The organism is Vogesella aquatica (assembly GCF_028548455.1).
GTDB classification, from domain to species: Bacteria; Pseudomonadota; Gammaproteobacteria; order Burkholderiales; family Chromobacteriaceae; genus Vogesella; species Vogesella aquatica.
In genome coordinates this window covers 1-112051 of the sequence record NZ_JAQQLF010000006.1, presented here as the reverse complement: position 1 = coordinate 112051, position 112051 = coordinate 1, and the positions used below count along the sequence as shown (strand labels likewise).

Below are 112051 nucleotides of genomic sequence, written 5' to 3'. Positions count from 1 at the left end.
AAGTCATGGGTATCCTGCTACAACTCTCTCGAGCGCCCAACCCATGATCGTCAAACTGCACAAACAAGCCCGCACCACCCCCGCTATCCGCGAGGAAATCAAACACGCCGTCGGCACGCTTGCCGAGTTGGCCGCACGCTTCAATGTCAGCATCCACACCATCCGCAAGTGGAAGCAACCCGTAGGTCGGGCTGAATGAAATGAAGCCCAACGTTTACCGCGCCCCAGTTGCCTCGCGCTATGCATATTATTCGCCGCGCCACGGCAAGCGTTTGGCCTCGCCACATGCACCCCAGGCCAAATACGCCGCACTTGACCATTCCCCCCCAATAACAAGGTTGGCCGCAAACCGTCATGGATTACGGCCAACCTTGTTTGCTCAATAGCCACGCCCCCGCAGGGCGGCGCTTGATGTACGGCAATATGCCACGCTGCCCATACGGCATACTTCGGCCAACTTTACTGCCAACCTGCACCACCGGTGCCCAACACCATGCCGATTTCTGTACAACGCCCACTGGCGGCGCTGGCTGCTGCAGCGCTGCTCGCCACTGCCCTGCCCGCCCTGGCGCAGCCGGGGCCGGCTAGCGCTTGCCTGTTTATCCACCACGCCGGCCTGCACACGCTGCCCGATGGCAGCCTGAGCGACGACGCCTCGCCTGCTGCGCAGCTGCGCTACAGCCAGCTGTTGCGCGAGGCCAGGCAGCGCATTAGCGATACGTTTGGCGCACCGCAGGCCAGCCCGCTGGTGGTGTTCTTCTCGCAGCCGCAGGGTTTTGGCCGCTACCGGCTAAACGCGGTGGGGAGTGCGCAGTTTATTGGCAGCCGCGCCTGCGTGCTGATGGGCCCCCAGGGGCAAAATGTGGATGCCTTGGCACACGAGCTGGTACACGCCGAAATCCACTACCGTGCCGGTGCGCTGAAACGGTGGCTGCAGCTGCCCACCTGGTTTGACGAAGGCGTGGCCATGCAGGTGGATTACCGCCCGCGCTACATGCTGCCGGCAGACGATGCGGCCAACGCCAGCGAGGTAAGGCAGCTGAACAGCTTTGGCGCTTTCTTTGCTGGTGACGAGCAAACGGTGGTGCGCAACTACGCCCGCGCCCACCACGAGGCGGCCGGCTGGCTGGCCAGCACCGGGCGCCACACGCTGTACCAGCGCCTGGCGCGCATGCAGGCGGGCGAGTCGTTTGCCGAGATCAGCGCGCCGTAACAGCCGGCATGGCTGCCATGCTGAATGCCGCAGGCACGTTGGCCGCAGCGGGTAACGCCGGAGTGCAGACATCAGCGCGTTGCCCGGATAAGGCGCAGCCGCATCCGGGGTTGCAGCCAGCGCCCGTGCAAGTCGGCCAAGTTTTACCCCCATCCCCGGATGCGCCGTTGGCTTATCCGGGCGCTACATTCAACCCAAGACAAGGCACCGTATTTGCTCCACCAGCAAGCAAGTTGGCCGCATGCCGTGATGCCGTGCGGCCAAGCTTGCACAGCATCCCCGCTGCCATGAAAAAACCCGGCGCGCAGGCCGGGTGGGCATATCGGAGGCGGCTTCAGACACGGTAACGGCTGATGGCGGCATCCAGCTCTTGGCTCAAGGCGCCCAGCCGCGCACCCTCGTCTGCCGTGTTTTGTGCCAGCGCGCTGCTTTCTTCGGACATCTGGGCCACGCGCTCTACCTGCTGGGCCATCATATTGCTGGCGCTACTTTGCTCGCGCATGGATACCGAGATACTGCTTACCTGCTCTACCACCCTGTCGGCGTGCGTGCGGATATGCTCGATCGCCTCGCTGGCCGCATTGGCGTGCTGCACGCTTTCGTCTACCCGGCGTACGGTGTTCTGCATGGTTTCCACCGTTGCGTGGGTTTCCTGCTGAATGGCGTTAACGGTAGAGATAATCTCGCGGGTGGAGTTGCCCGTCCGCTCGGCCAGCTTGCGTACTTCATCTGCCACCACGGCAAACCCCCGCCCCATTTCACCGGCACGGGCTGCTTCTATGGCGGCATTCAGCGCCAGCAAGTTGGTCTGGTCGGCGATGTCCTGAATCACGTTGACCACAGCGTTGATGCTGGCAGTGCGCGCCTGCAAGGCCTCTATCTGCTGGGCAGACTGGCGCACGTCCTGGGCAATACCGGTAATGCTACTGATGGTGTTTTCGATAACGGTGCCACCGCTACCCGCCATGCCTCCGGCCTGGCGGGCGGTTTCGTCGCAGATATCCGCCTGTGCGGCTACGTGGTTGATGCTGACGGTGACCTGTTCCACCCCTGCGGCCATGCTGGATGCCGCACTGCTTAGCTGGTGCGAATTGCTGGATAGCTCGCCGCTGGCGGTAGAGAGGCTGGTAGCGCTGCCGGTAACGTGGCTACCGATGCGGCCAAGCTGCTGCATGCTCGCCTGTAGCGCGTCGAGCAGGGTATTGAGCGACGACAGGGACTGGCCGATTTCATCATCGCGCTTTACCGGCATGCGGCGTGTCAGGTTGTAGTGCTGTGCCAGGTCCTGGATGAAATGCTGCATTTCTTTCAAGGGGCGGGTAATGCTGCGGCTAATCAGCCAGGCCAGCACCAGGCAAAGCAGCAGTACCCCTACCGTAATACCCAGCAGCAGGGATTTGGCCGTATCACGCTCGGCATAGTTGGCTTGTGCGGTGGCGGCACTGAGCTGGGTTTCCAGCTTTACCAGCTCTTGCACGGTGGTGTTGTACTTGCCCAGCACCCCTTTGTTGTTACTGATGGCAGCGTCTTTATCACCCTGTTTGACCAGGTCGAAGGTTTTCTGCGAGTTGCTCAGCACCTCGGGCAGCATATCCGCTATCTGTTTCATCAACGCCAGCTCCTGCTCGCTGGCGGGCCACTCCGGGCGGCTAAACAGCTGCTGAAGTGTGTTCACATGCGCTTGCACCTTGGTGCGGGCATCCTGATAACGCTCGGTAGTCTTGGCTGCGTCTTCCGGGGTCTTGTCCAGAATGATTTGCCGGGTCAGCATGCGTACCCCTTGTACCTCGTACAGCAGACTCACCGCTTCCAGCAACTGCGCCGAGTTCACCTCGACGATCTGGTTGACATCGCGGTCGATCTTGCCGATCAGTGAAAAGACATACGCGTTATTGAGTACCAGCAACAAAAGAATACTCATGAACCCCAGTAATAGTCGTCTGGCTACCGATAGCTTCATTCTTTTCTCCGAGGGGACAGGGCGGGAGCCAAGGCACAATAGTTTTGGCTGATGGGTGTAAACATCAGTATTGACTATAGATACAGGCAGTTATTCTTCAAGCAAAGCACATACTGCCCAGCCTCGCGCTGCTACCGCAGGGCCGTAGCTTGGGCTGAATGAAATGAAGCCCAACGTTCACCGTGCCACGGTAACCGTTTGGCTCCGCCCCCCAGACCAAGGCACCGCGCTTGATCATGCCCCCAATAACAAGGTTGGCCGCATGCCGTGATGGCGTGCGGCCAACCTTGTGTGGTTTCTGGTGCTGCTGCCCGGGCTGCAGCCCAACCTGCCCGCCCATGGCCTCCCGCTTACTGGTCTTGCTGGTTCTTTTCCTGCAGTGCTTCGTTGATGATGCTTTTCAGGCCGCTAAAATTGCAGGGCTCGGCGTAGGCCAGCAGTGCTTGCTCTACGTCGTAGTAGCTGCCGGCAAACAGCCCGGGCTTGTCCAGATCGCTTCTGAGCTTGCGCTTTTTGACTTGCACGGCTTTTTGCAGCAGGTAGATATCGGGTGCCAGGGCCAGGGTGGTTTCGTAGGCGCTCATGGCGCTTTGGCCAAACGAAAACGACGATGCGGTTGCGCTGATGACCTTGGAACTTACCCCGGTGACGCCTTGCACCGCCGAGGTAAGACCGGCCAGCAGCTGGACTTCTTTGCCGAAAAAATCACGCGATGTTTGCTGGCGGCTGGCGGCGTCAAAGAAGCGGGCGCAGCTCAGGTCGGCAAAGTTGATTCCGGATTGCCACATTTCCTGCAATGCCTGGTAGCGGGGCACTGCCAGCAGGCCATTGCCGTGCAGCACGGCCAGTTGCGGCAGGTTGGCTTGCTTGAGCTGGGTCAGAGCGGCTTTATTGTGCTCGCTATCGTTCAGCAGGGCACTCATAAGCGCCTCTTGCGGCTTACCTTTCACCTTCTCCAGATCAGCTTTCTGCTGACTTGCCCGGTCTGTCCAGTACTGCAGGCTTTGCGCAAGGTCTAAGGGCACCACCTCACGGTACTGCAGTGCCTTGCCTACGGCCCAGGCAAAACGATAGCCGGCGTGGGTCAAGTTGGTTTCGGCAGAGAGGCGGTCCGGCTGTCTGCCAGCCGGGGTGTCGTCGGTGTAAGTCCAGCTGTACTTGGCATCCACGGCAGGGTTGCGCAGGTAGTCAATGCTGGGGTTCAGGCTGCCGCAGGCGCTAAGGCTCAGGGCAATGATCATCGGCAAGATGGCGGGTTTCATGACATTGATCTCCATTTATGGAAATGTCGTTGTATACGCCACCTGTCACTTCTATAAAAACAACCCAGTGCTGCGTAGGCGGCCAGTGACGCTACTCGGCCAGATACTTCTGCCGCAGCTTGTGCATGCGGCCGTCTGCGTTGATCTGGTTCAGCGCGGCCTGCAGGCGCCTTACCTTGTGCGTGGGCGTGTCACGGTTAAGCGCAAACCAGTATTGGCTGCCCCCGTCCAGCAGCCAGATGGGGCGTACCAGCTGCGGGTTGACGTTTTGCTGCTTGAGCTGCCAGGCCATGGCCCAGTCCAGCATGGCCACGGTATCGGTGCGGCCTAGCAATAATTTTTTCAGGGTAATTTCGTCGGTGGCGCCCAGGTCCAGCCCACGGCCGGGCTGCAGGCCCAGGCCAGCCAGCTTTTTGGCGGCGGCCGATTCGAACATGGCGCCGTGGGTGTAGCGCATCAGGTCGGCCTCTACCTGGACATGGATATCGCGCCGCGCGTTCAGGCGGTAGAGCTTGATCTGGCGCGGGCTGACGGGGCCTACCCAGTGAAACAGCGGCTCTCGCTCCGGCGTGCGGGTAATGCTGAAAATCACGCTGTTTGGCGTTTCCAGTACGGTGCGGTAGGCACGCGCCCAAGGCTGCAGCTCTATACTGAGGCTGAGCTCTGCGTCGTGCGCGGCCATGCGTAGCAGATCGGTAGCAAAACCGGTGAGCTGCGCGCCATCCTGGTAGTTTAGTGGCGGCAGCTGTTCGGTATAGGCGGCCAGATCGGCAGCCTTGGCGGGCAGTATGCCGATACACGCTAGGCAAAGGGTAAACAGCGCTGCTTTCATGCTGAATCCGAAACAAATAATATTTATAGAATGTAGTTCACTGATGGCGCCATGTCACAAGACATATCATCCCGGCAACAGACCAACACTACACTGCTGCTTTTGCGCAATAATGACAATCTAACGAATTACCAGACATTGCCTTGCCATCTACCATGAAGCCAGCCCTGCTCCAGCAAGAGTTCGCCAGCTACGAACACTATTACAGCCAGCGCTTGCTACCCGGGGCGGCCCTGCTTTCCTACGCCGGCATGGGGGTCATCGCGCTGTTTCTGGCAGCCGACTTGTGGCACTTTGGCTTTGGGCAGGTGTTTGCCGGCATGGCACTGGCCAGTGTGCTGGGCTGCGCGCTGATAAGCTGGATGGCGCACAGCATGCAACACCCAGCATACCAAGCGTACCGCATCCACTGGGTGCTATGGCTGGGCAACCTGTCCATGGTGGTGATGATGGCAGGGAACATCCTGGTGCTGGGCCGGCTGTCTTATCTGCCGATGATCGTGATGTATTTCATGCTGGGGGTGTTGCTGGTGGCACCGCTGGTAGCGCCGCTGGCTTTCTTGCTACCGCACCTGGCCAGTGTGCTGCTGGCTGGCGCGGTGATGTGGCTGAAGGGCTACCAGCTTACGCACTGGCTGCAGCTGCTGCTGTTCAGCATGCCGGCCATGGTTTTCATGCTGATGATTCTGAGCGTGCAGCACCGTACCGCCATGCTGTCTTACCAGATTGCCCGGCAAAACTGGCTATACGCCACCACCGACCCACTGAGCCAGCTGCAAAACCGCCGCACCTGGTACGAGGCCGCCGCGCAAGCCCTGGCGCAAGCCGCAACACAGGCGCAGCCGCTGGCGCTACTGATGCTGGATATCGACCATTTCAAAGCCATCAATGACCAGTGGGGCCACGTAGCGGGCGACAAGGTCATCGAGCAGGTTGGCCGCACGCTGCAGGCTCACTGCCCGCCCGGTGCGCTGGCCGGCCGCCTGGGTGGCGAGGAGTTCGCGGTACTGCTGCCTGGCACCACGCACGACAATGCGGTACTGACCGCCGAGGCACTGCGCGCCAGCCTGGCCGCGCAGCTGGTGCCAGAGCAGGGCCAGCTGCTGCACATTACGGTGAGCATTGGCCTGTCCAGCCTGCATACAGCCAGCCTGGACGAGCTGGTACGCGAGGCAGACCGCCGCTTGTACCAGGCCAAGGCCGAGGGCCGTAACCGGGTAGTGGGCCAGTAGCGCCTGCCGTGGCACTGCACCCGCCCCCGGCCAGCTCGGCAGCCATCAGCAAAATACGCCCATGGCTAGCTGCTTTGCGGCCAAAGCAGCTCAGCATTAAACAAATGTTTAAATTACAACGGTCTTTTTTTATATAAAAACCTATATCCAGATCAAGAAATCGCACGCTACACCCTTGTCTAGCCGTGGCCGCCTGCATAGACTGGCGTCTGCCTTATCCCTATACCAAACACCGCATGACCTGCCTGCGCTCCCCCTGTTTCGCCCGTTCTGCCTGGCTACTGGCTGCCAGCCTGCTAGCCGCCCCGACCATGGCGCAGACACACCGGGCTTGTACCCAGCTGATAGCGTCGGGCAACCCGGAATACCCGCCGTTCTTGTGGGTAGGTCACGACGATGAAAAAACCCTGCAAGGCGCCAATGCCGAGCTGATGCAGCTGCTGTCACGCGAAATCGGCATCCCCATCGTGATGCGCAACGCCGGGCCGTGGGCACGGGTGCAGGAAGCCGCCAAAGCCGGCCGTATCGACCTGATTGCCGGCGCGTTTTACACCCTGCCACGCCGCCTGTACATGAGCTATATCCAGACGCCGTTCTACCAGACCCGTAGCGCGGTATGGACGCGCGAGAACAAGGCGCTGTCCTACACCAAATGGGCAGACCTGGTTGGCCGCAATGGCATTACCGTGGTGAATAACAGCTTTGGCGAAGAGTTTGACCGCTTTGCCGAGCAACGCCTCACCATGCAAACCGTGGGCAGCGTAGAGAACGCCATGCGCATGCTGAGTATGGGGCGGGCGGATTACCTGATCTACGAAGAAGCTCCCGGCCAGGCCTACGCCAACAAGCTGGGCATACGCAATATCCGCGTGGCCAGCACACCGATAAGCCGCGAACCGCTGTACCTGACGCTAACGCACCAGTCGCCCTGCTTTTCACCCCAGCTCTACGACAGGCTGAACAAGGCCATGAAAAAACTGGTAGACAGCAACGTCATGGAGCAGCTGGTAGCCAGCCACAGCGAGCGCTGGCAAACGCTGCAGGACGAGCAGCTCGAGATCCGCTAAGCCCTTCACCGGGCACGGGCACAAGGTCCCGCGCCCGATCACGCCCGACGGCTGGGTAGCGGCTTTCCCGCCCCCTGCAGCGTTTCATTGCCCTGGCAACCCCGCCGCCAAAAACAGCAGCGCGACGCCGGCTTGGGCCACACCGCGCCAGGCCGGCGCATCGGGCGCTTTGCTTCGCTATCGGGAAAGGATGCCTTGGCCGATTACCGATTGTTGCCTGCCGGCGGCCTCTCTAAGGTAGCAAGCTCTCACCCGACGGAGCCTTGCCATGCACCTTGACCTGCTGCAAACCCTGCTGTTTGTCCCCGCCCACCGGCCGGAACGCTACGCCAAAGCCCTGGCCAGCGGCGCGGACGCCATCATCATCGACCTGGAAGACGCCGTAGGCGTGCAAGACAAAGCCGGCGCACGGGCACTGCTGGCGCACTGGCTGGGCACCCAGCCACCCGGCTGTGTGCTGGTACGCATCAATGGCGCGCACACCCCGTGGTTTGCCGACGATCTGGCCGTGTGCCGCGCCGCTGCAGTGGCAGGCATTGTGGTGCCCAAGGCTGAAAGCGCCGATGAGCTGACGCAGCTGGCCGAGCTGTGCGACAAACCCCTGCTGCCGATTATCGAAACTGCCGCCGGCCTGGCCGCGGTGGCCTCGCTGGCCGCCTGCCGCCATGTGGTGCGGCTGCTGTTCGGCAAGCTCGATCTGGCAGTAGATCTGGGGCTGGATTACCCGCCCCCCGCCGGTGAAGACACCGACGAAACCGTGTTTGCCTACGCCCGCAGCCGGCTGGTACTGGCATCGCGCCTGGCCAGGCTGCCGCCACCGCTAGACGGCGTATTTACCGCACTGGGGGATACCCCCGGCCTGACGCGCTATGTGCGCAACGGCCTGCGGGCGGGCTTTGGCGGCATGCTGCTGATCCACCCGGCCCAGGTGGCAGCGGTACAGGCAGCCAGCCGGCCGGATGCGGCGCAGCTGGACTGGGCGCGGCGGGTAAGCGTAGCCAGCCAACAGGCCGCCGGTGCCGCCATCTGCCTGGATGGTGCGATGGTGGATGCACCGGTAGTACTGCGTGCGCGCGCACTATTGCGCCGCGCCGGGGCTGCCTAGCTGCCCTGGCGCAGGTGCGCTACCAGCTGGCTGGCGTAGCCCGGTAGCGCGTCTAGCGCGCGCACGGCAATGTGCAGGCGGCGCTCGGCCCACGCGTCGGCCAGCGGCACCACCGCCAGGTTGGCCGCATCGCCAAAACGCCCGGCCGCCGAACGCGGCACCACGCCCACGCCCACGCCGCACTGGGCAAAGCGGCACACGGCGTCAAAGCTGCGGGTGGCTACCCGCACGCGCATCTGCTTGCCCAGCTGTTGCGCCTTGTCGTTGAGAAACATCTGTATCGCAGCCTGCTGATCCAGCGCGATGAAGTCCTCCTCCAGCACAGCCTCAAACACCAGCGCACCGGCTGCGGCCAAGGGGTGCCGGTGCGCCATCACCACGACCAGCTGGTCGTCGCGAAACGGGTAGCACTCCAGGTGCCCGGCATCGACGCTGGCGGCAAAAATGCCGATATCGGCACGGCCTTCGGCCACCCGCCTTATCACCTCTACCGACAGTACCTCCTCGATGCGCACATCCACCTGGCGATGGTGATGCAAAAAGTCACCTACCACCTCGGGCAGGTAACCCAGCATGGCATTGGTGTTGGCCGCCAGGCGCACCAGGCCGCGAAAACCGCGGCCGTGCTCCTGCAGCTCGGCGTTCAGTAGCTGGAAGTCGTACAGCCAGCTTCTGGCGTGGCGCAAAAACACCTGGCCGGCGGGCGTCAGCGCCACACCGGCCTTGCTGCGGATAAACAACGTGCTGCCGGTTTGTTCTTCCAGCTTGCCAATGCGTTTGCTGACAGCAGCCAGGGCCAGGTGGCAGCGCTGGCTGGCGGCGGTGAGCGAGCCCTCTTCGGCAGCGGCCACGAACAGCCTGAGATCACTGGTATCGAAATGCATGCGGCCCCTCCTTCGCGTTTTGCGAAGATTACACCGAAAAACCACTGATTATCAAAGCGTTTGCGCCTGCATAAGCTGCAAGACATCACCAACACAGGAGCACAGCGCATGCATGCCGCCATCGATATCGACTCGCTACTGCCGTGGCAAGGCCGCCAGGAAGCGCACACCGATACGGTTACCCCGTTTCCATTGCAGGCATTGAAAGCCACGCTGGAGGCACCCTACGCCGGCCACGGCCACGCGGGTGACACACTGCCTGCGCTATGGCACTGGCTGTACTTTCTGCCCTTGCACGCGCAATCGGCGCTGGGCGACGACGGCCACGCCCGCAAGGGCGGCTTTTTGCCGCCGGTACCGCTGCCGCGCCGCATGTGGGCTGGCGGGCGCTTCGGTTTTGTAGCGCCGCTGCACGTGGGCGATGTCATGCACAAAACCTCCACCATTGCCCAGATCAGCGCCAAACAGGGGCGCAGCGGCCCGCTGGCCTTTGTCACAGTGCGCCACGATATCAGCGTGGCCGGCCAGCTGCGGCTGTGGGAAGAGCACGACATTGTGTACCGCGAGGCCCCCGCGCCGGACGCGCCAGCCGCGCCGGCAGTGCGCGCCGACCGCGGCGCCTGGCGACGCCGCATCGTACCGGACGACGTGCTGCTGTTCCGCTACTCGGCACTCACCTTCAACGGCCACCGCATCCATTACGACCGCCGCTACGTCACCACGGTAGAAGGCTACCCGGGGCTGGTGGTGCACGGCCCGCTGATTGCCACCCTTCTGCTGGACCTGCTGCAACGGCAGCTGCCGGGGGCAAGCCTGAGCAGCTTTGCCTTCCGCGCCGTGCGGCCAACCTTCGACCTGCAGCCGTTTCATGTGCACGGCCAGCCCACCGCCGACGGCAAGACCGTGCGCCTGTGGGCCAGCGATCACGAAGGCTGGCTGACCATGGACGCTACCGCCACCCTGGCTTGAGGAACCCTGTATGCAACCTTTGCAAGACATTACCGTCGTGTCGCTGGAACACGCCATCGCCGGCCCGTTTGCCACCCGCCAGCTGGCCGACCTGGGCGCGCGCGTGATCAAGGTAGAGCGCCCCGGCAGCGGCGATTTCGCCCGTGGCTACGATACCCGGGTGCGCGGCCTGTCCTCGCACTTCGTGTGGACCAACCGCTCCAAGGAAAGCCTGGCCATCGACGTGAAGCACCCGCGGCTGGCCGGGGCGCTGCAGCGGCTGGCGGCCAGCGCCGACGTGGTGGTGCAAAACCTGGCACCAGGCGCCGCCGAGCGGCTGGGGCTGGGCTACGACACGCTGGCGGCCATCAACCCCGGCATCATCGTGTGCAATATCTCGGGCTACGGTGGCGACGGCCCCGACCGCGACCGCAAGGCTTACGACCTGCTGATCCAGAGCGAGGCCGGCTTTCTGTCGGTTACCGGCACAGAGCACGACCCGTGCAAGGCCGGGCCGTCCATTGCCGACATCGCCGCCGGCATGTACGCCTACAGCAATATCCTGGCCGCACTGCTGGCGCGTGGCCGCAGCGGCCAGGGCCGCCAGATCGACATCTCGATGCTGGAATCGCTCACCGAGTGGATGGGCTACCCGATGTACTACGCCATGGACGGGCAAACGCCGCCGCCGCGCGCCGGCGCCGCCCACGCCACCATCTTTCCTTACGGCCCGTTCGAGGCCGCCGGCGACCAGCAGCTGATGTTCGGCCTGCAGAACACACGCGAATGGCACAGCTTCTGCCGCACCGTGCTGCAGCGCGACGACCTGGCGGCCAACCCTGCCTACGCCGACAACGCCGGGCGTCAGGCACACCGCACGGTACTGGAGCCACTGATCCGCGACACCCTGCGCCAGCTGTCAGCCGACGAGCTTGGCCGCAGGCTGGATGCAGCCAATATCGCCAACGCCCGCGTCAACAGCGTGCACGCGCTGTGGGCACACCCGCAGCTGGCCGCCCGGGGCCGCTGGCGCAGCGTGGAAACCGCGGCCGGCCCGGTACCGGCGCTACTGCCGCCGGGCAGCGCGCCGGGGGCGGCGCGCTTCGACCCGGTACCCGCCCTGGGTGCCCACACCGACGCCATCCTGCAACAACTGGGTTTCGATGACAGCGAGCTGGCCGCCCTGCGCGCCGCCGGTGCCATCCAGTAGCACCCTGCCATAACAACACCACGGAGAGACAATATGAAACGCATCACCCTTTCCCTGCCCTTCGCACTGGCCATGGGCCTGCTGGGCAACACCTGCGCCAGCGCCGCCGAGCCTATCGTGATCAAGCTCAGCCACGTGGTGGCCACCGACACCTCGAAAGGCCAGGGCGCCGAGCAGTTCAAGAAACTGGCCGAGGCCCGTACCAAGGGCCGTGTGCAAGTACAGATCTTCCCCAACAGCCAGCTGTACAAGGACAAGGAAGAGCTGGAAGCGCTGCAGCTGGGCGCGGTACAGATGCTGATACCGTCGCTGTCCAAGTTCGGCCCGCTGGGGGTGAAGGAGTTCGAGGTATTCGACCTGCCCTTCCTGTTCCGCAGCTTTACCGACGTGCACAAGATTACCGACGGCCCGCTGGGCCGCCGCATCCTGGCCTCGCTGGAGCCGCGCGGGGTAAAGGGGCTGGCGTTCTGGGACAACGGCTTCAAGCTGATGTCGGCCAACAAGCCGCTACTGCAGCCTGCCGACGTAAAAGGCGTAAAGCTGCGCATCCAGTCGTCCAAGGTACTGGAGGCGCAAATGCGCACGCTGGGGGCACTGCCGCAGGTGATGGCGTTTTCCGAGGTTTACCAGGCGCTGCAAACCGGCGTGATCGACGGCACCGAGCAGACGCCGACGCAAAGCTATAGCCAGCGTTTTCACGAGGTGCAAAAGCATTACGCCACCACCAACCACGGTTATCTGGGCTACGCCGTGGTGGTAAACAAGCCGTTCTGGGACAAGCTGCCGCCGGATATCCGCAGCACGCTGGAAGGTGCCATGCGCGACACCACCACCTATGTGAACCAGCTGACGCAGCAGGAAAACATCGACGACCTGAAGCAGATTGCCACCTCGGGCAAGGCCAGCGTCACCCAGCTGACACCGCAGCAACGGGAAGCCTGGCGCCAGGCCATGCTGCCCACCTACAAGGAGGTGGCATCGCGCCTGCCGCAGCCTTTGCTGGAGGACATCCGCCAGCAGCTGGCCCGCTAAGCCTGGCAAGACGCAGGCCCCAGCCTTGCAGCCAACAGGAAAAAGCCACCGGTAACGGTGGCTTTTTTGCGGGTATACCGGCTACCAGGCCGCTACGGCATTACCAGTTTGCGCTATAGCCGACGGCGCAAGGCGTCGGCGGCGCGCAGAGCCAGCGCGTAAACCGATAGCTGCGGGTTGGCGCCGATGCTGGTGGGAAACACCGAGCCGTCGATGACCGTGACGTTGCCCAGCTGCCAGTGCCGCCCGGCCTGGTCTACCACGCCATGGCGTTCGTCGGCCGACATCATCGCCCCGCCCATCACGTGCGCGCTCACCACCCGGGTGCGCAGAATCTGCATGGGCAGCTGGCGTATCATGTCCTGCGCCTGACGCCAGCTGGTGGCCATGCCGGCGTCTTCGTGCACCGGCAATACCGCGCGGGCACCGGCGGCAAACTGGATTTCTGCCATCTGCAGCAAGGCACGCCGCGCGGCCTCCCACTCCACATCCCCTAGCGGGTAGCTCAGCACCGGCGTGCCGTCGCTGCGCAAGCCTACGCTGCCGCCGACGCTTTGCGGGTGGAAGCCGTCCCGCATCAGCGCCAGGCTCACTTGCCAGTATGGCAAGGTCTTCATCAGCCGCTGGTGCGCCATGCCGTTACCCGGCAAGGTGGACGCCATGATCAGCGGGTGCACCGGCGGCACTTCCAGCTTGAAACCCAGCGGGCCGTCTATCGGCTGGGTATGCAGGAAATGGTCGCTGTAAATGGTTTGCGGGGCACCGTTATAGCCCTCTACCGGCTGGCGGAATAGCCCGCCGGACATCACCACCGGGTGCAGAAAGGTACGCTTGCCCAGCAGGCGGTACGGGTCGGGCGCCTGGCTGCGCAGCAACACGGCCGGGGTGCCGATGGCGCCGGCAGACAGCACTACCTGGCGCGCCCTGACCTGCACGCGGCGGCCACTTGGCCGGATACCGTCCGGCCCCAGCGCCAGCCCGATAACCCCTTCCGCCCGCGTGCGGTCTGCTGACAACCACAGCTGCTGCACCCGTACGCGGGTCAGCAGCTGCGCACCACGGGACAGTGCCACCGGTATGGTGGTCACCAGCATGCTCTGCTTGGCATTGGTGGCACAGCCGGTACCGCAATAGCCCAGATTCCAGCAGCCTTTTACATTGCGGCGGATAGGCGCATACCGTATGCCCAGCTTGCTACAGCCTTGCGCCAACAGGGCGTTATTCATGTTCGGGTCGGTTTGCCAGGGGCCAATATTCAAGCGCGCTTCGGCCTGCTCGAACCAGGGCTGCAAGGCTGCATCCTGCATGGCCTCCAGGCCGTGATGGCTACGCCACCAGGCCAGGGTGTCAGCCGGGGTGCGAAAGCTGCTGGTCCAGTTGACGGTGGTACTGCCTCCCACGGTACGGCCCTGCAAAATGGTAATGCCCTTGTCGGCGGTCAGCCGGTTGGCCGACTCCTGGTACAGCTGCGGGTAGGCTTCGGCTTCGCGCAGATTGAAATGGCGCGAGCTGTACAAGCCACCCTCTTCCAGCAGCACCACCTGCAGGCCGGCGCTGGCCAGCTGCTCGGCCGCCATGCCGCCACCGGCGCCGCTGCCCACGATGACCACATCGCATTCCAGTTTCAGGTCGGGCCCAGGCTGGCTGGCATCCGTTACCTTCCAGCCCGCCGCCAGGCCGTCTTGCCACAAGTCGGGTAGCTTGCTCATAAGTAGCCTTTCATGATGGCGGGCTGCTGGTAAGCGGCGGCCTGCCAACTGGCAGGGTCGCCATACCAGCTGGCGTACAGCAGGCCGTGCAGCCCCTGGTAGGCACTGCGCAGCAGGGTGAGGCGGCTGTAACGCCAGCGATCGAGCATGGCGCGCACTTGCTCGGCACGGGCGTCTTGCCAGGGCGGGCGCAGGCCCAGCGCCATGCGCGCCAGCGGCTGTTGCAGCAGGTCGAATAGCTGGCGCAGCTCGGCCTGGCTGGCCAAGGGCAGGCCGGCGATGGCCACCAAGGTGTTGTCGACCAGCGCGATCGGCGCCGTGGCCGGCAAGCTGCCCAGCATGCCCCGGCCCAGCGCGGCAATCAGCTGGCGGTCTGCCGCGCTGGCAGCAAAACCGGGCGCGGCGTGCGGTGCGGCCAACCTGGCTGCAATACCCAGCGATAGCGCCCCCAGCAGGCCGGTGTGGATGAACTGCCGTCGGTTGAGTGTCATTTGATGCGCCCCAGCATCAGGTTCAGCAGCCATTGCACCAGCTTGCCGTGCGGCGGCTGGGTCAGAACCGCGCCGGCAAAGCGGGACTGGTAAAAAACCGGCTTCATCTTGCTGAACGTCGCAAAGCCTTCGTAACCATGGTAATGCCCCATGCCGGACGGCCCGACACCGCCAAACGGCAGCTGGTCTTGTACCACGTGCATCAGGGTATCGTTTACCGATACCCCGCCGGCAATGGTGCCCTGCAGTACCTTGCCGATACGGCGGCGCTTGTCGTCGTACAGATACAGCGCCAGCGGCCTGTCGTGGGCATTGATATAGGCCAGCGCGTTACCCAGCTTGTCGTAGCTGATAATGGGCAGCAGCGGGCCGAATATTTCCTCGCGCATCACGGCACTGTGCGCCGGCGCGTTTTCGATCAGGGTCAGCGGCAGCTTGCGCGCCGCGTTCAGCGCCGCTTCGCTGCTGCCGGCGGCCAGCACCTCTACCCGCGCGCCCAGCTGGGCGGCCTCGTCACGCCAGCGTTGCAGCCGGTCGAAGTGGGCCTGGTTGATGATGGCGGTGTAATCGGGGTTGGCCGCCGGGTCCGGGTAGGCCAGCGCGGCCTGACGGCGCAGCTCGGCCAGCAATGCCTCGCGGTCGTCCTGGTGCACCAGCACGTAGTCGGGTGCGACACAGGTCTGCCCGGCATTCAGCATCTTGCCGGCCACCAGGCTACCCACCACGCGGCGCATATCGAAGCCAGGCGCAATCAGCGCAGGTGACTTGCCCCCCAGCTCCAGCGTCACCGGGGTGAGGTTGGCCGCAGCGGCCTGCATCACACTGCGGCCAACCCGTGTGGAGCCGGTAAACAGCAAGTGGTCAAACGGCAGCGCGGCAAAGGCCTGGGCTACCGCCACATCGCCATTCACCACCTGCACCACGTCGTCGCCCAGGTACTGGCGGCACAGCCTTTGCAGCAGGGCACCGCTATGCGGGGACAACTCGGACATTTTCACCATGGCACGGTTGCCCGCCGCCAGCGCCGAGGTCAGCGGCCCTAGCGCCAGAAACACCGGGTAGTTCCACGGCACGATGATGCCAGCCACCCCCAGCGGCTGCGGCAGCACACGGGCCGTGGCCGGCCAGAACCAGAACGACACCCCGCGCCGCTGCGGCCGCATCCAGCCCGCCAGCTTGCGCTGCGCCAGGCGTATGCCCTCCAGCGCGGGGAACAGCTCCGCCAGCCGGGTTTCCACTGCGCTGCGGCAACCAAAGTCCGCCTGCACGGCGTCGATCCAGTCTTGCTGGTGTTCCGTCACGATACTGGCGAGGCCAGCCAGCCATTGCCGGCGGGTGGCATAATCGGGAGGCTGCAGTGCAGCCAGCTGCTGCAGGTGGGCAAGCTGGCTGGGCAGGCTATTACCGATAGGGCTGGCGGGATCCATATGCTATGCTCCTCGAACTTGGACAAACGGCCGTTTAGAGCACAGACTCTATTACGATTTCCCTCGCCTGTCACACATATCTTTTATCGCCATGTTGCTCGATTTTTTCTACGCCCTGCGCGAGGCCGGCCTGCCGGTAAGCCTGAAAGAACACCTTACCCTGCTGGAAGCGCTGCAGCAGAAGCTGGCATTTGCCAGCGTGGAGGCGTTTTACCACCTGTCGCGCACCATCCTGGTAAAGGATGAAAAGTACTACGACCGCTTCGACCGCGTGTTTGCCCAGTACGCGCACGGTATCGAAACCAGCCTGGACGACCTGCAAACCGCCATTCCGGAAGACTGGCTGCGCAAGCAAGTAGAAAAGTACCTGAGCGAGGAAGAAAAGCAGCAGCTGCAGGCCATGGGCTGGGACAAGCTGATGGACACGCTGCGCCAGCGGCTGCAAGAGCAGCACGAACGCCACCAGGGCGGCAATAAGTGGATAGGCACCGGTGGCACCAGCCCGTTTGGCGCCTATGGCTACAACCCGGAAGGCATACGCATCGGCCAGCACGAGTCACGCCACCGCCGCGCGGTAAAAGTGTGGGATCAGCGCGAGTTCCGCAATTTTGACGACAGCGTGGCGCTGGGCACGCGCAATATCAAGGTAGCGCTGCGCCGCCTGCGCGAATTCGCCCGTGACGGCGCACCCGAGGTGCTGGACCTGCCCGCCACCATCGCCGCCACCGCGCGCAATGCCGGCCTGCTGGACCTGCAGATGGTGCCCGAGCTGCACAATGCGGTGAAGGTGCTGGTGCTGTTCGACGTGGGCGGCTCCATGGACGACCACATCCGCGTGTGCGAAGAGCTGTTTTCCGCCGTGCGCAGCGAATTCAAGCACCTGGATTACTACTACTTCCACAACTGCGTGTACGAAAGCGTGTGGCAGGACAACGCACGCCGCCACACCGCCAAAACCGCCACCTGGGACCTGATCCACACCTACGGCCAGGACTACAAGCTGATTTTTGTCGGCGACGCCAGCATGAGCCCGTACGAGATCATCCTCAAAGGCGGCAGCGTGGAACATATGAACCCGGAGCCGGGCGAGGTCTGGCTGCGCCGCCTGCTGCAGCAATTCAAGCACGCCGTCTGGCTCAACCCCATGCCACAGGAAGCGTGGGAGTACACCCAGTCCATCGGCATGGTGGGCCAGCTGATGCAAAACCGCATGTACCCGCTCACGCTGGAGGGGCTGGAGCAAGCCATGCGCCAGCTCAAACGCAGCAGCTAGCCAGCGCCCTGCCCGTCTGCGGCCAACTGTTTCTCGATACGGCGCGCAAATACTGTCATCTCTTTTACCGCCTGCAAGTCACCACGCGCCTGCGCCACCGCGATGCCCTCGCGGTAGGCGGCCAAGGCGGCGGCTGCGTCGCCACCTGCTGCCAGTGCCTTGCCCAGCAGCTTCCACGCGGCCGAAAAATCGCCCTGCCGCGCCAGTGCCTCGCGCGCCTGCAGCGCAGCGGCCGGCCAGTCTTGTGCTTTGGCGTATTCATTGGCAATACCAAAGCGCAGCAGCGCGTTATCGCGCGGGGTATCGCACAGCTTTAACAGGTTTTGCAACACGGCAGACATGGCAGGCTCCGACAAGGTTGGCCGCACAGCATTACCGCTGGCACGCCGGCTGGCAACCCCGCCAGCGGCAGGGTTTAGGGGCCCGCGTCAGGCCAGCGCGTGCAGCAGCAGCGCCAGCGCAGCGGGCAAGGCCTGGACAAACAATATCTTGCGGCTGGCCGTGGCCGCACCATAGACCCCGGCTAGCAGCACGCAGCACAGAAAGAACACCGCCACGCCGGCCGGTGCCCCCGGCAACAGGCTCCACACCAGCCCCGCCGCCAGAAAGCCGTTATACAGCCCCTGGTTGGCCGCCAGCACCCGGCTGGCCTGGGCAAACTCCGGCGTCAGGCCAAAGGCACGGCGCCCTGCCGGCTTGGTCCACAGAAACATCTCCAGCACCAGGATATACAGGTGAATGGCGGCAACCAAAGCGGTAACTATCGATGCGGCTAGCTGCATGGCAAGCTCCTTATTTGTGCTCGGGTTGCGGCAGCGCCTCGAAATCGGCACAGCGCGGCAAATCTGCCAGAATGGCGGCCAGCGCGGCGGGCGGCGGTATCAGCTTGCGCTCGCGCAGGTCCATCCACGCGCCGGCCACTTCGTAGATAGCGGCCAGCTTGCCGTCGGGTTTGAATAGCTGCTGGCGGATCTTCCAGCGGCTATTATCCGGGCTGGCGGCTGCAATCTGCACATCGATGGTGATACGCTCGCCCAGGTGCACCTCGCGGCGGTATTCGGTACTCTCGCGAAACAGCACCGGGCCGAAGCCGTGCGCCATGAACGCCGCCATGCCAAAACCGGCTGCGGCCAACCACTCCATGCGGGTGTGCGTGCACAGGTCGGCGTAAGCGTTGTGGCGCATGTGCTGGTTGGCGTCGATGTCGGACCAGCGCACTTCTACTACTTTGGTAAACGGGTGCATGACACTCACTCAAAAAAGAACGATCGTGCTATTTTGCACATAAACAGCACGCAGGCAAACACCCATGAGCAAAAAAGCCCTTACCCGCGAAGCCATTCTGCAACAGGCGGTGCGTAGCGCCAGCCAGATCGGCATCAGCCGGCTCACCATCGGCAGCCTGGCCGAACAGAGCGGGCTATCCAAAAGCGGGCTATTTGCCCACTTTGGCAGCAAGGAAGCGCTGCAGCTGGCAGTAGTACAGGCAGCGCAAGCGCAGTTTGTGGAAGAAGTAGTGAAGCCTGCCTTTGCCCAGCCGCGTGGCATGATGCGTCTGCGTGCGCTCTTCCACGCCTGGGTGCTGCGCCTGTACGCCGGCAACACGCCCGGCGGCTGCCCGCTGCTGGCTGCCGCCTACGAGTTTGACGACCAGCCCGGCGCCATACGCGACGCGCTAGTGGCAGGCCAACGCTGGCAGCGCGACACGCTGCAGCGCCTGCTACAAGACGCGCAAGACGCCGGCGAGCTGGCTGCAGACAGCAATATTCCGCTGCTGGCGTTCATGCTGTTCGGCCTGATACAAAGCGCCCATCACGACCACCAGCTGCTGGACAGCCAGGACAGTGCCCGGCTGGCACTGCAGGGCTTTGCACAGCTATGCGGGCAGGCACCCTGAGCCGCCAGCGCCACCGACATGCCGGCCAAGCCTGACGCCCCCCTGCCGTCACGTCTGTACATCAAAACAAACCCAGCTGTGACCGCCAATCGATGCTGTCCAGCACGTTTTTCACCCACAAGCCCAGCTCGGTATCGCCGCCGATATCAATGCGGCGCTGGAAAAACAGCGTGTCCGGGTCTTCCTGCCGCCGCAACAGCGCCAGGTGGTCGGCCAGGTCGGCGTGCAGGAAGAAATCCGGCGCCGCCACCGCTGCGCAGGCGCGAAAAGCGCGGCCGTCGTGGCGCAGCGACAACGCCAGCCCGGCGTCGCGCACCCCGATCAGAAAGGTGCGCTGCTGCAGCATGGGGTCGGCCAGCGGAATCAGGCCGCGCCAGCCCATCAGGTTCAGTGCCCGCGCCAGCACCTGGCTGGCGGCCGCATCGGGGCAGGCCCGCAGCAGGCGTGCGGCCAGCTTGCCCAGGCGGGGGTCAATGGCAGTCATGGTGTGCTCCGTTCTGTTGCATACCGGGCTGGCCATGCCAGAACCCGTTGACCAATGGGGCCGGCGCCAGGCCGGCCAGCGCTTCGCCGGCCGGCTCGCCGCGCAGACGGGTGGCGGCCCATTGCACCACCGCGCCAAAGTGCCGGCTGTGCGGGCTGAGGCGGATGGCTGTCACCCCCAGCGCCGGCAGGGTGTGCAGCTCGTCCAGCAGGCTGTGGCAAGCGGCCGATTGCGTCTGGGTGCCGTTGATCTGCAGGAAGCCCTGCTGCTCGCGGGTGCGCAGCGCCATGCCGTCCGGGTGCGCCAGGCAACGGAATTCGCAGCTATCCTTGTTCAGCCCTGCGTGGCGGGCGGTGAAACAGCGCGACGAGAACGCCAGCGGCATCCGCCCCCAGGCAAACACTTCGGTATCCAGCTGCGGCAAGGCGCCGGTAATGGCCTGCACCCGCTGCGCCGGCATTTCCAGCGGCGGCACCCAGCGCTGCGCCCCCCAGCGCTGGTACAGCGCCAGCGTGGCGGCGTTGTAAATGTTGAGGTGCGGGCCGGCCACAAACGGCAGCCCGCGTTGCTGCAGCAGGCCGACGGCGCCGGTATCGTTGGCCTCCACCAGCACCCCGGCGCCGTCCAGCAGCCGGCGCAGGCGTTTGAGGTCGGATTCGCTCTCCAGCAGGCCCTGGCTGGACAGCACCGCCTGCTTGCCGGCGGCCTGCAGGTCGGCGGCCAGACCCAGCCAGTCGTCCACCCGTAGCTGCTGGCGGCGCGAGCACACCACTTCGCCCAGATAGACGCGGTCCACCGGCCAGCCGGCCACGTCGGCATAAAAGCGCATCACCTCGTCGCGCGGCCAGAAATACAGCAAGGGGCCGATGGCCAATTGCAGCGGTAATGCGGTGTGTCGGCTTACTTCCATGGTCTGCTGTACGCCCCCAGTGTCACTTGTTGTCCTTCGGAAACCCGGCCCAGTTGCTGCATCAGCGCGGCTGGCGGCTGCCAGCCGGGCCGGCGCGCCTCGTCCAGCGCCTGGCGCAGCGTGCGCGTTACCTGCGCCACGTAGGCCGGGCTGCGTTGCCGCCCTTCTACCTTGATGGCCGCCACGCCCATGCCGATCAGCCTTGGCAGCAAGGGCAGCACATTAAGGCTGGTGGGCTCTTCCAGCGCGTAGCCCAGGCTGTCGCCCACGTGAAAACGCCCCTTGCACAGCGTGGGGTAGCCACGCGGCTCGTGGTGGGCAAAATCGTCGATCAGCACCCCGTTAAGCCGTGCCTCGGTACCGTTGGCGTGTGGCAACCAGCGTACGTGGCGGGCCGGCGAGCACACACCGTGGGTATTGGGCGACTCGCCGGTAGCGTAGCTGGACAGGTGACAGCGCCCTTCGGCCATCACGCACAGGCTGCCAAAGCCGAACACCTCGATTTCCACCGTGGTGCCGGCCATCACCTGCGCCACCTGCTCCAGGCTGAGCACGCGCGGCAGCACCGCGCGCTGCACGCCAAATGCCCGTTGCGCCAGGTTGATGGCTTCATGATTGCTGGCCGAGCCTTGCACCGACAGATGCAGGCGCAGCTGCGGGTGGCGCTGGCTGGCGTAATCGAGCAGGCCGAAATCGGCCAGGATCACTGCATCTACCGCCAGCTCTGCCGCCTCGTCCACCGCAGCGCGCCAGCGGGCTTCTTCGCCGGCCTGGGCAAAGGTATTGATGGCCAGCAGCACCTTTACCCCGCGCTGGCGGGCGTAGCGCAGGCCTTCGCGGGCACTGGCGGCGTCAAAGTTGAGCCCGGCGAAGTGGCGGGCGTTGGTGTCGTTGTTCAAGCCCAGGTAAACGCAGTCGGCGCCGTGATCCACGGCGGCCTTCAGGGCCGGCAGGTTGCCGGCCGGACAGACCAGCTCTGGTAGCTGCATGGTGTAACCCTCCGTTCAAGAGCGGGCGACCTTACGCGGCGCAAGGGCTGCGTAGCCTTGCTTCATATCAAGGCTTTCGGGCAGCCAGCCCTGCGGCACGGGCACGCTTGACGGCGATCAAGAAAACAACATCTGGTGGCTGTCGATAAAAATTTAACTATATATTGAAAACAAATCACTTCAGCAGGTAGGAAAAATGCACTCGACACCCCTCGCCGCCGGCCACGTGGACGCCGTGAGCACCGTGCGGGAATACCTGAGCCGCGCCGACTGGCGGGTACAGGCCAACGCCAACCAGGGCTACAGCCTGGGCGGCATGATCCTCAATATGGCCGGTAAGCTCAGCGCCGAATACTGGCTGAATGCCGTGTTCAGCGCCGACGCCGCACAGGCCCACCGCCACGGCGACCTGCACATCCACGACCTGGACATGTTGTCCGGCTACTGCGCCGGCTGGTCGCTGCGCACGCTGCTGCAGCTGGGGTTTTCCGGCGTGGGCGGCAAGGTGGAATCGGCGCCGCCACGGCACCTGTCCAGCGCCTGCGGCCAGATCGTCAACTTTCTGGGCACGCTGCAAAACGAGTGGGCCGGCGCGCAGGCGTTCAGCTCGTTCGATACCTACCTGGCACCGTTCATCCGCAAGGACGGGCTGGGCTACCCGCAGGTGCGGCAATGCCTGCAGGAGCTGGTATACAACCTGAACGTCCCCAGCCGCTGGGGCACGCAAACACCGTTCACCAACCTCACCTTCGACTGGGTCTGCCCCGACGACCTGCGCGAGCAGGTTCCGGTGATCGGCGGCGAGGAAATGCCGTTTTGCTACGGCGACTGCGCCGCCGAGATGGCCATGATCAACCGCGCCTTCATCGAAGTGATGCTGGCCGGCGACGCCCGTGGCCGCGCGTTTACCTTCCCCATCCCCACCTACAACATCACCCGCGATTTTGACTGGTACGGCGCCAACACCGAGCAGCTGTTTGCCATGACCGCCAAGTACGGCCTGCCCTATTTCCAGAACTTCGTGAACTCCGACCTGCAGCCGCACATGGTGCGCAGCATGTGCTGCCGCCTGCAGCTGGACCTGCGCGAGCTGGCCAAGCGCGGCAACGGCCTGTTCGGCAGCGCCGAGCAAACCGGCTCGGTTGGCGTGGTGACCATCAACTGCGCACGGCTGGGTTACCTGCACGCCGGCGACGAGGCCGCGCTGCTGGCTGCCACCGACCGCCTGCTGGCGCTGGGCAGCGAGGTGCTGGAAGCGCGCCGCCGCGTGGTGCAACAGCACATCGACGCCGGGCTGTACCCGTACACCAGGCATTACCTGGGCAGCCTGCGCAACCACTTTTCCACGCTGGGGGTAAACGGCATCAACGAGATGATCCGCAATTTCAGCGCCGGGCAAGACGACATCAGCAGCGACAGCGGCCACGCCTTTGCCTGCCGCTACCTGGACCATATCCGCCAGCGCATCGTGGCCATCCAGCACCACACCGGCCACCTGTACAACCTGGAAGCCACACCGGCCGAAGGCACCACCTACCGCTTTGCCCGCGAAGACCGCAAGCGCTACCCCGGCATATTGCAGGCCGGCAGCGCCGACAAGCCGTACTACACCAACTCCAGCCAGCTGCCGGTAGGCCACACCGACGACCCGTTTGCCGCGCTGGCGCACCAGGAGGCGCTGCAATCGCGCTATACCGGCGGCACCGTGCTGCATCTGTACATGACCGAGGCGGTGTCCAGCGCCGACGCCTGCCGCCAGCTGGTACGGCGGGCGCTGCAAAACTTCCGCCTGCCCTACATCACCATCACCCCCACGTTTTCCATCTGCCCGCAACACGGCTATCTGTCCGGCCGCCACGAATTCTGCCCGCGCTGCGACGCCGAACTGCTGGCGCGCCAGACCGCCGCTGCGGCCAACCCTGAAGGAGCCATCGCATGACCAACCCTACCCCTGACACCCGCCCGCCACTGGACGACAACGAACGCACCCGCTGCGAAATCTGGACCCGCGTGATGGGCTACCATCGCCCGGTAGCCTCGTTCAACACCGGCAAACAAGGCGAATTCGATGAACGCCGCCACTTCGACGAACCCGGACGCCGCTAGCGCGCGGCTGGGCGGCTGGCAGCCGTTTTCGGCCTGCGACTGGCCGGGGCGGCTGTGCGCGGTAGTGTTTCTGGCCGGCTGCCCGTGGCGCTGCGGCTATTGCCACAACCCGCACCTGCTGGCGCGGCAGGCCGGCAGCGCGCACTGGCCACGCTTTCTGGCCTGGATCACGCAGCGGCGCGGCCTGCTGGATGGCGTGGTGTTTTCCGGTGGCGAACCGTTGCAGGAGCCAGCCTTGCCGCAGCTTTTACAACAAGTGCGCGCCATGGGCTTTGCCACCGGCCTGCACACCGGCGGCAGCCACCCGCACAGGTTGGCCGCAGCGCTGCCGCTGCTGGACTGGGTAGGGCTGGACATCAAGACGCTGCCACCACACTACGCGGCGCTTACCGGCGTGCCCGGCAGCGGCCAGCGCGTGCAGCACAGCCTGTCGCTGCTGCAAGCCAGCGGCGTGGCGTTTGAATGCCGCAGCAGCATCCACCCGCAATGGCACACGCCACACACACTACAGATGATGAGTGCCTGGCTGGCCGGACGCGGCGTGCGGCACTACCACTGGCAGCTGCTGCGGCCACCACCGGGGGGCACTGCCCACTGGCAGGCAGCGCCGCCCGGCTGGCCCGGCTCGGCGCTGCTGGCCGATACCGCCGCCCGCTTTGACGCGTTCAGCCTGCGCAGCAGCTAGCGCCGGCCCCTGCTCAGGCGTGGCCGTCCTGCTGCAGGCCGGCCACATTGCACAACACGATGTCGCGGCCCTGCACGTCGACCAGCCCTTCGTCTGCCAGCTGGTGCAGCATGCGCGAGAAGGTTTCCGGGGTGAGATTGAGGCGAGAAGCGATCAGGTTCTTGTTCACCGGCAGGTGCACCACGGTGCCGTCGGTCTGCGCCGGCGCCTGCTGCAGCAGATAGCTGGCCACGCGCTGGCGCGAGCTTTCCACCGAGTAGCGTTCTACGTCACGCACCATGCTGTGCAGGCGCAGCGACAAGCCGGCCAGCATGCTGCGGGCAAAACCGGGGTCGCTGGCCAGCGCGCCCATGATGACGTCGGCGCTGACATGCAGCAGCAAGCCGTCTTCCAGAAACTGTGCCATCACCGGGCACGGCCGGTTCAGAAACATCACCGCCTCGGCAAAGCTCTGCCCGGGGTGCAGTATCTCCATCACCTTTTCCTGGCCGTTCTGCGCCGTCAGCGCCAGCTTGACCTTGCCGAACACCACCACGTACATGCCATCGCAGGGGTCGCCCTTCTGGAAAATCACCTGCCCCTTCTGGCCGCGCACCTCGCGGGTACCCGGCACCAGTGCGGCGCGCTGCACCGGTGACAGCTGCTGGAACAAAGGCTGGTGCTGCAAAAAGGCAGTCACGTCGATATGGCTCATGATGAGGCCCCGCAAGACAAAGCGGCAGCCTAGCGCAGGCACCGCCACCGGCGCCATCGTCCGTTTGGGGGAGGCGCAACGGTGCTAGCGCGGCTGCCGCGGCGCGGGCATGGCGGCCAGCTCGTCGTCGCTAAAGCCCCAGTCACCTTGCAGATACCAGTCATCCCCCAGCATTTCTACCGGGTGCTGGGTGCGGCCGCTCCCATTGCCGCACTGCAGATCGTGCGCGGCGCAGTACTTGTCGCAGCCCCAGCACACGCGCTCCGGGTGCGCCGGCAGCAAGGGGAAGCGCCGCTTCATGCGCCTGCCTCTTGGCTGCCGGGCAGCATCAGCGTGAGCCGTACGCCGCTAAAATCGGGCAGCATCTGGCTGTCTACTGCTACCCCCTGTTGCTGCAGCAAAGGCAGCAGCGGCGCCGGAAAATGCGGCAGTATATAGGCCAGCTGCTGGCCGGGGCCGGCGGCATCCACCTCGGCCAGGATGATTTCCAGCGGTTGCGGCGGCGTCAGGCCGCGCAGGTCTCGCAAGTCACGCGGCGACATGGTGTGCCTCCCGCAGAGGTGGGAAAAATGGCACCAGACTGGCTGCAAACATGGCGGGCACTCCGCAAAGTAAAGATGGCGCAGTATGCGTCGCCGCTGGCGGGCAGCTGAATGATACGGATCAAGCTTTGGCGCACGCGGCAGCGGCCCGCCTAGCTCTTTCGGCGTAGCCCACCCCTGCCGACAGCGTATCGGCAAACGTGTGGCCGCCGCCTACACTGCCGGCAAACCTCCCGAGGAAGCCGACATGACTGCCATCCACGACTTCAACGGCCTGCTGCAGGCCGCCCGCCAGCAGGCCGCGCCGCAACGCCTGCTGTTTGCCTTTTGCCAGTGCCGCCTGCACGACGACCACCAGCCGGCCGAAGCCGAGCGCTTTGCCGCCGGCGAAGGCGGCATCCTGCAACCGGTGCTGTGCGTGGACAAGACCCCCGCCGAGCTGACCGATTTCGACCGCCTGCAACACGATGCCGACGCGCTGGACCCACGCTGGGAAGTGGTGTTCGTGGCCGCCGTAGACGACAGCGGCAGCGCTACTGCCGACGGCCCGCTCAAGCGCATGATCCAGACCATCCAGACCGGTGGCGACGTAGCGCGCTACCTGGCGTTCAACCGCGCCGGCCAGCCGCTGCGTTTCCTGTAGGCATTTGAAAGGACCCGTCATGCTGAGCGACCGTTTCGGGCGCAGCGTGGACTACCTGCGCATCTCGGTCACCGACCGCTGCGACCTGCGCTGCACCTACTGCCTGCCCAAAGGCTTCAAGGGCTTCGAGGAGCCGGCCAACTGGCTGACCTTCGACGAAATCGAACGCGTGGTGGCGGTGTTTGCCCGCCTGGGTACCCGCCGCTACCGCCTTACCGGCGGCGAGCCGCTGCTACGCCGCCACCTGCCGCAGCTGGCCGCCAGGCTGGCCGCGCTGCCCGGCGTGGACGACCTGTCGCTGACCACTAACGGCACCCAGCTGGCCAGCCAGGCGGGTGCCTTGCACGCCGCCGGTGTGCGCCGGCTGAACGTGAGCCTGGATTCGCTGCGTGACGACTGTGTGCACGGCATTACCGGCAGCCACTGCCTGCAGCAGGTGCTGGACGGGCTGCAAGCCGCCCGCGACGCCGGATTTGGCAGCATCAAGATCAATATGGTGCCGCTGGCCGGCGTCAACGAGGCCGACATCGAACCGATGGTGGCTTATTGCATCGACCACGGTTTGATCCTGCGCCTGATCGAAGCCATGCCGATGGGCAGCACCGGCCAGCAGACGCGCGGCGTGGCGCTGCAACCGGTACTGGCCCGCCTGCAGCAACGCTTTGGCCTGCGGCCAACGTGCAAGACGCTGGGCGGCGGCCCGGCCCGCTACTGGGAAAGCGCCGACGGCCAGTTCACGCTGGGGCTGATCACGCCGCTGTCGCAGCATTTCTGTGCCAGCTGCAACCGCGTGCGGCTGTCGGTGGACGGCACGCTGTACCTGTGCCTGGGGCAGGAAGAACGCTTCGAGCTGCGCCCGCTACTGCGCGCCGGCTGTAGCGACGCCGAGCTGGAGGCCGCCATCCGCGCCGCCATCGAGCTGAAGCCGCAGCAGCACACTTTCAACGAAGCCCCCACCCACGTGGTGCGCTTCATGTCGATGACCGGGGGCTGAGCATGGCACTGGACGACCCGCTACTGCAGGGCTTTCGCCGCTTCCAGCAACAGTACTTTTCCGCAAGCAACCCGGTGTACGCCAGCCTGTGCCAGGGCCAGCACCCGGTAACGCTGGTGATTGCCTGCTGCGATTCGCGCGTGCACCCGCCGGCACTGATGGGCAGCCAGCCGGGCGAAATGTTCGTGATACGCAATGTGGCCAACCTGGTGCCGCCGTACAGCCCGCACAACGAACACGCCAGCGTAGCCGCAGCGCTGGAGTTTGCCGTGCTGAACCTCAACGTTGGCCGCATCATCGTGATGGGGCATTCCGGCTGCGGCGGCATCCAGGCCCTGCTGCGGCGCAGCACCCCGCGCGATAGCGCCCTCACCCGCTGGCTGGCCATTGCCGAGCCGGCGCGCGAGCTGACCTACCGCCACCACACCGGCGACAGCGCTGCGGTGCAGGCGCGCCAGTGCGAACAGGCCGCCATCCTGGTATCGCTGAACAACCTGTTGGGCTACCCGTGGCTGGCCGACCGCGTGAAGGCGGGGCAGCTGCTGCTGGACGGCTGGTATTTCGACATGCACGAAGGCGCACTCTGGGGGCTGGACGCCGACAGCCACCGCTTTGTACCGCTAGTCTGCCCGCTGGCGCAGCAGGGCGACTGAGCCTGGCCGGGCTGGCCGCGTGGCGGGCGCCTCCTCCTTTTGGCGGATTGCCCCACCCGGCAAAGCGCATTAAGGTGAAGCATCGCCCCCCTGCCCGTGTCCGCCATGCATTTTTCTACCCCCGAGGCCATGCGCAGCCTGTCCGGCAAGCTGCTGGGCCTCACCATCGTCTGGCTGCTGCTGGCCATGACGTCCATCGGCTATACGCTGGTGCTGTCGTGGAAGCTGGAAGGCGGCGCGGCCGCCATCAACGACGCCGGCAGCCTGCGCATGCGCAGCTACCGTGTGGCACTGATGGTGAGCGAAGGCGCCGACGCTGCCACCATCACCCGTGAAGAGCGGCTGTTTGCCGACACCATGGCGCGCTTGCAGCGCGGCGACCCGGCGCGGCCGCTGTTCCTGCCCGACAACGCCGCCGTGCGCCAGCAAGCTGCGCTAATCCTGCAGCAATGGCAGCGCCAGGTACTGCCCATGCTGGAGCAGGCGCGGCGCGGCCAACTGTCCGGCCCCACCATGCCGGTGCTGGATATCAGCGGCTTTGTCGAGAAAATCGACCTGCTGGTGCGGCTGGTGGAAGAAGACAACGCCAACAACACCACGCTGCTGCGGCTGTTCCAGATGGCACTGATGGCGATGGCCATCATCGGCGCCATTACCATGATGTATTTGCTGTTCCTGCTGATCATCCGCCCGCTGAACACGCTGGGAGAAGGCATCGTCAAGCTGCGCGACGGCGAGCTGGCCACGCGCATTCCGGTGGTGGGCAACGACGAGCTGGCCGACATCTCGCACGGTTTCAACCAGATGGCCAGCCGCCTGCAAGAGGCCTACACCACGCTGGAAGACAAGGTACGCGACAAGACACGCTCGCTGGACGAGAAAAACCGCCAGCTCACCGCGCTGTATGGTGTCACCGCCTACCTGCACGAAGCGCACGAGCTGGCCGACATGGCCGAAGGCTTCATCCGCCAGCTGATGCTGCTCAGTGGCGCCGACGCCGGCAGCATCCGGCTGGTGGACAGCAAGCGCGGCCGGCTGGAGCCGGTGGCCCAGGTGGGCCTGCCCGAACCCTTGCAGCAGGCGGACGACTGCCAGCACATCGAAGGCTGCTACTGCGGTGACGCCGTAGAGCAGCCGCAAGCCATCGTGCGCCTGTTCAGCAGCCGCCCCGGCGACGCGGAAAAACACTGCCAGCAGGCCGGCTTTGCCAGCGTGGCCATCTTCCATATCCGCGCCAAACAGCAAAATGTAGGCATCTTCACGCTGTATTTCCGCCATGCCACCCGCCTGCCGCAGCCACAACAGCACCTGATCGAAACGCTGGGCAACCACCTGGGCGTGGCCATCGAGAACCAGCGCCTGGCCGCCCGCGACCGCCAGTTTGCCGTATCGGAAGAGCGCAACCTGATGGCGCAAGGCCTGCACGACAGCATTGCGCAGTCGCTATCGTTCCTGAACCTGCAAGTGCAGATGCTGGAAAGCGCGCTGCCGGCCGACATCAACCCGCAGGCGCGCGAAAACCTGGCCTTTATCCAGGCCGGCGTGCAAGAGTGCTACGAAGACGTGCGCGAGCTGCTGCTGAACTTCCGCACCCGCATCAGCAAGCAGGATTTTCCGGAGGCGGTACATACCCTGCTGCAGCGTTTCGAAACGCAGGCACGGGTACTGACGCAATGCCGCATCAGCGGCAACGGCCTGCCGCTGATACCGGAACAGCAGTTGCAAGTGATCTTCATCCTGCAAGAAGCGCTGTCCAATGTGCGCAAGCACGCCCAGGCGCAACGGGTGGAGCTGAATATCAGCAACGAGGACGATTTCGTGATGACCATCGCCGACGACGGCTGCGGCTTTGACGACGCGCAAGTACAGGCACGCAAGGCCCGCCACGTCGGCCTGTCCATCATGCAGGAACGCGCTGCCCGCATCCGCGCCAGTATCCACATTAGCCCCCGGGCCGGCAGTGGCACCGTTGTCACGCTCACCCTGCCCCGTACCGAAAGACAAGCTGCATGACTACCCCGCTCCGCATCCTGCTGGTTGACGACCACACCCTGTTCCGCAGTGGCCTGAAGGCGCTGCTGCAACGCCAGGCCGACCTGGAAGTGATCGGCGAAGCCGCCGACGGCCTGGAAGGCGTCAAACAGGCCACCCAGCTGCAACCCGATATCGTGCTGCTGGACCTGGACATGCCGGTGATGAACGGCCGCGACGCGCTGGCGCAGATGCTGGTGGGCCAGCCCGGTCTGGCCGTACTGATGCTGACCGTGTCCGAAGACGGCGAAGACCTGGCCGAGTGCATGAAAACCGGCGCCCGTGGCTACCTGCTGAAGAACATCAATGCCGACTTCCTGCTGGACAGCATCCGCCGTGCCGTGGACGGCGACAGCGTGCTGTCGCCGGAAATGACCGCCAAACTGGTGGCCCGGCTACGGGCACCGGTGGCGGCACCGCGTCACAGCGAGCTGGACAGCCTGACCCCGCGCGAGCGCGAAACGCTGAGCCACCTCGCCCGCGGCATCAGCAACAAGGAAATCGCCCGCGCGCTGGACCTGGCCGAAAGCACGGTGAAGGTGCACGTGCAGAACATCCTGCGCAAACTGGGCATCAGCAGCCGGGTACAGGCTGCCGTATACGCGGTAGAACACGGCCTGGACAAACCCTAGCCAGGGTTGGCCGCATCCCCATGTGCAGCCAAGCCGCTGCTAGCCATGCGGCAAAAACGCCACGCAGCGCATGCGTGGCGTTCTGGCTGGTGACACTACGCAAGCCTTAACCGGCCTTGCCATCCAGCCGTGGCTGCAGGTACATCGGCACCACACGCGCGGCCCACGCCAGCAATACCGCCAGCCAGGCCAGTGACGCCAGTGCCAGCCAGCCAGTGTGGCTACCGGCCACAGCCAGGCCGACGCGCCACAGCGCCACTGCGTGCAATGACAGGTACAGCGCCACAAAACCGTTATCGGCTTGCAGCGGCCGGCCGCTGTGCCCCAGGCTGACGCGGGTGACAAAAGCCATCAGCATGGTGCCGGCAAAGCCCAGCCCCAGCGCGTGCACCGGTGCGGCGCCCACTGCCCAGCCCAGCGCAGCCGCCGCTTGCAGCAACAACGCCGGCACCAGCCACACAAAGCTGAAATGCAGCATGGCCAGCAGACGGTTTTGCAAGCTGGCGTAGAGACCCCAGCGGGCACTGGTGTACGCCAGGCTAGCGGCCATCAGCAGTGCCAGCACTGCCTCTGCCTGCTGCCAGCCAGCCAGGTTGGCCGCAGCCAGCAACACGCAGCCGGCCAGCCAGCCGTGCAACAAACGCGCAGGCCGCCACGGCGCATGCGCAGGCAAGGCCGCCTGGGTAAAGAACGGCAGCATGCGGTGCGCCACAGCCAGGAACACCGGCAGCAAAAAACACCAGAACAGCGCCTGGCGCGCCATACCCCACCAGGCGTCGTTGCCGCCGGCCACCCAGCCGCACGCGGCCAACATCGCTACCAGCCCGCCCAGCATGGCCAGCAGAACTGCCACGCTGTGCTGGCGGTCGGCCACCTGGCTGCGGCGGCAAATGCTTGCCCAGCGCCAGCAGCTGCCGCCCCACTGCCCTGCCATCAGCAGCAAACCGGGCAGCGGCCAGGCACCGCCCAGCATGAAACCGGCCAACGCCAGCCAGATGCCGGCCAGCGCCAGCGCTGCCTGCAACAGATTGCCACGCTTGGGCGTACCGTCGGCCACGTTGAGCCAGCGCGGGCCTGCAGTAAACACAAAGCCCTGCATGAACAGCGGAAACACCGCCAGCGGCGTCATCAGCCCGTGCACCGGCACCGCGGCGTAGGCTTGCTGCGGTGCCAGCAGCCAGGCCAGCGCCCACCACAGGCCCTGGCTAAGCGCGGCCAGCACACCGGCCAGAAAAAACGCCCTGTGCGGCATACCGTCCAGCCGTGCCCGCAGGCTAAGCGGCGCTGCCGGCGTGGCGGCTTGCGGGCCAAGGCTGCCACGCCCGCCGGCAGCCGGCTGCACACTCAAGGTTGGCCGCATGGCTTAGCCCCCGCTGCAGCCGCAGCCGCCACCACCGCCGCCACAACTGCCGCCCGATGCTGGCGGTGTGGCCTCATCCTCGTCGGCGCCGGCCGGAAAGACGGAAAAGTCGAATACCACTTCGCCCGGCTGCTGCGATACGGCCACGATCTGTACCTGGTGCTGATAGCGCTGGCTGATTTGCTGCAGCAGTGGCAAGGGCTCGTGGTCATTAATGAAGCGCATCACTTCGCCGCGATGCAGTTGTTCCAGCGCACCGAAAATGGCGGCATGGCGAAAACGCTTGGCCACGCCACGGGCATCAAAGACAAAATGATTGGGCTGCTGCGTGTCTTGCATGATCCGGCTTCCTGTGTCGGTAAAAGTGACCCGATCGTAATGCGCAGCCAGGCCACTTTCCTTGAGACAAAATAAGAAAATCCGCAGCCATCCACCCGGACAGCCAGGCTCATGCGGCATGCCAGCCATAAAGCAAAAGCGCACTGCAGGCAGTGCGCTTTTTGGGGGGCGATGGCTAGCCACTAGCCGGACGTGTGCTTGAAGCGGTCCACATAGCCCACCAGGGTGGTGGCGGTTTGCTTGAGCTGGCTGGCCAGCTGGGCGGCTTCGTCCACGATGGCGGCATTGTCTTCCGCCAATGACGCAATACGGCTGACATTGACTGCCACCTCGTTACTGGCTGCCGACTGCTGCTGCATGGCAGCGGCCGTGTCCTGGCTTTTGCTGGCGCTCAGGTCGGCTTCCTCATGAATACGCCCCAGCTCGTCCAGGCTGGCCTGCACCAGCTGCAGCCCTTCGCTCATCTGGCCATGTGCTTGTTGCATCCGGCTGGATGCCTCATTGGTGCCGGCCGTCATGGTTTCGATCAGGCTGGCAATTTCTACTGTTTCCTTGCCGGTGCGCTCGGCCAGCTTGCGTACCTCGTCGGCCACCACGGCAAAACCGCGGCCGCTCTCGCCGGCGCGGGCCGCCTCGATGGCCGCGTTCAGTGCCAGCAGGTTGGTCTGGTCGGCAATCTCGCGGATGGCGGTAATGATGCGGCGGATATTCTGCGATTTCTCGGCCAAGTCCTGTATCACCTGCCCTGCCCCTTCCACGCTGCTGGCGGTGTGTGTCATCGCCTCGGCGGTAGCCTGCATGCGGTTGCGGCCAACGTTTACCCCCTCCTGCATTTGCTGCACCACTTGCAGGTTGTCGCGCGTATTGTCACTGACAGAAGCAATGCCTACAGTCATTTGCTCGACGGCGGCAGCGATGCCGGAAGAAGACGTGCTTTGTGCCTCGGCCGCATGGGCGGCGCGGGCCGAAACCGCCTGCAGGGCGTCAGAGGCGTTGACCAGCTGGTGGGCGTTGAATTTCACATCTTTCAGCGTGTTGCCAAAAGCCCCCACCAGCCGGTCGAAGGCCTGGCCCATGCCGGCGATCTCGTCACTGCCTTCCAGGCGGGCGCGTGCCGCCAGGTCAAGATTGTGGCTCATGTCCTGCATCAGGCCCGATAGCCGCACAATGGGGCCACGGATACTGCGGTATACCGCGCCACCGCCAAAAACCAGCAGCGTCAGCAGGGCCACGGAGCTGGCTAGCGTCAGCATCAGGCTACGGCTGGCGCTGTCCTGGTGCTGCTGCACCGTCGTGTCCAGTCTGGCCAGCAAATCGTCCTGCGCCTTTTTCAGTTGTGCGATCTGGGCCGACGCTGCGGTAAACCACGCTTCCGGTGCCAGCGTGGCTGCCGTGCCGGGCGGCGTGGCGTGCAGGGTCTGGCGTAGCGTCTTCAGTACCGCCGCCGCGTCCGACTGCAGATAAGGCTGCATGGCATCGCGCACCGGCGCGGGCGACAGCAGCTGCAGCTGGCTGGCGCACATGTCCTGCCGCGCCTGCAAGGCCGTCGCTTGCGCTAGCCCCGCCAAGGGTATCGCCCCGCCGGAGAGCAAACCGTTTACAAAGCCGCGCTCGCGCCCGGCGTATTCCTTCACACACAACAGATTGGACAAGCTGGTGCTGTAGCGAATCACATCGCCAGCGTCGGTCGCCCGGCCCAGGCCCGCCAGCAGGGCAAGCTGGGCATCGATTTGCTGGCTGTAGGCCGCAAAAGCCTCTGCCGCTGCCACCCCCCGGCTATCTACCGCCGTGCGCTTGGCCAACAGGCCTTGCACATCGCTCACCACCCGCTGGCTACTGGCGGCCAGCTCGCCCCCGGGCAGCGTGCCGACCACGCCGGCCAGGCTGGCCAGCGACTGGTCGGTTTTCTGCCTGGCATCTTTCAATTTGTCCGGCAAGGGGCCCTGGCCACTGAGGTAACCATTACTCAAGCCGCGCTCGGCCTGCAAACCGTCAATCAGGTTGGCACTCTGGGTGGCCACTGCCACCAGGTCTTGTGCGCTGCGCATTTCAGTAACTGTCTCGTAGCGCTGCAAAGACAGGGTTACCGCCAGTACACAGGCAGCACCACCAAACGGCAACACAAGCAATAGCAGCTTGTGGCCGATACCGAGTCTGGAAAGCATGAAAGGCTCCTGGACAGTGAGGACTCACCAAGACTACACACTGATGTCAACATCAATTGATAGTCCACCCGATGACTTATAGGTATTTTATATTGAAAAAGCAAAAAGCAGGCCGGATTACACCAGCCTGCTTTGACATAACACCCTAGCCTAGCGGCGCGGGCGTACCAGCTGCCAGCTGCGGCCCAGGTAGCCTACGGCACCAAAGCCGCTCCACACGTGCACCAGGCGGGTGAACGGGAAGATCACGAACAGGCTCATGCCCATGAACAGGTGGGCCTTGAACAGCGGCGAGGCGTCGGCGATGAAGCTGGCCGCATCACCGCGGAAGGTCACCACGTGCTGCGCCCAGCTCATCAGCAGCACCATTTCGTGACCATCCATATGCCGGGCGGACACGGCAATGGTGGACAGGCCCAAGACCAGCGTGGCCAGAATCCACAGCAGTACCAGCTTGTCGCGCCAGGTGGTGTTAGCCGCCAGGCGCTCGTTGCCGAGGCGACGGCCCAGCAGGATCAGCACGCCGATCAGGCACAGGCTGCCCATGATGCCGCCAGCGGTCATGGCAAAGGCTTGCTTGAAGCTGTGGGTCACACCCAGTGCGTCCCATACCGCCACCGGGGTCAGCAGGCCCACGGCGTGGCCGAAAAACAGGCCGATGATGCCGACGTGGAACAGGATGTTGCCCAGGCGCAGGCTGCCGCGGTGCAGCAGCTGACTGGATTCGCTCTTCCAGCTGTATTGCTCGCGTTCGAAGCGCACCAGGCTACCCAGCAGGAAGATCGCCAGCGCGATGTAGGGGTAGATCCCGAAGACGAATTGATGCAGATAGTCCATTGTTTTCTCCTTGCTGCGGCCAACCTTGGCGGCTGGCCGCCTGCGGGGTTAACGGGTAGCAGCGTGGCCCTTGGGGTAGAAGTTGACCGTGGCCACCGCCGGCAAGGCCGGCTTCAGCAGCGGCTCCACACCGTCCACGCCGGGGCCGAAGGTTTCCAGTGCCTCGTCCATGTCGCGGATTGGCGGCACCGTCAGCGGCTCGGGTGCTACCGGCGACAGCCACACCAGCGCGTCCAGCACGCCGGCGTAGGCCGAGCCGCTGTCGGCCAGCTTCTTGGCCACGTGCGCCAGCACGTGCACGGCGTCGCCCAGCAGGCGGGCGGCTTCGTCGGCGTCGCACAGCGACAGGAACTCCAGGAATAGCGGCACGTAGTCCGGCAGCTCGTCGGCCACCGGCTCGAAGCCGTGCTGCCGGTACTCGTCGATCAGGTCCACCATGGCCTGGCCACGGGCGCGGTCTTCACCGTGAATGTGCTCGAACAGGTGCAGCGAGTGGCCGGGGTTGCGGTCGAACAGCTGCACGTAGCCCTGCTGCAGCTCGATCAGGTCCCCTTCGGCCAGCTGCGCCAGCAAGGGCTGCACGCCGCGCAGCACGTCCGGCTCGCAGGCCAGCGTACTGGCCAGCTCCGGGATGGCGGCCTGCAGCTCGGCCTCGGGGTACACCAGCAAGGCGCCCAGGGCGCGGTATACGATGCTTGGTGTCATGACTTGCTCCCGGTATTGGCTTTACGGTCGCGGCGCATGTCGTGGAACACGATGGGCGTGGCCTTTTTCTTGCCGAACAGGCTGGGTTCGGACGTACCGCCCGAGCAGCCGTTGCCAAAGGTGAAGCCGCAGCTGGCCTTGTCGTCGAAGGTGTTTTCCACCATTTCCTTGTGGCTGGACGGGATGACGAAGCGGTCTTCGTAGTTGGCAATCGCCATCACCTGGTACATCTCTTCCACTTGCGCCGGCTTCAGGTGGGTGCCCTTCAGCGTGGCCGGGTCGGCCTGCTTGCGGATGCTCTTGGCGCGCATGTAGCGCCGCATGGCCACCATGGTTTCCAGCGCCTTCACCACCGGCTCTTCCTTGCCTGCCGTCAGCAGGTTGGCCAGGTAACGGATGGGAATACGCAGGTCCTTCACGTCGGGAATGATGCCGTTTTCGCCGATCAGGCCGTTTTCCATGGCGCTCTGGATCGGTGACAGCGGCGGGATGTACCACACCATCGGCAGCGTGCGGTATTCCGGGTGCAGCGGGAACGCCACTTTCCACTCCATCGCCATCTTGTACACCGGCGATTTTTGCGCGGCGGTGAGCCAAGCTTCCGGGATGCCCTGTTTGCGGGCTTCTTCCTGCACGGTGCTGGAATGCGGGTCCAGGAACACACCCAGTTGCGCCTCGTACAGGCTCTTCGGGTCTTCCACGCTGGCGGCAGCTTCGATCTTGTCGGCGTCGTACAGCAGCACCCCCAGGTAGCGGATGCGGCCAACGCAGGTTTCCGAGCACACGGTAGGCTGGCCGGCCTCGATGCGCGGGTAGCAGAAGATGCACTTTTCGGCCTTGCCGGTGGTCCAGTTGTAGTAGATCTTCTTGTACGGGCAGCCGGACACGCACATGCGCCAGCCGCGGCACTTGTCCTGGTCGATCAGCACGATGCCGTCGTCTTCACGCTTGTAGATGGAGCCGGACGGGCAGCTGGCTACGCAGGCCGGGTTCAGGCAGTGCTCGCACAGGCGCGGCAAGTACATCATGAAAGTGTTCTCGAACGCCGAGTACATTTCCTTCTGGATGCCCTCGAACAAGGCGTCCTTGCTGCGCTTGCTGAATTCGCCGCCCAGGTCGTCTTCCCAGTTCGGGCCCCATTCGATCTTGTCCATCTTCTTGCCGGTGAGCACCGACACCGGGCGCGCGGTGGGCGGCGTGATCATTTCCGGCGCGTTCTGCAGGTGCTCGTAGTCGTAGGTGAACGGCTCGTAGTACTCGTCGATGGCCGGCAGGTTGGGGTTGGCAAAGATATTGGCCAGAATCTTCAGCCGGCCGCCCTGGCGCGGCTCCAGCTTGCCATTGGCCTTGCGCACCCAACCGCCCTGCCACTTGTCCTGGTTTTCCCAGTCCTTGGGGTAGCCGACGCCGGGCTTGGTTTCCACGTTGTTGAACCAGGCATATTCGATACCGTCGCGGCTGGTCCACACGTTCTTGCAGGTTACCGAACAGGTATGGCAACCGATGCACTTGTCGAGGTTGAGCACCATACCGATTTGGGCACGGATTTTCATGTGAAAAACTCCTTGTGTTGCCACACAGGCCGGCTGCCGCTGGCCCGTGTGGCGTATCCAGTCTGAGACGGCTTACTCGGCCAGCGGGCGATCCATCCAGTCCACGTTCTTCATCTTGCGCACCACCACGAACTCGTCACGGTTGGCGCCCACGGTGCCGTAGTAGTTGAAGCCCCAGGCCAGCTGTGCGTAGCCGCCGATCATGTGCGTGGGCTTGGTCACGGTACGCGTCACCGAGTTGTGGATGCCGCCACGCTTGCCGCTGGTTTCGGCGCCGGGCACGTTCACGATTTTTTCCTGGGCGTGGTACATCAGGCTCATGCCCTCGGGCACGCGCTGCGATACCACGGCGCGGGCGGTGAGCGTGCCGTTGACGTTGAATACCTCGATCCAGTCGTTGTCCACGATGCCGGCCTTTTTGGCGTCGATCTCGGAGATCCACACGTGCGGGCCGCCACGGCTGAGGGTGAGCATGCGCAGGTTGTCGGAGTAGGTACTGTGGATGCCCCACTTCTGGTGCGGCGTAATCCAGTTCAGCACGATCTCGCTATTGCCATTGGGCTTCTTGCCCAGGATGGCGGCCGTGGTTTTCAGGTCCACGTGCGGGCGGTACACGCACAGGCCTTCGCCAAAGGCGCGCATCCACTGGTGATCCTGGTAGAACTGCTGGCGGCCGGTGAGCGTGCGCCACGGGATCAGCTCGTGCACGTTGGTGTAGCCGGCGTTGTAGCTCACTTCTTCGCTTTCCAGACCGGACCAGGTCGGCGAGCTGATGATCTTGCGCGGCTGCGCCTGCACGTCGCGGAAGCGGATGCTGTCGTGTTCGCGCGGCAAGGCCAGGTGGGTGTGGTCACGGCCGGTCACCTTGGACAGCGCGTCCCAGGCTTTTACCGCCACGTGGCCGTTGGTTTCCGGGGCCAGGGTCAGAATCATCTCGGCCGCGTCGATGGCGCTGTCCAGACGCGGCTGGCCATCGGCTACGCCGCCTTGCACCGTCTTGTTCAGGCCGCGCAGCACGTCCACTTCGTGCGCGGTTTTCCAGGCGATGCCCTTGCCGCCGTTGCCCACTTTTTCCAGCAAGGGGCCGATGGCGGTGAACTTGTCGTAGATCTTGCGATAGTCGCGTTCCACCACCGTCATCTTGGGCATGGTTTTGCCCGGTACCGGCTCGCACTCGCCCTTTTTCCAGTCGCGCGGGTCGAACGGCTGGCCCAGCTCTTCCGGGGTGTCGTGCATCAGCGGGGTGAGCACCAGGTCCTTGCGGGTACCCAGGTAGTCGCCGCCCACTTCCGACAGCGCCTTGGCAAAACCCTTGTAGATTTCCCAGTCGCTGCGCGCCTGCCACAAGGGCTGTACCGCTTCCGACAGTGGGTGGATGAACGGGTGCATGTCGGAGGTGTTGAGGTCGTCCTTCTCGTACCAGGTGGCGGTCGGCAGCACGATGTCACCGTACAGGCAGGTGGTGGACATGCGGAAGTCCAGCACCACCAGCAGGTCCAGCTTGCCCTCGGCCGCCGGGCGCACGGTGATCTCGCTGGGCTTGATGCAGCCTTCTTCGCCGTTCATCACCGCGTTCTGGGTGCCCAGCAGGTATTTCAGGAAGTACTCGTGGCCCTTGCCGGAGCTGCCCAGAATATTGGAACGCCACACGAACATATTGCGCGGGAAGTTCTTCGGGTTGTCCGGGTCGTTACAGCTCATGTCCAGTTGGCCGGATTTCAGCTGCGACACGGCGTAGGCCACCGGGTCTTGCCCGGCGGCTTCGGCGTCGCGCACCACGTCCAGCGGGTTGGTGGTGAGCTGCGGCGCCGACGGCAGCCAGCCCATGCGCTCGGCCTTGGCGTTGTAATCGATCAGCGCCATATTGCCCATCTTGCCGTCGGCGGTCGGGGCCAGAATCTCGCCCACCCCCAGTTTTTCGTGACGCCACTGGCTGGTATGCGCGTAGAAGAAGCTGGTGCCGTTCATCTGGCGCGACGGGCGCACCCAGTCGGCGGCAAAGGCCAGCGGTGCCCAGCCGGTTTGCGGGCGCAACTTTTCCTGGCCCACGTAGTGGCACCAGCCGCCGCCGCTCTGGCCGATACAGCCGCACATCATCAGCATGTTGATAATGCCGCGGTAGGTCATGTCCATGTGGTACCAGTGGTTCAGCGCGGCGCCGACAATCACCATCGAGCGGCCATGCGTCTCGTCGGCGTTGCGGGCAAATTCGCGCGCCACCTGGATCACCATCTCCGGCTTCACGCCGGTGTGCTTTTGCTGCCAGGCCGGGGTGTACGGCACGTCGTCCATATAGTCGCGCGCCACGTTGCCGCCGCCCAGGCCACGGTCGATACCGTAGTTGGCCGCCATCAGGTCGAAGACGGTGGCCACCAGCGCGTCGCTGCCGTCGGCCAGACGGATGCGTTTCACCGGCACGTTGCGCTCCAGCAGCTCGTCGTGCTCGCTGCCGAAGTACGGGAAGCCCACGCCCACCACGGCGTCGCGCTGGTCGATCAGCGACAGGCGTGCCTTGATGTCGCGGCTGTTACCGGCGCCGTCTTTTTCTTCCAGGTTCCACTTGCCGCTCTGGCCCCAGCGGAAGCCCACCGAGCCGTTGGGCGCCACCAGCTCGCCGCTGAGCTCGTCCAGCACCAGGGTTTTCCATTCCGGGTTGTTGTCCTGGCCCAGCTTGTCTACCAGATTGGACGCGCGCAGGAAGTAGTCCGGCACGTAGCGGCCATCCTGTGCTTTCAGCGTCACCAGCATCGGCATGTCGGTGTACTGGCGGATGTAGCCGGTAAAGTACTCGGACGGCTGGTCGAGGTGGAATTCCTTGAAGATGACGTGGCCCATGGCCATGGCCAGGGCGGCGTCGGTGCCCTGCTTCGGCGCCAGCCAGATATCGCCGAATTTGGCCATTTCGCCAAAGTCGGACGACACCGCCACCGTTTTGGTGCCCTTGTAGCGCACTTCGGTATAGAAGTGGGCGTCCGGGGTGCGCGTCATCGGGATGTTGGAACCCCACACCATCAGGTAGTTACTGTTGTACCAGTCGGCCGATTCGGCCACGTCGGTCTGTTCGCCCCAGATCTGCGGGCTGGCCGGCGGCAAGTCGCAGTACCAGTCGTAGAACGACAGCGGCACGCCGCCGATCAGGCTGAGGTAACGGCTGCCGGCGGCGTAGCTCACCATCGACATGGCCGGAATCGGCGAGAAGCCTACCACCCGGTCCGGGCCGTAGTGCTTGATGGTGAAGGCGTTGGCCGCAGCGATGATTTCGTTCACTTCCTGCCAGCTGGCACGCACAAAGCCACCCTGGCCGCGCTTGCTCTTGTACTGCTTGGCGGTTTCCGGGTTCTGGCTGATGTGCTGCCACGCCTCGATGGCGCCCATGCTCTGGCGCGCCTCGCGCCACAGTTTCATCAGGCGGCCGCGTACCATCGGGTACTTCACGCGCTGCGCCGAGTACACGTACCAGCTGTAGGACGCGCCACGCGGACAGCCGCGCGGCTCGTGGTTGGGCAGGTCCGGCCGCGTGCGCGGGTAGTCGGTCTGCTGGGTTTCCCAGGTAATCAGCCCGTTTTTTACGTATACCTTCCAGCTGCAGGAGCCGGTGCAGTTCACGCCGTGGGTGGAACGCACGATCTTGTCGTGCTGCCAGCGCTGGCGGTAACCGTCTTCCCACTTGCGGTCTTCTTGCACCACCGCACCGTGGCCATCGGAAAAGGTGGATTTCACCTTGCCCAGGAAATTGAGTCTGTCGAGAAAGTGGCTCATCTTGCCTCCGTGTGTTTGCCGCCGCTGCGGCCTGCTTAGGTTGGCCGCAAGCGGTATGCGGATACCCCGATTCACGCTGCCAAGCTTAGGCGCCGGCCAGCGCGCCTCCCATTCCCCACTGGTGGCAAACCGGCGCGACAGAGGGAGGAGCCACCCCTACTCCCAAAGGCGTAGTGGCGCACCGCGCCGCCACCGCGCCCTCCGCCGTGCGGCGTAGTGGCGCCAGATGAAAAAAGGCGCCCAAGCGGGCGCCAAAGACGAAGCAGTGCGTCGCACCGCTTGGAGAAAACGATTCAGCTCAGCACGGAATCTCCGCGCCTTTGCGGGCGTAGAACCACCAGTTCACCAGCACGCAGGTCACGTAGAAGGCGATGAAGGCGTACAGCGCAGCCTCCACGCCACCGGTCAGCGCAATCGACGTACCGTAGCTTTTGGGGATGAAGAAGCCGCCGTAGGCACCAATGGCACCGGAGAAACCCAGTACCGCGGCAGCCTCTTTGGTGGCGTCGGCCATGGCCTGTTTCTGTGCTACGTCGCTGCGGCCTGCCATGCGTTTGTGCAGCGTCAGGAAGATGGCCGGCACCTGCATGAAGGTGGAGCCGTTACCGACACCAGTCAGCGCGAACAGGCACAGGAACATGGCAAAGAAGCCCTGGAAGTTGCCGCCCTGGCCGCCATGCGGCAGGAAGCGGATCACGGCAAACACCGCCGCAATCATCAGTACGAACACCGCCTGCGTGACGCGGGCGCCGCCGATCTTGTCGGCCAGCCAGCCGCCGATCGGGCGTGCCAGCGCGCCCACCAGCGGGCCGAAGAACACGTATCTGGTGGGGTCGATATCGGGGAACTGGCCTTTGACCAGCAGCGGAAAACCGGCCGAGAAACCGATGAAGGAGCCGAAGGTGCCGATGTACAGCCAGCACATCAGCCAGTTGTGCTTGCGCTTGAAGATCACCGCCTGGTCGGCAAACGAGGCTTTGGCCGAGGCAAGGTCATTCATGCCGAACCAGGCCGCCAGCGTGGACAGCACGATGAACGGCACCCACACGAAGCCGGCGTTCTGCAGCCACATCTGCTTGCTGGCCGCGCCTTTAACCCAGGTTTGCGGCTCGCCGCCAAAGCTGCCGAACAGGCCCATGGTGACCACGATGGGCACCACGAACTGCACCACCGAGACGCCCAGGTTACCCAGGCCGGCGTTCAGACCCAGCGCGGTGCCTTTTTCGGCTTTGGGGAAAAAGAAGCTGATGTTGGACATCGACGAGCTGAAGTTGCCGCCGCCAAAACCGCACAGCAGCGCCAGAATCAGCATGGTGACGTAGCTGGTGGAGGTGTCCTGCACCGCAAAGCCGATGCCGATGGCGGGGATCAGCAGGCTGGCGGTAGAGATGGCGGTCCACTTGCGGCCACCGAAAATCGGCACCATGAAGCTGTAGAAAATGCGCAGCGTGGCGCCAGACAGCGCCGGCAGCGCGGCCAGCCAGAACAGCTGGTTTTGCGTGTAGTTGAAGCCGATATTGGGCATGTTCAGCACCGCCACGCTCCACACCTGCCAGATGATGAAGGCCAGTGTCAGCGCCGGAATCGACAGCCACAGGTTGCGGCGCGCCACCGCCTTGCCTTGTTGTTGCCAGAAGGCCGGGTTTTCCGGCTCCCAGCGGGTGAGTACATGTTCAGACATTTTACGCTCCCTTGTCGGGGCAGCCCCTGCCGCCCCGGTATATTGACCGAGAAAACAGGTGCCCTAGCGCTTGGCTGCGGCCAACGCTACCGGCTTGAACGAGAAGTGCATCCACACCAGGCTGACGCAGACAGTGCCGTACAGCAGCATGAAGGAGCTGGACCGCACGCCGGTCAGGTCCACCAGCAGGCCGAACAGGATGGGCAGCAGGAAGCCGCCCAGGCCGCCGGCCAGGCCCACTACGCCGGACACGGCGCCAATATTGTCGGGAAATTCGTCGGCAATGAACTTGAATACCGACGCCTTGCCGATAGCCATGGCCACCCCCACGCCAAACAGCATCAGCGTGAAAGCCGTGGCGTTGAGGCCGATATCAAAGCTCTGCGGGCCGTTGACGGTCTGGATGATGAAGTGGGTTTGCGGGTAGGACAGGATGAAGAACGCCACCCAGCACGCCCACATCACGCCCCAGGTGACCTTGTAGGCGCCGTAGCGGTCGGACAGCCAGCCGCCCAATGCGCGCAGCACGCCGCCCGGCAGCGAGAAACAGGCAGCCAGAAACGCCGCGTGCTTGATGTCAAAGCCGTACTCGGCCACGTAGTACTTGGTCATCCACAGCGCCAGCGCCACGTAGCCGCCGAACACCACCGAGTAGTACTGGCAGTAACGCAGCACGGCCGGGTTTTTCATCAGCGCCAGTTGCTGGCCCAGGCTGACCTTGCTGGACACCAGGTGCAGCGGGTCGTGGTGCGAAAACAGCCAGAACAGGATGGCGGTGACCAGCATGATGGCCGCGTACACAGTAGGCACCATCTGCCAGCCGGCCGCCGCGATGATGCCGGGCGCCACCAGCTTGGTCAGCGACGAACCGGCATTGCCGGCGCCGAACACGCCCATCGCCATGCCCTGCTGCTCCTTGCGGAACCAGCGCGCCACGTACGGCGTACCCACCGAGAACGACCCGCCCGCCAGGCCGACAAACAGCCCGATGGCGAGGAAGTGCCAGTACCGGGTAGCAAACTGCATGGCGTAGATGGGCACCACGCAGGCCAGCATCAGTACGAACAGCACGATGCGGCCGCCGAAACGGTCGGTCCAGATGCCCAGCGGCACACGGATCAGCGAGCCGGACAATACCGGCGTGGCGGCCAGGATGCCAAACTGGGTTTCACTCAGGCCCAGCTGCTGCTTGATCGGGATGCCCAGCACGGCAAACATCATCCAGATCATGAAACAGACGGTGAAGGCCACGGTGCTACTGGCCAGCACCGCGTATTGCTTGTAAGCGCGGGAAGACATGGTGCGTTACCTGTACGGAAGAGTCAGGGGCATGCTATGCCCCGTCAACGTGTACGGGTATTGGCCGGAGGAAGCAGCCCGCCCCTGCCGATGGCCTAGCCGGCAGCGCGGCCAACGTCGCCCGGCCTACGCCGGAAGGATTAGGCGCGATGATGCAATGGTGGCAGCGTCAGCAAGGGGCATGCAGATGACAGGGCAGGAAAAGCGAGGTGAAACCGGGAGGGCTTGTGCCGCCATTCAGGCCGCAGGGTTGGCCGCAAGCGCTGACGCGCCGGGTGCCACGGGATAATCAAAGGTGTGACAAGGGCCTGCCACCACACCGATGGTGTGGCACGCAGGCTGTGGCTCAGGCCCAGCGCGCGGCAGCGTCGCCGTCGCTGGCCTTGGCGTCCACCCAGCGCTGGCTGCCGTCGGCAAAATGTTCGCGCTTCCAGAACGGCGCTTCGGTTTTCAGGTAATCCATCAGGAATGCGGCGGCCTCGAACGCCGCCGCGCGGTGGCCGGACGCCACCAGCACCAGCACGATACCCTCGCCCGGCGCCAGGCTGCCCACGCGGTGAATGACCCGTACCGCCGTCAGCGGCCAACGTGCGGCGGCGTCCCCGGCGATGCGGCGGATTTCGGCTTCGGTCACGCCCGGGTAGTGCTCCAGGAACAGCGCCGTCAGCGGGATGGCGGCGTCGTGGCCGCGCACCATGCCCTGGAACGCCACCAGCGCGCCGGCGTCGCCGGCGTGCACACGCAGCGCCGCTTCTTCGGCGCCCAGGTCAAACGGCGCGGTCTGGATGGTGATGTCGCAATGCATGTCAGCCCCCCGTTACCGGCGGCAGAATGCCGACTTCGGCCCCCGGCGGGATGTCGGCGTCGCCACGCACGATCTGCTGGTTCACCACCAGGCGGAACACCTGGCCCTCGGCCAGCGCGCCGGCCCACGCCTCGCCACGGCCGCGCAGCTGCGCCAGCAGCTGGCCGGTAGTACCACCGGCCCAGTCCAGGGTTTCGTCGGCATGGCCGACGGCGTCTTTCAGACGGCCAAAATACAGGATGCGGATGCTGCTCATGCTTGTTGCTCCCGCCAGCGCAGCACGAAGGCGGCGATGGCATCGATATCGTTGAGGTTCAGTTGCGGCACCGCCAGCACAGGCAGGGCCGCGTCGCTGGCGACCGCCAGAATGTCTGGGTCGTCCGGCTGCAGCAAGGGCTTGCCCAGTGCCGGGCGGTGTACTTCCAGCTTGGGCACCGGCAGCCACTTCTGCCCTTCCAGGATCACCAGGTCTGCCGGCTGCAGCCGCGCCAGCTGGGCGGACAGGTCCAGCGGGGCGGGCAGGTCTTCGTAGACCGCCATGCCACGCTCACCCAGCAGCATCACCTGCGCCGCACCGGCAGCGCGGTGGCGGTAGCTATCCTTGCCCGGGGTATCGAACGCGACAGCGTGGTGGCTGTGTTTCACCACCGACACGCGCAAACCGGCTGCGGCCAACCTGGGCAGCAGCTGTTCCAGCAGCGTGGTCTTGCCACTGCCGGACCAGCCGGCCAGGCCCAGCACCGGGCTGTGCAAACGGGGAGTAGACATGGAATGACGCAGGCAATGTGACAAAACCGCCACGATAGCAGCCCGGCGGCATTGCGGTAAGCCCCTGACGACCTAATCCGGCTGGGGGAGCGGCTGCCCGCCAAGGCCCGCAGGCGTATCAGACGGCACGACAGCCGACGCCCCTGCAACGGGAGGTTTGCGCCGCATACCGGCCGCACCCGGACCTGGCACCGCGCTACCCGCCGCCTTGCTCAGATTTCCGGCGGTAGCAGTTGGTGCCACACGCCTTGCTGTTGCCACTGCACCGCCCATGCGGGCACTTCGGCCGCAGGCATGGGCCTGGCAATGCCATAGCCTTGTACCAGATGGCAGCCCATGCGCCCCAACGCCACACCATGCGCTAGCGTCTCCACCCCCTCGGCAATCACCTGGCGGCGGAACACGCCAGCCAGCTGGATAACACTGGCGACAATGCCCAGGTCGTCACTGTCTTCCAGCATGCCACGTACAAAGCTCTGGTCGATCTTCAGCGTGTCCACCGGTAGCTGGCGCAGGTACGTCAGCGAAGAATAGCCGGTACCAAAATCATCCAGGGCAAAATGCACGCCCAGCGCACTGCAGCGCTGCAGCACTTGCAAGGCCTGGGCCAGGTCGTCCAGCGCGGCCGACTCCAGCACCTCCAGCTCCAGCAGGCCAGGGGCCACGTCCGGATAGCGGGCCAGGGCTTGCTGCAGATGGTCGCAAAATTCCGGGTGCAGCAGGTAATGGGCAGCCACATTGATACTGATTGCCAGTACCATGCCTTCCGCCTGCCACTGCGCCAGCTGCGCCACGGCGGCATCCAGCACCCAGCGGCCAAAGTGTGTTTCCAGCTCGCAGCCTTGCAGCTCGGGCAAGAACGCCGCCGGCGCCAGCAAGCCCTGCTCCGGGTGCTGCCAGCGGATCAGCGCCTCGACGCCCACCAAACGGCCATCGCGCAGGTCGACTTTGGGCTGGTAATACAGCACGAATTGCTGGCGTGCCAAGGCATCCTCCAGCATGGCCAGCCTGCGGCGGTGCTGCTGCGCGCGGCGGTCACTTTCCGGGTCGAATAGCAGATAGCAGTTCTTGCCCGACTCCTTGGCCTGGTACATGGCCTGGTCAGCATGGCGCAGCAAGGTATCGGCATCGGCGTCATCCAGCGGAAACAGGCTGATGCCGATACTGGCACTGGTGCGGATATGCAGTTCGCCCAGTACAAACTCTTGCCGCACCGAAGCCAGCAGGCGGTCCAGTATCGGCGTGCACTGTGCCGCGCTATCCAGGCCGGACAGCAGCAGCACAAACTCGTCCCCGCCCAGGCGCGCCAGCGTATCGTCAGCGCGCAGCACCCGCTTCAGCCGCTCGGTCAGTGCCACTAGCAACTGATCACCCACATCGTGGCCATACAGGTCATTGATGGCCTTGAAACCATCCAGATCGAGAAAGCACACCGCACAGTATTTATCATGGCGACGGCAATGGATCAGCGCCTGCTCTAGCCGGTCCGACAACAGACGGCGGTTTGGAATATTGGTCAGCGGGTCGTAATTGGCAATGCGGTCCAGCTCGGCCTCGTGCGCCTTGAGCTGGGTAATGTCCGAAAAAATACCGACATAGTGCTGGATTTGCCCCTGCTGGTCGCGCACCACTGAAATGGATAACAGTTCGGCGTACAGCTCGCCATCGCGGCGGCGGTTCCAGATTTCGCCGCGCCAGAAGTCTTGTTGCCGCACCTGGGCCCATAGCGCCTGATAAAAGTCCGCATCGTGCAAACCGGATGACAGCAAGCTGGGCGGGCGCCCCAGTGCCTCGCTTTCGGAGTAGCCGGTAATTCGCGTGAACGCAGCGTTAACCTTGGTCATGACGCCCGCCGGGGACACCACCATGATGCCTTCGTAGCTGCTGTCGAACACGACGGCCGCCTCGCGCTGGGCCAGCGCGTAAATTTTGTGCTCGGTGATATCGGTATGGGTACCGGACATGATCAGCGGCCGGCCCGCGTCGTCACGCGACAACACCCGGCCACGCGACAGGATCCAGCGCCAGTTGCCCGCCTGGCCACGGCAGCGCATTTCCACTTCGTAAGCAGCCGTATCACCCGAAAGGTGCGCCTGCATGGCCAGCATGACCTGCGGCAGGTCTTGCGGGTGAATCATTGCCAGCCAGTCTTGCCGTGAAATGCCCTGCGTATCGGCGGCGTAGCCCAGCATGGTTTTCCAGCGATGGCTGATCTCAAAATCGTCAGTCTGGATGTTCCAGTCCCAATAACCCTGGTCCGCGCCTTCCAGCACGCGCGCCAGTTGCTGCTCACGCTGGCGCAGGTCCTGCTCGTACTGCTTTTGCCGGCTGATGTCACGCGAAATGCCGAACAGGCCGACCACATCGCCATCCACGCTCAGTACCGGCCCCTTGGTCACCAGAAACACCAGTGCGGTACCGTCCTGCAAGCGCAGATGCTCTTCGTGAGTATGCAGGGTGCCGGACAGCATGATGTCCTCGTCCACCCGCATCAGCTGTTTGGCTGAATCGCTATCAAACAGGGCATGATCGTCCCGCCCAAGCACCTCGGCCACTGGCCGCCCCACAATGGCTGCCGCCGCCTCATTGAACATCAGGTAACGCCCCTGGCGATCCTTGACGAACACCGCATCGGACGTGCCCGACACCACGGCATCCAGCAGGCGGCGATGGCGCTCGTTACGGCTGGCCAGCTGCCGCAGCCAGCCACTGAACAAACTGATGGCCACCCCGCACAACAGCAGAAAACCCCATTGCAAACGCACACCCGGCTCGGCTTGCGCGCTATGAAAACTGGGGCTGGCCATCCAGTCCACCCCCAGCACCGTCAGCATGGTCGCCAACAAGCCTGGCCCCATACCACCCAGCAGTGCACTAAGAATGACCGGCAGCATGAAAAAGATCAGCATAGGCTGCTGGGTAACACTGACTGGCAGCAAGTCACGCAAACCAAGCGCGCCCAGGCTCACCGCCAGCGCAAACAGATAGGCCAGCCAGCGGGGCATGCCCTGCCTGGCCAGGCGCTCGGCCCAGCTTTCCAGCAGGCCGGCAGCTGGTGACGGGTTCTCCGCCGGCACGGCACCCAGCGAGAAATACAATAGCGCCGCGGTACCCAGCACGAACACCAGCCCCTTGTAGGTAGACAGCATCACCATGCTATCCGCGTCGGCCACCAGCCTGAGCAGGCTGTCGGACAGCAGAATCCACAGTGCGGCCAACACGCAGTAGGCCAATACCACCAGGCGGATAAAACGGCGACGTGGTGAAACAGGCATGACAGCATTTACCTTGTAACAACTACCCGTAATCGGACGGCCGCAAGCGAGGCTGATGCAGCCGATATATTCAAACCTCTATCAAATATATTACGTTATACAAAGCAAGTCATATAAATAGCGGTAAGTAACCGTATGCTGCCAAGCTGCCCGGCGTCAGATACTGCACCGCAAATGGCCCGGCCATTTCTGCACGGCCCAAGCAGAAACTACTACGCCGCTGCGATGTTTTACCCGCCTGCTCAACCGCGGCATCCTGGGTCCAGGCACGGCCGCGGGGCAGTCCACATGGGTATCTAACGTCTGAGGTAACCAGCCTTGCGCGGCTTTATGCGCAAAGCCCGACTGACCGATGGGTTGGGCGTCTGTGGGTTAGGCACGATGCAGCTTGAACCGATGAAGTAGCAAGGCAAGAAACCCACATGCAAGCGCCACGAAGCTGAGCAGGCCGAAAACATTCTTTGTGAATGTGAAGGCGCCCGCAGCGGTTGCCACAACCGGCAGACGAGTGGGATAAGAAAGCAGCAGCGAAAATAGCATGACGTTCTCACAGTAATCGAATGCCATGCACGCCAGTGGTAACAACGCGAGATATTGCCAGCCTGCGTTGGCAAGGTTGAGGCGCCGGATGATCAGAGAGATCGAGACGGCCAGCAGGCTACCGAAGAGAGCCGGATAAATGAGGTCACCCATCAGGATATGGAGATAGACGGCTCTACCTTGTTCGCCGAACAGAGCAAGGCGTTCGTAGGCTTGCTCGACGATATAGAACAACTCGACATCTAGGATTCCCACTCCGCCGGCGTAGGGGCGAATGGCCGTTATGCCGATGGCACATTGGCAAAGAAAAAGATCGGGAAATAGATGCCGTAGGCAGCCAGCAAAACCAGAAAGGATCGCCGATTGGCGATCCGATGCAATGATCGGTTGAGATTTGCCAGCACCATTACTCCTACGGTTGGAATGAGGCGAGTGCTACAGACGCCTAGCGTTGGAACTCAGCCGCACGCTTTAGCGGGTCGGCTGGAATGACTTGTTATGCCTGCGGTTGGCTGCGTTTTAATACCGTCATAGATATACGAAGCAATTATGGAGCCGGTGACTCCAAGCAGGATGGCAAATGCGCTTGAAATCGCCAGAGTAATCAAAGGTTTTGCCTTCACGAAATCTAGTACCCGGTAGTAGAGGCGCTTACGAATTTTGCGTATTTCACTTTGTACGGCTTTTATTGTTTGGGTTGAAACACGCTCGCTCCTAAGACGTTCCTCGCACTCTGCACAAACAACGGGTTTGTTGCACGATTCGACTAGATCCGACTTGATGCCATTCATGTCGAAAAGGCATCCACGTGTTTCGTCGTGGGTAAAGCTCGGCGCTTCACCGAAGCCGGGAATTCGATTGCCTGAACGCCTGTAAAGCAGCGTATATGCGTATAGAACGCGAAGGATGGCGTTTTCAAGTGGGATGTTCTCCCAAGCAAGAAACTCCTTGATTTGGCTAAACGTAAAAACAATCTGGTTGTCGCCAAGACGTCTTGAGTACCAGTTGTCTTCAATTGGCACGTTGACAATTGCTATTAGAAAGTCTGCGCCTATATGCGCCGGAAGCTGGGCCTTCAATAGTACGTCGGAGAAAACCCAGCCGTCACTATCCGAGTCGCAGCGTAATGCGAAGTTCTCAATATCCCCGGCCAACTCAAACACATCAGACCTCCAAGCGGTAGCTCGGCTGAGGTCTAGGTGCAGCGGCAAATGACCGATGGTTACGAGCTTTATTTTTGCTTTGTCCATGTGCTCAATGACTCAAGAGGCATAACGTTTGACGTGAGGGGCCTGCCGAAGGCAGGTCCCTTTGACGGAGGGGTTAGACCTCACGGTGGCGCCACCGCTTGGTGGGTGGCGTTGCCAGCTTCTCTGCAGAATACTGCGCGGGTGGATCTTCGATGGCGATGACGTGTTCGGGAAGGAACGGCACTTCAGCGCCTTGGCAGAGATAGAACCCGGTTTCAGGTGGAAGACTGGCCGGCTGATTGTCGAGGATTCCCATGTACCCATCGGCTTCACGACTCGTGACGATAACCCACATCCGTTCCGTACTTGTTGAAACGGTGCCATCCTCTTCTTCCCCCTCGATCATGAAGATGAGCTTCGCGCCTTGGCCAGGCTTCAAACTTTTTCGATCGGCCAATGAAGGAAGCTCAAACGTTGATGGGGAAGTGTTGTGTCTTTCCTCGCCAGACACAAGGCACCAATAGTCGCTGGCTAGCGTGGGCTGATTCATTGGGATTGAGGTCTAACGTAGAAGTGAGGGGCAGCCGGAGCGCGAAGCGCGGAGGGAACCCAAAAGCGCTGCTTTTGGGCTGTCCCTCTCGACTGCCGGGTTAGACTGTTGGCTCATGATTGCGTGACGACTTTCTCTACGCTACGAGCGCAGAAGGTAATGGCGCCCCATGAACCTTCAAAATCGGAAACCTCAATCTTGATGTTTTCCAATCCGTCTGCGGATCGGTCATAGAACACCATGCCTCTCGTGGGCCGCGGAAACCCCTCTTCAATTTTAAGATTGATGGGCTGCCAGAACCGCAGTATGACGCTGCCTGTGTTCTTCTGTAGCGTCATCTCGATGAATGACTCGCTCGGCTCCTCGCTGTCAACGTGATAGCGAAAGTCGCTGATGTCGTACTCGTGTGGCCTGTGCAGAATGGGATGAAGTTTTGGTTCGTCCATTGGTACGTGAATGCGTGATGAGAGTTTTGAAAGGCGCCGTCTAACGTTTGAGTTAACCGGCAGGCGACAGAGTGACGCCGCCGGGCAAGAATGAAATGACGCCCGGTGGTGAAACGCCGGAGACTGTCCGGTTGAACGATGGGTTAGGCGTCAACTCGCGGGCCGTGATTCTGACTGCGACACTGAGATGCCGAGAGTCGTAGGAGGCATGATGTGGCGCAGAACAAGGTGTTGACCATGTGTGCCAAGTATTGAGTACTGGGTCACTGTGTCTTCGCCCATAGGATCACTTTGCTCGACGGAGTGCACGGTGATGGGAAGTAAACCGGCAGCCTCACTTAGATCCTCTGCATGCAGTGCACCTTGGGGCAACTTCAGCTCAAGTTCACTTTCGAAGCACGCCTCCAATTTGAGACCAAGCGCTGGGTACCTGCTTGGGCCCAGGTCAACCTCTGTGGCTGAGACTCTGAACAGTTCGCCGCTTTGAACTTCGACGAATGCTGACCACGCGGCGATAGGTAAGGTGTTCTCGTCGACCCACGCCGGATGCACTTCGCCTCGGAACACAAGAATGCGTTTGATGGTCTTGCCGATGAGCGAAGTGGGGTCCATTGACGCCTAACGTGAAATATACACCTCTGCAGGTGTATATTTGGTTTATCAGTGTGTATAACTGGGCATGTTATACGCATTTATCATTGCTTTACAAGCTATTGGGGTTGCCAATGCCTGAAAGTACACAGCCAGATGGGGCTGCCGCGCCACGCTTGCTCGATGTGCTGCGGCAGACGCTGCGAATCAGGCATTACAGCCTGCGCACCGAGCAGCAATACGTCAATTGGGTACGGCGCTTTTTGCGCTTTCACCATCATCGCCACCCTCGCGAGATGGGGGCTGCGGAGGTCAGTAGCTTTCTCACCCATCTGGCCGTTGAAGGTCAGGTGTCGGCATCCACGCAAAATCAAGCATTGTCTGCGCTTCTGTTCCTCTATCGTGATGTGCTGATGCTGAGCTTGCCCTGGCTAGATGAAGTGGTTCGGGCCAAACCGTCCAGGCATCTGCCAGTCGTTCTGACGCGTCAGGAGGTCGCGGCACTGCTGGCGCAGGTCGATGGGCTGTACGCGCTGCAGCTGCGTTTGCTATACGGCACCGGCATGCGGCTGATGGAGTGCATGCGCCTGCGGGTAAAAGACATCGACTTCGGGCGTGGCGAAATTCTGATCCGCGATGGCAAAGGGGCGAAAGACCGGGTGACAATGTTGCCTCAGCGCCTAGTGGCGCCACTACAGGCCCATCTGCAGAGGCGGCGCGCTATCCATGAAGCAGACTTGCAGGCCGGCATGGCTGATGTGTTTTTACCCGATGCGTTGGCACGAAAATACCCGCATGCCGGGCAGGAATGGGGATGGCAATATGTGTTTGTCACCACTGGCTATGTGCGAGACCCGCGCTCTGGCGCACAACGGCGACACCATCAGGATGAAAAGCTACTGCAGCGAGCGATGAAGCGGGCGGTCACTGCTGCCGGGATTGCCAAGCTGGCCACACCGCATACGCTACGCCACAGCTTTGCCACCCATCTGCTTGAGTCAGGCTACGATATTCGCACGGTACAGGAGCTACTGGGCCACGCGGATGTCAGCACCACAATGATTTATACCCATGTACTGAACAAGGGCGGGCATGGCGTGAGCAGTCCGCTGGATAGCCTGTGAGCGCATTATTTGTCGTGCCTGAAGGCTCGCGACGATATTCTTTAGTGTCTGCTTTGCTGCAACTAGCTGCCAATGACATCGATGTCATCGACAGGCAACTTCGGCCGCTAATCAGCCAATCACTTACACCACGGGCAACGCCCCCTAGCAGTTTGTCCATCATGGCGACCTTTTTCCTTGCCGCATCGCCACCGGTATGCGCACCATCAGTTTGTTTTGCCATTCGGTCGTCCGCCAGTACCCTGCAAACACGCCCTGCGCCCACGGGCAGACCTTGCCGACGTGGTTGGCCAGCTTGGCCGGCGCCTTGCCGGGCCAATGCCCACGCAGGTTGGCCGCAGAGCAGTTTAGTCATGCAACTCACCAGACAACCGGGCATGCTCCGGAATACGCCCCGCCCAAGCCCGGCACTGCCGTTTGATGTAGGCACTTGAGCAACACCCGGCAAACCGGGCATTTCGGGCTGGGGTATCAAAAAATTTGGGGGTTCGGCGGGGGTATCGTTGCCGAAACCCCTACCAAACCCCCAAGATGTCAAATCAGCAAGATACTGATTTTATTAGGCTTTAACGGTGTCTGCCACGTCCTGATAGTCTTTGATCTGGTCAAAGTTCATGTAGCGGTACACCTCGGCGCTCTTCTCGTTGATGATACCGATGTTGGCATGGTATTCAGCCAGGGTCGGGATCTTGCCCAGTTTGGAGCAGATCGCGGCCAGCTCGGCGGAACCCAGGAACACGTTGGTGTTCTTGCCCAGGCGGTTCGGGAAGTTACGGGTGGAGGTGGACATCACGGTGGCACCTTCGCGTACCTGTGCCTGGTTACCCATGCACAGGCTGCAGCCCGGCATTTCGGTGCGGGCACCGGCCATGCCGAATACGCCGTAGTGGCCTTCGTTGGTCAGCTGTTCGGCGTCCATCTTGGTCGGCGGAGCCAGCCACAGTTTTACCGGCAGGTCGCGCTTGCCTTCCAGCAGCTTGGAAGCGGCGCGGAAGTGACCGATGTTGGTCATGCAGGAGCCGATGAACACTTCGTCGATCGCGGTGCCGGCCACTTCGGACATGAACTTCACGTCGTCCGGGTCGTTCGGGCAGGCTACGATCGGCTCTTTCACGTCGGCCAGATCGATTTCGATCACGGCGGCGTATTCGGCATCAGCATCCGGCTGCAGCAGCTCGCCGCTGGCGATCCACTCTTCCATCTTGCTGATACGGCGCGCCAGGGTGCGGGCATCGGCGTAGCCTTCGGCGATCATGTACTTCATCAGGGTGATGTTGGAGTTCATGTATTCGACGATAGGCGCTTTGTTCAGGCGCACGGTGCAGCCGGCGGCAGAGCGCTCGGCAGACGCATCGGACAGCTCGAACGCTTGCTCTACTTTCAGGTCTGGCAGGCCTTCGATTTCCAGCACTTTACCGGAGAAGATGTTTTTCTTGCCGGCTTTGGCTACGGTCAGCAGGCCTTGCTTGATGGCGTACAAGGGGATGGCGTTAACCAGGTCACGCAGGGTCACGCCTGGCTGCAGTTCGCCCTTGAAGCGCACCAGTACCGACTCCGGCATGTCCAGCGGCATCACGCCGGTGGCGGCGGCAAAGGCTACCAGACCGGAGCCGGCCGGGAAGGAAATGCCGATCGGGAAGCGGGTGTGCGAGTCGCCACCGGTACCCACGGTGTCCGGCAGCAGCAGGCGGTTCAGCCAGCTGTGGATCACGCCGTCGCCCGGGCGCAGTGCTACGCCGCCACGGGTAGAGATGAAGGCTGGCAGTTCTTTATGCGTTTTCACGTCTACCGGTTTCGGGTAGGCGGCGGTATGGCAGAACGACTGCATCACCAGGTCGGCAGAGAAGCCCAGGCAAGCCAGGTCTTTCAGCTCGTCGCGGGTCATCGGGCCGGTGGTATCTTGCGAGCCTACGGTAGTCATGCGTGGCTCACAGTAGGTACCCGGGCGTACGCCCTGGCCTTCCGGCAGGCCACAGGCGCGGCCAACCATTTTCTGCGCCAGCGAGAAACCTTTGCCGCTGTCGGCCGGGTCTTTCGGCAGGCGGAATTCGGTGGAGGCTGGCAGGCCCAGGGCTTCGCGGGCTTTGGCGGTGAGGCCACGGCCGATAATCAGGTTGATACGGCCACCGGCGCGTACTTCGTCCAGCAGCACGTCGGATTTCAGGCTGAATGTTTCTACCAGCTGGCCGTCTTTTTCGATTTTGCCTTCGTACGGGTAGATGTCGATTACATCGCCCATTTCCAGTTTGGACACTTCCACTTCGATAGGCAGGGAGCCGGAATCTTCCTGGGTGTTGAAGAAGATCGGGGCGATTTTGCCGCCCAGGGTCACGCCGCCAAAGCGTTTGTTCGGTACGAACGGGATGTCCTGGCCGGTAGCCCATACCACCGAGTTGGTAGCGGACTTACGCGAGGAGCCGGTACCGACCACGTCGCCAACGTAGGCAACCAGATTGCCTTTTTTCTTCAGGTCTTCGATGAACTGCATCGGGCCGCGCTTGCCGTCTTCTTCCGGCGTGAAGGCCGCATCGGGGCGGGTATTCTTCAACATGGCCAGATAGTGCAGCGGGATGTCCGGGCGGCTCCAGGCGTCCGGTGCCGGCGACAGGTCGTCGGTGTTGGTTTCGCCCGGTACCTTGAATACGGTCACGGTGATTTTCTGGGCCACTTCAGGGCGGCTGGTGAACCATTCGGCGTCGGCCCAGCTTTGCAGTACGCCTTTGGCGTTGGCATTGCCCTGGTCGGCCAGCTCTTTCACATCGTTGAAGAAGTCGAATACCAGCAGGGTTTTCTTCAGGCCTGCGGCAGCGATGGCGCCGACTTTTTCGTCGCCCAGCAGGTCGATCATCGGCTTGACGTTGTAGCCGCCCAGCATGGTGCCCAGCAGCTCGGTAGCCAGCTCGCGCGATACCAGTGGCGATGCCACAGTGCCTTCGGCCACAGCGGCCAGGAAGGAAGCTTTTACCTTGGCTGCATCATCCACGCCCGGCGGTACACGGTGGGTAATCAGCTCTACCAGTGTCTGCTCTTCGCCAGCAGGCGGGTTTTTCAGCAGTTCAACCAGTTCTTCTACCTGTTTGGCAGTCAGCGGCAGTGGCGGGATGCCCAGCGCGGCGCGCTCGGCAACATGTTGGCGGTAAGCTACTAGCATGGCTCGGGACCTTTTTGCTTGGGTTGTTTGCAATCAGCCTGACGGCAGCGGGTGCGGGCTGCCGGCAACCATCCGGGATATTACTACGACTCCCGGCTATGATTCGTGAAGATTACGCGCTTGGCGATACATGCACAAACGAGTAATCGAAACATAGATTGTGAGATAAAATCACAGCCATGAATACTTACCCTCCCCTCAACGGCTTGCGCATTTTTGAAGCTGCGGCAAGGCTGGAAAGCTTCTCATCTGCGGCCAACGAGCTGCACGTTACCCATGGCGCTGTGAGCAAGCAGATCAAGCAGCTGGAAGAATGGCTGGGCGTGCAGCTGTTCGAGCGCAGCGGCGGGCGCGTAAAACTCACCGACACCGGCTGGCGCTACCTGGTACAGGTGCAGGACGGGCTGGACCTGATCGCCAACGCCACCAGCCAGCTGCTGCAGCCCGACCGCCAGCGGCGGCTATCGATCAACTCCACCCCCACGTTTGCGCTGTTCTGGTTGCTACCACGGCTGCAGGGTTTCCGGGAGCGCTTTCCGGATATCGACCTGCACCTGGTAACGTCAGACCGCGATATCAGCCGGCTGGACACCCCGTTCGACATCGCCATTCGCCGCGGCCCGGGCGACTGGCCGGGCCACCTGGCCAAGCCGTTTCTGGAAGAATGGGAGCTACCCCTGTGCAGCCCGGCCTTGCTGGCCCGCCAAGCCATACAGCAGCCGGCCGACCTGGCACACCACACGCTGCTGTACGCCGACACGCGGCCAACCCAATGGCAGCGCTGGTTTACGCTGGCGGGCGTGCCGGAACTGAAGCCGGCCAGCAGCCTGCATTTTGACCGCTTCTCACTGGCGCTACAGGCCGCCATGGACGGCCTGGGCGTGGTGCTGGGGCCATTGCCGATGGCGCAACAGGCGCTGGATAGCGGCAAGCTGGTGGCGCCACTGCGGCAGCCGGTGGTACCGGTGCGCGACTATTGCTGGATCGCGCCGCGCGCGGCCATGGACGACGTAGCCATCCATGCTTTTTGTCACTGGCTGGAAGAAACTGCAGCAAACGAGCAACGCAATGCGGGCAAAATCCACAAGTCAGACTTATAGAAATAAGGTTTTCAGCAGATGGGTTAGACCTGAAGCGGCCTAGTGTCTATGCTTGCAAGAAAGCAAAACAGGAAAACAGCATGTTTGATCTGCAAAACCTGATGGTCTGCCTGATCGAGCCTTCCCGCACCCAAAGGCTCATCATCCAGAATCACCTGCGGGAAATGGGTATAGAGAATATCGATCTACTGGAAACCGGCACGCAAGGCCTGGCGCGCATGCGCGAGCTGCCGCGCCCGGATATCACCATCAGCGCCATGTACTTGCCGGACATGACCGGTGCCGAACTGGTGGTGACCATGCGCGCCGACGGCGAAATCCGCGACATGCCCTACGTGCTGATCTCCAGCGAAACCCGCGCCCAGCAGCTGGACGCCATTCGCCAGGCGGGTGCGCTGGCCATCCTGCCCAAGCCGTTTACCACCCGCCAGCTGGACCGTGCGCTGTGCTCGGCGCTGGACTACCTGAATACCGAAGAAACCCGCGCCGAGCTGGAGCACTACGACCTGGACACCAAGCGCGTACTGCTGGTGGACGATAGCAGCACCTCGCGCCATTACCTGCGCACTGTGCTGGAACGCATGGGCTTTGACCAGATCGAAGAAGCGGCCAACGGCATGTCGGCCATACCCCTGCTGCAGGACACCCAGTTCGACCTGATCATCACCGACTACAACATGCCGGAGATGGACGGCCGCGCGCTGATCGAATACGTACGCACGCTCAGCCCGCAAATGTCGGTACCTATCCTGATGGTGTCCGGCGAGCAGGACGAAACGCGGTTGGCCGCGGTAGAAGAAGCAGGCGTGTCGGCCATCTGTGACAAGCCATTCGAGATCAGTACGTTGCGCAGCCTGATCGTGCAGTTTCTGTAATAACCGGCTACCACTGCCGTAAAAAAACCGCAGGCCACAGCGCTGCGGTTTTTTCATGCCTGCCGTGCTTATGCAGGGCGCGGCGCTACCCACACCAGACGCTCGCCAGCCTTGCCCGCCTGCGTGCGCCAGTAGCCGGCTTTCAGCTCGCCATCCAGTGGCTGCAGGCCGGCACGCTGCGCCAGCAATACTTCTTGTGCCCCCGCCTTCAGCAGCGCCGCACGCACACGCTGCTTGTCACGGGCGCTACCGCTATGCAGCAGCTGCGCATCGGCAGCAGACGGTGCCGGCTGCCATTGCTCGGCCAGGGTTAGCTGCGGCTGGGCCAGCATGGCCAGCCCGGCAAACAGCCTCTCCAGCCAGGGCTTCCAGCTGGCCAGTGCCGGCGAATCCGGCACCTGCACCGAGCCCGGGTAGGCCACGCCCAAGGTCAGCGCCGCCTCCATGCGCTGGTAACAGGGCACACCAGCCGGGGCAAAGTCCGGCATCAGCAGCAAAATGTCCAGCCGCTGCGCTGCGGCATCGTGCGTGACGTACGCAGCCGCACTGCCCGCCTCACCCGGCAAGCTCAGCAGAAACGCCCCTGCGGGCAAGGGCAAGACCGCCGGCAGTGCCGCCAGCGGGCGGGTGTGCTGCAGCGCCAGCGCCAGATCCGGGGCAAAGGCCATGGCGCGACGGCCATCGCGCACAAACAGGCCGTAGGCCTCGGCCAGCACAAATTCGGTTTCACGCTGGGTGTCATTGATGGTGTACACCCCGGCAAGCTGCGCCAGCTCGCGCTGCACCACCTGCGCGGCCTGGGCGCAGGCGTCTTCACGGCTGGCCAGCTGGCTAAACAGCTGCGCCACGCGCTTGGCCCAAGGGCGCGACGCCTGGTAACGGGCACTGTGCAAATCGTTCACCACCACTATCCCTTCGCAAAAAAAGGCGGGATTGTACCGCAAACGGCTCGCACCCCCACCATGCCGGCTGCACATCTACCGCCGGCATTGCCATGCCAATGGGCTTGACGTAAGCTGGGCATACGCTTTTGCTTGCTAGCAAGCTCTGCGTGGGTGCAGCCGGCGGTTCTGCCACCGGCGACCTTCCCTTGTTGCAATATCTACTTTACGGGCCGGCCTTCGCCGGCCCGCTTTTTTTTACCGCGCGACACGGCCCCTGTGGCTACGCTAGCATCGAGGCAAGCCACCAGAAGGGGAAACCATGTCACTACAAACGGGGTTCATCGGCCTGGGCCTGATGGGCCAACCCATGTGCCAGCGCCTGCTGGGCGCCGGCGTACCGCTCCACGTATGGAACCGCAGCGCAGGCAAAACCGCTGCATTACAGGCGGCCGGTGCCAACGCGGCGCCCAGCATCGCCGCACTGGTGGCGCGCTGCGACATCATCATGCTGTGCGTATCGGACACTGCCGCGGTAGAAAGCGTGGTATTTGGCGCAGGCGGCATTGCCGGGCACGGCCGCGCCGGGCAGCTGCTGGTGGACTTTTCCAGCATTGCCCCCGACGCCACCCGCCAGTTTGCCCAAAGGTTGGCCGCAAGCTGCGGCATGCGCTGGGTGGACGCGCCGGTTTCCGGTGGCGTCAAAGGCGCCGAAAGCGGCCAGCTGGTGATCATGGCCGGCGGCGATGCGCACGATATCGACACCTTGCGCCCGCTGCTGGCGCACCTGAGCCAGCGCGTTACCCGTATGGGCGACGTGGGCGCCGGGCAGGTCAGCAAAGTCTGCAACCAGCTGATCGTCGCCAGCACCGCCGCACTGATTGCCGAAACCGTGCAGCTGGCCGAGGCCGCGGGGGTAGATGCCAGCCTGCTGGCGCCGGCACTGGCCGGCGGCTTTGCCGACTCGCTGCCGTTCCAGATCCTGGCCCCGCGCATGGCCGCCCGCCAGTTTGCGCCGGTACAGTGGAAGGCCGCCACGCTACTGAAAGACCTGAACAACGCCACCGCACTGGGTGATGCCACGCAGCGCCCGCTGCCCATGGCCAGCCAGGCGCAAGCGTTGCTGCACGCCCACTGCCAGGCCGGGCACGCCCAGCACGACCTTAGCAGCCTGCTGCTGCACTACCTGTCACAGGAGTAAACCATGCCACGCTTTGCGGCCAACCTGTCGCTACTGTTTACCGAATACCCGCTGCTGCAGCGCTTTGCCCAGGCTGCAGCAGCCGGCTTTGGCGCGGTAGAGATCCAGTTCCCCTACGACCACCCAGCCGAAGCGCTAGCCGCTGCAGCCCGCGCTACCGGCACGCCGGTGATCCTGATCAATGTGCCGGCAGGCGACCTGATGACAGGTGGCCCCGGTTTGGCCAGCCACCCCGGCCGCCGCGACGACTTTGCTGCTGCCCTGCCGCAGGCGCTGCACTACGCGCAGGCGCTGGGCGTAGCGCTACTGAATATCCTGCCCGGCAGGTTGGCCGCAGGGTATAGCCGCCAGGCCTGCCTGGCCACACTGGCGGCCAACCTGCAGCTGGCCGCCGATTTCTTTGCCCCGCACGGCCTGCGCCTGTGCTGCGAAGCCATCAACGACCTGGACATGCCAGGCTTTCTGCTGCGCACACCAGACGAAGTCGCCCTGCTGCTGGCCGAGCTGCCGCAAGCCGGCATCGGGCTGCAAATCGATATTTACCACGCCGCACGCATGAATCTGGATATTCCGGCCCTGCTGGCGCGCCATCTGCCGCAAACCGCGCATATCCAGTTTGCCGACTACCCGGGCCGTGGCGAACCCGGCAGTGGCACCCTGCCCCTGCCTGATTATTTTGATTTTATTGAAAAAAATGGCTATACCGGCTGGCTGGGCGCTGAATATCGGCCAACGGCAACAAGTGCAGACACCTTGGGCTGGCTAGCGCGCTGCTAATGGCTTTTTTTTGCATACAATTCGGATGGCTTTTTAAAAATCAGTCACTTGCATAGCCTGTACTTTAAAAACCCTTGCGCAATCGAATTATTTTCATTAGAATGCGCCCTTCTCGAAATTGCTGGCGGTAACACCCGCGCCGCCGGCCTCTACGATTTCATCGCATCTGACCCTATTTGGCTTCGTTTCCGCCTCGTCCTTTCAGGACTGCTGTTCGCCGCTTGTCAGGTTGGTTCGATGACCTGTAACCCCGAGCGGGCTCACAACCGGCGCATCACGCCGGACTGAAAGGATTCACCATGCAGAAGTTCTCCGACCTGGGGCTGGCCCCCGCTATTGCCAAAGCACTGGAAAAAGCCGGCTACGACACGCCGACCCCGGTACAAGGCGAAGCCGTGCCTGCCGCCATCGCTGGTCGCGACCTGCTTGTTTCGGCACAAACCGGTAGCGGCAAAACCGCCGCCTTCCTGCTGCCAGCACTGACCCGTGTCAGCGAGCGCTCCAAAGGCGCCGGCAACGGCCCGCGCGTTCTGGTACTGACCCCTACCCGCGAGCTGGCCCAGCAGGTAGAAAAGAACGCCCTGGTATACGGCGAAGAGCTGCGCTGGCTGCGTACCGTTACCCTGGTGGGTGGCGCATCGTTCGGCTTCCAGACCCGCGCCCTGTCGCGCCCGGTTGATATCATCGTGGCCACTCCAGGCCGCCTGATGGACCACATGCGCTCCGGCCGTATCGATTTCTCGCGCCTGGAAATGCTGATCCTGGACGAAGCCGACCGCATGCTGGACATGGGCTTCATCGAAGACATCGAAACCATCGTGGCCGCTACCCCTAGCGAACGCCAGACCCTGCTGTTCTCCGCTACCCTGGACGGTATCGTAGGCAAAATGGCAGAACGCATGACCCGCGACCCGCAGCGCATCGAGATCGAGCGCAAAGAGGAAAGCGGCAATATCGAAGAGCACCTGCTGTACGCAGACGACAACAATCACAAACAGCGCCTGCTGGATGCGATCCTGAAAGAAGCCAACTTTGACCAGGCTGTCGTATTTACCGCCACCAAAATCGGCTCCGAAGAAATCGCTGACAAACTGTCCGACATGGGCTACAGCGCTGCCTGCCTGCACGGCGACATGCCGCAAAGCTGGCGTAACCGCACGCTGAACGACCTGCGTCGTGGCCGCATCAAGATCCTGGTAGCCACCGACGTCGCCGCTCGCGGTATCGACGTACCGGGCATTGGCCTGGTAGTGAACTACGACCTGCCGAAACAGGCAGAAGACTACGTACACCGCATTGGCCGTACCGGTCGTGCCGGCCGTAGCGGCGTAGCGATCACCATCGCCGAATCGCGCGAGTTCCACCGCGTACGCCGTATCGAGCAGTACCTGAAGCGCCAGCTGACCGAAGCCGTTATCCAGGGCCTGGAACCGACCCGTCGCCCACCGAAAGGCCGTCCGGCTGGCAAAGGTGGCCCGCGTCGCAGCAACGGCGGCGGCTACGGTGACCGCAAACCGGGTGGTGGCTACGGCGGCAACCGCGGTGGCTACGGCGACCGCAACCGCAGCAGCAGCGGCCCGCGCCAAGGTGGCAGCGGCGACCGTCGCCCACGCAGCGAATAAGCTTGCGGTAGCAGCAAAGAAAAAACCCAGCCTGGTGCTGGGTTTTTTTCATTTCCTGCATTGCCCGAGTCGCGTGCGCGCAATAAACCGCCAAGCTGTCATCACAAAAACAAGGCCAGAAAATACGCCAATAGCAAGCCACCAAAGAACGGGATAGCCAACTGCAGGCGGCGCAACTTGCTTGCCGAATGCGGAGATGGCGGTGCCATTTTTTGCTGCCTGATTGCCGCAACCATGAACAAGGCCAAAAGACAAAGCACATCAAAAAGCAGCGACCGCTGCGGCTGCGGCACCAGGACATACATCGTCAAACCACTCAGACCACCCAGCATGGCCATTTGCCACCATCGCATCACCACCCCCTTATCAATGAATCACGGCAGATACGGCAATGCCGACCACAGCACCAGCACGGCAAACAGCGCTGCCACCACATCGTCCAGCATCACGCCAAAACCGCCGTGCACACGGGCATCCAGCCAGCGTATCGGCCATGGCTTGACGATATCGAACACGCGAAACGCCAGCAATGCGGCCAACCACGCCACGGGCGTCGCCGGCACCGCCGCCAGCACCAGCAGCATGGCCACGATTTCGTCCCACACGATATGGCCGCTATCAGCCACGCCCAGCGCCCGGCCCGTCACACCACACACCCACACCCCCAGCACAAACATCGGCAGCGCCAGCCAGGCCAGCATCACACCCTGCACACCGGCCAGATGCAGACCCGCCGCCAGCGGCAAGGCGGCAATACTGCCCCAGGTACCCGGCGCCGGCGTAATCAACCCGCTACCAAAGCCCAGCGCCAGAAAATGCGCCGGGTGGCGCAGCAAAAAGCGCACATCCGGCTTAAGCGAAGTGGTCATAACCCAACCTTTCCAGTGCCACAAGCTGCCCGCTTGCATCCAGCAAGCACAAGCCCTCACCCGCTAAGATGCGGCCAACCTTGTGCACCGCCACACCAGCGTGCGCGGCAGCAGCCTGCACCGCCGCTGCCTGCGCCGGGGCGGCAGTAAAGCACAATTCGTAGTCGTCGCCACCCGCCGCGATGGCCGCCAGCCAGCGGCTACGCTCGGCCGCCAGCTGCGGGTGCATGGGCAAGGCCTCCACCCACACCTGCGCCCCTACACCGGAGCGCGCCAGGATGTGCGACAAGTCGGCGGCAAAGCCGTCGGACACGTCCAGCGCCGCGTGCGCCACACCCAATAAGGCGCGCCCCAGCGCCACGCGTGGCTGCGGGCGCTCCAGTTTGCGCAGGCAATCCGCCGGCAGCAGCTCGGTGCTACCCGACAGCCGCTGCTGCAGGGCTGCGGCAGCCAGGCCCAGCTGGCCGGACACCCAGATATCGTCACCGACTTGCGCGGCGTCGCGGCGCAGCGCCTGGCCGTGCGGCGTTTCGCCAAAAATGGTCACCGATAGCGTCAGCGGGCCGCGCGTGGTATCGCCACCCACCACACTCACGCCGTGCTCGGCGGCCAGGGCAAAAAAGCCGCGCGCAAACGCCGCCGCCCAGGCCTCGTCCAGCCGCGGCAAGGCCAGCGCCAGCGTCACCCAGCGCGGGGTGGCGCCCATGGCGGCCATATCGGACAGATTCACCGCCAGCGCCTTGTGCCCCAGCGCCTCCGGGCTAACATCGGCAAAAAAATGGCGCCCTTCTACCAGCATGTCGGTAGACACATGCAAGTCGCAGCCCAGGGTTGGCCGCACAATGGCGGCATCATCCCCTACGCCCAGCACCGCATTGGGCGCGGCGCGGGTAAAGTGCCGCCGTATCAGATCAAATTCGGTCATGCCGTTACCACCACATTCGGCCACAAGCCTGCTTGCGGCCAACCTTTGAAAAACCTTGCCAGCACCCGGAAAACCGTCACCCGGATAGGACCGTAGCCCGGATAAGCCGCAGGCGCATCCGGGGAACAAAAGCCCATCCGGCAAATACACCAACAATAAAAAAGCCCGGCATAGCCGGGCTCTGGCGGTACAGCCCGCAGGCTGCCGCGATATCAGTCTGCCTGGCGGCGGCTACGGATAGCCTTGACTTCGTCGGCGCGCACGTCGGCAGCCAGCTTGTCCAGTACGCCGTTAACGAATTTGTGGCCGTCGGTGCCGCCAAAGGTTTTGGCGATTTCGATGGCTTCGTTGATGATCACCGGGCACGGGGTTTGCGGGTGCGAGATCAGCTCGAAAGCCGCCATCAGCATGATGGCACGCTCTACCGGGCTGACTTCGGCAGCGTCACGCTCGTAGTAAGGCACCAGGTATTTGGACAGGTCGGCAGCATCGCGCAGCACGCCAAACAGGATTTCGCGGAACAGGGCTTCGTCAGCCTTCACGAAGTAGTCGTTTTCGCGCAGGTGCTTTTCAATCAGCGATGCCGGGCGGTCGGCATTCAGCTGCCACTCGTAAATACCCTGTACGGCATACTCACGGGCGCGGCGGCGGGCGGTTTTCATTACAGCTTTCCTTGTATCTAAAGAGCAGGCGCGGCAGCTTAGCCGCGCAGGGTCTTGTGCAGATTGACCATCTCTACTGCCACCTGGGCGGCTTCACGGCCTTTTACCGACATGCGGACTTCGGCCTGCTCGTCGTTTTCGGTGGTGAGAATGGCGTTGGCAATCGGGATGCCGGCGTCCAGGCCCACGCGGGTGATACCCGCGCCGGATTCGTTGGACACCAGCTCAAAGTGATAGGTCTCGCCGCGGATCACCGCGCCCAGCGCAATCAGCGCGTCAAAACGGCCTGTTTTGGCCATGGTCTGCAATACCAGCGGGGCTTCCAGCGCGCCCGGCACGGTGGCCAGGGTTACGTCGGCGGGCGCCACGCCCAGTACTTGCAGCTCGGCCAGGCAGGCATCACGCAGACCATGACAAACCAGCTCGTTAAAGCGGCACATTACCACGCCAATCTTCAGACCTTTGCCGGAAAGATCAGGGGTAATACGGTTTACTTGGTCCAGCATGCGGTTCTCCTTGCGGCGACAGCCAAATCTAGAAAGGGGCGTATTTTAATCCAAATCCACGTGCACGTGTTCAGGTTGCGCAAAGCCGGTGACTTCCAGGCCGAAACCGGTCATGGATGGCAGGCTGACCGGCGACGCCATCAGCTTCATTTTGCCCACGCCCAGCGCGCGCAGCATTTGCGCACCGATACCGAAGGTCTTGCTGTCCCAGCGCTGGCGCGGGCCTTTTTCCGCCTGCTCGGGCAGCGCGCGCGCCAGAATGTCGGCGCCGGATTCCGGGCGATGCAGCAGGATCACCACGCCGCAGCCGCGCTCGCTGATTTCTTCCAGCGCGTTCGGGATCGTCCAGCTGTGCTTGCCGGACAGCGGGTCCAGCAGGTCCATCACCGACAGCGGCTCGTGCACGCGCACCAGCGTTTCCTTGTCGGCGCGGGGTTGGCCGCATACCAGCGCCAGGTGGGTGGCACGGGTCAGTACATCCTGGAATACGTGCAGCTGGAAGGTACCAAACGGCGTTTCGGCCAGGCGCTGCCCTACCTGCTCGACAAAGCACTCGGTACGGCTGCGGTAGTGGATCAGGTCAGCGATAGTGCCAACCTTCAGGTCGTGCTCCTTGGCAAATTCCAGCAGCTCCGGCAGGCGTGCCATGGTGCCGTCGTCGTTCATGATCTCGCAGATCACCGAGGCAGGCTCCAGCCCGGCCAGGCGCGACAGGTCGCAGCCGGCTTCGGTATGGCCGGCGCGCACCAGCACGCCGCCCTTTTGCGCTTTCAGCGGAAACACGTGGCCAGGCTGCACAATATCGGTGGGGCGGGCATCACGCGCCACCGCCACCAACGTGGTGTGGGCGCGGTCGGCGGCGGAAATGCCGGTGGTTACGCCCTCGGCCGCTTCGATGGACACGGTAAAGTTGGTGCCGAAGCTGGTGCCGTTATTGGTGGCCATCATCGGCAGATTCAGCTGCTTGCAGCGCTCTTCGGTGAGGGTAAGACAGATCAGGCCACGGCCGTGTTTGGCCATGAAGTTGATGGCTTCCGGGGTTACGTGCTCGGCGGCCATCACCAGGTCGCCTTCGTTTTCGCGGTCTTCCGCGTCCATCAACACCACCATTTTGCCGGCCTTGATGTCGGCAATGATTTCCTGGATCGGGGCAATGCTCATTGTGTCGTCCTTCCCGCACGCCTGCGGCGCGCCTGGCTGCTATGGAGCATGGCGCCACGCGCCATGCAGGAGTAATTCATTTATAGATGGGGCTACCCGCCCGGCAATCAAGCGCCGCGTGCGGCCAACACGCGCTCCACGGTATCGACAATGGCCTGGGTTTGCGGGTCGATCTCGATATTCACCACATCGCCCACCTGGCGCGCACCCAGCAGTGTGCGCTGCAACGTTTCCGGGATCAGGTTCACGCAGAAGCCGTCGTCGCGCACGTCGCCGATGGTCAGGCTGCAGCCGTCTACACCGATATAGCCCTTGATCAGCACGTACTTCATCAGTTCGCGCGGCAGCGCAAACCACAGCGTGCGGTTATCCGGGCTGCTGACGATGTCGCTCACTGTAGCGGTGCTGATGATGTGGCCGGACATGCTGTGGCCGCCGATATCGTCGCCAAAGCGCGCGGCGCGCTCCACGTTGACCGCGTCGCCGGCTTGCAAGCGGCCCAGATTGGTCAGGCGCAGCGTTTCGGCGATCAGGTCAAAGCTCACCACATCGCCTTCGATGGCGGTAACGGTGAGGCAGCAGCCGTTGTGCGCTACCGAGGCGCCGATCTGCAGGCCCGGCAGCAGCGCCGCCGGCAGGCGTACCTGGTGGGTACGAAACTGGTTTTTTTCTTCCACCGCCACCACAGTGGCCATGCCCTGCACGATACCGGTAAACATTCTGCTGGCTCCGCAAACATCCGAAAACACGATTGTACCGTGTTGCACTGCAAATACGAGGCGATACGCGGCAAAAGGTTGGCCGCACAAGCTGCAGCGGCTTCTATGAAACGGCCAGAATGCAGTACAATCGCCTGTTTTTCCGAATCTTTACCAGACGAGCATCCATGTCCGCCGAACTGACCCGTATTGCCGAAGAAGTTGCGCAGCGCCGCACCTTCGCCATCATCTCCCACCCTGACGCCGGTAAAACCACGCTGACCGAAAAGCTGCTGCTGTTTTCGGGCGCCATCCAGATGGCAGGCACGGTAAAAGGCAAGAAGGGCGGCAAGTTTGCCACTTCCGACTGGATGGAAATCGAGAAGCAGCGCGGCATTTCGGTGGCTTCGTCGGTGATGCAGTTCGACTACCGCGACCATACGGTGAACCTGCTGGACACCCCGGGCCACCAGGACTTCTCGGAAGATACCTACCGCGTGCTGACTGCCGTGGATAGTGCACTGATGGTGATCGACGCGGCCAAGGGCGTGGAAGAGCAAACCATCAAGCTGCTGAACGTCTGCCGTCTGCGCAACACCCCTATCGTGACCTTCATGAACAAGTACGACCGTGAAGTGCGCGATAGCCTGGAGCTGCTGGACGAGGTGGAAAGCGTGCTGAAGATCCGCTGCGCCCCCATCACCTGGCCTATCGGCATGGGCAAGGCCTTCCGCGGCGTGTACAGCCTGCTGTCTGACGAAGTGATCCTGTTCGAAGCCGGCAGCGAAAAGCTGATTACCGATATCGAGGTGATCAAGGGCATCGACAACCCGCGCCTGGACGAACTGTTCCCGCTGGAAATGGAACAGCTGCGCATGGAGATCGAGCTGGTGCAAGGTGCCTCCAACGAGTGGGACCTGGAAGCATTCCTGGCCGGCGAGCTGACACCGGTGTTCTTTGGCTCGGCCATCAACAACTTCGGCATCCGCGAGATCCTGGACGCGCTGATCAACTGGGCCCCGGCCCCGCAGCTGCGCGATGCCACCGTGCGCGACGTTGCGCCGACCGAAGGCAAGTTCTCCGGCTTCGTATTCAAGATCCAGGCCAATATGGACCCGAAACACCGTGACCGCATCGCCTTCCTGCGCGTGTGCTCCGGCCGTTTCGAGCGCGGCATGAAGATGAAACACCTGCGCCTGAACCGTGACATCGCCGCCTCGTCGGTGGTGACCTTCATGTCGCACGACCGCGAAATCGTGGAAGAAGCCTTTGCCGGCGACATCATCGGCATCCCCAACCACGGCAATATCCAGATTGGCGACAGCTTCTCCGAAGGCGAAGAGCTCACCTTTACCGGCATTCCGTTCTTTGCACCGGAAATGTTCCGCAGCGTGCGCATCAAGAACCCGCTCAAGCTCAAGCAGCTGCAAAAAGGCCTGCAACAGCTGGGCGAAGAAGGCGCGGTACAGGTATTCAAGCCGCACAACGGCGGCGACCTGATCCTGGGCGCTGTGGGCGTACTGCAGTTTGAAGTGGTCGCCAGCCGCCTGGCCGCCGAATACGGCGTGGACGCGGTGTTCGAATCGTGCAGCATCTGGTCGGCGCGCTGGTTCAGCTGCGACGATCGCAAGAAGCTGGAAGAGTTCGGCAACGCACTGACCATGAACATCGCCACCGACGCCGGCGGCAACCTGGCCTACCTGGCACCGAACCGCGTCAACCTGGCGCTGACGCAGGAACGCTGGCCGGACATCGTGTTCCACGAAACCCGTGAGCACGCTGTCAAACTGAACGACTGATGCCGGTCACCCTGCCCATGCCCGCCTGGCTCGCACCCATCCTGCACGACTACGGCGCCGACCTGCTGCGTTCCGCCGTACTGGTGCTGGTATTGCTGCTGGTACACGCCAGCATCGTGCGCGCCATTGCGGCCAACCCGCAGGTGCCGGTAGACACCCGCCGGCGCTGGGCGATCAATGTGCGCAACGCCATGATCGTCATCGGCCTGGCGGGCTTCGTGATTATCTGGGCGCGCGAGCTGCAAACCATCGCGCTGTCCATGGTGGCCTTTGCCGCCGCACTGGTCGTGGCCACCAAGGAGCTGCTGATGTGCCTGGGCGGCGGCCTGGTGCGCTCCATCTCCAACAGCTACGAGCTGGGCGACATCATCGAACTGCAAGGCATGCGCGGGCGGGTGCAGGACATCACCATGCTCAGCACCACGCTGATCGAAATCGGCCCGCGCCATGACTCGCACCAACTAACCGGCAAGTCGGTCAGCTTCCCCAACAGCCTGCTGCTAACCCACCCGGTGGTGCGCGAGAACTTTACCGGCGAGTACGTGATGCACCTCATCACCATCCCGCTACCCTACCGCATCACCCCGGCCCGCGCAGAGCAACAGCTGCAAGAGATCGCCGGCGACGTGTGCGCCCCGTGGCTGGCCGATGCCCGCCACCATATGGCCATGCTGGAACACAAACTGATGATGGATACGCCATCGGTAGAGCCGCGCATCTCCCTGCAGCCTGCATCAGAAAAAGAATACCGCCTGATTGCGCGTATCGCCGTACCGCAGCGCGAACGCCAGCGCGCCGAGCAGGCCATCCTGCGCCGCTTCATGTTTGCCTGTTTCCCGGAAACCGATAACAACAATATTGCTGACGCAGACTAAACCATGCCCAAGACCCGGATCAAAACCTACGACCGCATCGTGCAGGACAGCCTGAAGCTGTTCAACGAACACGGTGAACGTAATATCACCACCAACCATATCGCGGCGCATCTGGGGATCAGCCCGGGCAACCTGTACTATCACTTCCGCAACAAGGAAGAGATCGTGCACCAGATTTTCCTGAGCTACCGGCGCTTTATCAGCGAACGCCTGGCCGTGCCGTCAGACCGCCAGATGGACGTGGCCGACCTGGTGAACTACCTGGAAACCGCCTTCGAAGCCATGTGGCAGTTCCGCTTCATGTTCTACGACCTGCCCGGCCTGATGGCACGCAACCCGCAGCTGCAGGCCGACTATCACCAGTTTGTGAATGGCGAGCTGCAAACCATTCTGGAAGGCCACTTCCGCGAGTTCATCCGCCTGGGCCTGCTCAAGATGGATCTGGAAGACATCGAGCCGGTATCGGTGAATATCTGGCTGGTGGTGAAGTTCTGGTTCGCCTTCGAGCAAACCGCGCGCCCGAAAGCCCCCATCAACGAGGCGTCCAGCCATCGCGGCGTACGCCAGGTATTGGCACTGCTGAAGCCCTATGTGCAGGATGACTTCCTGCCCGCCTTCCGCCAGCTGGTTGCGCGCCACCACACCGCAGACTGATTGCTCAAGGGCATGACACTCGTCATGCCCACCCCCTACCCGCCAACCGCACAGGCTGCCCAAGCTGCTAGACTCGGCTGTGCGCACTCGACCTGTCGCCTGCACAGCCGTTACCTGCCCTCCCTGATATATGCCATAACAGCCTGGCATGCCGCGTGGGCCGACCTGGATAGAAACATCTCGCAATACCAACCACCCAGGCCAATCTGCAATGCAGTGCACGGCCCAACTACCTGCAAATAAAAAACATCATCACTACTGGCCGTGATTAAAAATACATTTCATTACAGAAATGAAAATAGCCGCCCATTCACTATCCATCACCCAAGACTAGGGAAATCCCACATTATACTGATGGCTTAAATCAGGTTATAAAGCAGGCATTGAAATATGCTGTGGTCGCGAAACAGACGGCCTTGCTGGAAGGAAAAGTATGAAAATTGTCTCAAAAATCATTGCACTGATTATCAGCAGTTGCCTTGCCCTGGCATTGGTAGGTGGCTTAGGCATATGGAAACTGAACCAGGCAGAAATGCGCTTTGATAATTTCACCGACAATATACTCCCCAGCATACACTTGCTAAATGACTCCCAGGCAGAGATATGGCGGGTCCGTGTTTTATTCTGGAAGCATATGGCTGAGCCGGACATGGCAAAGAAACTGCAATATGAGTCGGAAATAAAAACCATCTTTGCAGAAATAGACAAGAACTTTGCGCAATATGCAGCCAGTGACATTAGCGATGCGCAGGACAAAGCACTGCTGGCTCGCAGCCAGGAAATCTTTAATCGCTACAAACAAGAGCTGGCACCCATGCTGGCCTTGTCCCGCAACGGCGAGCAGCAAAATGCGGTAGCCCTTGCGAGCCACGGCAATGGCGAAGACCTGATGAAGGCCTGGAATGAGCACATTGCCTATAACAATCAGCTCAGCAAACAGACCGATGACGCCAATGCGCAAGCCACGCAGGACTCACGCATGCAGTTCCTGATGATCGTGATTACAGTCGCACTGCTCCTGGGCACTGGCGGTGCCATGCTGACTCGCGCCATCCGCCGCGGTTTGCAGCAGCTGCAGTCGGCCATTGGCGACATCAGCCTTCACCTGGACTTTACCCGGCGCGCACAGTGCCACGGCCAGGACGAAATCAGCCAGACCGCCCAGGCTTTTGACGGGCTGGTCGTGCGCCTGCAGCAAAGCCTGCAGCGCATGCAGACCGGCATCGAGCAGGTATCCACGTCTTCGCAGCTGGTACAACAGGTATCGCAATCGGTTGCCAGCAGCTCGGGGCAGCAAAGCCACGCCTCGGCCCACATGGCCGCTGCGGTGGAGGAAATGACCGTGAGCCTGGCCCACGTGGCAGACCGCGCAAGCGAAGCCCAGCTCTTGTCGGCCAGTGGCGAAATCAAAGCCAATGCCGGCGAACGCGCCATAGAAAAGGTGGTCAGCGACATGAGCACCATTGCCACCACCGTCAGCACCACCTCGACACAAATGACCGTGCTGGCCGAGCGCAGCAAGCGCATTGAATCGGTAGTCAGCGTCATCCGCGATGTAGCCGACCAAACCAACCTGCTGGCGCTAAATGCCGCTATTGAAGCGGCCCGCGCAGGCGAAAGCGGCAGGGGCTTTGCCGTCGTAGCCGATGAAGTGCGCAAGCTGGCAGAGCGCACAGCGGCCTCCACCCAGGAAATCAGCCAGATCATTCTGGCCATCCAGCAAGTCAGTGACAGCGTGGCGGGCAATATGAACGAAGCGGTGGCACAAGTGGGCCAGGGCCAGCAAGGGGTGCAGGATGCCCGCGCCAATATGGCCGAGCTCAGGGATGGCGTCCGCCACAGTGCCTTGCTGGTAGCGGAGATCAGCGCGGCTATCCAGCAGCAAAGCGCCGCCACCAGCAGCATTGCCCAGCAAGTGGAGCACGTCGCCCAAAACGCCGAAACCAACAGCAGCGCTGCCGCAGTCGCCGCCAGCCAGGTTGATTCGCTCCAGCAGATTGCCCAGCAGATGCGGCAAGAAGCCAGCCTGTACCACGTGTAAACAAGGTTGGCCGCAGGCCGCTGCCTGCACGGCAAAACACCCCGCCTGCCGATACAGTGCGAGGTGTTGTTTTTTTAAGGCAAGGCGTCAGGCCGCCGGTGCGCTGCTGCCGCGCGCCAGCAGCTTGCCTTGCAGCACCACGATACGCGGGCTGCGCCCGGCGTCATCCAGCCGCTCCAGCAGCATGGCCATGGCCGCGCGGCCGATGTCGCCTACCGGCTGTTCGATCACGGTCAGGCCATCGCCCAGCAGCTCGGTCCACACATCGTTGTCAAAACCGGCCAGCGCCACATCCTGCGGCCAGTGCAGGCCGGCCGATTTCAGCGCCCGCACCGCGCCCAGCATCAGCACACCATTACTCACCACCAGTGCCCGCGGCCGCTGTTCTGCGGCCAACATGGCCAGCACAGCCTGCTCGGCAGCCTCCACGCTGGGCGCCACGAACTGCGCCGGTGCCGGCAGGCCGGCCTGCTGCATGGCCTCGGCAAAGCCGGCGTGGCGCTCCATGCCAGTGCTGCTGGTATTGCCGAATACGCCGGCGATGTCGCGATAACCCTGCGCCAGCAAATGCTCTACCAGCGCAGCCGCCGCGCGGCGGTTGTCCAGCACCACGGCATCGGTGGTCACATCGCGGCTGGCACGGTCGATCATCACCACCGGAAAGCCCAGCGCCGCCGGGTCCAGGTTGGCCACGGTCTGCCGCGTGGGGGCAAAGATCACACCGGTGACGCGTTCTTCCTGCATCAGGCGCAGGTACATCGCTTCTTTGTCCGGGTTTTCGTCGGTATTGCACAGGATCACCCGCATGCCGTTACGGTAGGCCTCGTCTTCTACCGCGCGGCTGACCGCGGTAAAGAACGGGTTGCGGATGTCCGACACAATCAGGCCGATGGTGTCGGTGTGTTGCGAGCGCAGGCGGCGCGCCGCCAGGTTGGGGCGGTAATCCAGCTGCCGCATGGCTTCTTCCACGCGCTTGCGCACCTTGTCGCTAACCGGGCCGTTACACAGTACCCGCGAAACGGTGGACGCAGACACCCCCGCCGCTTCTGCCACATCCTTGATCTTTGCCACTTGCATGCTCCGGAATCGATTTCATGCGGCCAACCTTGGGCTGGCGCAACGTTGTGGTGAAATGGTACCACCAAAGCTGACACAAATATTGACACAAAAATTGGGATCGATTTCAATTGCAACACACAGCAACACACAAATAATCCGGAGACAGCACCCCATGTCCACTCAGATCATCCGCGCAGAGCTGGTTCAACTTGGCGCCCAGGCGCAGGAAAAAACCAGTGCAATCAAGGCTGCAGGCCAACTTCTGGCCAAATCTGGCCGTATCGACCCGGCCTATATCGACAGCCTGCTGCGCCGCGAAACCGTTGCCAATACCTTCCTCGGCCACGGCGTTGCCATTCCGCACGGCATGATCGAAGACCGCCACCTGATCCGCGAAACCGGCATTGCCATCCTGCAAGTGCCGGATGGCGTGGAATGGAACCCGGGCCAGCGCGTGCACCTGGTGATTGCCATTGCCGCCCAGTCCGACGAACACATCGCCCTGCTACGCCGCCTTACCCGCCTGCTGCAAGACGAAAGCCGCCTGGCACAGCTGTTTAGCACCGGCAACCCGCAAGACCTGATCGCGGCGCTGGACGACAGCGCCACCGCGCCGGCCGCCCCCGCCGCACCCGCCACCGACCTGGCCCACAGCGCCAGCTGGCAGCTGAACTACCCCAACGGCCTGCACGCCCGCCCGGCACGCGCCTGGAGCGAGCAAGCGCGCCGCTTTGCCGCCACCGTACAGGTACGCAACGGCAATGAGGTGGCCGACGCCAAGAACATGATCAGCCTGCTGCAACTGGGCGCCGAAAACGGCCACACGCTGCAGCTGTCTACCGATGGCCCGGACGCCCAGGCCGCACTGCAAGCCATGCTGGCCGTTGCCAACCAGCTCACCACGCAAGAAGTGGCCGATGCCCAGGCCGCGGCCAAAGCCGCCGCCAAGGCCAGCCGCCAGCAGTGGCAGCCGGTCAGCAAATTGCTGGCGCTACGCGGCATCAGTGCCAGCCCCGGCCTGGTAATCGGCCAGGCGCGCGTACTGAAAGCCCAGCACATCGAGGTACCCGACGTACCTGGCACCCTGGGCTACGACGGTGACCTGCTGGAAACCGCCCTTTCCGCCACCCGCAGCGAGCTGCAGGGGCTGGCCGACGACACTACCCGTCGCCTGGGCAAAACCGAAGGCGGCATCTTCCTGGCACAAGCCGAGCTGCTGTCCGATACCGACCTGATCACCCTGACCTGCCAGCTGATGGTAGAAGGCCACGGCGTGGCCTGGGCCTGGCACGAAGCGGTACAACGCATGGCCGACCGCCTGGCCGCGCTGGGCAACCCGCTGCTGGCCGCCCGCGCCGCCGACCTGCGCGACGCCGGCCGCCGCGTACTGGCCAAACTGGCACCGGATCTGGCACTGGATGCCGGCAAAGGCGCGCAGCGCGACAACGAAGTGCTGATCGCCGCCGACCTGGCGCCATCCGACACCGCCACGCTGAACCCCAAGCAGACGCTGGCGCTGATTACCGCCCAGGGCGGCCCCACCTCGCATACCGCCATCCTGGCCCGCACGCTGGACCTGCCCGCCGTGGTGGCCGCCGGCAGCGCGGTGATGGACATCCAGGACGGCACCACACTGATCGTGGACGGCGACAGCGGCACCGTGTACCTGAATGCCGGCGATGACGACCTGGCCAGCGCCCGCCAGTGGCAACAGGCCCAGCGCGACAAGCTGCTGCAGGCCACCCGCGAAGCGCAGCAACCGGCGCGCACCCGCGACGGCCAGCAGGTAGAAGTAGCGGCCAACGTCAACCGCCCGGAACAAGTGGCCGCCGCGCTGCAAGCCGGTGCCGAAGGCGTGGGCCTGATGCGTACCGAGTTCCTGTTCCTGGAGCGCGACAGCGCACCGGACGAGGAAGAGCAATACCAGACCTACCGCGCCATGTTGGCCGCGCTGGACGGCCGCCCGCTGGTGATCCGCACGCTGGATATCGGCGGCGACAAACAGGTGCCCTACCTGAACCTGCCGCACGAAGAAAACCCCTTCCTCGGCGTGCGCGGCGTGCGCCTGCTGCTGCGCCGCCCGGACCTGATGCTGCCGCAGCTGCGCGCGCTGTACCGCGCGGCGGCACACGGCCCGCTGTCCATCATGTTCCCGATGGTGAGCACGCTGGCCGAAGTGAAACTGCTGCGCGCCCAGTGCGAGCAGGTACGCGCCGAGCTGAACGCGCCGGTGGTGCCGCTGGGCATCATGGTGGAAGTGCCGGCCGCCGCCACCATGGCCGACCGCCTGGCCGAACACGTGGACTTCTTCTCGGTCGGCACCAACGACCTCACCCAGTACGTGCTGGCCATCGACCGCCAGCACCCGGAGCTGGCCGCCGAAGCCGACAGCCTGCACCCGGCGGTGCTGCGCCTGATCGCGCAAACCGTGGCCGGTGCCCGCGCGCACGGCCGCTGGGTGGGCGTGTGCGGCGGCATGGCCGGCGACCCGCTGGGCGCCGCCATCCTTACCGGCCTGGGCGTGTCCGAGCTGTCGATGAGCCCGCGTGACATCCCGGCTGCCAAAGCCAGCATCCGCGCCGCCGACCTGGCCGCCCTGCAAACGCTGGCCCAGGCTGCGCTGGATTGCGACAGCGCCACCGAAGTGCGTGCGCTGCAAGGAGCCCAGGCATGAGCCAGCCCGTGATCACTCTGACGCTGAACCCGGCGCTGGACCAGACCGTCACCGTGCCGCTGCTGCGTACCGGTGCGGTCAACCTGGCCAGCGAGGTACACGTCAATGCCGGTGGCAAAGGCGTGAACGTGGCCAGCTGCCTGGCCGACTGGGGCGTGCCGGTGGTAGCCAGCGGCCTGCTGGGCCGCGACAACACCACGCCGTTCGAAGACCTGTTTGCCGACAAGGGCATCCGCGATGCCTTTATCCGCGTGGGCGGCAGCACGCGCACCAATATCAAGCTGGTAGACGCCAGCACGCTGGACACCACCGACATCAACCTGCCGGGCATCCAGCCCAGCACCGGCGCGCTGGCCAAACTGCAGCTGCTGCTGGATGAGCACATCGAACAAAACAGCCTGGCGGTACTGGCCGGCAGCCTGCCCGCCGGCGTAGACGATGGCTGCTGGGCGCAGTACGCCCGCCAACTGCGCCAGCTGGGTGCGCGCGTGGTGCTGGACACCAGCGGCCCGGCGCTGCAACAGGCACTGGCGCCGGACGCGCTGCCATGGCTGATCAAACCCAACCAGCACGAGCTGGAGCAATACCTGGGCCGCGCCCTGCCCGACCTGACCGCCATCGCGGCCGCCGCCCGCCAGCTGCAACAACGCGGCATCGCCGTGGTAGTGGTGTCGCTGGGCAGCGCCGGCGCGCTGCTGTGCTGCGATCAGGGTTGCTGGCTGGCCGAACCGCTGCAGCTGGACAAGCTGAAAAGCACCGTTGGCGCCGGTGACGCGCTGGTGGCCGGGCTGGTGGCCGCGCTGCACGCCACCGCCCCGGGCCAGACGCCGGTGTGGCCGGAAGTGCTGCGCCTGGGTATGGCCTTTGCCGCCGCCAAGCTGGCGCACATCGGCCCGCACCTGCCGGATACCGGCGAAGTTGCGCGCCTGCGGGCGCGTATTCAGGTAACGCCCCTGACCCCATAACAACCGCGCCGCGCAGCGGCACCGGATGCACGACCAGAAAAGCCCGCACAGCGGCACACAGAGGAGATTCACCATGTCAAACGTACTGGCCATCATTGCCTGCCCGCAGCGGCTGGCGCAGGGGCAGCTGGCAGCCGAGGCGCTACGCAAGGCCGCGCAGCAAGCCGGCCACCAGATCGCTATCGAAATCCGCCACGCACAAAGCGTGCAGGGCCGCCTGGACGAAGCCCAGCTGGCCGCTGCCGACGCGGTTATCGTGATTGCCGAAGGCGATGCCGATACCGGCCGCCTGCACGGACGCGCCAGCCATGCGGCCAAGCTGGACGCCGTGCTGGCCAACGCCGCCGGGGTGATTGCCACCGCACTGGGCTCGACTCCCGCCACGGCTAGCGGCAGCAAACTGCGCATCGTGGCCATTACCTCCTGCCCCACCGGCATTGCCCATACCTTTATGGCCGCCGAGGGTCTGAGCCAGGCTGCGGCCAACCTGGGCCACGACATCAAGGTAGAAACCCAGGGCTCGGTCGGCTCGCAAAATACCCTGGGCGCGGCCGACATCGCCGCCGCCGACCTGGTGATCATCGCCGCCGACACCCAGGTGAACCTGGACCGTTTCGCCGGCAAACGCCTGTACAGCAGCGGCACCAAGGCCGCCATCAACGACGGCATCGCACTGGTCAAGCGCGCACAGGCGGAAGCCCGCCCGCACCAGGCAGCCGGTAGCGATGCCCAGCCACAGGCTGCGGCCAACCCTGACAGCAAGAACAGCGAACGCAGCGCGGCCTACAAACACCTGATGACCGGCGTGTCCTTCATGCTGCCATTCGTGGTGACTGGTGGCCTGCTGATTGCGCTGGGCTTTGCGCTGGGCGGCATTTATGTGTACGAAGACGCCTTCAAGGGCACGCTGGGCTGGACGCTGTTCAATATCGGCGCCAAGGCCTCGTTTGCGCTGATGGTGCCGGTGCTGGCCGGCTACATCGCCTACTCCATCGCCGACCGCCCCGGCATTGCGCCCGGCATGGCCGGCGGCATGATTGCCGGCGCCATCGGCTCCGGCTTTCTGGGTGGCATCGTGGCGGGCTTCATTGCCGGTTACACGGTGAAATACCTGAACGAGAAAATCCAGCTGGGCCGCAACTTTGACGGCCTGAAGCCGGTGCTGATCCTGCCGCTGCTGGGCACCACCATCGTCGGCCTGCTGATGTACTACGTGCTGGGGCAGCCGGTAGCCGCGGCACTGGGCGTGGTCACCGACTGGCTCAAAGGCCTGCAAGGCTCCAGTGCGCTGGCACTGGGCATGATCCTGGGCGGCATGATGGCCTTCGACATGGGCGGCCCGATCAACAAAGCCGCCTACACCTTCGCCACCGGCCTGCTGGCCAGCCAGGTGTACGCCCCGATGGCCGCGGTAATGGCCGCCGGCATGACCCCGCCGCTGGGCATTGCACTGGCCGCGCTGCTGTTCAAGAACCGCTTCAGCGCCGACGAGCGCGAAGGCGCCAAAGCTGCCGGCGTGCTGGGTATTTCCTTCATTACCGAAGGCGCCATCCCGTTTGCCGCCAAAGACCCGCTGCGCGTGATCCCGGCGCTGGTGGCCGGCTCGGCGCTGGCCGGTGCCATCTCCATGGCTGCCGGCTGCGAGCTGCGCGTGCCGCACGGTGGCGTGTTCGTGCTGCCTATCCCTAACGCGGTAACCAACCTGGGCATGTACCTGGTGGCGCTGGTAGCCGGCACGGTACTGACTGCGGTGGCACTGGGCCTGGTGAAAAAGCCGGCCAACTAAGCCCTGACGTTTTCTCTCCCTGGATCTGCCAGGATTTTGCGACCAGCCGCTGGACCCGGCTGGTCTTTTTTTGCCTGTTGCACGGCACACCATGCTTGTCTGATCAAGGTTAAAGTCGGCGCCGATTACTACCGCTACGATACCGGCACCTTTGATTGCCACGCCCCCAGGCGTGCCAAATGTGGCCACTATGAACAAGACCCCCTGGCCAATAGCCAGCATCTGCAGCTACCCTGCCTGCCTGCGGCAGGAGCACATCCCGGCCCACTGCCTGCAACAATTCCGCCAGCCCGAGGCCGATACCAACCATGCAGCCTGCCTGGCCGCGCTGGTCAACCACCTGCAAACCGAACAGGCGCGCAGCCAGGTAGCGTTATTTGATGGTGACCTGGTCAAAGCTTATTTGTTGAGCGAAATCAGCAGCCGTCACCCGGTAGCGCAAGCGCGCCATGGCTTGGCGGCCGAAGACTACGCGTTTTCCAATATCCATTCGCTGGCCGAGGCCACCGGCTACCCGCGCGAAACAGTGCGCCGCAAGGTATTGCAGCTGGTCGAGGCCGGCTGGGTTACCCGGCTGCCCAACGGCGGCTTGCTGGTAAGCCATGAAAAACAGGCCAGCTACCACCAGCTCTTGCTGGGCCAGGCTGACCTGATTGTACGCACCGCAGAAAAGCTCAAGGCATTACAGGCTGCTGCACGCGAAGGTGGCGCATAAGCTCGCCCAGCGCCTGTGCCGATAGCGGACGATGCAGGTGAAAACCCTGCACCTGGTTGCACCCCATTGCCTGAAGCATGGCCAGCTGGGCGGCCTCTTCCACCCCCTCGGCAATCACCACCAGTGACAGCTCGTGCGCCATGGCAATAATGGCTGCCGTCACCTTGCGCGCGCGCTCGTCATGGGTGAGCCGCGCCACAAAGGAGCGGTCCAGTTTGAGCCGGTCAAACGGGTAGCTGTGCAGGTACGACAGGCTGGAGTAGCCGGTACCAAAGTCATCGATGGCAATACGGTAGCCACTGGCCTGCAGCTGCTGCATGCGCGCCTGCGCCGCGTCCTGGTTACCCAGCACTGCGCCTTCGGTAATTTCCAGCACCAGCATGGATGGCTGCAGCCTGGCTTCGCGCACCAGCATGGCTAGCTCGCCCACAAAGTGCGGGCTGTCGAACTCGGCCGCCGAAACGTTCAGCGACAACTGCACTAGCAAACCCTCGTCGTGCCAGGCGCGCACGGTGGCCAGTGCCTTGCGCCGTACCAGCCGCTCCAGCCCGGGCAGCAGACCGGCGGCCTCCGCCACCGGCAAAAATGCCGCCGGCGACACCATACCGTTGGCCTGCGGCCAACGTACCAGCGCCTCGACACAGACAATCTGCCCGCTATCGGCATTCACAATGGGCTGGAAGTACGGCAGCAGCGTATCGGCGGCAATGGCCTCGCGCAGCCGGGCTTCCAGCTCCAGCTCCTGGCGATAGCGCGGCACATGCTGCTCGCTGTAAAAGCGCACGCCGCCGCGCTGGCGCAGCTTGGCCTGCTCCAGCGCCATGTCGGCGGCCTTCAGCAACTCGCCGGCGTCTTCCGCATCGTCCGGAAACAGCGCTACACCCATGGAACCGCCTACCACCAGACGGCTGCTGCCAGCGCCTTCCAGCGGGGCCAACAGCGCCTGGCGCAGCTTTTCCAGCACGCCGGGCAGCTGGTGCGGCTCGGCGGCATCTTCTACCACAATGGCAAATTCGTCTCCGCCCACACGGGCTACCGTCCAGCCCTCGCCCAGGCTATCGAGCAGGCGGTGGCCAAATTGTGACAGCACGCGGTCGCCACTGCTGTGGCCCCAGGTTTCGTTGATCAGCTTGAAATGGTCCAGCCCCACCAGCACCAGTGCCAGCGGCTGCTGGCTGAACTGCGCACGGCGCAAGGCCTGCTCCAGGCGGTCGGCCAGCAGCACGCGGTTTGGCAGATTGGTCAGTGAGTCATACTGCGCCAGCCACTGCATGCGCGCCTGCATCTGGTGCCGCTCGCTGACATCGCGCACGATGGCAGCTACCCCCCCAGCCGGCAACGGGCTCAGGGTAATCTGCACCAGCACCTCGCTGCCATCCTGCCGCACCCCGCGCAAGGTCGGGCGGTGGCCCATGCTGCGGCCTACAGGGTTGGCCGCATAGCCACCAGCCACGTGGCGGTGCGCCGCCTGTACCGCCTGCGGAATCAGCACGTCCACATTCTGGCCAGTCAGCTCATCCACGCTATAGCCAAACATGCTGGCGCCTTGCTCGTTCACCGCCAGTATCTGCATCTGCGCATTCACCACCAGTACGCCATCGGTGGAAGCGGCAAACAGCAAACGGTAGCGCGATTCGGAATAGTCTGCGGCATCCAGCATGCGGTTGATTTCCTGCCCCAGCAGCACCAGCTCTTGCGGGCCTAGCGGCTGGATACGCAGACTAGCCTCACCCTGCCCCACACGTAGTACAAAAGCGGATAACTGGCGGATGCTGCGTAACAGATAGCGGGCAAATAGCCAGCCTACTGCCACCGCCAGCAGGATGGCGGCCAACATGCCCAGCATCAACGGCAGGCCCTGACGCAACAGCTGGGTGCGCAAGGCCGCATAGGGGACGGCTACCTCCACGCGCCACGGTGCATTGTCCAGTTGGCGCTGCACCGTCAGGCTATCGCCCGCCTGGCTACCGCCGTGCTGCTGCAGCACCGCGCCGGCCGTGCTGTAAACCCGCCAGGCCAAACCTTCCGGCAAGCCGGCCTGCAAGGCTGGCAGGGCCAGGTCTTGCAAATCCAGCGGCAAAATCACCTGGCCGCGCAGCTGCCCGTTGCTACCTAGCAGCGGGTGCGACACTACCACCACGCGGCGCCGTGAAATCGGCGCCTGCATGGGCTCACTGACGGCGGGACGGCGCAGTGCCAACAAGCCGGGCAGCTCGGGCAGCTGGCTTACCCGCAACCGTGCCGCCGCATCCACCGGCAGCGCCGAGCACACTACCTGGCCGCCAGCCATCAGCGTGACGGCATTGCTGAAGCCATACGCACCCAGCAGATACTGCTGCATATCACCGGGCGGGCAGCGGCGGGCGTCCAGCGCTTGCGCCCAGCCGGTGGCAGCCAGCGCGGCAGCTACCCGCTGGCCCTGGCCAAGCTGACCCTGCAACAGCCGCTGCTGCTGCAAGGCCAGCGCATCCAGCTGCTGCTGCACCCCAGCCTGCTGCGCCTGCCAGCCACTATGCAGCAGCCAGCCAAGGCCCAGCGCCACTGGCAGCAACACTGCCAGCAGGGTACGTAAAATGTGCTGCGAAACCGTCATCTACCCGCCAGTACCGCCGTTGTGAATCTGCGATTGTGACGCAGGGGGATTTTATCGAAGCAGGACGGCCACCCAAATTGGGCAATGACAACAGCACCATGCCGCTTAGGCTGGTATGCAAAAGCCCGCGCAAGATACGCGGGCCGGGATTGAGAAAAAGTCTGTTTACAGCACAATACGGCTCGGGCCCGATACGGCGTCGCTGCCCGCAGCAGCCTGGCTAGCTGCTTTGCAGCCCGTATTTTTTTACCTTGTCGAACAGCGTGGTCTTGGGGGTACCCAGCGCCGTGCTGGCCTGGGTCATATTGCCGCCATGGCGGCGCAGCGCCTCGACGATCAGGCTCTTCTCGTAGGCTTCCACGGCGTCGGACAGGCTATGGTTCACGCTTTCACCACCGCTGCCCTTGAATACCGGCAGGCCCAGGGCAAAGCGCTCGGCCACGTTACGCAGCTCGCGCACATTGCCTGGCCAGTCGTGCGCCATCAGCTGGCTCTGGGTTTTGCGGTCCAGCCCGCTGGGCTCGCGGTCAAAGCGCAAGGCCGCCTGCTGCAAGAAGCAGTCGAACAGCAGCGGGATATCCTCGCGCCGTTCGCGCAGCGGTGGCAGCTCCAGCGTGACCACATTCAGGCGGTAGTAAAAATCGGAGCGGAACTTGCCCTGCTGCGACAGCTCGTCCAGGTCGTCCTTGGTGGCGGCAATCAGGCGGCAATCCACCGGCACCGACTGGTTGCTGCCCAGGCGCTCCAGTTTGTGTTCTTGCAACACGCGCAGCAGTTTGATCTGCAGGTTGATCGGCATGGACTCGACTTCGTCCAGAAACAGCGTGCCCTTGTTGGCGTGCTCTATCTTGCCGATACGGCGCTTGCCGGCGCCGGTAAAGGCGTTGGCCTCGTGGCCGAAGATTTCGCTCTCGAACAGGTTTTCCGGCAGGCCACCACAGTTGATGGCCACGTACTGGTGGTCTTTACGGCGGCTGAAGTCGTGCAGGCAGCTGGCCACCAGCTCTTTACCGGTACCGGTTTCGCCATTGATCAGCACGTTGGCCGAGGTATCCGCCACGTTCAGCAGCAGCTCGCGCAGGCGGCGTATGCCGTCGGAGCGGCCGATGATGCGCTGCTCCAGCGACTGGCGGCCATCCAGCTGGCGGCGCAGGCTGGCCACCTCCAGCGTGAGGCGCCGCTGTGCCAGCGCGCGGCGGGCGACATCCACCAGCTTTTCCGGCGAAAACGGCTTTTCGACAAAATCGTAAGCGCCGTCTTTCATGGCCTGCACCGCCATGGCCACGTCGCCGTGGCCGGTAATCAGCACCACCGGCAGCTGGCGGTCGGCCTGCAGCAGGCGGTCCATCAGCGTGAGCCCGTCCATGCCGGGCAGGCGGATATCGCTGATGACAATGCCGGGCACCATGCCGGCCTCGATTTTCTGCAGCGCCAGCTCGGCACCGGCGCAGCCAACTACCGGAATATCTTCCAGCAGCAGCGCCTGCTGACAGCCCAGCAATACGTGCGGGTCGTCCTCGACAAACAATACGGTCAGGTCATCATGCATGGTGAACATCCTCCCCTGCATACAGGGGCAAGGTAAGGGTGAATTCGGCACCGCCGCTGGCCGACGCGCCGGCCTTGAGCGCGCCATCGGCCGCCGCCGCCAGGCTGGCCGACAGTGTCAGGCCCAGGCCCAGGCCACGGTCTGCGGGCTTGGTGGTAAAAAACGGTTCGAACAAATGCTGCATCACGTGCTGCGGCAAGCCGCAGCCGTTATCACTGACCGCCAGCGCATAGCTGCTGCCTTGCTGGCGGCCACTCAGGATGATGGTGGGCTCGGAACGGCCTTGCAACGCGTCCATGGCGTTCGCCAGCAGGTTCACCAGAATCTGTTCCAGCCGCGTCTGGTCAATCGCCAGCTCCACGTCCTGCAGCTGGTTGATCACCGTTACCGGCTCGCGGCTCAGGCGCGGGTGCAGCAGAAACAGTGCGGCATCCACGCCTGCGGCCAACCTGGCGCGCCCGCCCGCGTGTTCGGAGCGGCGGGCGAAGGAGCGCAGCGAGGCGGTGATCTTGCCCATGCGCTCTACCAGCTCGCCTATGGTTTGCAGGTTGGCCGCCGCCACATCGTGCGCGCCGCGCTGCAAAAACTTGACGGTATTGCCCGACAGGGTGCGCAGCGCCGCCAGCGGCTGGTTCAGCTCGTGCGCAATGCTGGTGGACATCTGGCCGATAACCGCCAGCTTGCCGGCCTGGATCAGCTCGTTTTGCGTCTTGCGCAGGCTTTGTTCGGCCAGCTCGCGTTCACGGATTTCGGCCCGCAGCCGGTCATTGCTGGCCTTCAGGTCGGCGGTGCGTTCGGTAATCCGACGCTCCAGCTCGCTGTTGGCTTCTTCCAGCGCCTCGCGCGCGGCCAGCTTGGTGGCCAGTGCCTTGCGTCGCTCGTTCATGGCAATGATCAGCAGGGTGAGAAACGCCACGATGGCGGCCGACAGCAAGGCATGCGTCAGCGCTTCGCTGCGTACGTCATTCAGCGGGCTGAGCATGGTGAGCTGCCAGCGGGTATCGTTGAGCGTGCGCGACTGCACCAGGTAGCGATGCACACGCAGCGGGTTGGCCGCATCGCCCACCCCCCACTGCTCTACACCAGGCGATAGCGTCACGCGCTCGGCCAGGCTCAGGATGGGTAGCGGCGACCAGTGGTATTGCAGGCTGCGCGCCAGCTGCTCGCGCCGCTCGGCGCTGATGGGGTGCAGCGCACGCAGGTACCAGTCCGGGTTAGTCGACAGGATCACCACGCCGTTTTCGTCGGTCACCAGGGCATTGGAATTGGCCTTGCGCCAGCCCTGCTCCAGCTGGCTGAGCCTTACCTTGGCCACGGCCACGCCGATAATGCGGTCGCCGATGCGCAAGGGGCTGGACAGATAGTAGCCCGGCTCGCCGGACAGGCTGTCCAGGCCATAAAACTGGCCCTGCCCCCCCGCCATGGCCTCGACAAAATACGGCCGCTGCGACATGTCTTCGCCTACCGAGCTATCGTTGCGCCGCCAATTGCTGGCAGCCAGCACCCGCCCGCTGCCGTCCAGCACAAACAAGGCCAGTGTGCCGCTGCGCGTACTCATGCCGTCCAGGTACTCGTTGACCTCGCGCCGCAGCGTGGAAAAATTATCGACTTCGGTGCGGATGCCGGGGTTGTCCTGCTGCAGCAGCTGGCGGGTTGCCGTGTGCAGGCCCAATAGCCGCGGCAGCCAGATATAGCGCTCGATCTCGCTTTCTACCCCGCGCGCGTGCAGCTCCAGCTGGCGGTTGCCGCTTTCGCGCAGTGCTTCGGTACCGGCGCGGAAGGAAATGCGGTACGTCATCAGGCTGAACAGCAGCACCAGCAGCAGCAGCACGCTGACCCACACCAGCGGTTTGCGTATTCGGGAGGTAATCATGTCGAGAAGTAGCCGGAACATGTGCAGAGATCCAAGCGTTCTATCACACCCTGCAACCAGCGGCCAGATCGCGCAGTAAGGAAGGGAGAAGATGGGCCGTGAACCGCCCCGCAGCTGTCACCGCTGCGGGGCGGCCCTACGACGTCCGGTCGTTGCCGGATTGTGGTTTTTTGCTCTATCCCGAGGTGTTTTTATCGGCCGCATTCGGGTATCGGCTCCTGCCTATATAAGCAGATTGCTTGCCAGCTTTTATCGCACCACCGACTACATTAAAAAACAAACACTTAAGAAGAAACCGCCACCACAACACGCCGGTTTGCCGTACAAAACCAGACACAGCGTTCGGAAAACCGACCAAATGCCATGGCAATAAGCCTGACCCAAAGCAATACCACCACGCAATTACTTGGCCGGCAGTAGGAAAGTGAAGGTATCCTCATACCGATAAGTAAAATCTGAAATGACCACGCCAGATGGAGCGCTAGAACAATGTTTGGTAACCGCAAGAAAATCGACGCCCTGCAAGCCCGCATTGACGAGCTGGATAAAGAAAAAGCACACCTCGCCCGCGAACTGGAAGCCTGCCAGGGCGCCTATCAACAATGCCAGCTAGCACAGCAAGAAGAGCAGGTTAACCAATCCAAGCGCTCGGTATACCGCGAGCCGTTTGGCGAGTTCTGTGACAGCACTGCATCCATCCGCCAGTCTTTTGCCGCACTGGCCGAAATGATGGAAAGCAAATTTGCCTTGGCTACCGATGCCATCTCCAGCCTGCACCACACCCGTGGCGCGGTCGATACCCTGGCAGAAAGCTTCACCCGCATTGCCGATGCCCAGCAGCAGACCGCACAGCAGATGGACACCCTGAGCAGCAAAACCGGGCAGATCCGCCAGTTTGTGCAGCTGATCAAGGACGTAGCCGACCAGACCAACCTGCTGGCACTGAATGCTGCCATCGAAGCCGCGCGCGCCGGCGAGCAGGGCCGTGGCTTTGCCGTGGTTGCCGACGAAGTGCGCAAGCTGGCCGAACGTACCAGCCAGGCCACCAACGAGATTGCCAGCCTGGTGACCGACGTGGAAACAGCGTCCAACAATACCAAGCAGCAAGTAGGCGAAGCCGCCGAGCAGGCCGAAGGCTACCGCAACACCGGCCTGGAAATCGCCACCGCCATCAAAAAGCTGGTCAGCGACAGCGAAGCCATGGCCAATACCATTGCTACCGGCACTAACACCAGCTTCATGGAAGTGGTGAAGCTGGACCATATCGTGTTCAAGCTGGACATCTACAAAGCCTTCATCGGCTACCACACCCTGAGCCCGGACCAGGTTTCCAGCCACCGTAATTGCCGCCTGGGCAAATGGTATTTCGAGGGCCGTGGCCACAACGAATGCCGTGGCACACACAGCTACACCCAGCTGGACGCCCCGCACGAACGCGTGCACGAACAAGGCCGCAAGGCACTGCAGGCCTTCTACGCCGGCGACTTCAACGCCGCCACCCGCGCCCTGCAGGACATGGAACGCGCTTCGGTAGAGGTCATGGACTTGCTCACGCAGATGGAAGTGATCCCCTGCCAGAATAAAGTCTGAGCCTGTCACGCAAGGCACGCCCGGCAGCCTGTGGCTAGCCGGGCTTTTTCATGCCGGCAACCGCTCGGGCAAGGGCAGCAGGCCATGCTGCCGGCGCGCACGCTGGCACTGCGCCGAGCCTTCTTCTACCTGGTGGCACGGGCTGGGCCGCTGCGGATAAATCGTACAGCCCACCTTGCGGCCAACCTCGCCTTGCAGTGCTGCGCAGCGCGGTGCAGCAGACCAGGTGCCGCGCATGCAGCGGTGAAAGCTGTCCACTTTTTCAGTCAGGTTCACCGGCACCCCGCCGCCGCCATCCGCGGCCTCGGCCCAATAAAAAGACACGCGAAACGTGGCGCAGCAGGCGCCGCAATCCAGGCAAGCAGACATACGCCAAGGGCTGTAACAGCAGCAAAATGATCGGGCCACTATTTTTTTTCGCGCGCCGCGGCCTGGTCAAGCCCCCTGTCACACGCTGTCACACAGCCGCTACAAAAGCGCAGCAGATCACCCCGCGCGGCTCGCCTACACTGCCGGTATCGATAAACCGAGAAGGAACACATCATGCGCCATCTGCTTACTATCGCCACCCTGACGCTGGGCAGCCTGAGCTTGCAGGCGCAGGCCAACGACCTGCACAGCGTTATCGTCGGGGCAGCCACTGGCGCCGCCGGCGCAGCCATCGGCCAAAGTGTTGGCGGCCGTGACGGTGCCATCATCGGCGGTGCTATCGGCGGTGCCACCGGCGCGGTCATCGCGGCCAAGAACAAACCGCAGACCGTGGTGGTACAGCAGCCCAGCCGCCCGGATTACCACAGAACCGAATACCAAGCGCCACACGGCAAAGCCTGGGGCCACAAAAAGCACGGCCACAAGCATCGCGGTCCTGGCCACTACCGCGATCACGACGACTGAGCGCCATCCCGCCTGCGCTTGACACCCCCCTCAGCAGCCCGCACCATGCGGGCTGGTCTGTTTTATCGAATACCCGCCTACCGATGTGATGCCGTCCTGACTCCGTACTGATTACTCGCCCCGATCGGGGTGTGGCTACGCTATTCAGGAAGACATCATGTTCCCTATTTTCTGGCGCGCACTATGCGCACACGCCTGGCTGCGCCGTTTGTGCGCGGCACTGCTGCTGAGCTCCATCGGCAGCGGCCTCTGTTTCATTGTCGTTTACACCGAATTGCTGGCCAGACAGGCCGCCCCCGCCACCCTGGCGCTGAGCTTTGTGCTCTCCAGCGCGCCCGGGCTACTGGGTAGCCTGCTGGGGGAGCGGCTTTTGTGCCGTACCGATTGCCGCTATGTGTTAATGCTCGGCGAGCTGGCCGGGCTGGCCGGCGTGCTACTGCTTTGGCAAGGCATGGCCTCTTCCGCCACTTACTGGCTACAACTGGGCACGGCCACGGCTACGCTAGGCAGCGGCATGGCACTACCGGCGCTGGCGCACTATGGCAAGGCAAGGTTGGCCGCACACGAGCTGCCCGCCGCCGCCTTGCTCGACACCCTCGCCTTTGCCTGCCATGTGGTCATGGGTGTGGGGGCCGGCACGCTGCTGCACGGCTTGCTTGGCAACGCGTGGCTATTGCTTCTGGCGGCAAGCAGCTTTGCCGGGGCAGTGATACTGCTGGCCCTCACCCCCGCGCAAGCGGTGGTGCATCACATGGCTATCCAGCCCTTGCCCGCCAGGCTGGACAGCCGGCAGCGTCGTGCCTTGGCTATCTTGCCGGCACTGGCTGCCGTGGGTGCGCCGGCCATGGCATTGCTACCGACGCTATTGCCGCTACACAGCCAGCAGGCACAGCAGGTGCTGCCGCTGCTGTTTGCCCGCAGCCTGGGCCAGCTATGCGGGCCGCTCTTGGTGAGCAGCCAGCGGCTGGGCCGGCACAACCGTGGCCTGATGCTGGGCTGCCTGGCCGGTTTTTCCGCCTGCTATCTGGCCATAGCCTGGCTGCCTTGGCCAAGCCTGGCCTTGTTACTGGTGTTTGCTGCCCATGTGCTGTCAAATGTGGTGTTTAGCCTGGGCTGGCACGGCCTGCTACAGACGTTCGACAAGCAGCATACCGCTGCCGCCAGCGCGCGCAGCTACCGTAACCAGGTGCTGGTCGCGGCGATCAGCAGCTTGCTAGCGGGCTGGCTGGCCAACAACATCGGCGCGGCCAGCGCCTTGCTGGTGTGCTGTGCGGCAGGCTGGCTACTGGCTGCCTGGCTCACGCGACAGGCATGAAAAAGCCCCGCCAGCTGGCGGGGCTTTTTCCGTCGGATCAAAGGCTTAAGCCTTTACCACCTTGGCAATCGCTTCGGCCACGTAGCCGATGTTCTTGCTGTTCAGTGCGGCCAGGCAAATACGGCCGGTAGACACGGCGTAGATGCCGAACTCTTCTTTCAGGCGCTCGACCTGGGCCACAGTCAGGCCGGTGTAGCTGAACATGCCGCGTTGCTTGATCACAAAGCTGAAGTCCTGGCTAACGCCTTGTGCCTGGATGGCTTCGACCAGTGCAGTACGCATGGCGCGGATGCGGTCGCGCATGCCGGCCAGCTCGTCTTCCCACTGCTGGCGCAGTTCCGGGCTGGACAGCACGGCAGCCACCACGGCACCGCCGTGGATTGGCGGGTTGGAGTAGTTGGTGCGGATCACACGCTTCAGCTGCGACAGCACGCGGCCGGCTTCTTCCTTGCTGGCGGTGACGATGGACAGGGCACCTACGCGTTCGCCGTACAGCGAGAAGCTCTTGGAGAAGGAGCTGGACACAAAGAACTGCAGGCCGGAGCCGGAGAACAGGCGCACGGCTACGGCGTCGGCTTCGATACCGTCGGCAAAGCCCTGGTAAGCCATGTCCAGGAACGGCACCAGGCCTTTTTCACGGCAGGCGTCTACCACTTCGGCCCACTGCGCGTCGCTCATGTCGGCGCCGGTAGGGTTATGGCAGCAAGCGTGCAGCACGATGATGGAGCCGGCGTCCAGGCCCAGCAGGAAAGCCTTCATGGCCGCAAAGTTCACGCCACGGGTTTCGGCGTCGTAGTACGGGTAGTTTTCTACGGTGAAACCGGCGGACTCGAACAGCGCGCGGTGGTTTTCCCACGACGGGTCGCTGATGTATACCTTGGCGTTCGGGTTCAGGCGTTTCAGGAAGTCGGCACCGATCTTCAGTGCGCCGGTGCCACCCAGGGCTTCGGCCGTTACCACGCGGCCGGATTCGGCCAGCTCGCTACCGGTACCGAACAGCAGGTTTTGCACGGCCTGGGTGTAGGCTGCCGGGCCTTCGATAGGCTGGTAACCACGCGGCGGCATGGCTTCCAGGCGGGCTTTTTCGGCGGACTTTACTGCGGCCAGCAGCGGGATTTTGCCGTTGTCGTCGTAATAAACGCCCACACCCAGGTTTACTTTGACCGGGCGGGTATCGGCGTTAAAAGCTTCGTTCAGACCCAGAATCGGGTCGCGCGGTGCCATTTCTACGGCGGCGAAAATCGAAGAGGACATGCAGGGCTCCATATGATGGCAAAACATGCCGGCCCGCGGTACGGGTTGGCCGCACAGGCTGGCACGCAAGAAGAAACCGGATGGCGAAAGTCTACCACGCACCCCGCTATTGCGCTGCGACAAGCGCCTTGACGCATCACCCCGGCCGTTGCAGCAAAGCCAGCAAGCCGGGCACATCCTGCCACGTAACCTGCATGGCCGGCAGGGTGACATTGCCCGGCATGGCCACATCCTGATGCATTGTTTCAAATCCGCCCATGCGCTGGTATACCGCCCGCGCCTGCGCGTTGGCCGCCAGCACGTACAAAAACATGGGCTGTTGCGGCCAACCCTGCTGTGTTTCGGCCGCCGCCCACGCCATCAGGTGCTTACCCAGCCCCAGGCCCTGAAACGCCGCCAGCACGTGCAGGTTGTCCAGATACACACCTTTGCCTGGCTCGGCGCCTGGCCACAGGCAGACAAAACCGGCAGCCTCACCCGCCACCTCGGCAATGGCGATGCGGTAGGTAGCCGCCGGCTCGGCCAGCCGCGCAGCCCATTTGGCGGCCATGAAATCGCCCAGCTCGTCGCGCAGGAATGCCGCCGGTAGCTGGCCGGCGTAGGCGCGCTGCCAGCTACCCGCGTGCAGGCTGGCCAGCAAGGCATCGTCGCCGGGACGGGCCGGGCGCAAGCGAATGTCGGACATGGTGACTTCCCCTGTAGCAGTAGAAACAGCCATGCTACCATCGCGCCTCGGCACAGAAACATCAAACAATAATCATGCACATTATTCGACTGCAGGACTGCCCGCCCAGCACCTGGAAAAACGGCGGCGGCAGTACCCGCCAGCTACTGGCCTACCCGCCCGGGGCCAGCCTGGATAGCTTTACCTACCGCGTCAGCGTGGCCGAAGTCGACAGCGATGGCCCGTTTTCGCACTTTGCCGGCGTAGACCGCAGCCTGGCCATACTGGAAGGCGACGGCCTGGCGCTGATGAACGGCGCCCAGCTGTTTGGCACCCTGCTGGCTGGCCAGCCACCGCTGGCATTCGACGGTGCCTTGCCGCTGGCCGGCCTGCGCCTGGGCGGCAAGGTACGCGACTTTAACGTGATGAGCCGGCGCGGCCTGGCCCGCCACCAGTGCCAGCTGCGGGTGCTGGCTGCGGGCAGCCACAGCCTGACACTGCCAGCACTCAGCCTGCTGTTTGTCGCCAGCGGCCAGCTGCAGTGGGCCGGCCACACGCTGCACAGCATGGAGGCGGCATGGCTGGATGAGGCTGCAGAAGCCACCCTGCACTGCGCGCAGGCCACTACCCTGCTGCTGGCCAGCTTTACGCTGACGGATGGCAGCCATGGCTGAGGTCGCCTCGCCCTGCATCAAGCAATGCAAGCTGGACGATAGCCGCCGCTACTGCACCGGCTGCCTGCGCACGCTGGATGAGATCACCGGCTGGTCCAGCGCCAGCAACGTACAAAAGCAGGCGGCGCTGGACCGCATCGCCAGCCTGCGCCAGCCCCTGCCGGTGCGCCAGCTGCACTGCACGCAATGCGGCAGCGCCTTTGCCTGCGGCACGGGTGGCCGCCAGGGCGGCTGCTGGTGCGCCGACCTGCCGCCACTGGCCAGCCCCGCCAGCGCTAGCGGCGACTGCCTGTGCCCGGCCTGCCTGCACGCAGCGGCAGCGGCGCGCCAAACCCGCTAAAGCACACGCCCAAAAGCCCTGCGGCCAACCGGAACAAGGTTGGCCGCAGGGCTTTTGTCTTTGCTACGCCAGGCAGGGTCAGCGCAAGTGGCGCGTGAGGCTGCCAGCAAAACCGCATTCGGCCAGCAGCCGCATCGGCTCGTCGGGGCGGGGTTCCACAAATACCGACAGCGCGGCCACCTCGGCCTGCAGCAAGCCGTCGAAATGCGCTGCCGCCGCCCGCTCGATGGCGGCTTGCAGCGCTGGCTCACGGCTGAAACGCGCCAGCGTCAGGTGAAAGCAGAACTGGTCCAGCACATAAGGGTAGCCCCAGGCGGCGTGCAGCTCGGCCTCCCGCGGGCTCAGGCCGGGGCGGTCCGGTGCGCTAGCGCCCAGCGGCAGCAGCTGGCGTACGCAACGCTCGGCCAGTGCGTCGATAGCAGTACAGTCGCCGGCCACACGCAGCACGGTAGCGTCGCGTAGCGTGCCTATCTGCAAGGGCAGCGCGAATGGCGTACACGTGGCCGCCAGTGCCGCCACCTGTTGCAGCAGCTGCGCTTCGTCCACCCCTTCTGCCAGCCGGAACGGCGCCTTCAGCGTGGCGTGCCAGCCATAGTGTGCCGCGCGGCGTGTCAGCGGCGACAAGCGGGCGAGCAGCCCCCCGGGCAGTGCGGGCGGCAGCAGGGTAACGCCACGGGCGGCGTCCCAGCCCAGCCATTCGCTGCCGGCGCGCCACAGGGCGCTGCGCGGCGCGGGCGCGTAATAGATGGCGTAGCGCATCGTATCTTCACAAAAACGTCAAACAAGGGCCGCTACCCTACTCCAGCCACAGGCTGTATGGCAAAAAAATGCGGCCAAGCTTTGCGCCAGGTTGGCCGCACGCCCTGCCATGCTGTGTTTAACGCTGCGGATTAAGCGCCTTGCTGATGAAATGGCGCGGCACGCGGCTGCGTGGCACGCGCATGTCGAACCACTCGCGCACGTCGGCTTCCAGGCCAATGCCGTGCATATAGTTGTACAGCGCCTTGTTCAGGCCACGGCCCAGCGTGTCGTGGTCGGTACCGGTGGGGTCGATGAAACCCACGTCGTTCTTGGCAAAGCTGACCTCGGGCAGCGGGATCAGCTTCACGCCGTACTCGTCCGGGCTCTGCCCCACCGGCGAGTGCACGGTACAGGCAAAACGGTGGAAGAAGCCGCTCTGGATGCAGCCGTTTTCAAACAGCTGGCGTACATACTCCAGCGCGTCTACCGTGTCTTGCACCGTCTGGGTGGGGAAGCCGTACATCAGGTAGGCGTGCACCAGGATGCCGGCCTCGGTAAAGCCCTGCGTCACGCGCGCCACCTGCTCTACCGACACGCCTTTCTTCATCAGCTTCAAGAGGCGGTCGGACGCCACCTCCAACCCACCGGAAATGGCAATGCAGCCCGACTCGGCCAGCAGCTGGCACAGCTCGGGGGTGAACGATTTTTCGAAGCGGATATTACCCCACCACGAAATCGACACCTTGCGCCGTAGCAGCTCCTCGGCCAAGGCGCGCAGCATCTTGGGCGGCGCGGCTTCGTCTACAAAGTGGAAGCCGGTCTGGCCGGTTTCGGCAATGATGGCCTCGATGCGGTCCACCAGCGTGGTGGCGGACGCGGTTTCGTAGCGCGAGATGTAGTCCAGCGTCACATCGCAAAAGCTGCATTTTTTCCAGTAACAGCCGTGCGCTACGGTCAGCTTGTTCCAGCGGCCGTCGCTCCACAGCCGGTGCATGGGGTTGAGCATGTCCAGCAGCGACAGATAGCGGTGGATGGGCAGCCCGTCCCAGGTGGGCGTGCCGACTTCTTCGAACGGGATGTCGGCTTCCATCATGTTGATGTAGCGCACCGCGTCGCCGTCGCGCACATAGGTACGCACCAGGCGGCTGACGCCGCGCTGGCCCTGCAGGTGCTCGATCAGCGCCAGCAGCGGCTTTTCACCGTCGTCCAGCGTGACAAAATCAAAGTAATCGAACACACGCGGCTCTTTCAGCTCGCGCAGCTCGGTATTGGCAAAGCCGCCGCCCAGCGCGGTGCGGATATGCGGCCAACGTGCCTTGATGGTTTGCGCAATGCGGAACGCCGCGTACACCGAGCCGGGGAACGGCACCGACAGCAGCACCAGGTCGGGCTGGTGGCGCTCCACCGCCGCCACCGTGAGGGCGGCCAGCATATCGTCTACCAGCGTGGGTGGTGCGGCCAGGCCTTTGGCCAGCGGGTCGAAGGTGGGCTGGCTCATGGCCAGCGACTCGGCGTAGCGCACGAACTCGAAGCGGCTATCGGCGGCGTCGCGCACCACGTCGGCCAGGTCGTTCAGGTACAGCGTGGCCAGGTGGCGGGCGCGGTCGTAGCTACCCAGCGCGCCAAACGCCCACGCCAGCGGGTCGCCGCCGTACGGGTCGTCCGGGTCCACGTAGTTGTCCAGCGCGGCAAAGCGCGCGCCCTCCGGCAGCAGGCCACGGCTGCAGATGCGGTGCGCCAGCGTACTGTCGCGCCCCTGCAAAAAGGCGATGACGCGGTCGATGGTGGCCAGGTACTGGTCGAAGTTATCGACGAAAAAACGCACCTGCGCGCTGCGCTTCTTCGGCGCGATGGTGTCGATGCGCTGACGGACAGCCTGCAGCCCATCGGTAGAAAACAGCTGCAACACCAGCGCCAGCGCCAGGTCTTCCTGCACTGCCGTCACCCCGCGCGCGCGCAAAAAGCCGGTGATATAGGCGGTGGACGGGTAAGGCGTATTCAGCTGCGTCATCGGCGGGATCAGCGACAACACGCGCACACTGGCAATCTGGGACATGGCAGGCTTCCGGTAACAAACGAAGGCGGGCAGCCGTGGCTGCCCGCAAAAACTGGCGCGATTGTCGCATGTTTTGGCCACTTGCGGGCGCCGGCGGCAGCTGCGGTATCATGGCCACCCCAAGCCTTTAAGCCTATACGACACGCCATGCCACACCTTTATCTGGAATACAGCGACAACCTCGCCAGCTTCGACGCGGCTACCGCCCTGCAGCAAGCCAACCTGGCACTGCAAGCTAGCGGCCAGTTCAGCGAAATCGACATCAAAAGCCGCGCCTGCATGGTGAGCTGCTACCAGGTGGGCACCGCCCGCGACCCGCAGCGCGCCTTTATCCACGCCCGGCTGGCCATACTGGAAGGCCGCAGCGAGGCCGTACAGCAGGCGCTAGCACAACAAGTGCTGGACGCGCTGCTGGTGCACTGCCCTGCCGACCCGGCGCTGGACGTGCAGGTATCGTGCGAGGTCCAGCAGATCGCCCGCGCCAGCTATGCCAAACAGCACCGCCAGGCTGCGAACTGAGCTCATATCCAAGCACCCGCCCCCGCCGCAGGCCGGCTTGCAGCCAAGCTGGCGCGGCGCTATCATGCCCGCCGGGTCTGCAGTTCACCCAGGCGTCGCCGGTACCGTTACCACGCTAAACCTGCTGTCTTACCTTTCAGCTTGGCTCGAACCCGTGCCAGGCCGCAACGGCGACCAGCGGCAGTCTTCCGACTTCGGCACGCAGACAGGATTCGACCATGTCTCGTACGCTTCACCCCTTTTACAGCCCCGATATTTCCGCCCTGGCGCGCTCGCTCAAACAGCAATGGGCCACCAGCGACGGTACGCCCGGCCACCTGCAGCTGCTGAACATGCTGGCGCGCGCCAGCGGCTACCATAATTTCCAGCACTGGCTGGCCGCCGCGCCGGCTACGGTCGTGCCCGATACCACACAGCCAACCGTGCGGCAGCACGACGCGCTCACCCAGCGCCTGCTGCGCCACTTTGACGCGCAAGGCCGCCTGCAGCGCTGGCCGAAAAAGTACAGCGAGCAGCAGCAATGCCTGTGGGCGATCTGGCCGCAGCTGCCCGGGCGCGGCCAGCATGGCGAGGCGGTCATCAATGACGCCCTGCGCCAGGCGCAAATCTTTGGCGACCACGTGCTGCTGCGCCGCGAGCTGGTCAACCACGGCCTACTGGCGCGCACGCCCGACTGCCGCGTCTACTGGCGGCTGGACCACGTGGTACCCGCCGAGCTGCAGCCCTTGGTGGCCGAAGTACACCGTCGCCGCCAAGCCGGCTGATGGCGACCGCTTAGCCACGAAAAAGCCCTGCCTTTTCAAGGCAGGGCTTTTTTGCGCCAGCGGCCAGGGTTGGCCGCATAGCCTGGCTTAGACCAGCTGACGGGCGGCAGCGATGACAATATCCACTGCCGTGGTTTCCGACGCCTTGATCTGCGTGGTGTCGGGGATTTCCTGCTGCGTGCGGTTCACCAGCACCCCCGCCACCATACCGGCGCGCAAGCCCATGGTGGCGCACATGGTCAGCAGCGTGGCCGATTCCATCTCGTAGTTCATCACGCCCATGGCCTGCCACTCTTGCATGCTGCCAACGAAGTGCTGTACCACGCGGCCGCTATAGGTGTCGTAACGTTCCTGGCCCGGGTAGAAGGTATCGGACGACGCGGTAATACCCACGTGCACGGCCTGGCCGGCATCGCGCGCGGCGTTCACCAGCGCGGTGGTGCAGGCAAAGTCAGCCACCGCCGGGTAGGCCAGCGGCGCAAAGTGCTGGCTGGCGCCATCGAGGCGTACCGCGCCGGTGGTCACCAGCACGTCGCCCACATTGATGTGCGGCTGGATGGCACCGGTGGTGCCCACGCGCAGGAAAGTACGCACGCCCAGCTGCGCCAGCTCTTCCACTGCGATGGAGGTGGACGGGCCGCCGATACCGGTGGAACACACCACGATAGGCTTGCCATCGATATAGGCCAGCCAGGTGGTGAATTCGCGCTGGGTAGACAGGTGGCGCGGGTTATCGAGCTTGCGGGCAATGCGTTCAACGCGTGCCGGGTCGCCCGGAATGATGGCCAGGGTAGCGCCCTCGAGCTGGGCGCGGGTCAGGCCCAGGTGGAATACATCGGATGGGGTATCGCCGTGGGACACGGGGTCTCCTCTCGTGAAAACGTGAAGCCCGCGGTAGCAAGACACGTGCAGCCGCGGGCCAGAAACAAAAAGCGTCACACCCGGCGGGCGGGCATGACGTGATGGCTCTTTTTACCTGAAGTTGGCCGCAAATTGAAGTGCTTTTTATCGGCTGACACCTTTCAGCCACACGCTGCCAGCCAGCACGGCTGTGCTGCGGCCAACCTTGCACCATCGCCACAGACGATAAAAAAAACGCCCCGGGTCACAAGACCACAGGGCGCCCAAGGAGGCTTTACACAGTGTTGTTTCAGGCAGCGGGTGCGCTGCTGCGGATCAGGTGGTCGAAGGCGCCCAGTGCGGCTTTGGCACCCTCGCCCATGGCGATGATGATCTGCTTGTACGGCACGTCGGTCACATCGCCGGCGGCAAACACGCCTGCCACACTGGTGTCCTGGTGGCGGCCGGTGATGATCTCGCCGCGGCTGGTGAGCTCGATCGTGCCCTTGAGCCAGTCGGTGTTGGGCAGCAGGCCGATCTGCACAAAGATGCCTTCCAGTGCGATATGGCGTGCCTCGCCGCTGACGCGGTCGGTATAGGCCAGGCCGTTGACCTTGTTGCCGTCGCCGGTGACTTCGGTAGTTTGCGCCTGCAGGATCACCGTCACATTGGGCAGGCTGCGCAGCTTGTTTTGCAGCACCGCGTCGGCGCGCATGGCGTCGCCGAATTCCAGCAGGGTGACGTGCGACACGATGCCGGCCAGGTCGATGGCGGCTTCCACGCCGGAGTTGCCACCACCAATCACCGCTACGCGCTTGCCTTTGAACAGCGGGCCGTCGCAGTGCGGGCAGTAGGCCACGCCCTTGTTGCGGTATTGCTGCTCGCCCGGCACGTTCATTTCGCGCCAGCGCGCACCGGTGGCGATGATCACCGACCTGGCTTTCAGCGTGGCACCGCTTTGCAGCTGCACTTCGGTCAGGCCGCTGGCGCTTTCGCTGGCGGCGATCAGCTTGCTGGCGCGCTGCAGGTTCATCACGTCCACGTCGTACTCTTTGACGTGCTGCTCTAGCGCCATGGCCAGTTTCGGGCCTTCGGTCTCTTTTACCGAGATGAAGTTTTCGATGCCCATGGTGTCCAGCACCTGGCCGCCAAAGCGTTCGGCCACCACGCCGGTACGGATGCCTTTGCGGGCGGTGTAGATGGCGGCGGCAGCGCCAGCCGGGCCACCACCGACTACCAGCACGTCGAAGGCGTCTTTTTGTGCCAGCTTCTCGGCGTCGCGGGCGGCGGCGCCGGTATCCAGCTTGGCGACGATTTCTTCCAGCCCCATGCGGCCCTGGCCGAATACCTCACCGTTCAGGTACACGGTGGGCACCGACATGATCTGGCGCTCGGCGACCTCGGCCTGGAACAGCGCACCGTCTACCATGGTGTGGCGGATGCCGGGGTTCAGCACCGCCATCAGGTTCAGCGCCTGCACCACGTCCGGGCAGTTCTGGCACGACAGCGAGATATAGGTTTCGAAAGTGAACTCGCCAGGCAGGTCTTTTACCTGCTGGATCAGCGCCTGGCCGGCTTTGGACGGGTGGCCGCCTACCTGCAGCAGCGCCAGTACCAGCGAGGTGAACTCGTGGCCCATCGGCACGCCGGCAAACTGCACGCGCGGGGCGTCGTCGCCAGGGCGGGCAATGGTGAACGATGGCTTGCGGGCGTCATTGCCGTCGAAACGGGCGCTGACTTTATCCGACAGGCTGGCGATGTCGGCCAGCAGGCCGCGTACTTCGTCGTCTTTGGCGCCGCCACCCAGGCTGGCAACCAGCTCGATCGGGTGTTGCAGGTTGGCCAGATAAGCTTGCAGTTGGGTCTTGATGTTGTTGTCCAGCATGGTGTGCTCCTTGGTAACGGGTACCCGGGAAAGCGGCGTCAGTGCCAAGGTTGGCCGCAAGGCCGCTTTCCGGGGCACCCGGCATAAATGTCGGGTGGGGACGAAGCCAGCCGGGAGAGGCCGGCCAGCCGCGTCAAGGTGCCGTACTGTCAGCCAGCGGCTGCAGCGGGGCGGGAAATCAGATCTTGCCTACCAGGTCCAGCGACGGCGCCAGGGTGGCATCGCCTTCTTGCCACTTGGCCGGGCACACTTCACCCGGGTGGGCGGCAACGTACTGGGCGGCTTTTACTTTGCGCAGCAGCTCGGCTGCGTCGCGGCCCACGCCACCGGCGTTGATTTCAACGATCTGGATCTTGCCTTCCGGGTCGATCACGAAGGTACCGCGGTCGGCCAGGCCGGCTTCTTCGATCAGCACGCCAAAGTTGCGCGAGATCAGGTGTGTCGGGTCGGCCAGCATCGGGTACTGGATTTTCTTGATGGTGTCAGACGTGTCGTGCCACGCTTTGTGGGTGAAGTGGGTGTCGGTGGAAACGGAGTAGATTTCCACGCCCAGCTTCTGGAATTCCGGGTACAGGTCGGCCAGGTCGCCCAGCTCGGTCGGGCACACGAAGGTGAAGTCGGCCGGGTAGAAGAACACGACAGACCATTTGCCCAGCAGGGTCTGGTCAGTTACGTCGATGAACTGGCCGTTGTGGAAGGCTTTGCTGGCAAACGGTTTGATCTGGCTATTGATGATGGACATATCGGGCTCCTTGGTTGCAGTGGTGTCGTTGTCGACAGGTGCAATCATGCCGCAGACCAATAGCCAAATCCAATTGAATGATTTTTTCGGATAGTTAGATTTTCTTTATCGCCTACCTGCGGCCAGCACGCTTGCACCGTGGCCACCGCACAGCCGCGCCCCGCGCACCTGTAGCAAGCGGCAGCACGATATACTGCCGGCCTGCCAAACCAAAACCACGCCCATCCACCACCATGCCCAACGCTACCCTGGCCCGCTGGCTGATCATGGCCTGCATCGCACTACCCGCCTGCGCACAAACCAGCCTGCCGCTATTCGGGCTACTACCCGGCAGCCACTCGCGCGAACAGGCGCAGCAAGCCATGCTGGTACAACAGGCACGCATTACGGGCGAGTTTTATGGCAATGCCCAGGAAGCGTTCCTGAGCGCCGCGCCGGAAAACATCCCCAACAAGCGGGTCATCATCATGCACGTGACCATGCCGCAAAGTAGCGGCAGCCAGCAGCTGCAACTGGCTTTTCTGGATGAAACGCTCTATCAGGTAAGGTTTGACTACCCGGCAGGCAGCCCCATCGACCCGCTATATAGCGAGCTGACCGTACGCTATGGCCTGCCAGCCGGCCACGACAATCGCCAGGTGGCGGCCTATAGTTGGCCGCAAGGCGCTTGCACCTTGCTGCTGCAAAAGCAGCTGGCCGGCGGCCACGCCCTGATCTGGCAGCACAATGCCCTGGCTCGGCAAGTCGCCACCAGCAACACCGAGGCCTACGCCGCCCATATCCGCGGCAAAAGGCGCTCCACAGGCTACTTTTGAGCCTGGCTGTGCCACAGCTCAGCCAAGCACCGCGCTAGGTTCTCGCGGCGAAACACAGAATTCAGCATAGACAGTGGCTTTTATCGTATGGGCATCTATAAAAAAGACATCTCCCGCTGCATGTTTCTCCTCTCCATACCCGGAGTTCGGCCCGCCGCCCAGGCGGGTTTTTCTTGCCTGCCGCCCGGTGCGCACAAAAAAAGCCAGCCGGCATAAGCCGGCTGGCACTTGTGGCGTACACCCGCCCTGGCCTTACGATACAGGGGGTTCTGCTACCGCGTCCTTGGGTGGAATGAAAAAGTCTTTCGGCTTTTGCCAGAAGCGGCGCGCCAGTGCCGGCAGCAGCGGCCAGGCATCGCTACCCTTGAGCTTGCGCGAACGCAATGCCACCCATAGTGCCAGCGTAAAGCTCACCAACAGGTTGGTCATGCCGATCAGCAGCACGCCGGCTACCGACCATAGCACCACATTCAGCGGGATCAGGTAGTCGTAGCTCACCGCCGCATACGACAGGTAGGCCGACGAGAAGGTGATGTGGCGGATATCCAGCGGCAAGCCCAGCAGGAAGCCGATGGTGCCGGTCACGCCCAGGAACAGGCCGAAATAGAAGTTACCGGCCAGGCCGCCCAGGTTGTGCTCCACGTAATGGGCCAGGCGCTGGGTACGCGCCACACCCAACAGGCGATTCAGCCACGGCAAGGCGGCCAACCGTTGCGGAATCTGGCGGTAAATCGCCAGGTTGTCGTAGTAGCCGGCGATCAGGCCTGCCAGGAACAGATACACCCCGGCAATGGCGGCGTGGAAGATGGCCAGGCTATGCAGCGGGTCAAGGTCGGCCAGCAGGTGCGCGGCTTTTTCGGTGTTGACCACCGGGGCGCCGGTAAAGCTCTGCCAGCACACGGCGATCAGCCACGCCACCGGAATGGCCGCCATCACGTTGCCGACAATGGCAATGAACTGGGTGCGCATCACCTTGGCCACCAGCTCGGCCAGCTGCGGCATGTCCGGCTTGCCGCCCGACTCGTGGATGACCGCCGCAATGCGCGCCGCCGTCATCGCCGGCTGCTTGGTGGCAATGGTGAAATGCAGCACGTGCACCAGCATGAAACCCAGCGAGTAGTTGAGGCCGAAGGCCAGCGCCTCCCAGATCAGCGGCAGGTGCAGCTTGGCCAGCAGCAGCTTGATCAGCGCCATGAAACCCACGATCACGCCCGCCCCCAGCGCCGCGCTGGCCATGTCTTTCCACTGCTTGCGGTCTTCGGCAATGTAGTGCTCGCCGTGGCGGCCGGCGTGCTCGGTCACCTGGCGCGCCAGCATTTCGGTATTGCTGGTAAACACATCGCGCACGCTGAAACGGCGGTTGTCGGCGCGCACCAGCTCGGCCAACAGGCCGAACAGCGTACCGTTGGCCGCAGGGCTGCTGTCGGTATCGAGCAAGCCCAGCAAGGTACGCAGGCGGCCGATATGCTGGCTCAGGCGGATCAGGTGATAGGTCAGGCTTACCGACACGCCGCGCTCGTGCGCTACCTTGCGCAGGCGGGCAATCAGCTGCTCGCACTGCTCCAGCAGCACCAGCATGTGTTTTTCGTCCAGCGGCTGGCAGCTGGTATCCACCATGGCGTGACGCGCCGATTCGACATAGCGCATGGCTTCGGCGCCCAGATGCAAAAACGGCGACTCGAAGCGCTCGATATCCGGGTAAACACGCACCAGCTCCGGCTCCAGCCCGATAGCGGTAATGCGCGCGGTCAGCACCTGCACCGCTTCCAGCAGCTGCAGCCGCACCGGGTTGGCCGCAGCCGGCGGCAGCTCATCCCAGGCCAGCGCCTGCCACAGCTCCAGCCAGACTTCCTGCGCCACGCTGCTTACCCAGCGGTAGTCTTCGGGGTGGTTGAAGATCAGGCCAAACTGGTCGGCCAGGTGGTGGGCAGAGCGTGCCGGGGGTAGCAGGCGCTCGCCGATGCGGCGCTTGATGGCGGTGGAAAACGGCTCGTTGGACAGCAGGCCGGTGTCGGTATACAGCTGCACCTGGCGGGTAGCCCCCAGCAGGTCGAGGATGGCGCGGCGCAGGCCGGCGCGGGCGCCCGGATGGCGGCTCAGCAAATAGGTGAGCGCCCGCAGATTGCTGGTGGCCTGCACAAAGTCGCCGGCATCGTCGGGCCGTACGGCGGCCAGCAGCTCGGCCAGCGGGCCGACCGGGCTGTCTGTACCCTGGCGGCTGGCCAGGTTTTGCAAGAGTTGATCCATGCACCTTCCTGAAACGGTTGTCGTTATTCTGGTGAGTCACGGCGGCAGTGCTTACCGTGCCCAGACTGACGCGAAGCCGCCCGGCTGGCAAGCCAGACATAGCACCGCGTCAGCACAATGTCTTTTTATGACCACGCTGCACCCGCCATGGTTCATTTCGTGCAAAGCCATCAGGCCGCGACTGGCCATGGAAAAACGGCCAACCTGGCTGGCAGGTTGGCCGCATGCTACCCGGTACGCCTACCCGAAGCCGCATCCATCAGGCAAAGCGCAGGCCGCCACCGGCCACCTCGACCATCACGGTGGACTTGGGCGGATACTTGCCAGCCAGAATGGCTTTGGCCAGCGGGTTTTCGATCTCGCTCTGGATGGCGCGCTTCAGTGGCCGCGCGCCGTACACCGGGTCGAAACCGGCTTCGGCAATCAGCGCCAGTGCGTCGTCGCCCACCTGCAGGCTGATATCCAGCTTGGCCAGGCGTGCCTCCAGCCGCTTCAGCTGGATACGTGCGATGGACTTGATCTGTGCCTCGCCCAGCGCGTGGAACACCACCAGCTCGTCGATACGGTTCACGAACTCGGGGCGGAAGTGCGCCTTCACCTCGGCCATCACCGCCAGCTTGATGACCTGATAGTCGCTATCGGCCATGTTCTGGATGTGTTGGCTGCCCATATTGGACGTCATCACGATCACGGTATTCTTGAAGTCCACGGTGCGGCCCTGGCCATCGGTAAGGCGGCCATCATCCAGCACCTGCAGCAGCACGTTGAACACGTCCGGGTGGGCCTTTTCCACCTCGTCCAGCAGGATCACGCTGTAAGGTTTGCGACGTACCTGCTCGGTGAGCATGCCGCCCTCCTCGTAGCCCACGTAGCCCGGTGGCGCACCGATCAGGCGCGACACCGAGTGCTTTTCCATGTACTCGGACATGTCGATACGGATCAGGTGCTCTTCGCTGTCAAACATGAAACCGGCCAGCGCCTTGCACAGCTCGGTCTTGCCTACACCAGTGGGCCCCAGGAACAAAAAGCTGCCGTAAGGGCGGTTCGGGTCGGCCAGGCCGGAGCGCGAGCGGCGGATAGCATCGGCCACCGCGGTTACCGCCTCGTGCTGCCCTACCACGCGCTGTTGCAGCACGCTTTCCATCTGCAGCAGCTTGTCGCGCTCGCCGGTCAGCATCTTGCTCACCGGTATACCGGTCATGCGCGATACCACCTCGGCGATTTCTTCGGCCCCTACCTGGGTGCGCAGCAGGCGGTTCGGCTTGGCGTCGTCGCTACTGGCGGCCTCGGCGTCCTTCAGCCGGTTTTCCAGCTGCGGCAGCTTACCGTATTGCAGCTCGGCCAGTTTTTGCCAGTCGCCACGGCGCTTCAGCTCCTCGATTTCCAGCTTTACCTGCTCGATTTCTTCCTTGATCGCCTGGCTGCCCTGCTGGCTGGCTTTTTCGGCTTTCCAGATTTCTTCCAGGTCGGCGTATTCGCGCGACAGGCTGTCGATTTCGTCCTCGATCAGCTGCAGGCGTTTGCGGGAGGCCTCGTCGCTCTCGCGCTTCACTGCCTCGCGCTCGATCTTGAGCTGGATCAGGCGGCGGTCCAGCTTGTCCATTTCTTCCGGCTTGGAGTCCAGCTCCATCTTGATCTTGGACGCGGCTTCGTCGATCAGGTCGATGGCCTTGTCCGGCAGGAAGCGGTCGGTAATGTAGCGCTGGCTCAGCTCGGCGGCCGCCACGATGGCCGGGTCGGTAATGTCTACGCCGTGGTGGATTTCGTACTTTTCTTGCAGGCCGCGCAGGATGGCGATGGTGTCTTCCACCGACGGCTCGTTGACCATCACTTTCTGGAAACGGCGCTCCAGCGCGGCGTCTTTTTCGATGTACTTGCGGTACTCGTCCAGCGTGGTGGCGCCCAGGCAGTGCAGCTCGCCGCGCGCCAGCGCCGGTTTCAGCATATTGCCGGCGTCCATCGCGCCGTCGGCTTTGCCGGCGCCCACCATGGTGTGGATTTCGTCGATGAACAGGATGATGTTGCCTTCGTCCTTGGCCACATCGTTCAGCACCGCTTTCAGGCGCTCCTCGAACTCGCCGCGAAACTTGGCACCGGCGATCAGGCCGGCCATGTCCAGCACCAGCAGCTTCTTGTGCTTCAAACTTTCCGGCACTTCGCCGTTCACAATGCGCTGCGCCAGCCCCTCCACAATGGCGGTCTTGCCCACGCCGGGCTCGCCGATCAGCACCGGGTTGTTCTTGGTACGGCGCTGCAGTACCTGGATAGCGCGGCGGATTTCGTCGTCGCGGCCGATCACCGGGTCCAGCTTGCCCATGCGGGCGCGCTCGGTCAGGTCCAGCGTGTATTTCTTCAAGGCTTCGCGCTGCTCTTCGGCGTCGGCACTATCCACGCCATCGCCGCCGCGTACCGCGTCCACTGCCGCCACGATCGCCGACAGCTGGCCGCCGTGCTGTTTCAGCAGGCGCGCTGCCTCGCCCTTGTCTGCGGCCAACACCAGCAGGAACAGCTCGCTGGCAATGAACTGGTCGCCGCGTTTGGTCGCCGCCTGGTCGGTCAGGTTCAGCAGCTTGCCCAGCTCGCGCGACACGGTGATGTCGCCATCGCCGCCGCTCACCTTTGGCAAACGCGCCACACTGTCGCGCAACGCACTTTTGAGTGCACCGATATTGGTACCCGCACGCGCCAGCAGGCTGCCCACGCCGCTTTCGGCGTCGTCCAGCATGGCCAGCAGCAGGTGCTGCGGCTCGATGAAAGCATTATCCGCAGCCAGCGCCAGGCTCTGGGACTCGGCCAGCGCCTGCTGGAATTTGGTGGTGAGTTTGTCGAAGCGCATGACAGCCTCCTTGGCAATAAAAATCAGATGCCGTGTAGCTGGGGCGAAAGCCACTGCTTTTCAAGGTTCACATTGCCGGCTTTTTGCCTACCATCAAAGAGCAAGCCATAGCCGATAAAGCATGTCCTATCAAAACTGGGGGCAATATGAAAATAAAACTACTGGCAATGACGCTGGCGCTGGGCTGTAGCAGCGCCATGGCAGACACCTCGGTACTGGTTTTCGGTGCCTCGCATCACGGTAGCTGCGACGGTACGCGCTATAACTGCGACCTGAACAACAGCAACCCCGGCCTGGGTCTGGAGCTGGCCGAACCGCAAGTGGACTACAGCCTGTTTGTGCGTGGCGGCAGCTACCGCGACTCGCGCCGCGAGACGGCCTACTTTGTGGCCGGTGGCGGCCGCAAACAATGGGACATCGGCGAGGACTTCGTCGTAGGCGCCGGGCTGATGGTGGGCTACCTCAACGGCAGCGGCATGCACGGCCTGGCCGGCCTGCCTTTTGTCACCGCCGGGGGCAAGCTGCTGCAGCTGGAGATAGGCTATGTACCCGAAATCCACTGGAAAGACCGCATGATGCCCGCCACCACTACCTTCAACCTGCGCTGGCAAATCGACTAGTTGCGGTGGGGGGGCCGGCAGCAGCGGACGTGAGCGGTTTTTTGCGTTGCAGCATAGGCGCTTTTATTGCAAGCAGGCATACTATGCACCATCTCGGATTCACCCCGTGCCGATGGCACCTGGCAACAGCATGACTTCACCTCTTTACCCTGCCCGTCTGGACTGGAGCACCGGCCTGCCGATGTCGGCCGACTATGGCGACGTGTACTTTTCGCGCGATAGCGGCCTGGCCGAAACCCGCCATGTGTTTATCGACAACAACAACCTGCCGCAGCGTTTTGCCGCGCTGCAAAACGGCGAGCTGTTTACCATCGGGGAAACCGGCTTTGGCACCGGGCTGAACTTTCTGATGGCGTGGCAGTGCTTTGTGGCCGACGCGCCAGCCGGCGCACGCCTGGCCTTTGTCAGCACGGAAAAACACCCGCTCGCCCCTGACGACATGCAGCGCGCGCTGGCCATGTGGCCAGCGTTGGCCGCAGAAGCCGGCGAACTGCTGCAGCAATACCAGGCCATGGCACCGGGCTGGCACCGCTTTGTACTGGCGGGCGGGCGCATCACGCTTACCCTGCTGGTGGGCGATGCACTCGCCACCCTGCCGGAACTGGACGCCAGCGTGGATGCCTGGTTTCTGGATGGCTTTGCCCCGTCACGCAACCCCGACATGTGGCAACCGGCGCTGTTCGAACAGCTGGCACGCCTGAGCAAACCCGGCGCCACGCTGGCCACCTTTACCTGCGCCGGCGTGGTACGCCGTGGCCTGGCCGAGGCCGGCTTTGCCGTGGAAAAAGTCCCCGGCTTTGGCAGTAAACGCGAGATGACGCGTGGCCGGCTGGCTACCCCCGCCAGCACGGGCTGGTCGGCCCCCTGGTATGCACGCCCCAGTCTGCCCGCCCACCTGGAGCGCAGTGCCATTGTGGTGGGCGCCGGCATTGCCGGTGCCAGCATTGCCTACAGCCTGGCCGTGCGCGGCTGGCAGGTCACCGTGGTAGACCGCCACCCGGTGCCGGCCAACGAGGCCTCGGGCAACCCGCAAGGCGTGCTGTACACCAAGCTGTCGCCGCATTTCACCCCGCTGACCCAGCTGATCTTGTCCGGCTACGGCTACAGCCTGCGCACCCTGGCCAGCTGCCTGCCGCAGGGCGACGATACCTGGCGCCAGTGCGGGGTACTACAGCTGGCGCACAATGCCGAAGAAAGCAAACGCCAGCAAGGCCTGGCACTGGCGGGCCTGCCGCACGACATCCTGCACGCCGTGGACGCCGAGCAAGCCTCGCAGCTGGCTGGGCTACCCATCACGCAAGCGGGGCTGTATTTCCCGCAAGGAGGCTGGCTGCACCCGCCGGCGCTGGTACGCCGCCTGCTGGACCACCCCAACATCACCGTGCGCCTGGCCACCGCCATTACCGAGCTATCGCAAAACCCGGCCGACCATAGCTGGGTGGCCATAGGCAGCGATGGCCCGCTGGCCATAGGCGGTATTGCCGTGCTGGCCACCGCCAACGAAACCGTACAGTTCGACCCCACCTTCTACCTGCCGGTAAAGCGCATCCGCGGCCAGGTGTCGGTAGTGGCCGCCACGCCGGCCAGCAATACACTGAAAACCGTGCTGTGCGGCGAGGGCTATATTTCGCCGGCGCGCAACGGCACGCACTGCATGGGCGCCACCTTCAAGTTTGACACCAGCGACACCCAGCCCTGCAACAGCGAACACCAGGAGAACCTGGACATGCTGGCGCAGATGGCCCCGGCCCTGCACCAGGCGCTAGGCGGCGACAGCCTGGCGGCCAGCCAGTGCAATGGCCGCGCAGCACTGCGCTGCACCAGCCCGGACTACCTGCCCATGTGCGGCGCCATTGTGGACCGCGAAGCCTTCAACGACCTGTACGCCCCGCTGGGCCGCGACGCATCGCTGAAACTGGGCCAGGACGCCCCCGAGGTCACCGGCCTGTTTGTCAGCACCGCGCACGGCTCGCGCGGCATGGTCACGGCCCCGCTATGCGGCGAGGTACTGGCCAGCCTGCTGGACAAGGAGCCTGCACCGCTGCCCAAGCCCATCATGGATGCCATCCACCCCAGCCGCTTCCTGATTCGCGACATCATTCGGCAGAAACTGCGCGAACGCGACTGATAGCACGCGCAAACAAAAAGCGCCCTTCCAGTGAAGGGCGCTTTTCTGTTGCCACCAGCGGGCTCAAGCCTGCGCGCCTACTGCCCGCAGCCGCTCGCGGATAGGCTCGGGGATGGACACCGACTTGCCCGCCTGGTAGTCCACCCACACCAGCGTTGCCTCGCCCACCGCGTACACGGTACTGTCGTCACCAGCCAGGTAGAAGTGATGGCGTAGTGTCAGGCTGCTGCGGCCAACCTTGACCACCTCGCTGCTCACCACCACGGTAGCCGGGTAAGACAGCTCGCGCTTGTAGGTACAGCTGGTGCTACCCAGCACCGGGCCGATGCCGGCCGGGTTGATGGGGTGGCCGATGCTGTCCAGCCATTCCACACGGATTTGCTCCATGTAGCGGAAATAATAGGTATTGTTCAGGTGCCCTACCGCGTCCATATCGCCCCAGCGCATGGTGATGGTACGGCGGTCCAGCAAAGGCAGTTTCTTGTCCATGGTGATCCTTTATGTGCATTGCAGCATCATGATAGCGGCACACTTCCGTAAACGTAAGCTGGCTGCGCAAACGCACTGTTCGCACACCCGGCCCTGCTTGGGCTAAAATGCCAGCCCCTTACGCACGCATACGCCCATGGCCAAACTTTTTTACCGCTACGCGGCGATGAATAGCGGCAAGAGTACCCAGCTCTTGCAGATTGCCAATAACTACGAAACCATGGGCAAGGCCGTACAGCTGTACACCGCCACCATCGACGACCGCTACGGCGTGGGCAAGATCACCTCGCGGCTGAATATCCAGCGCGACGCGCTGACCTACGACGACAGCTTCGATTTTCTGGCGCAGGACTACCAGGGCATCGCCTGCGTGCTGATCGACGAAGCGCAGTTCCTCACCAGCGAGCAGGCGCAGCAGCTGCACCGCCTGGCGCACACCCGCCACGTGCCGGTGATCTGCTTTGGCCTGCGTAGCGACTTCAAGGGCGAGCCCTTCCCCGGTGCCGCCTGGCTGCTGTCGCTGGCAGAAGACATCGAAGAGATCAAGACCATCTGCGCCTGTGGCCGCAAAGCCACCATGCATATCCGGGTAGACGGCCAGGGCCAGCGTATCAAAGAAGGGCCACAAGTCGATATCGGCGACGACACGCGCTACCACGCCGTGTGCGCCAAATGCTTTTATCAGGGCCACGCCCGGGAAGACACACCATGAGCAAACCCCGCCACGGCGGCAGCAAGCCCGCCCCTGCCAGCGCCGAGCGCCAGGCGGCCGACAAACGCCACGCCCGCGCCGAGGCTGCCTGCCACACCGTGCTGCAGCTATTTGCCAGCCTGGAAGAAGACAGCGCCTGGCAAGCCTGCGACATGGCCATGAAATACGGGCAAATGGCCGCCGTTTATGCGCGCAAGATCCGCAATGGCCGCGTCATCAGCGCGCCGGACTTCAACGCTGCGGTAGAAGTCTGCACCAGCGCCCGCCGCGCGCTGCGCAGCCTGGACGCCGAGCTGGTGTTTGCCGGCCACCCCCGCCAGGCCGAGCTGGCCGAGGCCGCCAGCGCCAGCTACCAGGTACTGCTGGACCATCACCAGCTCACCAAGGGCAAAGCCTGAGCCACAACCTGCGCCCGGCTTGAGCAGCCCCGCAAAAGCACAAGGCCACGGCATAGCCGTGGCCTTGTTGTTTTACGACGCCAGAGCCGGCAATCAGCCCGCCTGCGCTGCCTGCCACTGCGCATGGATGCGGCCAACCTCACCCATCCAACGCTGCTTGTCCTGCGCCGGCAGCCAGCTAGCCTCGAAGCTGTTGCTCACCAGCTGTGCCACTTCTGCCTCCGCCAGGCCCAGCGCCTCATCAGCGGCATCCTGCTGCGCCTGCGCGGTGCGTACTTCGGCGCTAGACAGCAGGCCGAGGTAGCGCGGTGCAGCGTAGCCTACCAGCAGACCTAGGATGGCAACACAAGCAGCAGCTCCAGCAGGGTAAAACCGCGTAGTGCTTGGGGTAGCCGGATATTATGGTTTGGCATAACGTGGGCGATCATGATTCAAAACAAACAGCCAAGGTTGGCCGCAAGACGATGGCGTGCGGCCAAGCAGCCGTTCGCGGTAAACGTTGGGCTTCGGGCGTGTACTGAATTTTGTGTAAACGGACATTTGGCAGGAAACTGCTACCTAGTCTGGAGGCACAATGAGCTCGAAAAATCACAACGTACCTGACGCACTACTGGACAGCTTGCTG

At 63.6% G+C, this 112051-nt stretch carries 102 protein-coding genes; 44 read left to right on the top strand and 58 right to left on the bottom strand.

Translation table 11 applies throughout. From position 1 onward, the window contains the following. Window positions 1–43 precede the first annotated feature (43 nt). A complete protein-coding gene (locus PQU95_RS05725; protein ID WP_272751108.1) occupies window positions 44–199 on the top strand; it encodes a hypothetical protein in 156 nt (51 codons plus the stop codon). A 294-nt stretch (window positions 200–493) separates the two neighbouring features. Then, window positions 494–1213, top strand: coding sequence for a hypothetical protein (locus tag PQU95_RS05720; RefSeq protein WP_272751107.1), 720 nt, complete (start codon window positions 494–496; stop codon window positions 1211–1213). A 334-nt stretch (window positions 1214–1547) separates the two neighbouring features. On the opposite strand, the gene PQU95_RS05715 is transcribed toward PQU95_RS05720, so the two are convergent. From PQU95_RS05715 to PQU95_RS05705, 3 genes are all read right to left on the bottom strand, one after another. After that, complete coding sequence (locus PQU95_RS05715; protein ID WP_272751106.1) at window positions 1548–3173, bottom strand: methyl-accepting chemotaxis protein; 1626 nt, start codon at window positions 3171–3173, stop codon at window positions 1548–1550. A gap of 350 nt (window positions 3174–3523) precedes the next feature. After that, a complete protein-coding gene (locus PQU95_RS05710) occupies window positions 3524–4435 on the bottom strand; it encodes a hypothetical protein (RefSeq protein ID WP_272751105.1) in 912 nt (303 codons plus the stop codon). Between the two features lie 91 nt (window positions 4436–4526). Then, window positions 4527–5267 carry a substrate-binding periplasmic protein gene (locus PQU95_RS05705; RefSeq protein ID WP_272751104.1) on the bottom strand — a complete coding sequence of 247 codons (741 nt, stop codon included), beginning with the start codon at window positions 5265–5267 and terminating at the stop codon, window positions 4527–4529. A 155-nt stretch (window positions 5268–5422) separates the two neighbouring features. Here PQU95_RS05705 and PQU95_RS05700 point away from each other — a divergent pair, with 155 nt between their 5' ends. The 3 genes from PQU95_RS05700 (at window position 5423) to PQU95_RS05690 (ending at window position 8671) form a co-directional block, all read left to right on the top strand. Beyond that, window positions 5423–6499: a GGDEF domain-containing protein gene (locus tag PQU95_RS05700; protein WP_272751103.1), complete on the top strand. Its 1077-nt coding sequence runs from the start codon at window positions 5423–5425 to the stop codon at window positions 6497–6499. Between the two features lie 236 nt (window positions 6500–6735). After that, entirely contained in the window at window positions 6736–7566 is an 831-nt protein-coding gene (locus PQU95_RS05695) for a substrate-binding periplasmic protein (protein ID WP_272751102.1), read from the top strand. 268 nt (window positions 7567–7834) lie between these two features. After that, window positions 7835–8671, top strand: a complete 837-nt coding sequence (locus PQU95_RS05690) for an HpcH/HpaI aldolase/citrate lyase family protein (protein WP_272751101.1) — start codon at window positions 7835–7837, stop codon at window positions 8669–8671. Here PQU95_RS05690 and PQU95_RS05685 read toward each other — a convergent pair. Then, entirely contained in the window at window positions 8668–9555 is an 888-nt protein-coding gene (locus PQU95_RS05685) for a LysR family transcriptional regulator (protein ID WP_272751100.1), read from the bottom strand. The two genes, PQU95_RS05690 and PQU95_RS05685, sit on opposite strands and share 4 nt — an antisense overlap. Window positions 9556–9663: 108 nt before the next feature. On the opposite strand from PQU95_RS05685, the gene PQU95_RS05680 reads away from it, so the two are divergent. Genes PQU95_RS05680 through PQU95_RS05670 form a run of 3 tightly spaced genes read left to right on the top strand, consistent with a single transcriptional unit; the run spans window position 9664 to window position 12745 of the window. Next, the gene (locus PQU95_RS05680; RefSeq protein WP_272751099.1) at window positions 9664–10524 is read left to right on the top strand and encodes an HTD2 family dehydratase; all 861 of its coding nucleotides are present in this window, start codon (window positions 9664–9666) and stop codon (window positions 10522–10524) included. Between the two features lie 10 nt (window positions 10525–10534). Further along, entirely contained in the window at window positions 10535–11713 is a 1179-nt protein-coding gene (locus tag PQU95_RS05675; protein ID WP_272751098.1) for a CaiB/BaiF CoA transferase family protein, read from the top strand. Between the two features lie 33 nt (window positions 11714–11746). Next, window positions 11747–12745 (top strand): TRAP transporter substrate-binding protein, encoded by a 999-nt coding sequence (locus PQU95_RS05670; protein WP_272751097.1) that lies wholly within the window; start codon window positions 11747–11749, stop codon window positions 12743–12745. A gap of 113 nt (window positions 12746–12858) precedes the next feature. On the opposite strand, the gene PQU95_RS05665 is transcribed toward PQU95_RS05670, so the two are convergent. The 3 genes from PQU95_RS05665 to PQU95_RS05655 are packed head-to-tail and all read right to left on the bottom strand — an operon-like array spanning window position 12859 to window position 16372. Next, window positions 12859–14454 (bottom strand): GMC family oxidoreductase, encoded by a 1596-nt coding sequence (locus PQU95_RS05665; protein ID WP_272751096.1) that lies wholly within the window; start codon window positions 14452–14454, stop codon window positions 12859–12861. After that, window positions 14451–14945, bottom strand: a complete 495-nt coding sequence (locus PQU95_RS05660; RefSeq protein WP_272751095.1) for a hypothetical protein — start codon at window positions 14943–14945, stop codon at window positions 14451–14453. Before PQU95_RS05660 ends, PQU95_RS05665 begins: the two co-directional genes overlap by 4 nt. Further along, window positions 14942–16372 carry a coniferyl aldehyde dehydrogenase gene (locus PQU95_RS05655; protein WP_272751094.1) on the bottom strand — a complete coding sequence of 477 codons (1431 nt, stop codon included), beginning with the start codon at window positions 16370–16372 and terminating at the stop codon, window positions 14942–14944. The genes PQU95_RS05660 and PQU95_RS05655 overlap by 4 nt, the downstream gene beginning before the upstream one ends. Before the next feature lie 91 nt (window positions 16373–16463). Between PQU95_RS05655 and PQU95_RS05650 the strand changes: the two genes are divergently transcribed. Continuing rightward, window positions 16464–17645, top strand: a complete 1182-nt coding sequence (locus tag PQU95_RS05650) for a vWA domain-containing protein (RefSeq protein WP_272751093.1) — start codon at window positions 16464–16466, stop codon at window positions 17643–17645. Here PQU95_RS05650 and PQU95_RS05645 read toward each other — a convergent pair. From PQU95_RS05645 to PQU95_RS05635, 3 genes are all read right to left on the bottom strand, one after another. Continuing rightward, the gene (locus PQU95_RS05645; RefSeq protein ID WP_272751092.1) at window positions 17642–17986 is read right to left on the bottom strand and encodes a hypothetical protein; all 345 of its coding nucleotides are present in this window, start codon (window positions 17984–17986) and stop codon (window positions 17642–17644) included. The two genes, PQU95_RS05650 and PQU95_RS05645, sit on opposite strands and share 4 nt — an antisense overlap. An 87-nt stretch (window positions 17987–18073) precedes the next feature. Continuing rightward, the gene (locus PQU95_RS05640; protein WP_272751091.1) at window positions 18074–18427 is read right to left on the bottom strand and encodes a DUF1304 domain-containing protein; all 354 of its coding nucleotides are present in this window, start codon (window positions 18425–18427) and stop codon (window positions 18074–18076) included. Between the two features lie 10 nt (window positions 18428–18437). Further along, window positions 18438–18890, bottom strand: coding sequence for an acyl-CoA thioesterase (locus PQU95_RS05635; protein ID WP_272751090.1), 453 nt, complete (start codon window positions 18888–18890; stop codon window positions 18438–18440). 64 nt (window positions 18891–18954) lie between these two features. Here PQU95_RS05635 and PQU95_RS05630 point away from each other — a divergent pair, with 64 nt between their 5' ends. After that, window positions 18955–19542 (top strand): TetR/AcrR family transcriptional regulator, encoded by a 588-nt coding sequence (locus PQU95_RS05630; protein ID WP_272751089.1) that lies wholly within the window; start codon window positions 18955–18957, stop codon window positions 19540–19542. 61 nt (window positions 19543–19603) lie between these two features. On the opposite strand, the gene ubiT is transcribed toward PQU95_RS05630, so the two are convergent. The 3 genes from ubiT to ubiU are packed head-to-tail and all read right to left on the bottom strand — an operon-like array spanning window position 19604 to window position 21925. Continuing rightward, complete coding sequence (ubiT, locus tag PQU95_RS05625; RefSeq protein WP_272751088.1) at window positions 19604–20026, bottom strand: ubiquinone anaerobic biosynthesis accessory factor UbiT; 423 nt, start codon at window positions 20024–20026, stop codon at window positions 19604–19606. Beyond that, complete coding sequence (gene ubiV / locus PQU95_RS05620; protein WP_272751087.1) at window positions 20013–20936, bottom strand: ubiquinone anaerobic biosynthesis protein UbiV; 924 nt, start codon at window positions 20934–20936, stop codon at window positions 20013–20015. The genes ubiT and ubiV overlap by 14 nt, the downstream gene beginning before the upstream one ends. Next, on the bottom strand, window positions 20927–21925 hold the full coding sequence (gene ubiU / locus PQU95_RS05615; protein WP_272751086.1) for a ubiquinone anaerobic biosynthesis protein UbiU: 999 nt from the start codon (window positions 21923–21925) through the stop codon (window positions 20927–20929). The genes ubiV and ubiU overlap by 10 nt, the downstream gene beginning before the upstream one ends. A 196-nt stretch (window positions 21926–22121) precedes the next feature. On the opposite strand from ubiU, the gene PQU95_RS05610 reads away from it, so the two are divergent. The 3 genes from PQU95_RS05610 to PQU95_RS05600 are packed head-to-tail and all read left to right on the top strand — an operon-like array spanning window position 22122 to window position 24716. Then, on the top strand, window positions 22122–23864 hold the full coding sequence (locus PQU95_RS05610) for a ribonucleoside triphosphate reductase (protein WP_272751085.1): 1743 nt from the start codon (window positions 22122–22124) through the stop codon (window positions 23862–23864). Then, window positions 23861–24031 (top strand): anaerobic ribonucleoside-triphosphate reductase, encoded by a 171-nt coding sequence (gene nrdD / locus PQU95_RS05605; RefSeq protein WP_272751084.1) that lies wholly within the window; start codon window positions 23861–23863, stop codon window positions 24029–24031. Before PQU95_RS05610 ends, nrdD begins: the two co-directional genes overlap by 4 nt. Continuing rightward, a complete protein-coding gene (locus PQU95_RS05600) occupies window positions 23994–24716 on the top strand; it encodes an anaerobic ribonucleoside-triphosphate reductase activating protein (protein WP_272751083.1) in 723 nt (240 codons plus the stop codon). Before nrdD ends, PQU95_RS05600 begins: the two co-directional genes overlap by 38 nt. 13 nt (window positions 24717–24729) lie before the next feature. Here PQU95_RS05600 and PQU95_RS05595 read toward each other — a convergent pair whose 3' ends face one another. The 3 genes from PQU95_RS05595 to PQU95_RS05585 form a co-directional block, all read right to left on the bottom strand. Further along, complete coding sequence (locus tag PQU95_RS05595; RefSeq protein WP_272751082.1) at window positions 24730–25410, bottom strand: Crp/Fnr family transcriptional regulator; 681 nt, start codon at window positions 25408–25410, stop codon at window positions 24730–24732. Window positions 25411–25494: 84 nt separating this feature from the next. Continuing rightward, window positions 25495–25710 carry a DUF3079 domain-containing protein gene (locus PQU95_RS05590; protein WP_272751081.1) on the bottom strand — a complete coding sequence of 72 codons (216 nt, stop codon included), beginning with the start codon at window positions 25708–25710 and terminating at the stop codon, window positions 25495–25497. Further along, entirely contained in the window at window positions 25707–25952 is a 246-nt protein-coding gene (locus PQU95_RS05585) for a DUF2249 domain-containing protein (protein ID WP_272751080.1), read from the bottom strand. Before PQU95_RS05585 ends, PQU95_RS05590 begins: the two co-directional genes overlap by 4 nt. A gap of 247 nt (window positions 25953–26199) precedes the next feature. Here PQU95_RS05585 and PQU95_RS05580 point away from each other — a divergent pair, with 247 nt between their 5' ends. From PQU95_RS05580 to PQU95_RS05560, 5 genes are all read left to right on the top strand, one after another. After that, the gene (locus PQU95_RS05580) at window positions 26200–26595 is read left to right on the top strand and encodes a ribonucleotide reductase subunit alpha (RefSeq protein WP_272751079.1); all 396 of its coding nucleotides are present in this window, start codon (window positions 26200–26202) and stop codon (window positions 26593–26595) included. A gap of 19 nt (window positions 26596–26614) precedes the next feature. Then, window positions 26615–27589, top strand: a complete 975-nt coding sequence (gene moaA, locus PQU95_RS05575) for a GTP 3',8-cyclase MoaA (protein ID WP_272751078.1) — start codon at window positions 26615–26617, stop codon at window positions 27587–27589. A 2-nt stretch (window positions 27590–27591) separates the two neighbouring features. Then, window positions 27592–28242: a carbonic anhydrase gene (locus tag PQU95_RS05570; RefSeq protein WP_272751077.1), complete on the top strand. Its 651-nt coding sequence runs from the start codon at window positions 27592–27594 to the stop codon at window positions 28240–28242. Between the two features lie 105 nt (window positions 28243–28347). Continuing rightward, a complete protein-coding gene (locus PQU95_RS05565) occupies window positions 28348–30255 on the top strand; it encodes a type IV pili methyl-accepting chemotaxis transducer N-terminal domain-containing protein (RefSeq protein ID WP_272751076.1) in 1908 nt (635 codons plus the stop codon). Beyond that, window positions 30252–30905, top strand: a complete 654-nt coding sequence (locus tag PQU95_RS05560) for a response regulator (RefSeq protein ID WP_272751075.1) — start codon at window positions 30252–30254, stop codon at window positions 30903–30905. Before PQU95_RS05565 ends, PQU95_RS05560 begins: the two co-directional genes overlap by 4 nt. 106 nt (window positions 30906–31011) lie before the next feature. On the opposite strand, the gene PQU95_RS05555 is transcribed toward PQU95_RS05560, so the two are convergent. The 17 genes from PQU95_RS05555 to PQU95_RS05475 form a co-directional block, all read right to left on the bottom strand. Then, entirely contained in the window at window positions 31012–32265 is a 1254-nt protein-coding gene (locus tag PQU95_RS05555; protein ID WP_272751074.1) for an NnrS family protein, read from the bottom strand. A 3-nt stretch (window positions 32266–32268) separates the two neighbouring features. After that, a complete protein-coding gene (locus PQU95_RS05550; protein WP_272751073.1) occupies window positions 32269–32604 on the bottom strand; it encodes a DUF2249 domain-containing protein in 336 nt (111 codons plus the stop codon). 182 nt (window positions 32605–32786) lie between these two features. Then, complete coding sequence (locus tag PQU95_RS05545) at window positions 32787–34769, bottom strand: methyl-accepting chemotaxis protein (RefSeq protein ID WP_272751072.1); 1983 nt, start codon at window positions 34767–34769, stop codon at window positions 32787–32789. Window positions 34770–34919: 150 nt separating this feature from the next. Next, window positions 34920–35606, bottom strand: coding sequence for a respiratory nitrate reductase subunit gamma (gene narI, locus PQU95_RS05540; RefSeq protein WP_272751070.1), 687 nt, complete (start codon window positions 35604–35606; stop codon window positions 34920–34922). Window positions 35607–35654: 48 nt separating this feature from the next. After that, a complete protein-coding gene (gene narJ, locus PQU95_RS05535; RefSeq protein WP_272751069.1) occupies window positions 35655–36311 on the bottom strand; it encodes a nitrate reductase molybdenum cofactor assembly chaperone in 657 nt (218 codons plus the stop codon). Beyond that, window positions 36308–37864, bottom strand: coding sequence for a nitrate reductase subunit beta (gene narH / locus PQU95_RS05530; protein WP_272751068.1), 1557 nt, complete (start codon window positions 37862–37864; stop codon window positions 36308–36310). The genes narJ and narH overlap by 4 nt, the downstream gene beginning before the upstream one ends. 72 nt (window positions 37865–37936) lie before the next feature. Continuing rightward, the gene (locus tag PQU95_RS05525; RefSeq protein WP_272751067.1) at window positions 37937–41623 is read right to left on the bottom strand and encodes a nitrate reductase subunit alpha; all 3687 of its coding nucleotides are present in this window, start codon (window positions 41621–41623) and stop codon (window positions 37937–37939) included. Window positions 41624–41921: 298 nt separating this feature from the next. Next, entirely contained in the window at window positions 41922–43304 is a 1383-nt protein-coding gene (locus PQU95_RS05520) for a NarK family nitrate/nitrite MFS transporter (RefSeq protein WP_272751066.1), read from the bottom strand. Between the two features lie 63 nt (window positions 43305–43367). Continuing rightward, on the bottom strand, window positions 43368–44603 hold the full coding sequence (locus tag PQU95_RS05515) for an MFS transporter (RefSeq protein ID WP_272751065.1): 1236 nt from the start codon (window positions 44601–44603) through the stop codon (window positions 43368–43370). A gap of 346 nt (window positions 44604–44949) precedes the next feature. Next, window positions 44950–45408, bottom strand: coding sequence for a molybdenum cofactor biosynthesis protein MoaE (locus tag PQU95_RS05510; protein WP_272751064.1), 459 nt, complete (start codon window positions 45406–45408; stop codon window positions 44950–44952). 1 nt (window position 45409) lies between these two features. Further along, window positions 45410–45664, bottom strand: coding sequence for a MoaD/ThiS family protein (locus PQU95_RS05505; protein ID WP_272751063.1), 255 nt, complete (start codon window positions 45662–45664; stop codon window positions 45410–45412). Next, window positions 45661–46176 (bottom strand): molybdopterin-guanine dinucleotide biosynthesis protein B, encoded by a 516-nt coding sequence (gene mobB, locus PQU95_RS05500; protein WP_272751062.1) that lies wholly within the window; start codon window positions 46174–46176, stop codon window positions 45661–45663. The genes PQU95_RS05505 and mobB overlap by 4 nt, the downstream gene beginning before the upstream one ends. A 212-nt stretch (window positions 46177–46388) precedes the next feature. Beyond that, window positions 46389–49451: an EAL domain-containing protein gene (locus PQU95_RS05495; RefSeq protein ID WP_272751061.1), complete on the bottom strand. Its 3063-nt coding sequence runs from the start codon at window positions 49449–49451 to the stop codon at window positions 46389–46391. A gap of 372 nt (window positions 49452–49823) precedes the next feature. Further along, the gene (locus PQU95_RS05490; protein ID WP_272751060.1) at window positions 49824–50225 is read right to left on the bottom strand and encodes a hypothetical protein; all 402 of its coding nucleotides are present in this window, start codon (window positions 50223–50225) and stop codon (window positions 49824–49826) included. A gap of 224 nt (window positions 50226–50449) precedes the next feature. Continuing rightward, window positions 50450–51241 carry a hypothetical protein gene (locus PQU95_RS05485; RefSeq protein ID WP_272751059.1) on the bottom strand — a complete coding sequence of 264 codons (792 nt, stop codon included), beginning with the start codon at window positions 51239–51241 and terminating at the stop codon, window positions 50450–50452. A 73-nt stretch (window positions 51242–51314) separates the two neighbouring features. Then, complete coding sequence (locus tag PQU95_RS05480; RefSeq protein WP_272751058.1) at window positions 51315–51731, bottom strand: hypothetical protein; 417 nt, start codon at window positions 51729–51731, stop codon at window positions 51315–51317. A gap of 113 nt (window positions 51732–51844) precedes the next feature. After that, entirely contained in the window at window positions 51845–52177 is a 333-nt protein-coding gene (locus PQU95_RS05475) for a hypothetical protein (RefSeq protein WP_272751057.1), read from the bottom strand. Window positions 52178–52902: 725 nt separating this feature from the next. Here PQU95_RS05475 and PQU95_RS05470 point away from each other — a divergent pair. Beyond that, window positions 52903–53892, top strand: coding sequence for an integron integrase (locus tag PQU95_RS05470; RefSeq protein ID WP_272751056.1), 990 nt, complete (start codon window positions 52903–52905; stop codon window positions 53890–53892). A 559-nt stretch (window positions 53893–54451) separates the two neighbouring features. On the opposite strand, the gene acnB is transcribed toward PQU95_RS05470, so the two are convergent. Beyond that, window positions 54452–57043: a bifunctional aconitate hydratase 2/2-methylisocitrate dehydratase gene (acnB, locus tag PQU95_RS05465; RefSeq protein ID WP_272751055.1), complete on the bottom strand. Its 2592-nt coding sequence runs from the start codon at window positions 57041–57043 to the stop codon at window positions 54452–54454. A gap of 179 nt (window positions 57044–57222) precedes the next feature. Between acnB and gcvA the strand changes: the two genes are divergently transcribed. Both gcvA and PQU95_RS05455 read left to right on the top strand, forming a co-directional pair. Further along, complete coding sequence (gene gcvA / locus PQU95_RS05460; RefSeq protein ID WP_272751054.1) at window positions 57223–58143, top strand: transcriptional regulator GcvA; 921 nt, start codon at window positions 57223–57225, stop codon at window positions 58141–58143. An 80-nt stretch (window positions 58144–58223) separates the two neighbouring features. Beyond that, window positions 58224–59018, top strand: coding sequence for a response regulator (locus tag PQU95_RS05455; RefSeq protein ID WP_272751053.1), 795 nt, complete (start codon window positions 58224–58226; stop codon window positions 59016–59018). Between the two features lie 68 nt (window positions 59019–59086). On the opposite strand, the gene PQU95_RS05450 is transcribed toward PQU95_RS05455, so the two are convergent. Beyond that, a complete protein-coding gene (locus PQU95_RS05450; RefSeq protein WP_272751052.1) occupies window positions 59087–59920 on the bottom strand; it encodes a hypothetical protein in 834 nt (277 codons plus the stop codon). Window positions 59921–60221: 301 nt separating this feature from the next. Here PQU95_RS05450 and PQU95_RS05445 point away from each other — a divergent pair, with 301 nt between their 5' ends. The 3 genes from PQU95_RS05445 to PQU95_RS05435 all read left to right on the top strand — a co-directional run bounded on the left by PQU95_RS05445 (window position 60222) and on the right by PQU95_RS05435 (window position 63499). Beyond that, the gene (locus PQU95_RS05445) at window positions 60222–61100 is read left to right on the top strand and encodes an NAD(P)-dependent oxidoreductase (RefSeq protein WP_272751051.1); all 879 of its coding nucleotides are present in this window, start codon (window positions 60222–60224) and stop codon (window positions 61098–61100) included. A 3-nt stretch (window positions 61101–61103) separates the two neighbouring features. After that, window positions 61104–61877: a hydroxypyruvate isomerase family protein gene (locus tag PQU95_RS05440; RefSeq protein ID WP_272751050.1), complete on the top strand. Its 774-nt coding sequence runs from the start codon at window positions 61104–61106 to the stop codon at window positions 61875–61877. Window positions 61878–62176: 299 nt separating this feature from the next. Next, entirely contained in the window at window positions 62177–63499 is a 1323-nt protein-coding gene (locus tag PQU95_RS05435; RefSeq protein WP_017509774.1) for a DEAD/DEAH box helicase, read from the top strand. Window positions 63500–63600: 101 nt separating this feature from the next. Here the strand turns inward: PQU95_RS05435 and PQU95_RS05430 are convergent, their stop codons facing one another. From PQU95_RS05430 to PQU95_RS05400, 7 genes are all read right to left on the bottom strand, one after another. Beyond that, a complete protein-coding gene (locus tag PQU95_RS05430) occupies window positions 63601–63831 on the bottom strand; it encodes a hypothetical protein (protein ID WP_272751049.1) in 231 nt (76 codons plus the stop codon). A 42-nt stretch (window positions 63832–63873) separates the two neighbouring features. Further along, a complete protein-coding gene (locus tag PQU95_RS05425) occupies window positions 63874–64368 on the bottom strand; it encodes a phosphatidylglycerophosphatase A family protein (RefSeq protein WP_272751048.1) in 495 nt (164 codons plus the stop codon). Continuing rightward, on the bottom strand, window positions 64352–65293 hold the full coding sequence (thiL, locus tag PQU95_RS05420) for a thiamine-phosphate kinase (protein ID WP_272751047.1): 942 nt from the start codon (window positions 65291–65293) through the stop codon (window positions 64352–64354). The genes PQU95_RS05425 and thiL overlap by 17 nt, the downstream gene beginning before the upstream one ends. Before the next feature lie 212 nt (window positions 65294–65505). After that, a complete protein-coding gene (gene nusB, locus PQU95_RS05415) occupies window positions 65506–65955 on the bottom strand; it encodes a transcription antitermination factor NusB (protein WP_017509401.1) in 450 nt (149 codons plus the stop codon). A 38-nt stretch (window positions 65956–65993) separates the two neighbouring features. After that, entirely contained in the window at window positions 65994–66461 is a 468-nt protein-coding gene (gene ribH / locus PQU95_RS05410; RefSeq protein ID WP_272751046.1) for a 6,7-dimethyl-8-ribityllumazine synthase, read from the bottom strand. Between the two features lie 45 nt (window positions 66462–66506). After that, window positions 66507–67622 carry a bifunctional 3,4-dihydroxy-2-butanone-4-phosphate synthase/GTP cyclohydrolase II gene (gene ribBA / locus PQU95_RS05405; RefSeq protein ID WP_272751045.1) on the bottom strand — a complete coding sequence of 372 codons (1116 nt, stop codon included), beginning with the start codon at window positions 67620–67622 and terminating at the stop codon, window positions 66507–66509. Between the two features lie 107 nt (window positions 67623–67729). Beyond that, window positions 67730–68341 (bottom strand): riboflavin synthase subunit alpha, encoded by a 612-nt coding sequence (locus PQU95_RS05400; RefSeq protein ID WP_272751044.1) that lies wholly within the window; start codon window positions 68339–68341, stop codon window positions 67730–67732. Window positions 68342–68508: 167 nt separating this feature from the next. Between PQU95_RS05400 and PQU95_RS05395 the strand changes: the two genes are divergently transcribed. The 4 genes from PQU95_RS05395 to PQU95_RS05380 all read left to right on the top strand — a co-directional run bounded on the left by PQU95_RS05395 (window position 68509) and on the right by PQU95_RS05380 (window position 73689). Beyond that, window positions 68509–70119 (top strand): peptide chain release factor 3, encoded by a 1611-nt coding sequence (locus PQU95_RS05395; RefSeq protein WP_272751043.1) that lies wholly within the window; start codon window positions 68509–68511, stop codon window positions 70117–70119. Continuing rightward, entirely contained in the window at window positions 70119–70994 is an 876-nt protein-coding gene (locus tag PQU95_RS05390) for a mechanosensitive ion channel domain-containing protein (RefSeq protein WP_272751042.1), read from the top strand. Before PQU95_RS05395 ends, PQU95_RS05390 begins: the two co-directional genes overlap by 1 nt. A gap of 3 nt (window positions 70995–70997) precedes the next feature. Beyond that, window positions 70998–71648 (top strand): TetR/AcrR family transcriptional regulator, encoded by a 651-nt coding sequence (locus tag PQU95_RS05385; RefSeq protein WP_017509395.1) that lies wholly within the window; start codon window positions 70998–71000, stop codon window positions 71646–71648. A gap of 433 nt (window positions 71649–72081) precedes the next feature. After that, the gene (locus PQU95_RS05380) at window positions 72082–73689 is read left to right on the top strand and encodes a methyl-accepting chemotaxis protein (protein ID WP_272751041.1); all 1608 of its coding nucleotides are present in this window, start codon (window positions 72082–72084) and stop codon (window positions 73687–73689) included. An 87-nt stretch (window positions 73690–73776) separates the two neighbouring features. Here the strand turns inward: PQU95_RS05380 and PQU95_RS05375 are convergent, their stop codons facing one another. Then, window positions 73777–74760, bottom strand: coding sequence for a LacI family DNA-binding transcriptional regulator (locus PQU95_RS05375; protein ID WP_272751040.1), 984 nt, complete (start codon window positions 74758–74760; stop codon window positions 73777–73779). Between the two features lie 160 nt (window positions 74761–74920). Here PQU95_RS05375 and ptsP point away from each other — a divergent pair, with 160 nt between their 5' ends. From ptsP to PQU95_RS05355, 4 genes are all read left to right on the top strand, one after another. Further along, window positions 74921–77422 carry a phosphoenolpyruvate--protein phosphotransferase gene (gene ptsP, locus PQU95_RS05370; RefSeq protein ID WP_272751039.1) on the top strand — a complete coding sequence of 834 codons (2502 nt, stop codon included), beginning with the start codon at window positions 74921–74923 and terminating at the stop codon, window positions 77420–77422. Then, the gene (gene pfkB / locus PQU95_RS05365; protein ID WP_272751038.1) at window positions 77419–78387 is read left to right on the top strand and encodes a 1-phosphofructokinase; all 969 of its coding nucleotides are present in this window, start codon (window positions 77419–77421) and stop codon (window positions 78385–78387) included. The genes ptsP and pfkB overlap by 4 nt, the downstream gene beginning before the upstream one ends. 73 nt (window positions 78388–78460) lie before the next feature. Continuing rightward, complete coding sequence (locus PQU95_RS05360) at window positions 78461–80173, top strand: PTS fructose transporter subunit IIC (protein WP_272751037.1); 1713 nt, start codon at window positions 78461–78463, stop codon at window positions 80171–80173. Window positions 80174–80363: 190 nt separating this feature from the next. After that, window positions 80364–80888: an IclR family transcriptional regulator gene (locus PQU95_RS05355; RefSeq protein ID WP_272751036.1), complete on the top strand. Its 525-nt coding sequence runs from the start codon at window positions 80364–80366 to the stop codon at window positions 80886–80888. Here PQU95_RS05355 and PQU95_RS05350 read toward each other — a convergent pair. The 3 genes from PQU95_RS05350 to PQU95_RS05340 form a co-directional block, all read right to left on the bottom strand. Next, window positions 80848–83481 (bottom strand): bifunctional diguanylate cyclase/phosphodiesterase, encoded by a 2634-nt coding sequence (locus tag PQU95_RS05350; RefSeq protein ID WP_272751035.1) that lies wholly within the window; start codon window positions 83479–83481, stop codon window positions 80848–80850. The genes PQU95_RS05355 and PQU95_RS05350 overlap by 41 nt on opposite strands. 220 nt (window positions 83482–83701) lie before the next feature. Continuing rightward, the gene (gene aauR / locus PQU95_RS05345; RefSeq protein WP_272751034.1) at window positions 83702–85030 is read right to left on the bottom strand and encodes a two-component response regulator AauR; all 1329 of its coding nucleotides are present in this window, start codon (window positions 85028–85030) and stop codon (window positions 83702–83704) included. Next, the gene (locus PQU95_RS05340) at window positions 85023–86924 is read right to left on the bottom strand and encodes a sensor histidine kinase (protein WP_272751033.1); all 1902 of its coding nucleotides are present in this window, start codon (window positions 86922–86924) and stop codon (window positions 85023–85025) included. Before PQU95_RS05340 ends, aauR begins: the two co-directional genes overlap by 8 nt. A gap of 468 nt (window positions 86925–87392) precedes the next feature. On the opposite strand from PQU95_RS05340, the gene PQU95_RS05335 reads away from it, so the two are divergent. Beyond that, complete coding sequence (locus PQU95_RS05335) at window positions 87393–88493, top strand: methyl-accepting chemotaxis protein (protein WP_272751032.1); 1101 nt, start codon at window positions 87393–87395, stop codon at window positions 88491–88493. Between the two features lie 48 nt (window positions 88494–88541). Here the strand turns inward: PQU95_RS05335 and PQU95_RS05330 are convergent, their stop codons facing one another. Next, complete coding sequence (locus PQU95_RS05330; RefSeq protein ID WP_272751031.1) at window positions 88542–88862, bottom strand: YkgJ family cysteine cluster protein; 321 nt, start codon at window positions 88860–88862, stop codon at window positions 88542–88544. Between the two features lie 174 nt (window positions 88863–89036). Between PQU95_RS05330 and PQU95_RS05325 the strand changes: the two genes are divergently transcribed. Next, on the top strand, window positions 89037–89387 hold the full coding sequence (locus PQU95_RS05325) for a YMGG-like glycine zipper-containing protein (protein WP_272751030.1): 351 nt from the start codon (window positions 89037–89039) through the stop codon (window positions 89385–89387). Between the two features lie 157 nt (window positions 89388–89544). Beyond that, window positions 89545–90702, top strand: a complete 1158-nt coding sequence (locus PQU95_RS05320) for an MFS transporter (protein ID WP_272751029.1) — start codon at window positions 89545–89547, stop codon at window positions 90700–90702. 45 nt (window positions 90703–90747) lie between these two features. Here the strand turns inward: PQU95_RS05320 and PQU95_RS05315 are convergent, their stop codons facing one another. Then, the gene (locus tag PQU95_RS05315; protein ID WP_272751028.1) at window positions 90748–91956 is read right to left on the bottom strand and encodes an amino acid aminotransferase; all 1209 of its coding nucleotides are present in this window, start codon (window positions 91954–91956) and stop codon (window positions 90748–90750) included. 136 nt (window positions 91957–92092) lie between these two features. Then, on the bottom strand, window positions 92093–92641 hold the full coding sequence (locus tag PQU95_RS05310; protein WP_272751027.1) for a GNAT family N-acetyltransferase: 549 nt from the start codon (window positions 92639–92641) through the stop codon (window positions 92093–92095). 74 nt (window positions 92642–92715) lie between these two features. Here PQU95_RS05310 and PQU95_RS05305 point away from each other — a divergent pair, with 74 nt between their 5' ends. Together PQU95_RS05305 and PQU95_RS05300 are read left to right on the top strand one after the other, a co-directional pair. After that, the gene (locus PQU95_RS05305) at window positions 92716–93294 is read left to right on the top strand and encodes a HutD/Ves family protein (RefSeq protein ID WP_272751026.1); all 579 of its coding nucleotides are present in this window, start codon (window positions 92716–92718) and stop codon (window positions 93292–93294) included. Further along, window positions 93287–93634: a DUF1289 domain-containing protein gene (locus tag PQU95_RS05300; protein WP_272751025.1), complete on the top strand. Its 348-nt coding sequence runs from the start codon at window positions 93287–93289 to the stop codon at window positions 93632–93634. Before PQU95_RS05305 ends, PQU95_RS05300 begins: the two co-directional genes overlap by 8 nt. Window positions 93635–93712: 78 nt before the next feature. Here PQU95_RS05300 and PQU95_RS05295 read toward each other — a convergent pair whose 3' ends face one another. Both PQU95_RS05295 and PQU95_RS05290 read right to left on the bottom strand, forming a co-directional pair. Next, window positions 93713–94393 (bottom strand): DUF1045 domain-containing protein, encoded by a 681-nt coding sequence (locus PQU95_RS05295; protein ID WP_272751024.1) that lies wholly within the window; start codon window positions 94391–94393, stop codon window positions 93713–93715. Window positions 94394–94511: 118 nt separating this feature from the next. Beyond that, window positions 94512–96431: a B12-binding domain-containing radical SAM protein gene (locus PQU95_RS05290; protein WP_272751023.1), complete on the bottom strand. Its 1920-nt coding sequence runs from the start codon at window positions 96429–96431 to the stop codon at window positions 94512–94514. 147 nt (window positions 96432–96578) lie between these two features. Here PQU95_RS05290 and PQU95_RS05285 point away from each other — a divergent pair, with 147 nt between their 5' ends. Both PQU95_RS05285 and PQU95_RS05280 read left to right on the top strand, forming a co-directional pair. Next, window positions 96579–96950, top strand: coding sequence for a 5-carboxymethyl-2-hydroxymuconate Delta-isomerase (locus tag PQU95_RS05285; RefSeq protein ID WP_272751022.1), 372 nt, complete (start codon window positions 96579–96581; stop codon window positions 96948–96950). A gap of 218 nt (window positions 96951–97168) precedes the next feature. After that, window positions 97169–97714: a DUF2087 domain-containing protein gene (locus PQU95_RS05280; protein ID WP_272751021.1), complete on the top strand. Its 546-nt coding sequence runs from the start codon at window positions 97169–97171 to the stop codon at window positions 97712–97714. Between the two features lie 87 nt (window positions 97715–97801). Here PQU95_RS05280 and udp read toward each other — a convergent pair whose 3' ends face one another. From udp to ahpC, 3 genes are all read right to left on the bottom strand, one after another. Next, window positions 97802–98575, bottom strand: a complete 774-nt coding sequence (gene udp / locus PQU95_RS05275) for a uridine phosphorylase (protein ID WP_272751020.1) — start codon at window positions 98573–98575, stop codon at window positions 97802–97804. Between the two features lie 289 nt (window positions 98576–98864). Next, complete coding sequence (gene ahpF / locus PQU95_RS05270; protein WP_272751019.1) at window positions 98865–100439, bottom strand: alkyl hydroperoxide reductase subunit F; 1575 nt, start codon at window positions 100437–100439, stop codon at window positions 98865–98867. Between the two features lie 178 nt (window positions 100440–100617). Then, the gene (gene ahpC / locus PQU95_RS05265; protein WP_026108034.1) at window positions 100618–101181 is read right to left on the bottom strand and encodes an alkyl hydroperoxide reductase subunit C; all 564 of its coding nucleotides are present in this window, start codon (window positions 101179–101181) and stop codon (window positions 100618–100620) included. Between the two features lie 233 nt (window positions 101182–101414). Between ahpC and PQU95_RS05260 the strand changes: the two genes are divergently transcribed. Continuing rightward, entirely contained in the window at window positions 101415–101996 is a 582-nt protein-coding gene (locus PQU95_RS05260; protein ID WP_272751018.1) for a hypothetical protein, read from the top strand. A gap of 252 nt (window positions 101997–102248) precedes the next feature. Here PQU95_RS05260 and PQU95_RS05255 read toward each other — a convergent pair whose 3' ends face one another. Together PQU95_RS05255 and clpB are read right to left on the bottom strand one after the other, a co-directional pair. After that, a complete protein-coding gene (locus PQU95_RS05255; RefSeq protein ID WP_272751017.1) occupies window positions 102249–104243 on the bottom strand; it encodes a site-specific recombinase in 1995 nt (664 codons plus the stop codon). A 259-nt stretch (window positions 104244–104502) separates the two neighbouring features. Beyond that, on the bottom strand, window positions 104503–107079 hold the full coding sequence (gene clpB, locus PQU95_RS05250; RefSeq protein ID WP_272751016.1) for an ATP-dependent chaperone ClpB: 2577 nt from the start codon (window positions 107077–107079) through the stop codon (window positions 104503–104505). 146 nt (window positions 107080–107225) lie between these two features. On the opposite strand from clpB, the gene PQU95_RS05245 reads away from it, so the two are divergent. Continuing rightward, the gene (locus tag PQU95_RS05245; RefSeq protein WP_272751015.1) at window positions 107226–107699 is read left to right on the top strand and encodes a hypothetical protein; all 474 of its coding nucleotides are present in this window, start codon (window positions 107226–107228) and stop codon (window positions 107697–107699) included. A gap of 130 nt (window positions 107700–107829) precedes the next feature. Beyond that, window positions 107830–109827: a bifunctional tRNA (5-methylaminomethyl-2-thiouridine)(34)-methyltransferase MnmC2/FAD-dependent 5-carboxymethylaminomethyl-2-thiouridine(34) oxidoreductase MnmC1 gene (gene mnmC / locus PQU95_RS05240; protein WP_272751014.1), complete on the top strand. Its 1998-nt coding sequence runs from the start codon at window positions 107830–107832 to the stop codon at window positions 109825–109827. Window positions 109828–109890: 63 nt separating this feature from the next. Here the strand turns inward: mnmC and PQU95_RS05235 are convergent, their stop codons facing one another. Continuing rightward, on the bottom strand, window positions 109891–110316 hold the full coding sequence (locus tag PQU95_RS05235) for an acyl-CoA thioesterase (protein WP_272751013.1): 426 nt from the start codon (window positions 110314–110316) through the stop codon (window positions 109891–109893). A 136-nt stretch (window positions 110317–110452) separates the two neighbouring features. Between PQU95_RS05235 and PQU95_RS05230 the strand changes: the two genes are divergently transcribed. Further along, a complete protein-coding gene (locus PQU95_RS05230) occupies window positions 110453–111028 on the top strand; it encodes a thymidine kinase (RefSeq protein ID WP_272751012.1) in 576 nt (191 codons plus the stop codon). Further along, the gene (locus tag PQU95_RS05225; RefSeq protein ID WP_272751011.1) at window positions 111025–111426 is read left to right on the top strand and encodes a hypothetical protein; all 402 of its coding nucleotides are present in this window, start codon (window positions 111025–111027) and stop codon (window positions 111424–111426) included. Before PQU95_RS05230 ends, PQU95_RS05225 begins: the two co-directional genes overlap by 4 nt. Window positions 111427–111758: 332 nt before the next feature. Here PQU95_RS05225 and PQU95_RS05220 read toward each other — a convergent pair whose 3' ends face one another. Beyond that, a complete protein-coding gene (locus PQU95_RS05220) occupies window positions 111759–111839 on the bottom strand; it encodes a prepilin-type N-terminal cleavage/methylation domain-containing protein (RefSeq protein ID WP_272751202.1) in 81 nt (26 codons plus the stop codon). Window positions 111840–112051 lie beyond the last annotated feature (212 nt).

What these genes read in the sequence shown, in the direction of transcription:
- PQU95_RS05725 (WP_272751108.1), top strand. Translation starts at nt 44, where the DNA reads ATGATCGTCAAACTGCACAAACAAGCCCGCACCACCCCCGCTATCCGC.
- PQU95_RS05720 (WP_272751107.1), top strand. Translation starts at nt 494, where the DNA reads ATGCCGATTTCTGTACAACGCCCACTGGCGGCGCTGGCTGCTGCAGCG.
- PQU95_RS05715 (WP_272751106.1), bottom strand. Translation starts at nt 3,173, where the DNA reads ATGAAGCTATCGGTAGCCAGACGACTATTACTGGGGTTCATGAGTATT.
- PQU95_RS05710 (WP_272751105.1), bottom strand. Translation starts at nt 4,435, where the DNA reads ATGAAACCCGCCATCTTGCCGATGATCATTGCCCTGAGCCTTAGCGCC.
- PQU95_RS05705 (WP_272751104.1), bottom strand. Translation starts at nt 5,267, where the DNA reads ATGAAAGCAGCGCTGTTTACCCTTTGCCTAGCGTGTATCGGCATACTG.
- PQU95_RS05700 (WP_272751103.1), top strand. Translation starts at nt 5,423, where the DNA reads ATGAAGCCAGCCCTGCTCCAGCAAGAGTTCGCCAGCTACGAACACTAT.
- PQU95_RS05695 (WP_272751102.1), top strand. Translation starts at nt 6,736, where the DNA reads ATGACCTGCCTGCGCTCCCCCTGTTTCGCCCGTTCTGCCTGGCTACTG.
- PQU95_RS05690 (WP_272751101.1), top strand. Translation starts at nt 7,835, where the DNA reads ATGCACCTTGACCTGCTGCAAACCCTGCTGTTTGTCCCCGCCCACCGG.
- PQU95_RS05685 (WP_272751100.1), bottom strand. Translation starts at nt 9,555, where the DNA reads ATGCATTTCGATACCAGTGATCTCAGGCTGTTCGTGGCCGCTGCCGAA.
- PQU95_RS05680 (WP_272751099.1), top strand. Translation starts at nt 9,664, where the DNA reads ATGCATGCCGCCATCGATATCGACTCGCTACTGCCGTGGCAAGGCCGC.
- PQU95_RS05675 (WP_272751098.1), top strand. Translation starts at nt 10,535, where the DNA reads ATGCAACCTTTGCAAGACATTACCGTCGTGTCGCTGGAACACGCCATC.
- PQU95_RS05670 (WP_272751097.1), top strand. Translation starts at nt 11,747, where the DNA reads ATGAAACGCATCACCCTTTCCCTGCCCTTCGCACTGGCCATGGGCCTG.
- PQU95_RS05665 (WP_272751096.1), bottom strand. Translation starts at nt 14,454, where the DNA reads ATGAGCAAGCTACCCGACTTGTGGCAAGACGGCCTGGCGGCGGGCTGG.
- PQU95_RS05660 (WP_272751095.1), bottom strand. Translation starts at nt 14,945, where the DNA reads ATGACACTCAACCGACGGCAGTTCATCCACACCGGCCTGCTGGGGGCG.
- PQU95_RS05655 (WP_272751094.1), bottom strand. Translation starts at nt 16,372, where the DNA reads ATGGATCCCGCCAGCCCTATCGGTAATAGCCTGCCCAGCCAGCTTGCC.
- PQU95_RS05650 (WP_272751093.1), top strand. Translation starts at nt 16,464, where the DNA reads ATGTTGCTCGATTTTTTCTACGCCCTGCGCGAGGCCGGCCTGCCGGTA.
- PQU95_RS05645 (WP_272751092.1), bottom strand. Translation starts at nt 17,986, where the DNA reads ATGTCTGCCGTGTTGCAAAACCTGTTAAAGCTGTGCGATACCCCGCGC.
- PQU95_RS05640 (WP_272751091.1), bottom strand. Translation starts at nt 18,427, where the DNA reads ATGCAGCTAGCCGCATCGATAGTTACCGCTTTGGTTGCCGCCATTCAC.
- PQU95_RS05635 (WP_272751090.1), bottom strand. Translation starts at nt 18,890, where the DNA reads ATGCACCCGTTTACCAAAGTAGTAGAAGTGCGCTGGTCCGACATCGAC.
- PQU95_RS05630 (WP_272751089.1), top strand. Translation starts at nt 18,955, where the DNA reads ATGAGCAAAAAAGCCCTTACCCGCGAAGCCATTCTGCAACAGGCGGTG.
- ubiT (WP_272751088.1), bottom strand. Translation starts at nt 20,026, where the DNA reads ATGACTGCCATTGACCCCCGCCTGGGCAAGCTGGCCGCACGCCTGCTG.
- ubiV (WP_272751087.1), bottom strand. Translation starts at nt 20,936, where the DNA reads ATGGAAGTAAGCCGACACACCGCATTACCGCTGCAATTGGCCATCGGC.
- ubiU (WP_272751086.1), bottom strand. Translation starts at nt 21,925, where the DNA reads ATGCAGCTACCAGAGCTGGTCTGTCCGGCCGGCAACCTGCCGGCCCTG.
- PQU95_RS05610 (WP_272751085.1), top strand. Translation starts at nt 22,122, where the DNA reads ATGCACTCGACACCCCTCGCCGCCGGCCACGTGGACGCCGTGAGCACC.
- nrdD (WP_272751084.1), top strand. Translation starts at nt 23,861, where the DNA reads ATGACCAACCCTACCCCTGACACCCGCCCGCCACTGGACGACAACGAA.
- PQU95_RS05600 (WP_272751083.1), top strand. Translation starts at nt 23,994, where the DNA reads ATGAACGCCGCCACTTCGACGAACCCGGACGCCGCTAGCGCGCGGCTG.
- PQU95_RS05595 (WP_272751082.1), bottom strand. Translation starts at nt 25,410, where the DNA reads ATGAGCCATATCGACGTGACTGCCTTTTTGCAGCACCAGCCTTTGTTC.
- PQU95_RS05590 (WP_272751081.1), bottom strand. Translation starts at nt 25,710, where the DNA reads ATGAAGCGGCGCTTCCCCTTGCTGCCGGCGCACCCGGAGCGCGTGTGC.
- PQU95_RS05585 (WP_272751080.1), bottom strand. Translation starts at nt 25,952, where the DNA reads ATGTCGCCGCGTGACTTGCGAGACCTGCGCGGCCTGACGCCGCCGCAA.
- PQU95_RS05580 (WP_272751079.1), top strand. Translation starts at nt 26,200, where the DNA reads ATGACTGCCATCCACGACTTCAACGGCCTGCTGCAGGCCGCCCGCCAG.
- moaA (WP_272751078.1), top strand. Translation starts at nt 26,615, where the DNA reads ATGCTGAGCGACCGTTTCGGGCGCAGCGTGGACTACCTGCGCATCTCG.
- PQU95_RS05570 (WP_272751077.1), top strand. Translation starts at nt 27,592, where the DNA reads ATGGCACTGGACGACCCGCTACTGCAGGGCTTTCGCCGCTTCCAGCAA.
- PQU95_RS05565 (WP_272751076.1), top strand. Translation starts at nt 28,348, where the DNA reads ATGCATTTTTCTACCCCCGAGGCCATGCGCAGCCTGTCCGGCAAGCTG.
- PQU95_RS05560 (WP_272751075.1), top strand. Translation starts at nt 30,252, where the DNA reads ATGACTACCCCGCTCCGCATCCTGCTGGTTGACGACCACACCCTGTTC.
- PQU95_RS05555 (WP_272751074.1), bottom strand. Translation starts at nt 32,265, where the DNA reads ATGCGGCCAACCTTGAGTGTGCAGCCGGCTGCCGGCGGGCGTGGCAGC.
- PQU95_RS05550 (WP_272751073.1), bottom strand. Translation starts at nt 32,604, where the DNA reads ATGCAAGACACGCAGCAGCCCAATCATTTTGTCTTTGATGCCCGTGGC.
- PQU95_RS05545 (WP_272751072.1), bottom strand. Translation starts at nt 34,769, where the DNA reads ATGCTTTCCAGACTCGGTATCGGCCACAAGCTGCTATTGCTTGTGTTG.
- narI (WP_272751070.1), bottom strand. Translation starts at nt 35,606, where the DNA reads ATGGACTATCTGCATCAATTCGTCTTCGGGATCTACCCCTACATCGCG.
- narJ (WP_272751069.1), bottom strand. Translation starts at nt 36,311, where the DNA reads ATGACACCAAGCATCGTATACCGCGCCCTGGGCGCCTTGCTGGTGTAC.
- narH (WP_272751068.1), bottom strand. Translation starts at nt 37,864, where the DNA reads ATGAAAATCCGTGCCCAAATCGGTATGGTGCTCAACCTCGACAAGTGC.
- PQU95_RS05525 (WP_272751067.1), bottom strand. Translation starts at nt 41,623, where the DNA reads ATGAGCCACTTTCTCGACAGACTCAATTTCCTGGGCAAGGTGAAATCC.
- PQU95_RS05520 (WP_272751066.1), bottom strand. Translation starts at nt 43,304, where the DNA reads ATGTCTGAACATGTACTCACCCGCTGGGAGCCGGAAAACCCGGCCTTC.
- PQU95_RS05515 (WP_272751065.1), bottom strand. Translation starts at nt 44,603, where the DNA reads ATGTCTTCCCGCGCTTACAAGCAATACGCGGTGCTGGCCAGTAGCACC.
- PQU95_RS05510 (WP_272751064.1), bottom strand. Translation starts at nt 45,408, where the DNA reads ATGCATTGCGACATCACCATCCAGACCGCGCCGTTTGACCTGGGCGCC.
- PQU95_RS05505 (WP_272751063.1), bottom strand. Translation starts at nt 45,664, where the DNA reads ATGAGCAGCATCCGCATCCTGTATTTTGGCCGTCTGAAAGACGCCGTC.
- mobB (WP_272751062.1), bottom strand. Translation starts at nt 46,176, where the DNA reads ATGTCTACTCCCCGTTTGCACAGCCCGGTGCTGGGCCTGGCCGGCTGG.
- PQU95_RS05495 (WP_272751061.1), bottom strand. Translation starts at nt 49,451, where the DNA reads ATGCCTGTTTCACCACGTCGCCGTTTTATCCGCCTGGTGGTATTGGCC.
- PQU95_RS05485 (WP_272751059.1), bottom strand. Translation starts at nt 51,241, where the DNA reads ATGGACAAAGCAAAAATAAAGCTCGTAACCATCGGTCATTTGCCGCTG.
- PQU95_RS05480 (WP_272751058.1), bottom strand. Translation starts at nt 51,731, where the DNA reads ATGAATCAGCCCACGCTAGCCAGCGACTATTGGTGCCTTGTGTCTGGC.
- PQU95_RS05475 (WP_272751057.1), bottom strand. Translation starts at nt 52,177, where the DNA reads ATGGACGAACCAAAACTTCATCCCATTCTGCACAGGCCACACGAGTAC.
- PQU95_RS05470 (WP_272751056.1), top strand. Translation starts at nt 52,903, where the DNA reads ATGCCTGAAAGTACACAGCCAGATGGGGCTGCCGCGCCACGCTTGCTC.
- acnB (WP_272751055.1), bottom strand. Translation starts at nt 57,043, where the DNA reads ATGCTAGTAGCTTACCGCCAACATGTTGCCGAGCGCGCCGCGCTGGGC.
- gcvA (WP_272751054.1), top strand. Translation starts at nt 57,223, where the DNA reads ATGAATACTTACCCTCCCCTCAACGGCTTGCGCATTTTTGAAGCTGCG.
- PQU95_RS05455 (WP_272751053.1), top strand. Translation starts at nt 58,224, where the DNA reads ATGTTTGATCTGCAAAACCTGATGGTCTGCCTGATCGAGCCTTCCCGC.
- PQU95_RS05445 (WP_272751051.1), top strand. Translation starts at nt 60,222, where the DNA reads ATGTCACTACAAACGGGGTTCATCGGCCTGGGCCTGATGGGCCAACCC.
- PQU95_RS05440 (WP_272751050.1), top strand. Translation starts at nt 61,104, where the DNA reads ATGCCACGCTTTGCGGCCAACCTGTCGCTACTGTTTACCGAATACCCG.
- PQU95_RS05435 (WP_017509774.1), top strand. Translation starts at nt 62,177, where the DNA reads ATGCAGAAGTTCTCCGACCTGGGGCTGGCCCCCGCTATTGCCAAAGCA.
- PQU95_RS05430 (WP_272751049.1), bottom strand. Translation starts at nt 63,831, where the DNA reads ATGCTGGGTGGTCTGAGTGGTTTGACGATGTATGTCCTGGTGCCGCAG.
- PQU95_RS05425 (WP_272751048.1), bottom strand. Translation starts at nt 64,368, where the DNA reads ATGACCACTTCGCTTAAGCCGGATGTGCGCTTTTTGCTGCGCCACCCG.
- thiL (WP_272751047.1), bottom strand. Translation starts at nt 65,293, where the DNA reads ATGACCGAATTTGATCTGATACGGCGGCACTTTACCCGCGCCGCGCCC.
- nusB (WP_017509401.1), bottom strand. Translation starts at nt 65,955, where the DNA reads ATGAAAACCGCCCGCCGCCGCGCCCGTGAGTATGCCGTACAGGGTATT.
- ribH (WP_272751046.1), bottom strand. Translation starts at nt 66,461, where the DNA reads ATGCTGGACCAAGTAAACCGTATTACCCCTGATCTTTCCGGCAAAGGT.
- ribBA (WP_272751045.1), bottom strand. Translation starts at nt 67,622, where the DNA reads ATGAGCATTGCCCCGATCCAGGAAATCATTGCCGACATCAAGGCCGGC.
- PQU95_RS05400 (WP_272751044.1), bottom strand. Translation starts at nt 68,341, where the DNA reads ATGTTTACCGGTATCGTGCAGGGCATGGCCACTGTGGTGGCGGTGGAA.
- PQU95_RS05395 (WP_272751043.1), top strand. Translation starts at nt 68,509, where the DNA reads ATGTCCGCCGAACTGACCCGTATTGCCGAAGAAGTTGCGCAGCGCCGC.
- PQU95_RS05390 (WP_272751042.1), top strand. Translation starts at nt 70,119, where the DNA reads ATGCCGGTCACCCTGCCCATGCCCGCCTGGCTCGCACCCATCCTGCAC.
- PQU95_RS05385 (WP_017509395.1), top strand. Translation starts at nt 70,998, where the DNA reads ATGCCCAAGACCCGGATCAAAACCTACGACCGCATCGTGCAGGACAGC.
- PQU95_RS05380 (WP_272751041.1), top strand. Translation starts at nt 72,082, where the DNA reads ATGAAAATTGTCTCAAAAATCATTGCACTGATTATCAGCAGTTGCCTT.
- ptsP (WP_272751039.1), top strand. Translation starts at nt 74,921, where the DNA reads ATGTCCACTCAGATCATCCGCGCAGAGCTGGTTCAACTTGGCGCCCAG.
- pfkB (WP_272751038.1), top strand. Translation starts at nt 77,419, where the DNA reads ATGAGCCAGCCCGTGATCACTCTGACGCTGAACCCGGCGCTGGACCAG.
- PQU95_RS05360 (WP_272751037.1), top strand. Translation starts at nt 78,461, where the DNA reads ATGTCAAACGTACTGGCCATCATTGCCTGCCCGCAGCGGCTGGCGCAG.
- PQU95_RS05355 (WP_272751036.1), top strand. Translation starts at nt 80,364, where the DNA reads ATGAACAAGACCCCCTGGCCAATAGCCAGCATCTGCAGCTACCCTGCC.
- PQU95_RS05350 (WP_272751035.1), bottom strand. Translation starts at nt 83,481, where the DNA reads ATGACGGTTTCGCAGCACATTTTACGTACCCTGCTGGCAGTGTTGCTG.
- aauR (WP_272751034.1), bottom strand. Translation starts at nt 85,030, where the DNA reads ATGCATGATGACCTGACCGTATTGTTTGTCGAGGACGACCCGCACGTA.
- PQU95_RS05340 (WP_272751033.1), bottom strand. Translation starts at nt 86,924, where the DNA reads ATGTTCCGGCTACTTCTCGACATGATTACCTCCCGAATACGCAAACCG.
- PQU95_RS05335 (WP_272751032.1), top strand. Translation starts at nt 87,393, where the DNA reads ATGTTTGGTAACCGCAAGAAAATCGACGCCCTGCAAGCCCGCATTGAC.
- PQU95_RS05330 (WP_272751031.1), bottom strand. Translation starts at nt 88,862, where the DNA reads ATGTCTGCTTGCCTGGATTGCGGCGCCTGCTGCGCCACGTTTCGCGTG.
- PQU95_RS05325 (WP_272751030.1), top strand. Translation starts at nt 89,037, where the DNA reads ATGCGCCATCTGCTTACTATCGCCACCCTGACGCTGGGCAGCCTGAGC.
- PQU95_RS05320 (WP_272751029.1), top strand. Translation starts at nt 89,545, where the DNA reads ATGTTCCCTATTTTCTGGCGCGCACTATGCGCACACGCCTGGCTGCGC.
- PQU95_RS05315 (WP_272751028.1), bottom strand. Translation starts at nt 91,956, where the DNA reads ATGTCCTCTTCGATTTTCGCCGCCGTAGAAATGGCACCGCGCGACCCG.
- PQU95_RS05310 (WP_272751027.1), bottom strand. Translation starts at nt 92,641, where the DNA reads ATGTCCGACATTCGCTTGCGCCCGGCCCGTCCCGGCGACGATGCCTTG.
- PQU95_RS05305 (WP_272751026.1), top strand. Translation starts at nt 92,716, where the DNA reads ATGCACATTATTCGACTGCAGGACTGCCCGCCCAGCACCTGGAAAAAC.
- PQU95_RS05300 (WP_272751025.1), top strand. Translation starts at nt 93,287, where the DNA reads ATGGCTGAGGTCGCCTCGCCCTGCATCAAGCAATGCAAGCTGGACGAT.
- PQU95_RS05295 (WP_272751024.1), bottom strand. Translation starts at nt 94,393, where the DNA reads ATGCGCTACGCCATCTATTACGCGCCCGCGCCGCGCAGCGCCCTGTGG.
- PQU95_RS05290 (WP_272751023.1), bottom strand. Translation starts at nt 96,431, where the DNA reads ATGTCCCAGATTGCCAGTGTGCGCGTGTTGTCGCTGATCCCGCCGATG.
- PQU95_RS05285 (WP_272751022.1), top strand. Translation starts at nt 96,579, where the DNA reads ATGCCACACCTTTATCTGGAATACAGCGACAACCTCGCCAGCTTCGAC.
- PQU95_RS05280 (WP_272751021.1), top strand. Translation starts at nt 97,169, where the DNA reads ATGTCTCGTACGCTTCACCCCTTTTACAGCCCCGATATTTCCGCCCTG.
- ahpF (WP_272751019.1), bottom strand. Translation starts at nt 100,439, where the DNA reads ATGCTGGACAACAACATCAAGACCCAACTGCAAGCTTATCTGGCCAAC.
- ahpC (WP_026108034.1), bottom strand. Translation starts at nt 101,181, where the DNA reads ATGTCCATCATCAATAGCCAGATCAAACCGTTTGCCAGCAAAGCCTTC.
- PQU95_RS05260 (WP_272751018.1), top strand. Translation starts at nt 101,415, where the DNA reads ATGCCCAACGCTACCCTGGCCCGCTGGCTGATCATGGCCTGCATCGCA.
- PQU95_RS05255 (WP_272751017.1), bottom strand. Translation starts at nt 104,243, where the DNA reads ATGGATCAACTCTTGCAAAACCTGGCCAGCCGCCAGGGTACAGACAGC.
- clpB (WP_272751016.1), bottom strand. Translation starts at nt 107,079, where the DNA reads ATGCGCTTCGACAAACTCACCACCAAATTCCAGCAGGCGCTGGCCGAG.
- PQU95_RS05245 (WP_272751015.1), top strand. Translation starts at nt 107,226, where the DNA reads ATGAAAATAAAACTACTGGCAATGACGCTGGCGCTGGGCTGTAGCAGC.
- mnmC (WP_272751014.1), top strand. Translation starts at nt 107,830, where the DNA reads ATGACTTCACCTCTTTACCCTGCCCGTCTGGACTGGAGCACCGGCCTG.
- PQU95_RS05235 (WP_272751013.1), bottom strand. Translation starts at nt 110,316, where the DNA reads ATGGACAAGAAACTGCCTTTGCTGGACCGCCGTACCATCACCATGCGC.
- PQU95_RS05230 (WP_272751012.1), top strand. Translation starts at nt 110,453, where the DNA reads ATGGCCAAACTTTTTTACCGCTACGCGGCGATGAATAGCGGCAAGAGT.
- PQU95_RS05225 (WP_272751011.1), top strand. Translation starts at nt 111,025, where the DNA reads ATGAGCAAACCCCGCCACGGCGGCAGCAAGCCCGCCCCTGCCAGCGCC.
- PQU95_RS05220 (WP_272751202.1), bottom strand. Translation starts at nt 111,839, where the DNA reads ATGCCAAACCATAATATCCGGCTACCCCAAGCACTACGCGGTTTTACC.